Genomic DNA, 115,343 nt, shown 5'->3' with positions numbered 1-115,343 from the left:
TGATATGGGTAAGTGGGTTGTGGTGTTGTTTATTATCCCGGGTGGTTTGAGCTTATTTGCTGCCATTTTGGGACGAGTGGCGGGCGGTGCTATTGATTATTGGCGAGCAGGCATACTAGGGAAACGGAGAGTAAGAGTGGAAAACCATATCGTATTACTGGGTTGGAATGGCGCACGTACCATGCATCTGATCCGTATGTTGCAACATGAAGAACACGGCAAACGTCCAATCGTTTTGTGTAGTCGTTCAGACATTGAAAACCCACTACCGGGTGAGATTGGTTTTATCAAGGTGAACAGTTACACCGATGCGCAAGAGATGAAGAACGCCAATATCATTGGAGCCAACTGTATCATTGTTGATAATCTCACCGATGATATTACCCTCTCAGCCGCCTTGTATTGTGCCTCTGTGAATCCTGATGCACACTTGCTTGCCTATTTTAAAGATGATGCTTTGGGTCGCTTACTCAGTCAGCACTGTCCGAAAGCGGAGTGTATTCCTGCAGTCGGTGCCGAGATGCTTGCTAAAGCGGCAGTGGATCCGGGTTCCAGTGCATTGCACCAAGAGTTACTCGCTTCAACACGCGGTATGACTCAGTACTCTGTGATTTACCCTGACGATCAACCAACCACGAATGTTGAAACGATCTTTGGTTTTATTAAGAAGCATCATCAGGCGACGTTGATCGCCTTCGATCTTGGCAGTGGTATTGAGCTAAACCCAGAACTCAGCGCTCAAGTGCCGCCAAACACCAAACTGTTTTATATCGCCGACGAGCGAATTGATGATTTCGCTTGGACAGACATGAACAAGGACAAATAATGCATATGATTGTCGACCTGTTGGCAGGTTTCCCTAACTTTCTTCTCTATTTTTCGGTGTCGATTATTTTCGTACTGGCGTTCAAATTCATCTACGTCAAACTGACTCCATACGATGAATGGCATTTGATTAAAGAAGAAAAAAACACTGCCGCTGCCGTTGCATTAAGCGGTGCTTTTCTAGGCTACTGTCTTGCGATTGCAGGTGCTGCGACTAACTCAGTTAACATCGTCGACTTTATGGTGTGGGGCGTTGTAGCCATGCTCGCGCAGATCATCGCATTCGGTATTGTGCGCTTCATTCTTTTGCCAAAAGTCTCAGAGCGTATTGAGAACGATGAAGTACCAGCGGGCATCGTTCTGGCTGCAGTTTCGGTATCTGTCGGCGTGCTGAACGCGGCTTGCATGACGTATTAGGAGGAGCGATGAAACGCAGTTCTAACGTCAAACGTTCTTCAATGGACAAAAGCTTTAAAGTCGGACGAATCATTCCATTCGTCGCTTTTGGCGGTATCTTTTTTCTGGCAACGCATGAGTCGAAAACCGAAGGCTATATCTATGCCGATGCGGATGAATGTAAATCAGACGCGCCAGAGTTCAGTGAACAATGTGAAATCGCTTACCAAGAAGCAATGGCGAGAGCAGAAGAAAACGCACCGCGCTACAACAATGAGTTCGAATGTGAAGACGATTTCTACGAGGACGATTGTTATTACAGCTCACGCCACCGTTCTTACGTACCGTTTGTGGGTGGCTACTTTTTCAGCCGCGCAGTGAGCGGTTTGAGTGGATACAACAAAAGCTACTACTCCGAGCCGATGTATCGCTACAAGTCTAAGTACTACAACGGTGCAGGGCAGTTCTACGGTTCTTATCGCAATCAATCCACCAAAGTTGCGACAAGTAACTTAAACAAGCGAGGCGGCGGTACGATTGGCCGTGCTATGTCCCGAGGTGGATTTGGTAAAGCGGTATCAGTGAGCCGTGGCGGTTAACAGCGATGTTTCGACGAGAAATACAAGAAAGAGAAAACTGGCGTGAATTGGCACGCCAGTTTGGTTTTGGCTTTCATTCAATGTATGACCAACCCTACTGGGATGAGAGCGCTTACTATCAGTTTTCCCTTTCGCAAATAGAGCAAGATATTGAAGCGCCAACCGAGGAGCTTCATCAAATGTGCCTTGAAATCGTGGATCAAGTAGTAAGAAGTGAGCGATTACTGACTCAATGCGCTATTCCTGAAGCCATGTGGTCACAAGTTGCTTCTTCTTGGCAGCGAAGAGAACCTTCTCTCTATTCGAGAATGGATTTTGCGTACAACGGCTCCTCTCCTGCAAAGCTATTAGAAAACAACGCAGATACGCCAACGTCGCTGTTTGAGACTGGCTTTTGGCAGTGGGTGTGGCTAGAAGATATCGTCAACAAAGGCCGCATCCACCAAAGTGCAGATCAGTTTAATATTCTGCAAGATTTCCTTATTGAGCGCTTCGCTGACATTGCCAAACTGCAACCGGGACAAACGCTGCACTTTAGTTGTTGTAAATACACCGAAGAAGACAAAGGCACAGTGCAATATCTAGAAGATTGCGCTCGTGAAGCCGGGTTAGCAACCGCATTTGTTTTTGTTGAAGACATTGGTGTGACAGAAGACGGACAGTTTGTTGATGCTGATGACCGAGCGATTCGCTGGATGTTTAAACTCTATCCTTGGGAATTTATGTTCGAAGAGGAATACAGCAAGTATTTAGCAACATCCAGCGTAAACTGGTTAGAGCCGATGTGGAAGTCAATTCTGTCCAATAAAGCCTTGTTGCCGCTGCTTTGGGAGCGTTTTCCAAATCATCCTAATCTCCTGCCTGCGTATTTTGCCAACGATCCAAAAGCGAGCAGTCTGAAAGACTATGTCATCAAGCCTCTGTTTTCTCGCGAAGGAGCGAACATAGAGATCGTTAAAAATGGACAGCGTTTAGTGAAAACTCCTGGGCCGTACGAATCGAGTCAAAACATCGTTCAGCAATATCATCCGCTACCCAAATTTGGCCAAAGTCATACGCTCATTGGCAGTTGGCTCGTAAATGACAAAGCTGCAGGGATCTCGATTCGAGAAGACAGCAGTTTAGTGACTCAAGATATGGCGCGCTACATTCCTCACGTTATTCTCGATTGATCAAAAAAGCTCTCCGGTGTGGAGAGCTTTTTGATTATATGTCGCCTGTGTTAGCTGAGCAGAGCGTTTACTCTTCTTCTGCTAGCATAACACCGCGTTGAGTCAGGCCGCCAAGCATCATTGGCATCGCATTGAAGATTTCTTCAAACTGCTCAAGACCTTCCATACCTTGTTCTGCAAGTGTTGCGATCGTCGTTTCTGGATCGTAAAGCATAGTGAGAGAGAGCAGAACACCACCTAGTAGAGCACTGTCTTCGCTATCTGCAGGCATTAAGTTTTCCCAATCATCACGAGTAATTTGCCAGCCTTGGAGTACACCTTCACAGAAATCGCGAGTGTTTGCTGACACGATATCTTGATCATCCAACTCACAACCTTCAGGCCATTGCCACTCACCTTCTAGAAGTGCTGGGCGAGTTTGGTTCCACATTTGAACGATTTCATCGATGTACTGTTCTAGTTGCTCACCATCAGAGAAAGGTGCAGTTTCTTCACCGCCCCATAGGAATGGCAGCCACTCTTGAGGATTCAACACATTTGGCGCACACGCCATAGACGTTACAAAGCCTTGAGTTTTCGCTAGGTTTAGTAGTTTTCCATCAAGTTCTGGAAGAGAAAGGATGTCTTGTAGTTTCAAAATAGAATACCATTTGTTAATGGGCTGGTTGGTTGCGCTCATATTACCAATCAATTATTGATAAATCGATATTAGGGAATGATTCGTCTACATCTATGGAAATTCGTTCGTCACTCAGAAAAAAAAGCATTCTCGCCCTAACGCTTTATTTGTGCTTTTTCATCGCGACCATTGGTTCTGTTGTGTACCTTGTGGTCGAGCCTCCAGTGCGTGAAAAACTCGAACGTAATCTGGATCTGCGTACCCAATTGCTTGCCTCACAGATAGAAGGGCCTCTGACGAGTTCAGTTGGACTCTTAAATAGCTTAGTGGGGTTAGGGCAGACACCAACGCCAAGTATTTCACTTCAAGATACCATCCCACAATTACTCGCAGTCAGTGACGACATCATTGTGAGTGGTGGTTTATGGCCAAAACCGATACTTAAAGATGAACGCTGGCAATACACGAGCTTGTTTTTCAATAAGAATGAAAACGGCAGTCTTGACCAAATTCACTCCTACAATAATCCAGAATCCGGTGGTTACGACAATGAGCCTTGGTACCAATCTGTAGTAAACCAGCCAGCAGGATCAGTCAGTTGGTCTGGCGTGTATATCGATACCTTCACTCAGGTACAGATGATCACCGCTTCAGCGCCTTATTATAAAGATGGCGTTTTTGCTGGCGTAGCAACCGTAGACTTATCTTTAGAGGCGTTGTTCCAGTTCATTCGTGAGCATACTAACCAATACTCATTGGGAGTTGTAATTCGTGATGCTGATGACCAAGTTGTTATTGAGCATAACTTCCAACTTACCAAATATATTTACATTAGCCAGTTAGGCTTTGGTGGTTTTGATTGGCGCATGGACGTGGTCAACGCGAAAGTCAAAGTATCTGACCAAGTCTTTAATCAGGTAATGAGTGTCGAGACCGGCATCATCCCATTTTTGCTACTGTGTGTTCTGGTGGGTTACTACCTGTTAAACCGATACATTGTTGAGCCCATCGTACGTATTGCTCAGAAAGTGGATGACTCTAAAACTGGTGGTATCATCGATATTGCTTATGACAGCGAAGACGAGATTGGCCACCTGATCACCAAGTTCAACGAGAAAACCATTTACCTTGAGCGTGAGAGAGTAAAAGCCCAAGCGTCCACCAATGCGAAAACGGCTTTCCTAGCAACTTTGTCTCATGAAATTCGAACACCGATGAATGGCGTGTTGGGAACAGCCCAAATCTTGTTGAAGACCCAATTGACGGATGAACAAAGAAAGCACCTCAACACCTTGTATGACTCAGGCGATCATATGATGACGTTGCTCAATGAGATCCTTGATTATTCGAAGATTGAGCAGGGGCACATTGAGCTGGATAACACACCTTTCCCAATTGAATCGATTCTCGGCAGTATCAACAGTGTTTATCACACCTTATGCGCTGAAAAAGGTCTGCAATTCCGCATTATTTCAAATGTGCCGGAAGGTCGTTGGTACAACAATGACAAAGCACGTTTGCGCCAAGTGTTATTTAACTTGCTCAACAACGCAGTGAAATTCACAGACCGAGGCTTTGTCGAAGTTGAGTTGGCAGAGCATGTACAAAATGACAAAACCAAGCTGACCATCAGTGTGAAAGATACCGGTATCGGCATCAACCCAGACGCGCAGAAGCGTATCTTCAGACCGTTTGAACAAGCGGAGTCTTCCACGACTCGACGTTTTGGCGGCACAGGCTTGGGGCTTGCGATCGTGAAGCAGATTTCTGAACACATGGGTGGAGGCATTACAGTACAAAGCCAAGAGTGCATTGGTACTAAGTTTGTTGTGGAACTAGAACTTAATCCGTGTGAAGCGGGTGTTTTGGAATCAACCAATACACATAAACTCGATTGCCAAGGGTTACGCGCTCTTATCGTAGAAGATAACCGTACCAACACCATTATTATGGAGACCTTCTTACGTTCGAAAGGCTTTGTGTGTGTTTGTGTTGAGAACGGGCAGCAAGCGGTAGAGCAGGTAACGAAGCAAGAGTTCGATTTGGTCTTAATGGATAACCACATGCCAGTGCTCGACGGAGTGGGAGCCATTGCCGTGATCCGCTCTATGGATACGCCAGCAAGTTCTGTGCTGATCTTTGGCTGTACTGCCGATGTATTCAAAGAGACACAAGAGCGCATGCTTGACGTGGGGGCCAACCATATTATTGCTAAGCCTATTGTTGAATCTGAGCTTGATGATGCGTTGTACCGATACGCTTCAATGCTTTATCAGTATCAAGATAAGAAGGGTGCTGAGCAGCCCAAGCCACAAAACGCAGAGGCACTACTGCTGAACTTCTATATGGCGCTAGATGACGACAATTTGGAACAGGCAATGTCAACGCTCTCTCATATTTTTGAGAGTGTACAGCCAACAGTCTCAGACGAGCTAAACAAGGTTATCCAGCGTATCGAGGGTTATTTAAGTAAAGCGCTCGCTCCTGAACAAGAAGATATCGACAAACTGACTATGCTGCTCGCAGATCAATAGTCTATTCATTTCGACAAAGTGGTGCGGGCGTTTGTCTGCACTACTTTTGGCTTCTTTCCATCTTCCTAACTCTACAAACTTTGCGTTTACTCTGAATTTACTCTCCCAAGTAGCATAAGCTGATCTTTTTGAAATTCACTTACCAGATATTCCTCTGGTTTTTTGTGTTTTTGCGTGAGCTAAGTCGTTTATTGGTAAACAAATTACGTTTTTAAACTTCATTTTAGGTCGATTTAAGGCGGTTTTTACTGATTATGGTGAAAGCTGCTACTTTTAACCTTAAAGTTGGTTATTAATTTACAACTGATAATTAAAAACGGAATCATAAACTGAAAATCTTATGTTCTAATAGCGCCATTGACTGCTATGTGGTTTTAAATGCAGTAAATGATTTTATAGATGTCGTTTTTATTGGTATTTGATTTTAGAGGTTGTAAATGAAGTCTCGTGGACCATTTTGTATTCGCAATGCCGCAGCGGATACCTTTGCTATGGTGGTTTTTTGTTTTATCACAGGGATGATTATCGAGATCTTGATTTCGGGTATGACGTTTGAGCAGTCTTTAGCATCACGCACGTTGTCTATCCCGGTAAACATCGCGATTGCATGGCCGTACGGTATGTTCCGTGATTGGGTATTGCGCCAAGGTAACAAACTGTCACCTTCTTCGTTTATGAAGAACGTGTCTGACTTGGTGGCGTACGTATTGTTCCAATCTCCAGTCTACGCGGGCATTTTGTTAGCTGTAGGCGCGTCTACTGACCAAATCATCACGGCAGTAGCGAGTAACGCAGTTGTGTCTTGTGGTATGGGTGTACTTTACGGTTACTTCCTCGATCAGTGCCGCCGCTGGTTTCGCGTTCCTGGTTACTATCAAGAAGCATAATTGCCCCTGTTTTATGCAATTTAGCTAGATAGTGAGCAAACAAACGCAAAAGGGCGCTTTTTTTCGTGTTTAGCCTTGACCATCAGGCACATAATCATTAAATTAGCGCCTCGTTAGCCAATGATGCTAACCACAATTTGATTCGGTGAGTTGTCCGAGTGGCTGAAGGAGCACGCCTGGAAAGTGTGTATACGGCAACGTATCGAGAGTTCGAATCTCTCACTCACCGCCACATTCTAAGAGGTCTGATTTATCAGGCCTTTTTTCGTTTTTAAGGCTTATTGAGATAACGCTAGCCCACACTGGAGCTAACACATGTTATCGAATCAAAGGCTATCTTCTAGAAAATCACTTTACCTTATTACCAGTAGGACGGGTGTTTTTACGTTCCGCTGGAATCTTAGAGTTAATGGTAAACACCACCAGCCAACATTGAGTCTAAAAACGAGAGACTACCTCAAAGCGGTTAAGCTTGCGTCAGAAATAGCAATTCGCATACAGCAAATTACTCTCCCAACCTTAGAAGACATCAAGTCAATCTACAGTGACTTTAAAAAGCATCAAAACGAACATAACAATCTTTAAGTATTTTAGCGGCTTCTTCGAGCACTCGGTACCTCATATTCTTTTTGAGGTAACAAATTACCGAAGCAGGTAAATTGGCACATATCCAGCTTTCCAGTATCAGTAATGGAGTGAATTCACAGAGGTGAGATATACCTGATTAATTTTTGATTGTTCTGACTATACGCTCATACTGATTTTTTAGGGGGCTATCACACTCTATCATTCTTTTGACAACCATCACCGTCTTATGCAACAGGGTTGTATATCATTGTAAGTTAAAGATCTTTGATGGTATTGATAGGCTTTAGTTAGTGGACAATAGAATAGAAAACTCAATAAATATATTGAGATCTTGGCATTTAGTGGAGTTTTTTCAAGCCTACTCGGTGCCAGATAAAGACGACAGTAAAATTGCACCAGTAAATGTGTCCGCTCACGAGTTGCAGTCACATGGTAATTACCTACTTCCGTGGTTAAACTCCGCGGCTCGTGAGCAGCTCGGCCTGACTCCAGGAAAAAAGTGTGTTTATACCCTATACCTAGGATTGTTCGATAAATCGGCGATAGATAAAAAAGTTGCAGAGTATTTTTCTACCAACCGCCAGGAGGATTGCTTCTCTGAAGAGATAGAGCAAAGAAGAGATAATGAGGGAGCATCTTGCTTTGCTAAATTGATGTTGGATGAGTTCGGTACTCCTCGACTCGATACTTTTTCGATAAGTACGCTGCCTTGGGCTCTAGCAGAGTTACTAGGGGGAAGGGCTGGTCGTATATCTCAGGAACGATTTGATAGTCGGTGTGACGATCTTAACGAGTTTGTGGATCGCTGGGAAGCCACCTTGCCTAACCACCCTAGCTCAGAGGGTAGGCATACTCTTTGTGTGAAAAGCCTCATGAGTTTGGTTGAGGGGCTTTACCAATGGGCTGGTATTTCCAATCAAGATTTGTTGCTTTCTGAGAACTCAAAGGTTTACCCGTTTCAGATGGCTTTTTATGAGTATGAGGCGAAGTCAGACAATCTATTGGAGAACAAAAAGGCTCCAGAAAAAGTTGAAGACGATAACGAAGGTGCATCTAAAGAAGACGAATCTCAGTTACCTATTCTAAACAGTTTCTATATTCGAGATATAGAGCGGGCCATTAATGCGATTTCCACGGGTAGGTGCAGCCTGCCCCTTCAAACCTACTTGGGACAATCCAGCCATAAGCATGTCGATCTGTATACCAACGACTCGATACCGTTGATTCATAATCACTTGAACCCCAAAGAAACACCAGAAGGAAGGTGGCTGACAGAGCCTGCGCATAACATGTCTTTAATGCAGCAGTTCGCCATCAATACGGTATTCAAGGAGCTGAAAACAGGTGGAGTGATCTCGGTTAATGGTCCTCCAGGCACAGGTAAAACGACGTTATTGCGGGATATAATTGCGCAAAATATTGTTGAGAGAGCGAAAGTATTAGCTTCCTTTTCGAAAGCTAGCGATGGGTTAAGTCCAGAAGGGTTCCTTGTTAAAGAACTTACTGACTTTGAAATGGTCGTGGCGTCATCGAATAATGCCGCCGTTGAAAATATCTCAAAAGAGCTTCCTCAAGCAAAGTCGATAGCTGGCAGATACGCTGATACCAGTTTTTTTCGTTCTGTAGCAAATCAAGTTAGTGCTGATGAAAAGAAAGGTCGTTTACAACCTTTGGACGATAAAAAGCAGAGCTGGGGAAATATCTCTGCTGCCATGGGGGCTTATAAAAAGAGGCAAAGGTTTCTCGAACGCTTTTTCTTTAAATATCACTATGAAAAAGGCAATGAGCCAGCGGTTAGAGAACCTTCTTTGGACTTCTTGAATTTTTGGCAATATCGCTCAACTTATACCGGGCCTTCTTTTCACATTGCCAAAAGGACCTTTAACGATAAGTTATCTCATTTCTATGAGTTGAATGACAAGTTAGCCTATTTTGATAGCCTGCAAAAGACTTTCGATGAACATCAATTTGATGCTGATTTGCATCAAATGAACCTAGTTCTAAATGAGCTAGAAAACCATATTCATACGCTCTCTGTAGAGCTAGATGTTCTCAGTTCAACAAGGAGTGCTGAAGTGAGAAGGGAAGAGGAAATTTCTATTTCCCTTGAGCTATTGAAGGTTAACTCGCCTGGTTGGTTTAGTCGGTTCTTTAATACTAAGAAAAATAAACAATATAAAGCTTCACTATCTCAAAAACTCGGTGAGTACGAAAATGTCAAAAAATCCATTCGCTTGATTATTGGTAATGTTGATTCCAAAGAAATCGAGAGAAAAGGATGTACAAAGAGAATTTTACAGCAGCAGGTTGATATTCAATCTAAAGAACTAGAAAAAAAGGCGCTTCTAAAACAGTTAGATGCTTATAGAACTGAGTTTAAGGGTTATCACTTACCGGAAGTGACTGATGATATCGAGGGACATGATAGGCAGAGGCACGCATGCTGGCAGCACGAGACCATCAATGCACTTCGGTCTGATATCTACTCGGCTGCGTTACAGCTTCATGAGGCTTGGCTGATAGAAGCTAGTAAGCAAAGTACCTTCCGAACGCAGATAGTTAAAATCAATGATGTTGTATTAGGTAAGAATAGCGAAAATACACTGGCGATTTGGCAGATACTATTTATGTTTGTCCCCGTGGTTTCGACGACTTTTGCTTCATTGGGAAATATGTTTTCTAAGCTGCCGCCAGAATCTCTAGGTTGGCTAATGATTGATGAGGCAGGGCAAGCAGTCCCACAATCTGCTGTAGGTGGTTTGCTTCGTGCTAAACGAGCTGTGGTTGTTGGAGACCCTCTGCAAATTGAACCTGTGTTTACCTCTCCACCAGAGCTGATTGACTACTTAATGAGATCTAAGTTGCAAGAGAAATCAGAGAAGTGGGACCCTTGTATGTGGTCTGTTCAGACGTTAGCCGATCGCGTTAATCCATATGGTTGTATGATAGATATGGATGGTGAAGAACAATGGATAGGCATACCGTTATGGGTGCATCGTAGATGTATCGAGCCAATGTTTAGCATTTCGAATGAAATAGCTTACAACAAGCGAATGATACATGGCTCTGACAACGATAAAGACGTTGAGGCAAGAATTCATAAGGCTTTAGGGCATAATCGTTGGAACGATTCACAAGGAGATTGTGTTCTTAAACAATATAAACGTGAGTTGGGTGAAGATGTTAAAGCCCTTTTACTCGAATTAGCAGCGCACAATGGCGATTTAAGCAGCATCTATCTAATAACACCATTTAAAGCAGTAAAAAAAGAGTTGAAAGAAGATCTGAGGCGTAGCAAGTCAGAGCTGCTTAGTAACTCGAGTTGGAATGAAAAGGAGTTTAATCACTTTTTGAATAACAATGTAGGGACGGTGCACACCTTCCAAGGCAAGGAGAATGAGACCGTTATTTTGGTTCTCGGTTGCGACATTAAAAACAGTGGCGGGGCATCTTGGGCTTCTTCAAAACCAAATTTGTTGAACGTAGCGGTCACCCGAGCCAAAAAACACTTGTTTGTCATCGGCGATATTCAGGTTTGGTCCGACAAGCGCTATTTTGATAAAACATACAGAAAGCTGAATCACTTCAGTACGGATGCTTATTTGCAGGACGAGAGTCCCACACAATGCAAAGAGACATTGCTAACTCCCTAGTGTTTTAAACTCTGTAGTTACTGAATTATCAACATCGCGATGAGGCTATCGTTTAAGCAATCATCGTATTGATGGTTATGAAATGCTACTAATTGGACAAATCCCCACCAGCGAAAGCTGGTGGGGATTTGTATTTTTTCTATGCACTCAGTCTTGTATTGAGTTATCTCACATTGCCCATTCCTCAATTTTCCCATATTCTCTCACTATTAAAATCATCTATAGCATTCGTGAGAGTTAACACGCTGAAATGAAAGATCAAATATTAACCTTAAAAGAAGTGGCTGCTTACCTAAAACTCGCTGAGAAAACTACTTATAGATTAGCTAGTGAAGGCAAACTACCAGGCTTTAAAGTTGGCGGTTCATGGCGTTTTAAACGCGAAGATCTGGATGCGTGGATTGAAAGTCAAAAGGCGAACAAATGATACCAAACTATCAAGTCTTTATGCGCCCTTTCTTAGAGGTCGCAAAAGCCGCTAATGGCAAAGAGGTAAAGCTAAGAGATGTTATTAATCAACTAGCTGACTTATTCGAGCTTTCAGAGGAAGAACGAGATGAACGCTTACCAAGTGGTAAGCAAACCATACTAGATAACCGTATTGGCTGGGCTCGCACTTACCTGACAAAAGCGGGCTTATTAGAGGTAACTCGTCGAGCTCATTTTGTAATTACTGAGCGTGGTTTAAAAGCGATTAGTGATCCAACCACAGAGATAGACAACCAGTACCTTAAACAGTTTGATGAGTTTGTTGCATTTAAAGATCGAAAGGCTGAACAGTCAGACTCTACTTCAGCAGCAGAAAGCGACGCTGATAGTGTAACTCCTGATGAAGTCCTTAGAGCGGCCTACAAACAAATCAATAATGTTTTAGCTTCAGATATTTTGTCTCGAACACGTAAAGTTTCCCCTGCCTTCTTTGAGCAACTACTGATCGACCTGCTACTAGCAATGGGCTATGGCGGAAGTGATGAGGGTATGGCGCATACCCTTGGTAAAAGTGGGGATAATGGTGTTGATGGAGTCATCAACCAAGACCCTCTAGGTGTAGATCAGGTATACATTCAAGCTAAGCGCTATGCCGAAGGCAACAATGTAGGATCTAGTGAAATACGGGATTTCTTTGGGGCGTTGAACTTAAAGAAAGCGCAGAAGGGTATCTTTATAACCACTTCCGATTTTACATCCTCAGCCACACAAACGGCTAAAGATTTAGGTATGCGCATTGTGCTTATTAACGGTAAAGAGTTGGCTAAGTTGATGCTTCGCTACAACGTAGGCAGCCGAGACGAGCAAGTGCTTTATATTAAACGCATAGATGAAGAATTTTTTGAGGGTTAAGTACACCGTTTACTTAACCCTGATGACATAACAGGATTGTCCACATGAAAGACCTTGGAAAGTACAAAAAGCACAGTGACCTAGTTTGGAACATAGCCAACTTATTACGTGGCCCATACAGACCACCTCAATACCGTCGGGTGATGATTCCTCTAACAGTTCTGAAGCGCCTGGATAGTGTGCTTTTAGATACTAAGGCTCAAGTTTTAGCTCATCACCAAAAGCTTGTGGCTGCGGGTACTGAAGAAGAAACAATCGAAGAAATCATCAACCAGAAATTTGATTTGAAGTTCTTCAATACATCTGAATTTACCTTTAAAACGCTACTTGATGACCCTGATAAGTTGGCTGCAAACCTGAACAAATACATTGCAGGTTTCTCAAAGCGAGCTCGTGAGATTCTTGAAAAATTTAGTTTTGGTGAAGAAATAGAGAAGCTGGATGAAGCAAATCGCCTGTACGAAGTTGTGAAAGAAATGGCTTCTGACGATGTAGATTTTCATCCAGATACGGTTGATAACGTTGCAATGGGCCAGATCTTTGAAGATCTTGTGCGCCGATTCAACGAACAGGCCAACGAAGAGGCTGGGGACCACTACACACCACGTGAAGTGGTTAAATTAATGGTCAATCTCCTGTTTACTGGTGAAGAGCAATTACACAAGCCTGGGAAGGTTATTAAAATTTATGACCCTACGTGTGGTACTGGCGGCATCTTATCGGAAGCAGAGAGAACCATCATTGAGGACTTAAACAGAGACGCTAACGTTGAATTGTTTGGCCAGGAGTACAACGCTGAGTCTTACGCTATCTGTGGTTCTGACCTAATGATTAAAGGTGAAGATGTAAACAACGTTGTTTACGGTAATACGCTAGGTACTGGCAAGGTGAAAGAGGGTTTTGCTGATGGTGACGGGCATCCTGAAGAGCGTTTTCACTATATGGCGGCTAATCCACCATTTGGTGTTGAGTGGAAACCAGAAAAAGATACTGTGACGAAAGAACATGAACAGTTTGGTTTTAAAGGCCGTTTTGGACCTGGGCTGCCAAGAATCAATGATGGTGCTCTATTGTTTTTGATGCACATGATGGCAAAAATGGAACGACCACCAGAAACTTACACATTGCCGGAGCCAGGCGGCGTCGAAGGTGGTGAGGGTTCTCGTATTGCTGTGATCTTCAACGGTTCACCAATGTTTACTGGTGATGCTGGTGGGGGTGAAAGTAACATCCGTCGATACATCATTGAAAACGACATGCTTGAAACAATCGTAGGTTTGCCGGATCAGATGTTCTATAACACTGGTATCTATACCTATATCTGGATTGTAACCAACCGAAAAGCAAAGAATCGTCAAGGTAAAGTTCAACTAATCAACGCGACGGACTTTGCTTGGAAGATGAAAAAGAGCTTAGGTGATAAACGTAAAAAACTTGGTGAGGGGCCGATCGCAGGTAATACAGATGAGCCGGACCACATTGCAGAAATCACCAAAATCTATGCGGCTTTCAATGATGGCGAAACACGAACGTTAAATGAAATAGGCACCAACCTTGACAGCCCTAAAGACAAAAAGCGTAAGAAAGATAAGCCTATATTTGTAACCAAAATCTTTAATAACCAAGATTTTGGATACTTGAAAGTTACAGTCGAACGCCCGTTACGTCTTAACTTTATTGTAAATGATGAGCGCATCGAACAAGTTAAGCAAACGGCTTACTTCATCACTCTTGGTGAATCTAAAAAACGCAAAGATAAAACAAAAATTGCAGAAGAGATCGCCCTAGGTAAAGCTCAGCAACAAGAACTCTTGAGAGTACTTAATGAAGTAAAAGCTCTTTATGTAGATGGTGTGGTGATTAAGAATCGAAAAGTTATCGAAGAGCAGTTAAAAGGTGCATTTGCAACATCGGAGCTTAAATTTGATGCAGCGATGAAAAAAGCACTGCTTTGTGATGGTGTGCTTGGTGAGAAAGATCCAACTGCAGAGCCTTGCCTCGATAGCAAGAACCGACCAGAACCTGATGCGGATCTTCGTGATTTCGAAAACGTTCCTTTTCCAGGTAGTTTACTCATTAACGGTAAGCGTGATGAAGAAAATGAGTTGATTGATCTTCCACTACCGTTGGATTACGAGACCAAGAAAACTAAAGGTAAGGTTGATACAACTAAGCTGTTAGAACTGGTTAAAGAGCATTGTGAGGCGTTTCTATTAAAAGAAGTTTTACCTTATCGTGATGATGCTTGGATTGATCACAGCAAGCTTAAAGTTGGTTATGAAATTCCTTTTAATCGTCATTTTTACATGTATGAAGAACCACAAGACTTGAGAGTACTTGAAGAAGCTATCAGAGTTCTGGAGCAAGATATTGTTAGCATGATTAAGGGGGGACTCTAATGAATATCCCCAAGTATTCTGATAAAAAAAGCTCTGGCGTTTCGTGGTTGCCGAAGATTCCACAACATTGGGATATGATAAAAATTAGTCATATGGCCTTGTTGAAAAGTGGAAAAAATATCACAAGTGAGAATATTGACACAAAAGGAGAGTATTTAGTTTACGGTGGCAACGGTATCCGAGGTTATTATCACGACTTTACACATGACGGAGATTTTGTCCTCATAGGTAGGCAGGGGGCGCTGTGCGGAAATATTAACTACGCGTCTAGTAAGTTTTGGGCCTCTGAACATGCAATAGTGGTGAACCCAGATCGTGAAGTGAATATATTTTGGTTGGGAGAGACTTTACGTGTAATGAACTTGGGGCGGTTGTCTACCGCTGCAGCTCAGCCAGGTATTTCTGTTGATGTAGTAAAACAGCAAAAATTACCTTACCCGCCGCTTGAAGAACAGAACAAAATATCACTCTTCATTCGTGCGAAAACAAGATTCATAGACCAATTAATTGGAAGTAAAAAAAACATTATTAATAGCCTGATAGAGTCGCGGCGTTCACTCATAAATAAAGTAGTGATGGAAGGGATTGCTTCTGAAACAATCCGAAAAGAAACCGATTTAGATTGGTTAGGTGCTATTCCAGAGCATTGGAAAGTAAAGAGATTTCGACACTTATTTGAGTTCGGGCGTGGTTTAGGAATAACAAAAAAGGATCTCAAGGATGAAGGAATTCCATGTGTAAACTATGGTGAGATTCACTCGAAGTTTGGGTTTGAAGTAGACCCCGATAAGCATGTTTTAAAATGTGTAGAAGAATCATACATAGAGAGTGGATATGATTCTCTACTTAAAAATGGGGATTTCGTATTTGCTGATACATCAGAAGACTTAGATGGCGCAGGTAATTTTACTTATCTAAATAGTGAAGAGCCTACGTTTGCAGGTTATCACACGGTTATTGCGAGGCTTCAAACAGATGACTTACCAAGGTACCTAGCTTATTTATTCGAATCTGAAATGTTCCGATATCAGGTTCGAAAAAGTGTTTCGGGAGTAAAGGTATATAGTGTTACTCAGGCGATTCTGAAAAGTTGCTTCCTATGGTTACCTCCTAAAGATGAGCAGGCATCTGCAGTGACATTTTTGGATAATAAAATAAAGAAGATAGAGTCAATGATATCGGTAAATGAGAGAGCCATCGATAAACTATTGGAATACAGAAATAATCTAATTCTTTCTGTTGTGACAGGCCAAGTTGATGTCAGAAATATAGATATTCCAGCGGAGTAGCTAAGATGGCAGTGGATGCAAATAAGTACTTCAGGGGCTTACGCTCTTACCTTAATACGAATGCTTATGAAATCACTAAACGTGATAATGGGCGAATTGTATTGGAAGAAAAAATCTTCTTAGCCGGAGGGGCTGAGCGTAAGCAGAAGGTTCGACTTGGATTCAGTGGTGAGGTTATCGCTTTGAAGCTTGATCGCAAGAATCAAAGAGGAAACACCGATCCACTATTTCACTTCCTTGAAGATGACGCTAAACCTTGGTCAAAGCGTTGCGACTTCGTCATTTTTCAACTTTATAGAAATAAACTGTCTGTTTACTGTATAGAGTTCAAGTCCTCAACTTTGCCAGATAGCTTAGTGGACCAACTGGCGTCTACGGAATCTTGGTGTAAGGCCGTTCAGTCAATAATTAGTTTATACACCAATGAGAAAAAGCGACTGCACTTAAGAAAGTTTGTTTTCTCTTGTATGGATGATCCAAGCCGCTTTGTTGACGATGAAGGTTATATTAAACGCGATCATAGTGTTCGCCATTATCATTACGATGATCTAAACGGCATGAAATTAGAAGAATTAGATAACCAGTGCCCTGTGTTGGTTGGGTAAGGAATGACATGAAAAAACATACCGAAGCACGTTTTGAAGATGCGATTGAAGCTTGTCTTGTTGATGTACACAAGTATGAACAAGGACAAAGTTCAGATTTTGACACTGAAAAAGCCTTAGAGCCTAAGCGGGTAGTTCGGTTCATACGTGAAACGCAAAAGAAAGTATGGGCAAGTCTAGAGGCTATTCATGGTGATGGATTAGAGACGCTTATAGTCGATACGCTGAGCAAAGAATTAAATACAAGGGGAACGCTTAAAGTACTTCGCCATGGATTTAAGTGCTTTGGTAAGAAAATTCGAATGGCGTTCTTTGCCCCGAATAACCATAAGAATGCTGACACCTGGGAGCTGTATGGAAAGAATATCCTGAGTGTTACGAGGCAGTTGTACTATAGTTCTGCTCATCGTAACTCTCTAGATATGGTTTTGTTTTTAAATGGTATCCCTGTAACGACTCTGGAGCTGAAAAATGAGCTGTCTGGGCAAGATGTTGAGCATGCCAAGCGTCAATATAAAAATGACCGTGATCATAAAGAACTAATCTTCGAGTTTAAGAAACGTACATTGGTTCATTTTGCTGTCGATACGCAGTTAGTGTTTATGGCGACTCGACTAAGTGGTAATAAGACGTTTTTCTTACCATTCAATAAAGGGTGCAATAGTGGCGCTGGTAACCCTGTATCTGAAAGTGGTGGCTATAAAACGGCATATTTATGGGAGGAGGCGCTAGGTCGAGATAGCTTCCTTGATATTCTTGGCCGTTTTATGCACTTGCAAGTAGAAGAAAAGCGGGTGTTAACTGATAAAGGCATTAAGAAAATCACCAAAGAAACGATGATTTTCCCCCGTTTTCACCAACTTGATGCCGTAAGAAGCTTAGTTTCTCATGCTTATGAGTCAGGACCTGGCCGTAACTATCTTGTAGAGCATTCTGCTGGTTCTGGGAAATCAAACTCTATTGCATGGTTAGCCCATCGCTTGAGTAGTCTTCATAACGAACAAGAGCAGCGAATTTTCAACTCTGTCATTGTTGTCACTGACCGACGAGTTTTAGATCAGCAACTTCAGAACACCATTTACCAGTTTGAGCATAAGCAAGGGGTTGTTCAAAAAATAGATGAGGATACTCGTCAGCTTGTTAAAGCTTTAGTTGATGGCACTCCTATAATCATTACCACCTTGCAAAAATTTCCGTTTGTTACTGAAACCATTGAGAAGTTAAATGAAGAACAAGGTCTCGAAGAGGGTTTAAAGTTCAGTACTGAAGGCAAGAATTTTGCGGTAATTGTTGATGAAGCACATAGTTCGCAATCGGGCGAAAGCGCTATGGAGCTAAAAGGTGTTCTAAACCGTGATGGTATTCAACAATCTGCTGCTGAATATGCCGTAGAAAATGATTTTGGAGACGAAGATTCTGACAACTTTGAAGACGTTTGTCGTGAAATGATGAAGCGCGGGAAGCAGCCTAACATCAGCTTCTTTGCTTTTACTGCAACACCTAAATATAAATCAAAGCATGTTTTCAATGAGCCAGACCCTAAAACGGGAAAGGTGCCTTTTCACAAGTACTCAATGCGTCAAGCAATTGAAGAGAAGTTTATCCTTGATGTTCTGAAGCATTACACAACCTATACAGCGTACTTTGGTATGGCGAAGTCTTCCGAAGAAGATCCCCATGTTGAAAGGAAAAAAGCAGCCCTAGCGCTAGCACGTAACTTGAATCGTCACCCTACAAATCTTTATCAGAAGACAGAGGTGATGGTTGAGCACTTTAGACAGCATGTTCGCCACAAAATTGGTGGTAGAGCTAAAGCTATGGTTGTAACGGGCTCTAGACTTCAAGCTGTGGATTATAAGAAACAGTTTGATAAGTATATAAAAGAGAAAGGATACACTGACGTGAAGTCGTTAGTTGCTTTCTCTGGCACAGTTACCGACCCGAAGGTGCCTGATAAAGAGTACACCGAAGTTGGTTTAAATGGTGGTATTAAAGAGAGTGAATTGCCAGAGCAATTTGATACTGACGAATATCAAGTATTACTGGTGGCAGAAAAGTATCAAACTGGTTTTGATCAACCTCTACTTCACACCATGTATGTCGACAAAAAGTTGTCAGGTATTCAAGCTGTTCAAACACTATCTCGCTTGAATCGAACATGTGCAGGGAAAGAGGACACCTTTGTTCTGGATTTTCAGAACAAGCGAGAAGATATATTTAGAGCCTTCAAAGACTTCTACGAAGATATAGCATACGAAGAGTTGACGGATGCTCAGCATTTGTATCGTCTTCAAGACCAAATTGACGAGTCTGGGATTGTCTTCACCAGTGAAGTCGAAGAGTTTTGTAAGGTGTACTTTCAGCCTAAACGACAAGAAAGCAAGCAGGATCACGCCAAGTTTAATAGCATATTAGATAAGGCGATTGAACGATTCAAAGAGCTAGAGGAAGAAGAACAAACAGAGGTTAAAGGCTTACTTGTTGATTTTCGAAACATGTATAGTTTTCTGTCTCAAGTTATTCCTTACCAGGACTCTGATTTAGAGCAATTGTATACTTATGCTCGTTTCTTGTTGACGAAGCTACCAAGGAAAGCCAGTGGTACTGATTATCATGTCGAAGATGATGTAGAGCTTCAGTACTACCGATTACAAAAGATCAGTGAAGGTCAAATAGATCTAAATACAGGAGATGCGAAAGCGCTTAAAGGCCCTTCTGATATTGGTACTGGGCAACAAGGAGAAGAGCTAATTAGGTTATCCGAATTAGTTGATTTGCTTAATGACCGCTTTGGTACGGATTTTAATCAAGCGGATCAGTTGTTCTTCGACCAAATTGAGCAAGAAGCTGTTGGGAGTGAGAAGCTGAGAATGGCTGCTGCTGTAAACTCGCTAGATGACTTCCGGTATGTGTTTAAGAAAGCGTTCAGTGGCTTAGTTATAGACCGAATGGATGGGAACGAAGAAATCTTCAATAAGCTCATGGGAGATGTCGAGTTTAGAGATCTCGCATCTGAGCATTTATTACATAAGGTTTATCACTCGTTGAAGTCTGACGTAGCTCAAACTAGCAAGCCATTACCGCTTAATTTTGGTAACAAGCAGCTTTTTCAGACCCCGCAACTTGAAAAACTTGATGCGATAACTAAGTTAGCCACCATAACTATCACTACGGATATCCCATATGTTGATGATATCGTTAACTTAAGCGTTCTGGGGCACGCTCGTGAGCTAAGAGAGTTGGGGGTTGTCACTCCAAAACAATTAGAGGCTTATTTTGAGTTAACTGCAGAACTTTCGGATGCGTTTAAAGGTGTTGACGTTCCATTTATAGATTCAGTTGATTCAAACTCTAACAGTCTACTCTGGTCCCTATCTTCAGTTACAGAAGGCAGTTCAATAGTTGAAATTGCTTTGAGCTACTATCAACCTGCATTAGAAATGGCTGAAGTAGCTGTTGATATTGGCTCTGGTGCTTTAACAGTAGCTGAGAATGGTCTAACACTAGCTGGAGCAGCCGCGTTGCTGCAAAAACCATATAAAGCCATTAAGCAAAAGTTAAGTAAAAAAATGATAGAAGCTGAGTTAGATGATGGAACTGACGAAGCTGAAAAGAAAGGCTCAGTAATCATCACGGAGTTCAATTTTCAGGATGAACTAAAAAAGCGCTCCTGATTAATTGAGTATTGAGGTCATGGTAAGCCAACTTATCGAGTGTGATGGTGAAGCTATCGTCTTTCAGTTAAGCATCTGCCTAGCCTTTGCTAAAAGTAATGCTTAATGTAATGCTTTTTTATTTTTGCACATTGAAATTGCCTAATTTTCATATAATTATGATGTTAAGTGGGATTCATCACTCCCGCCACATTCAAAACCCCAGCAGAAATGCTGGGGCTTTTTCGTTTCTGAATGTCTTTGTCGAAGCCTGAAAAATATTCTGGGTGAGCCTGTACTAAGTGCATGTTTATAGTGAAGTAGAACTGTTTCGAGATCTATAAAGCGTAGCGTGTTCAAGAAGGTGCTCGTCAGTCAGTTCAGCCCGTATATCAATATTTTCTAGCGGTTGTTTTGGTGTTCAGTAGAGAAACACTTTCAGTACTTCACTGGTTTCTTGATTGATAACATCGATTTTGACTCTACGGTAACCGTCTGATTCATGAATGCGCTCTAACTCGTCTATCTCAAGTGTTGTCATCAACTAAACACGTTCAACCAAGCCGAATTTTTTGAAAAAATCGGATAGGTCGAGTGTTGCTAGGTCTTTAAATTCACCAGCGTCGTAGAAGCGACCTTTACAAGTCGGGCAGCTTTCAAACCAGATATGTGGCTGTTTAGGGTCTACTAAACGAAGCAATTGATTATTTGGACAGACTGGGCAGTCGATATGGTCAATAACATTAAACGCTTTACCGATTTCTTCATCCCCAGAATCAATCACATCTGCTAAGGGTTTCATTGCCTCCACTTCGTAAGCGTCTATCCATAAGCCTTTACATTCTGTGCATCGTTCGACATCACCTAGCGGAGTTTGAAGTTGTTCAAAGTCAGAATTACATTTCGGACATTTCATTTGGTTTTCCTTTTTATTTTCTAAAGTGAAGTGGGAGTAGTGGCTCCGTTTCACTCTGAGTACATGTCAAAACGTAAGCCTTAAATGCCATACGTTCTGAATCTTCTAATATTATTTAAATCGTTTTCTTAGCCACGACGAGTCCATGATTGCTTGAGCCTAATAAGCTACTTTGTCGGCATGTATTTAAGTGGTATTCCAACCATGTTTGATATTGCGAAGGCGTAAAGCTATTAATGCCTTCCGAGATATAGCGACCAAAGCCATCGGTAGCGGCATGGTCGATAATGTTGAAAGTATGCGAGCGCAACAAATGCTCAATTTCTTCAGGAGAAGCAAAGTAGCCAACTCTGAAAAAACGATCTGCCTCAGACGCTGTAACTGTGCCATTTGTATGAAGCTCAGATAAGGTCGATGGAGTTACGAGGTGAGGAAATTTTTGAGCGAATAGTCCTGCGACGAAGAATCTAGAAATATACGCTACCGCTAAGATTCCATTTGGCTTTAGGATGCGCTTTGCTTCACTGATTGCTTGATCGCGTTCATTCTTGGTTTTCAAGTGATACAGAGGACCAAGTATTACGCAAAGGTCTTGTGAGTCGGATTCAATAAACGGGACGTGACAAGCACTGCCTAGATGGATATCTATGGGTAAGTCCTTTCTTTCCGCATTCTTTTTCAAGATCTCTACTTGGTCTGGAACCAGCTCTACCGAGGTTACGTTACAACCCATCTTTGCGAAGCTAAGAGAATAGCGACCTGTTGCTGCTCCAAGTTCACATACATTAGCACCTGACTTTAAATAGGGAGCGAGTAGATGCATTGTGGTATCAAACTCTATCTTCGTAATGTTCTGACGGGTAAGTCGAGAGTCTTCATCTGCTCCAGTATATTGAGCAATCAGTTCATCCATTAATATTAAGTCCTTAACCAGTTATCACTTGCTTTCTAATTCGATCGAGAACAGTTTCATCTTTGCCGAATGTCACGCTTTTGAATGATTCAATTTGCTCAGAAACGCATTGCTTATTTCAATGTGTTAAAAGGTATTGAAAAGTTATTTGAATTAAAAGAGGTAGCGCGTCGAAGTGAGACGAGTAACCGCACAATCCTATAAATTTGAAAAACATAGAAAAGACAAAAGATAGCTCGGGTTGGAAGAGGGGAATGAAAGGAAGGCCGATCGCTGTTTTTGTTAGGAACGATCAGAGAGGATCAAATGAAGCTTGCTCAATTGAACATTGCGTTGTCAAAGTATCCGCTGGATGCACCGGAGATAAAAGATTTCGTCGATAATCTCGACTTGGTAAATGGCATAGCGGAACAGAGTGAAGGCTTTGTTTGGCGACTCAAAGACGAATCCGGTGATGCGACCAATATTAAGCTATTCGATGACCCTAATATGATTATTAATATGTCGGTGTGGGATAACGTGGATGCGCTGAAGAACTTTATGTTCCGAACCCATCATCGTGATTTCATGCGTCGTAAGGGGGAATGGTTTCATCGCTTGGCTGAAGATACCTACGTATTGTGGTGGGTTGAAGACAATCATCAGCCCACGCCTGAGGAAGCTCTAGAAAGGTTACAACATCTGCGTGAAAACGGAGACACACCATACGCGTTTACCTTTAAAACGAACTTTACAGCTAAAGATTTGGGCGAGTAATACAATGAACCAAGATGGTAAAAAGCAACTGGGCAGTCATCGGCGTAAAGCTGCTTTGAGTTTTTGGCAAGTTGTAGGATTCACCTTTCTGCCTATTGTCATCGGCTATCAAGTCTTATGGAGTCGATACTTTGCCAACGCTTCTCAAGAGTTTTGGACAAATGGGATGTATCACAACGCATTGCTTGTTAAGTTAAGCAGCGAGTTGCTTATGTATTTGTTTATGCTGTGGTATTTAATGTTCAAGACGTCTTCTAAATATACGATCAGCAAGCCTATAGTGAATAGTATTTTCCTTATTATCATTCTTTATACCAGTTACGGACTATTAATAGAGTTATATTCAATATAACTTTTAGTTTTTAATTAATTTGTTTTCTTATATATATCCAAATTGGAAAGGTCATCTTTCCTTGTCTGTTTTTTATTATCTCTACTACTATGAAAATGAAGTTTGAGTAGAAACGTTCTCAAATTATTAGAAGTAAAATATTTTAGAAAAAGATTAAGAGAGAGGGTATTTATGAAAAGACTGATAATCCTAAGTCTCGCAATTTGTTTTGGCAACGCAGCTGTCGCGGGTGAAGGCACATACACTGGTACGATTGATATGACTATGCCGGAAGGCAATCAAGTACAGTATGAGCGTGTTCAACCAGAAATGACGCTCAAAGGTCGAAATGACTCACGCGCTGGTGGCTCAGTGACCCGAAGTGAAGTTGATGAATCTCAGCCAATTGAATTGAGAGGCCGTAGTTAACCTTTCATCGTATATTCAATAAAGGTGGTTGTTTAAATATAACCACCTTTACTCTTCCTAATTAAATAATGTTCTTGAGTTCTATAGAAAGTGAATACGCTTCTTTTTATTTAAATACTCATTAATTCACTCAACCAAGAACCATTATAGAAATAATATTATGAAGATAAATAAATCTACACTAACGCTTGCGATGGTGGTCGCCACATCATCGGTTGCAGCCCATGCGGCCTCTAAACCTAACATGCTGGTTATTTTTGGGGACGATGTCGGTTACGGCAATATTTCTGCATACAACCAAGGCATGTTGGGTTATGAGACGCCTAATATTGACCGTATTGCTCAAGAGGGCGCTTTATTTACCACTTACTATGCACAACAATCTTGTACCGCAGGACGCAGTACATTTATCACAGGTCAGATGCCAGCTCGTACTGGTTTGACGAAAGTAGGTCTACCTGGTGCGGCGCAAGGCATGCAAATGCAAGATATCACCATGGCAACAGCGCTAAAAGACATGGGCTATGCCACGGGGCAATTTGGTAAAAACCACTTAGGTGACAAAGACGACATGTTGCCAACCAATCATGGCTTTGATGAGTTTATGGGGAACCTGTACCACCTAAATGCAGAGGAAGAGCCAGAGAACCCAGACTACCCGAAAGATCCCGAGTTTCGTAAGAACTTTGGCCCGCGTGGTGTAATTCACTCTTATGCGGATGGCAAGATTGAAGATACAGGGCCGCTCACCCGCAAACGCATGGAAACGGTCGATGAAGAGACCCTTGATGCCGCGATGAACTTCATGGAGCGTCAGGTCAAAGCCGATAAGCCATTCTTCTTATGGTACAACGCAACGCGCATGCACATCAGCACTCACGTGAAAGCCGAGCACCGCACAACAGGGCTTGGCGAATACGCAGACGGCATGGTTGAGCACGACAACATGGTTGGGGATTTGCTCGATAAGCTCGATGACTTGAAGATTGCGGATAACACCATTGTGATTTACACCACGGATAATGGCCCAATGAATGCGACGTGGCCAGATGCGGCATTTAGCCCATTCCGTGGCGAGAAGAACACCGGTTGGGAAGGGGGCTTCCGAGTACCAGCAATGATTCGTTGGCCTGGTCATATACAGCCAAACACCAAGCTGAACGACATGTTCGCGAGTGAAGACTGGTTCCCAACGCTACTATCCATTGCAGGTAATGACACCATCAAGCAGGATTTGTTGAAAGGATATAAATCGTCTTCTGCTGATCAGACATACAAAAACCACCTTGATGGCTACAACCAAGTTGATTTTATTACGGGTAAAACAGACAAATCAGCGCGTGATGAGTTCTTCTATTGGTCTGACGATGGTGAGCTGCTTGCTATGCGTGATAAACGATTCAAGATGCACTTCAAGATCCAAGAACACGAAGGCTGGGATGTTTGGACTAAAGAGCTGACTAACTTGCGCATTCCTATGATCTTCGATCTTCAAGTCGATCCACTTGAGAAAGGCGATCAAGGTTTTGGCTACAAGAAATGGCAGTTTGAGCATGTGTTCTTGTTGGTTCCTGCCCAACAGAAAGTCGCAGAGATGTTGAAATCATTTAAAGAATTCCCTCCTCGACAAGAGATCCCAAGCTTCTCAGTCGACAAAGTAATGGAGCAAATGACCAACCTTCGTAAGTTGGAAGAAGCGAAAAGCTAGCAATCACCTCTATTAAAGCAAAGCCAGAGCATGACTCTGGCTTTTTTGGTTCCAAACTTAACGTTTTATAAATGTTACTTACTCTATTTATTGAAAAATGACATGTTACGAGCTTCATTGATCAGCAACCTTTTGATTAAAGGTGTGAGAAGTTCACGATAGGGAAATGAGATGGACATCGTTGTAGGAATGATCATGACTGCAATTATCGTAGTCGGTTGGGCCTTACCCTTTATGTTAATTACCACCTCTCGACAAACGGGAAGACCTGAAAAAGTCTTGTGGGTTTGTGCGTTGTTGTTTTTGTCGTGGTTCTGCTGGGTTATTTATTTGCTTGTTGCACCACTCAAACCGATTCACGAAGAGGATTGGGAGGGGAAATGAGCTATCTTTTATCATTCATGCGTTTCCTTAACCCTAATTACACCAAAACACACCTCTACTTGGTGACGTTAATCTTACTCTCCATTGTTGGTCTGATCGTCTATCAAGTTAACTCAGAGCCAGCCGAGGAAGAAGTTAAGTACTATAAAGGAACGGTCACACACGCATCAGTTGGTGTGGTGGTTTTTGATGTCCCGCCTGAAGGATTTATTGTCTCGTCTGGCAGCTATTACGATCTAGAAATCCACCCGAATGGATTGATTGTGGAAGCACTGGCTGACTCTGGCACCGCAGGCGGATTGCTCAATCAAGAGGTGAAGTTTGGTGTGATCTTCGCAACAGGCAGACATGTTGCTGCGCCCTATAAATTGGTTTATCTAGAGCAAAATCGACAGGTAATCCTTTCTTTGGAAGAGGGCTTGGATAGCCGTTTTAGTTGGCTCCATCTGTGCTTGACTGTATTTGCGCTACTCGCATTGATGTTACGCGTTAGTCGCATGACATTTCATTAGTTCTCGTTTGAACCCACCTCACATTTATCTGCTTAATCCTCTCAAATGATGGTTTCTTGCTCATATGCAACATCATTAGCTTCATCAATGAAATAGCGGATCAGATTTACGTCTTTGAGAACGTGAATCATGTTTAGATTTCGCTGTTTCATTCACCTTGCAGTGGATTCCAGCCATTATCCCACTTTGAACTTGTTCTCCGGATACGCGGTTTATTTACCGATAGTTACCAGTAACATGTTACCGGTAACTTGGTTGTTGTGTTCGATTTTGTTGATTCTCATTTGAAGGTTCGCAGCAAGAAAACAACCTCCCTACAGGTTGATGAATAATAATTGGAGTGAGAAAGATGGCGAAAGATTACGGCATCATTGCTCGTTCAGTACTAGAGAAACTGGGCGGTGCAGAAAACGTAGTGGCACTAACACACTGCATGACGCGATTGCGTTTTGTATTAAGCGATGAAAGTAAGATAGATGCAGAAGCACTGAAGGGCATCAAAGGCGTGATGGGCGTGGTTCACAATGGTGACAAATGTCAGGTCATCATTGGCAATAACGTCTCTTATGCTTACAAAGAAGTGATGGCGTTGTGCAACCTTTCTTCATCAGAATCGAGTGAACCAGAGAAAAAGGTCAAGCTTACTCCAAAAGTGATTGGCGCTAAGATTCTTGATGCGTTGGTCGGCACGATGTCGCCACTGATTCCGGCGATCATCGGTGGCTCAATGGTGAAGCTGCTGGCTATGGTTCTTAAGATGACAGGCTTGCTTGATGATGATTCTTCAACACTGATCATCCTCAATGCGATTGGCGACGGTGCGTTCTTCTTCCTACCCGTTATGGTTGCCGCGTCTGCTTCAATTAAGTTCAAAACCAACATGTCCCTCTCCATCGCGATTGCGGGCGTGTTGATTCACCCGAACTTCATGGAGTTGATGGCGCACGCGGCTGATGGCAAGCACGTTGACTTCTTCAGCATTCCAATCACTTCGGTGAAATACACTTATACCGTTATTCCTGTGTTGGTGATGACTTGGGCGCTGTCTTATATCGAACGTTGGGTTGATAGCATCACTCCTGCTGTGACGAAGAACTTCCTAAAACCGATGCTGATCGTATTGATTGCAGCACCGCTTGCGATCGTTTTGATTGGTCCATTAGGTATTTGGATTGGTACTGCGCTTTCAGCATTGGTTTACACCATTCACAGCACACTAGGTTGGTTGTCGGTTGCGATCATGGGTGCACTTTGGCCACTATTGGTTCTGACCGGTATGCACCGCGTATTTACGCCGACCATCATTCAAACCATTGCTGAAACTGGCCGTGAAGGCATGGTTATGCCATCGGAAATTGGTGCCAACATCGGTATGGGTGGCGCTTGTCTTGCGGTTGCATGGAAAACTAAAAACCGCGAACTAAAACAAACCGCGAGTGCGGCGGGGGCGTCTGCAATTTTTGCGGGTATCTCAGAGCCTGCACTTTACGGCGTGCTTGTTCGTCTGAAACGACCACTTATCGCGACCATGATCACTGGTTTCATCGTTGGTGCACTTGCTGGCATGGCGGGACTGGCGAGCCACTCAATGGCAGCACCTAGCTTGTTCACCAGTGTGCAGTTCTTTGATGTGAACGACCCGATGAGTATCGCTTGGGTATTTGGTCTGATTGCACTGTCGATTGTGCTTTCTTTCGCTCTGACTTTAATCCTTGGGTTTGAAGACATCCCGAACGATGAAGACGAAGAAGGCGAAGCTATCGCGAATAAAGACGTCGCAAATAAAGAAAAAGCCGAAGAACAAGAAACGGTGTTAGAGCCTGCAAAGCCAGCTTCCGCATAACCAAGATTTGAATAATTGATAGAGCCTCGTTTGCCGGTGGCTCTATGTTAAGAGGTAAATAAGATGTCTAAATCTGTGTTTCCAGAAAACTTCCTATGGGGTGGGGCAATCGCAGCAAACCAATCTGAGGGTGGATACCGAGAAGGAGGCAAAGGACTCACGACCGTGGATATGATCCCTTATGGTGACAACCGAATGCCAATCAAACTCGGCCTTGTCGATTCGGTGGAATTGAGCGAAGAAGAGTTTTACCCAAGCCACCAAGCCATCGACTTTTATCACCGTTATAAAGAAGATATTGCGCTTCTAGCGGAGATGGGGTTCAAGACCTTTCGCATGTCGATCGCATGGAGCCGAATCTTCCCGAAAGGCGATGAACTAGAGCCAAACCAAGCCGGCATTGATTTCTACCGCAGCGTATTTGAAGAGTGCCACAAGTACGGTATTGAGCCGCTTGTCACACTGTGCCATTTCGATGTGCCAATGCATCTGGTGAACGAGTATGGCTCTTGGCGAAACCGAAAGATGATTGGCTTTTTTGAACGCTACGCAAGAACCTGTTTTGAAGCTTTTGATGGGCTAGTGAAATACTGGCTGACGTTCAATGAAATCAACATCCTTCTGCATAGCCCATTCTCAGGTGCGGGTTTGTTGTTCCAAGAGGGTGAAAACCGCGACCAAGTGAAATATCAAGCCGCGCACCATGAGCTTGTTGCAAGCGCGCTGGTGACTAAGGTTGCTCATGAGATCAATCCAGAGAACCAAGTTGGCTGCATGCTCGCGGGGGGTAACTTCTACCCATACAGCTGCAAGCCGGAAGATGTGTTCACCGCGATGCAAAAAGATCGTGAGAACCTGTTCTTTATTGATGTTCAGTCTCGTGGTTATTACCCATCTTACGCACAGAAAGTATTTGATGAAAAAGGCGTGAAGCTGGATATCCTTGAAGAAGATTACGAGACGCTGAAACATACAGTCGATTTCATCTCATTCAGTTACTACGCCTCACGTTGTGCATCGGCAGAGATGAATGCCAATAACACCAGCGAAGCCAACGTAGTGAAGTCGATTAGGAACCCACACTTGCCTGCTAGCGATTGGGGTTGGGTGATTGACCCGCTTGGTCTGCGCATCACCATGAATACACTTTATGACCGATACCAAAAGCCATTGTTCTTAGTAGAAAACGGTCTGGGCGCAAAAGATGTACCGGATGAAAATGGTGAAGTACAAGATGATTACCGTATTGATTATCTGCGCCTACACGTAGAAGCCATGGCCGATGCGATTACCGATGGTGTTCCGCTGATGGGCTTTACACCGTGGGGTTGTATCGATTTGGTTGCGGCATCAACAGGTGAGATGAGTAAGCGCTATGGCTTTATCTATGTGGACAGAGATAACCTAGGCAACGGCACACTAAACCGCACTCCGAAGAAGTCTTTCCATTGGTATAAGCGTGTCATTGCGTCTAACGGTACAGAGCTTTAATCAAAAAGAAGTACGCCCTTAATCTTAAATGCTTTTCCAAAGAAGGATGGCTAAGTTATGAGGGCGTTTTTTGACAAATCTACTCGATAAGGTGAGCAATACCCTTTACCATAATGGCAAATTCATTAGCTCGTAATTACTTATGTCTCTACCTCCTTGCCCAAACTGTAACTCAGAATACGTTTACCCAGACCAAGACCAGCTTGTTTGCCCAGAATGTGCCTACGAGTGGAACCCGACTCAGGCGGCAGACGAAGATGCCGTAAACGTGAAAGATGCCAACGGCACGTTGCTGCAAGAAGGTGATAAGATCACTTTAGCGAAAGACTTAAAAGTAAAAGGCAGTTCGTTGGTACTTAAGATCGGCACCAAAGCGGTGATTCGTCGCATTAAAGACGGCAAAGATCATCAGCTCGACTGCAAAGTTGATGGCGCTGGCGAGATGATGGTGACGGCGCAGTTTGTGAAGAAGGCGTAATTACTCAACGCCTTTGAAAATGAGAGAGCCCCAACCAAATGTTGGGGCTTTTGCGTTTATTGCTGTCGGCACTTATCTGACGAAGTTCTGCAATCCCGCCACACTGGCAAAGTTATAGAGAATAAAACCCGATGCCACCATGGTGACTGCCAAAACGAGGTTAAGCGTATCGCTCAAGTTGGCATTAGGTTTGATGCTGTGGTTTTTCATTTGGCGTTGAATCGTTAAAGCGTTGAACACCAATATCGAGTTGGTCATTGCCGTTCCTAAAGCCATCACGAATGTCGCGACCATACCCCACATTAAGCTGCCTAGCATGTTAGAGAGAAATAGAACTAACACTGCACCAGTACAAGGGCGAAAGCCAATAAGCAGTAGTGCTTTCCATGAAATATTGCCATTAGAATCTGCGGAATCATCATCTTCTTGAGATGGTGTTTGCTTGATGCGGCGTTTAACCACAGACGCAAACTCTTTCAACGCCAATAAGATAATAAACACCGCACAACCTTGAGTCAGTAGACGAACATTATCGGAAAGGCTGAAAGCAAACTGCTCGGCAATCTTGGCGGTAATCACGAAAAGAATGCACGCGCTCGCGGCTTGTAATGCGGCAATAATCGCGACCAATACAAGCGCTTGTCGACGACGGTAGCCATGAATCAGGCTCATTGACGTCACTGCTGTTTTGCCGTGTCCAGGGGCAACCGAATGCAGCAAACCATACAGAAAACTGAAGCCCAACAAGTACCAACCGTACAACAGTTGCCCTTGACTGATGAGCATCAGATATTCACTGAGCGAGTTTACCGTGTCACGTTGAAGCCGAATCAACTGCATCCAGTAAGCAGGAAAGTGATTCCAAATATGCAGAGCAGTGGCTAATAGCACTATGCTAAACACAGCGAACAGAGCACGTTTGAAGACTGGCGAGTTTCCCATTAGTTCTCCTCCGGATCACAGGTGAAGAGGGCTTTTTGGGTAAATAGCTGACCGAGTTCGTTATCTGGATCGGCATCAACAGAGAGTGACATCGCGTAAGTCACTTGCTCAGGTGTTGGGTTTGGTTCAACCACGTCGATATGACAACGATCAGAGTAAGGCTTATTGATGGTGATGGCGTGCTTATGTTCCCAACTCATATCTACGAAGTAGCTTGGATCAAAGATAAGCAGGCGTAGATCTGGCGTGTAGATACTGGTGGGTTTAGCGAGTTCAAGATTGAACTTCAATGTTGCTTTTGCGCCATTCATCTCGATAGACCCTTCTTCCACCATCTTGTAGCGAATCGGTTCATCGTCGGCATAAAAGTAGGTGAAGTAATGGCTTGATAACAGGTTGTAAATCACCTGACTAGAGAGTGTCGAAAGTACTTCATCTCGATTTTCGTCGGTGAGCTTTTCTCCCGCGAGCATGTAAGCCGTGGTCATGGCGTCAAACTCCCAGTTCATTGAGAGTGATTGAATCTTATCTTCTTTGATATTGATTTTGGTTTCCATCGTCACCCAAGAATGAGGGTGGGCGTGGACAAAACAAGAAAACAGCAGCGAGAAAGTAGTAAGAGTAAGGCGTAATCTAGAAAGAGAAAACGATCCAAAAATGGACATCCGATTACCTATGTGTGAAGCAATATGAAAAGTGGAAATTGTTATAACATAACATTTTGGTGATTTGAACGCGGTTGATTTTTTATCACTAAATTTTATAAGGATTTGCCTGTTTGAGGAGAGATGGCTAGGTTTGATGAATATGTATCGAAAGTAAGATTAATTCTCATTATTTTTCAAACTTGAGGTGTTAACTTGATCTAGATAAAGATTTAGCACGCAATGCGGTGTTACATTTCGCCCCATCATCATCACTGAGATGTGGAATTTGAACTACTTTTCTCGCTTTACCAACAATGTGCTGTTAATGCTCGCACTGCTCATGCTGCCTGCCGGCTTGAGTACGTTGTCGATCGTGCACGATTTGGAAATGGAGCCAGAAACGCATCTTCAACATCAGTGCGAAATCTATGACGCGATTCAAACGGCTGTTCACAGCAGCGATTTTGAATTGCCTGTCGTCAATCAAACCCCAGAATATCATCATACAATTCTGACCGAAGCGCATCTCAATGTTTATGAGCTGCCACGTACTCGGTCGCCTCCTCACGCGTAATTGCGTGCTCATTTCCTATCAGCTTTAAACTTCTGTTCGTCTGCCGTAGTAGCGAGATTGCGGGACTTGACGCCTGTTGTTTTCGGTATGTCTTCTGGCGACTGTGCCAGATACGCCCACGAGCACAACTAATTATTTTTCTATCTAAATCATTGTCTTATTTTTGTATGAGCCAATGACAGTCAGTTTGATGCCATTAAGGGCTTGATGATTATTGCCCTTATTGTAGTATTAATATAATTAAAGATAATAATTATCATTAACATTTAAAGGTTTTGTTTATGCCGTCTAAAAAACTGATCGCCGCGGTTGCGGTAGCTGCTTCTGCCATTCTTCCCATTCAAAGTGCTTTCGCAGAAGAGAGCACACTGACATTTGCCAATTACCGCGACATTCGCGACCTTAACCCGCATCTTTATGGCGGTGAGATTTTTGCGCAAAACCTGATCTTCGAAGGTTTGGTTCACCTTGGTGACAACGGCGTTCTTGAACCTTGGTTAGCAACCAGCTGGAGCACGTCAGAAGACGGCAAAACCTACACATTTAAGCTGCGCGATGACGTCACTTTTTCTGATGGTACAAAGTTTGATGCTAACGTCGTGAAGGCAAACTTTGATGCATTGCTAGATAACGCAAACCGCCACACTTGGCTTGAGTCAATTCGCCTAATGGTTGAAGTCGAGAAGTCAGGTAAAGAGAGTGTTCGCGTGGTGGACAACAACACCATTGAAGTTGAGTTTGCTGAATCCTACTACCCATTCCTTGTTGAGCTTGGTGTGACACGCCCGTTCCGTTTCCTTTCTCCAAAATGTTTCAAAGACGGCACAACCAAAGACGGGACTAATTGCTACGTCGGTACGGGTAGCTATGTCCTAACGGACAACGTAGTAGATCAACGTGCAACGTTTGAACGCAACGAAAACTACTGGGGTGAAAAGCCTCAGGTTGACAAGATCATCGCGAAAGTGATCCCAGACAACCAATCGCGCCTGTTGTCACTACGCAGTGGCGAAGTAGACATGGTTTACGGTTTGCAGCTGATCAGTGCGCAATCATTCAAACAGTTTGAAAAAGATCCACGTTTTGGCACTAACCTGTCAGATCCGGTTTCTACACGTATGCTGATTCTGAACTCAGCGAGTGAAAGCCTGAGTGATACGCGTGTTCGCCAAGCGTTGAGCCATCTAACCAACAAAGCGATCATTGCTGAGCGCATTATGCTAGGTCTTGAAAAACCAGCAGACACGCTATTGGCGCAAAACGTACCTTACGCAAACATCGAGCTGACGCCATACCAATATGACGTTGCTCAAGCAGAAAAACTGTTGGATGAAGCGGGTTGGAAGAAAGACGGCAAAGTGCGCAAGCTTAACGGTAAGCCTTTTGAAATCACGCTTTCTTACGACAGTGACAAAGTAGTTGAGCGTACTATCGCGCAATACCTACAAAGTGAATGGTCAAAAGTGGGTTTGAAAATGAACCTTGTTGGTGAAGAAGAACAGGCACACCGTGACCGTTTGAAACAAGGTGACTTTGACCTATCGTTCAACATCTCTTGGGGTACACCTTACGATCCTCAATCGTTCCTAGGTGGTATGCGTAAACCGGTTTACGGCGATTACGCAGCGCAGCAGGGCATTCCTGAGAAAGCGGAAATCGATAAGAACATCCTTGAAGCACTAGAAGCGATCGATGAAACAGAGCGTCAGGCGCACTACACCTACGTATTGAAAACACTGCACGAGCAAGCGATCTACATCCCGATCAGCTACGAGCAAAACCGTACGATTTTCAACAAGCGTGTAGAGGGCGTGGGCTTTAACCCATCCCAATTTGAGATTCCTTTGCAACGTATGTCTGTTAAGTAATCTCACCAGTCGGTGGACAACACACTGACTCAAAGTATCACGATTGGCACTCTGAATTGGGTGTCAGTCTTTTTACTTTTCTAACTAAAACGTAGAGAAAGTATCTGCATGGCGAAATACATAATCAAGCGGCTACTGAGTGCAAGCGTGACACTTTTCTTTGTCTCCTTTATCGCTTTTGCCTTGGTCAATATCATTCCCGCTGATCCTGCCGAAGTTGCATTGCGTGTTAACGACACGACGCCAAGCCCAGAGGCGATTGAAGAGATCCGCCAAGAGCTTGGTTTAGATAAACCGTTTTTGGTGCGTTACGCCAATTGGCTGGTGGCATCACTACAAGGTGACTTTGGTGTGTCTTACACCAACACCAACCGCCTCGTGTCTGAAGAGTTGGCGCGTAGTTTCCCGTACACCTTAAAGCTTGCTGGGTTGTCGCTGATTCTGTTGGTGTGTGTGAGTATTCCGATGGGCGTGCTCAGTGCGGTGTATAAAGACCACTGGTTTGATCGCATTGTGCGAGTGTTTATCTTCGCCAGCACAGCGATGCCAAACTTCTGGCTCGCGTTTATTCTGATTTGGTTCTTCTCAATTTACATGTACTGGCTGCCAAGCAGCGGGGCATCGACCTTCAGTCATTTTATTCTGCCATCAATTACGTTGTGTATGGCGTATGTGGCAACGTACATTCGTCTGATCCGCAACTCGATGTTGGATTCGATGAATCACAACTACGTGGTTTACGCCCGAGCGCGTGGCATTCCCGAATATCGTGTGGTGTGGAAACACCTTCTTAAGAACTCGCTGCAAACCTCGATGACGGCTTTGGGTATTGGCATCGTGCGATTGATCGCGGGAACCGTAGTTATCGAAAGCATCTTCGCCATTCCGGGATTAGGGCGTCTTGCACTCGCAGCAATCTTCAATCGAGACTACCCAATCATTCAAGCTTACATCTTGGTGATGGGCAGCTTGTTCGTGGTATCGAACTTACTGATCGATATCTTACATACGGTGGTGGATCCTCGCTTGAAATCAGGAGGTAACAACCAATGATGCAACGTCTCTTTAGTAACAAAACCGTTGTTGCTTGTTTGTTTATTCTTACCGTGATTTGTTTGATGGGGGCATTTGCGCCTTATCTTGCGCCGCACGATCCAAACTTAGCCGACGTGATTAACACCTTGATGCCAATGTCGGCGGAATACCCGCTGGGTACTGACCATTTAGGTCGTTGTATTTACTCACGCCTTCTTTTTGGTATTCGCACCACGCTTTACTACTCCTTGTTGACCATGGTGATCACCGCTTTGGTCGGTGGCTTTATTGGTGTCGTTTCTGGTTACGTGCGTGGCAAAGTGGATGCTCTGATCATGCGCGGCTGTGAAGTCATGTTGTCTTTTCCTTATGAAATCATCGTGCTAAGCATCGTCGGCATCATGGGGCCGGGCATCACTAACATTATCGTGGCGAACTTCATTGCCAAGATTGCATGGTATGTACGCATCGTGCGTAGCTCGGTGATCGCGTTTAATCATCAGAACTACATCATGTATTCGCGCACGGTAAAAACACCGCAAAGCTTTATCTTTCGTAAGCACTTGGCTCCGAATATTGCTGCTGAGGTCATCATTCTCGCTACCTTGGACTTGGGGTGGATCATCCTAAGTATTTCGACCCTGTCTTTCTTGGGGTTGGGCATTCAACCGCCGACACCGGAGTGGGGCGCAATGCTTAGTGATGCTAAAGAGGTGCTTTTCTCTAACCCTGAACAAATGTTGATTCCGGGCGCGGCGATTATGGTGGTGGTAGCGTGTTGTAACTTGCTCGGTGACTCACTGCGCGATGTGTTAGACCCAAGAACGGAGCAACGATGATGTTAGAAGTGAAGAATCTTGCTGTGACATTGGAGAAACCTACTCATCGTGAATTGGTTTCTGATGTCAGCTTCACACTGAAAGAAGACCAATGCTTGGGCATTTTAGGTGAGTCGGGCAGTGGCAAAAGTTTAACTTGTAATGCGATTAACGGCTTGTTGGGCGAGCACTTTGCTATCTCTGGAGCGGCTATTTTTGAGGGCGAAGATTTATTCTCGATGCCACAAAAGCAGCGCCGCCAAATGCGTGGTGAAAAAATCTCGATGATCATGCAAAGCCCAATGACGGCATTCAATCCGCTGTTCACGATTGGCAATCAAGCCGTCGAGACGATTAAACAGCACTCTGCGATGAGCAGTAAAGACGCGACCGAGTTATTCTGCGATGTGCTCACCCGAGTGAACTTAAAATCGGTGCAATCTTTATTGAAGAAATACCCGCACGAGCTGAGCGGCGGCATGCTGCAACGGATCATGGTGGCGCTGGCTTTAGTGCTAAAACCTAAGCTGATTATTGCCGATGAACCAACTACAGCGATCGATTACATCTCACAACGAGAGGTTATTAAAGAGCTTCAATTTGTGCGAGAGCAGTTTGGCACTAGCCTGATTTTCGTCAGTCACGATTTAAGTTTGGTTTCGCACATTGCTGATAACGTGATGGTGATGAATCAAGGCAAGGTCGTGGAATATGGCGGCACCAAGCAAGTGTTTACCAACCCACAAAGCGAGCACACACGTTATTTAGTTGATACCCGTATGGCGTTGATTAATCGTTTTAAATCCGTGATGGAGAGTGCCTAATGCTGATTGATGTTCGAAAAGTCACTAAGGCTTTCAAAAACGATGACAGTTGGTTGTTCCCAAGCTATCAGCATGTTCTCAATGGTGTGTCGATTACCGTAAATGAAGGCGAATGTGTCGGTATCGTTGGCGAATCAGGCAGCGGAAAAAGCACCTTGGGCAAAGTTGTTTTAGGCTTGGAATCTGCCGACAGTGGTGAGGTGGTACTAGGCGAAGCGATTGCTAGCTTACCGACACACAAAGCCATCAGTGTGGTCTTTCAAGATTACAATACCTCGGTGAATCCACGCTTAACTGTACGTGAAATCATTAATGAACCGCTGATTACTGAAGCAATGAGTAAAGCGCAGCGCGAAGCTTTATTAATTCAATTGCTCGAAGAGGTGGGGCTAAAAACAGAAATGCTGGACCGCTACCCGCATCAATTGAGTGGCGGTCAATTGCAGCGCGTTTGTATTGCGCGTGCAGTCGCACCGAACCCTAAATTCATCCTGCTTGATGAAGCGGTAAGCTCGCTTGATGTGTCGGTTCAGGTACAGATCCTCGACTTGCTACAAAAGCTCAAACAAGAGCGCAATATTTCATACCTGTTTATCACTCACGATATTGCGGTAGCGAGTTTCTTGTGTGATCGTCTGATGTTTTTCAAAGGCGGTCAGATTGTTGAACGCGTTGATGATATGCGTAATCTCAAGCACGTACGCGACCCATATACGAAAGAACTGCTAGAAGCCGCTGGCTACCTAGAAATCCCATTTGAAACTGAGTTTAACCAAGAATGAATCTGACTCATAAAGACTATTTTAAAATCGCATTTCCTTTCATTGTTTCTACGGTTACCCAACCATTATTGGGGGCGGTGGATACCGCGGTGATCGGTAAGCTCGGTGTGGCTGAGATGATTGGTGGTGTGGCGATCGGCACCGTCATCATGAATACCTTGTATTGGCTGTTTGGCTTTTTCCGCGTCAGTACTACCGGGCAAAGTGCAATCGCATTAGGTAAAAATAGCCCAGAAGATCAAGCGAGCAGCTTATTCCGTCCTTTCGTGCTTTCGCTCTGCCTTGGCTTGATTTTCATTGCGTTGCAGTCCGTGATTTGGATGGGAGCAGAACTGATTATCTCCCCTGATGCCGTCGTGGCAGAAAACGCGAAGATTTACTTCGATATCATGATCTTTGGTGCGCCATTTGTACTGCTGAACTACACCGTGATTGGTTGGTTGATGGGGCAGGCGAAAGCCAAAGAAACCTTGTTCACGCAAGTATTCGGTAACGTGCTGAACATCGTGCTGGATATCGTATTTGTATTGTACTTTGATATGGGCATTGCTGGCGTTGCGGTAGCGACACTTATCGCGCAAATCTCGACGTTTGTTATCGGTGCGGTGCTGGTGTTGAAAACCTGTCGCTTCCCGCTGTTTGATTACATTCAGACCGCGAAAATGACGCGTAAAGATCTCAAGGTCATTGCGTCTTCCAATATGGATCTGTTGCTTCGTACTGTGTGTCTATTGGTGTTCTTCAACATGATGGCGCGTGTGGGCTCTCAGCTTGGCTCTGATGTGCTCGCGGCGAACGCAATCTTGATGCAGGTGACCTTCATCGTCAGCTACATGTTCGATGGTGTAGCGAATGCGTCGAGCGTCTTTGCAGGTAAAGCCGTAGGGCAGAAGAATCCGACCTTGCTTGATAAAGTGATTAAGCTAAACACGCAATGGACCGCGGCGTTCGTTGTTGTATTGACCTTGCTGTTGGTACTGTTCAAACACCAATTAGTGACGTTGTTTACTACTTTGCCAAACCTTGTTGAGCTGTATCTAAACATGAGCCCTTGGTTATTGGCATTCCCGTTGGTTGCTGGTTTTGGTCTGACGTTTTACGGCATCTTTACTGGCACAGGGACGACGCGACCAGTACGTAACTCTACCTTCCTAACCATGGTGTTGTTCTTAGTGACGCAATTTATTGCGGTGCAATATTGGGGCAATCACGGTTTGTGGCTGGCATTCACTTTGTTCTACGTTGGGCGCTTTGTCTTCTTGTTCCCATACCTCGATCAAGTCAAACAAAAGTGTCAGTAATTCACGCTTTTACAATCGGTTTTATTTCGATTCTTTATCGCAAGGGCGGAGCCATCTGCCCTTGCTGATAAAAGCGTGAAAAAGGTGATGAAATAACCCCTCTGAGTTGTTTTCTTGCCCAGACCTGCGTGATACTATCGTTATGTTATATTGTTACATTTAGTTTGATGTCGTGATTTCTCAACCAATACTCTCCGTTAATAATCTCAGCCTTACAGACTCAGAACGCACACTCTTCAAAGACATTTCTTTTGAGCTGTTTCAAGGTGAAGTTCTTGCCATTATGGGACCTTCCGGCATTGGTAAATCCATGTTGTCGAAAGCCGTCGCAGGTTTTTTGCCGTCTGATATTTGGGTAGACGGAAGTATCCAGCTTAACAGCAGTGAAGTCGCACAAACTGCCATGCTGCAACGGAGTCAACCGCAGCGTCCTGCGGTCATTTTCCAAGATGCACTTAAAGCGCTGAATCCATTGGCGTCTGTCGAACAACAACTGTGTTTGGCATTGACGGGCAACAAAACACGCTTGTCTTCAGCAAACCGGGACACGGTGACGATCTTGTTGTCTCAACTCGGATTTGCAGATCCAAAAGCAGCATTAGCGCAGCATCCAAGTCAGCTATCTGGTGGTCAGCGCCAGCGTATTTGTATTGCGATTGCGTTGCTTGGTAGTGCGAACTTGATCATCGCTGATGAGCCCACCAGTGCGCTCGATCCAATCACCGAAGCGGAGATCCTTGAGTTGCTCCGCAGCAGTGTTCAGCAACGCAACATCAGTGGTTTGTTGATCACGCACGATCTGTCTGCGGCTTTGGCATGTGACAAAGTCTTGGTGATTGCGGACAACACCATGGTGGCTTACGGCGCACCGTGGCAAGCCATTCAGCAAAGTTCGCATCCTTTCTGCCAACAACTTGCGAAACTGTTGCCTTAACCTCATCTCTGGAGCCTATTTTGACTAAGCACAACTTGAGCGGGCACATGCAGCCTAAATCGGCGGAAGTTCGCTTTGAGCAAGCCAGTGTTCACTATTACTCCAAACCAAGTTGGTTAGGGGGCAAACCGTTCAAAGCGCTCGAACAATTGGATCTTGCCATCGACACAAAGAACATTGCGATTGTTGGTCCTTCTGGTGCGGGTAAATCGACCTTGATTGAGCTTTTGTTCGGTCTTCGTAAGCCCACATCTGGTGAAGTGTATGTGTGTGGCTATCCGCTATCGCGTAGCTCGGCTAAGCAGCGACAAGAGTTGTGTCAGCACATTCAACTGATTCCGCAAGAGCCGCAGTCTAGCTTGAATCCGTATTACACCGTTCGCCAGATCTTACTGGAGCCGTTAAGCAACATTGGTTTGACGCAAGAGCTTAACGAGAAGGTGGAAAAGGTTTTGGCGGATGTCGGTTTGGATCTCACATTGCTGGATCGCAACCCGCAGCAATTATCAGTTGGGCAAGCGCAACGTGTGGCTATCGCCAGAGCTTTGATTGTCGAACCTTGCGTGTTGGTTGCGGATGAGCCAACCAGCAGCCTAGATCCCGTCAGTCGTAAACAGATTCTCGACCTGTTGGCATGCATTCAAAAGAGTCGTCAGATGCGCCTGATTTTGGTGACACATGACCTCGATGCGGCACAAACCCTATGCGATGAAATCCTAGTGTTAGACAAAGGACGCGTTGTCGAGCACGGCACAGCACAGAACGTGACAAATAACCCATCACACTTGATCACGAGAGCCTTGATGAGCGCTCAACACAAAAGTAATGAATTCACAAAAACCATTGGAGAGGTTTCTTATGCACCTTAGTACTCCCAAGTTAGCTTTGTCGCTGGCTTTAAGCGCACTGCTGACGGGTTGTTTTGACTCTGGCGAAAGCAAGCCAGAAGCGGAAAAAGCAGCTGCACCGCAAGCAACGGAAATTCGCGTTGCCATGATGCAACCACCACGGACAGGTTTGTCACCACTTTCAGATGACGCGTTCAAACTGTCACGTTGGAGCACAGCAGAAACGCTAGTGAACCTAAACGATCAGTCGGTAGCAGAGCCTATGCTGGCAACGGAATGGGAACAAGTTGATCCGATGACGTGGCAATTTACGGTACGTAAGGGCGTGAAATTCCATGATGGTTCTGACCTTGATGCCAACGCGGTTGTGAACTCTCTACAAAAAGCATTAGATGCCGCACCAAAGCCACGCATTTTGGATGGTATCGAATGGCAAGTTCGCGCATTGGACGACTTCACTGTTGAAATCAAAACGACCTTTAACGATCCATTGTTGCCAAGCCGTCTATCTAGCCCACAGCTAGCGATCCTTTCTGGTGCTGCATACCAAGAAAACGGTCGTGTTGTGCCAATCAATGCGGGTACGGGTCCATTTGTTCTGACAGAAATCAACGGGACAACCAGCGCAAAACTGAAGCGTTTTGACGGTTACTGGGGTGAAAAAGCAAAAGTAGACAGTATCTTTGCTGAATACGTACCAAACGGTTTTGCTCGTGCTGCAGCGCTGCGTACCGGTGAGGCGGATGTAGTTGAAGCGGTTCCTGTATCGCAAATCGCGATGATGGAATCTTCACAGCTGCACGAAGTGGCAATGCCGCGTACCAACACGCTTTACCTAAACAACAAATCCGATGTGTTTAGCCAGTTCGGTTTGCGTAAAGCAGCAGCTCAAGCGGTTAACCGTGAGCAAATCATCAAAACGGTTTACGAGAACCACGCCGATTCAGCGAAAGGTCTGTTAGGTCCTGCATTGGCATGGGCTCAACCAATTCGTGATGCGAACCCTCGTATGGAAACCATGGAAATGCGCCACGCGAACGGTGAGAAGATCACCATCGGTACATTTACCGACCGTGCTGAGTTGCCAGAAGTGGCGGTGCTGCTAAAGCAACAACTTGAAGCGGCTGGCTTTGTGGTTGAACTAGACGTTCGTGAATACGCACAAATCGAAAACGATGCACTAGCAGGTAAGTTCGATGCGTTCTTGTTGTCACGTGCAACGGTGCTGGATTCTGGTGATCCAGTGGCGTACATGCAAAGTGACTTTAGCTGTAAAGGTTCTTACAACCTAGGTCAGTTCTGCTCTGAAGAGGTGGACGCAGCATTGAAACACGCTGATCGTCAACCGTTGGGTGAGAAACGCCAACAAGCGATCATCGAAGCAGAAAGCAAAATCCTTGAGCAATACGCTGTGATTCCACTGCTTCACGAGCGTGTAATCCAAGGTGAGAGTGACCGCGTGAAGAACGCACAACGTGACCCACGCGAGCGTCGCCTGATCGACCAGTTTACTGAGGTGAACTAACTCGATGTCGTCTGTTGCCAACATGCGCTCTCGTTGGAGCGCTTGTATGCCTGAATGGTTTACGCGTTTTTTGTCGCGCTTCCTGTCACTCGGGGTAGTGGTTGTGCTGGTGGGTTTGATGCCGGATATTGCAGGTATCGACCCAAGCCAATCAATCCTCCGTGCTCGTGCGGGTGCTCAACAATTGCTGACGGCGGAAGCTCTGCAAGCAATTCGAGAAGATCTTCAACTTGACCGCAGCGCTGCTGAGCGATTGTGGGATTGGCTGACGCTTGCCATGCAAGGAGACTTAGGTGTCTCTTGGGTGAGCGGGGCGTCCGTCATGGAGAGCGTTCAACAAACCGCAAAAACGTCACTATTACTGATGCTTACAGCGTTAGGCATGGCATTTGTAATGTGCATGGCGAGCGTGCTTTACACTGTGCGTCGTTGGCAACAGAATCGTTTAGACAAGCATCATGACACGCTCAGTTCGGTGTTGGTCTCACTGCCTGAGTACGTGATTGCTTCGCTGCTGATCATGGTGTTTTCCATCTGGTTGGGTTGGTTCCCACCTTATGGTTGGCAAGGCGTGCAAAACCTCTGGCTACCCAGTTTGGCAATGGCATTGCCTGCTGCTGGCTTGTTCGGGCGCTTGCTCAATGACAGCCTCAAGCGTGTACTAGATGAGCCTTGGGTGATCACTTGGCTATCGGCGAACGTCAGTAAGTTTCAAATCTTACGCTTTGCCTTGTGGCGTGCCGTTAGTAACTTGATTCCTCAAATCGCAATGACGGTGATTGGTTTGACCGGCGGCGCGGTTGCTGTGGAACAGGTGTTTTCCATTCCGGGTATCGGACGACTAATCTTAGGTGCAGCGAAGTCACAAGATCTGCCGATGCTGCAAGGTGGCTTGTTGGTGTTACTGGTGTTCTCGATGTTGATCAGCAGTGCGAGTATTTTATTGCAACGCTGGTTACTCGGACACAGTGTCACAAGTGGCAAGCTGATCAGCAGTCACAGTACGTTCCGTTTTACCCAAAGCACTACCAAACGTATCGTCAGTGCCACAATCTTTGCCTTGCTGATTGGTTGTGCGGGATGGGCGTTAATGCGCGATCCTTACACTATCCAATTTACTCGCCTTGAATCGCCAAGCTTAGCAGCACCGTTTGGTGCCGACGCCGTTGGTCGAGATCTGCTTGCTCGTGTTGGCGGCGGTATGATGTCGACAATCAAAATGGGCATCATCGCAACCTTCCTAAGTTTGGTGATTGGTTTGCTGCTCGGCTTCGTGACTCGTTATAGCCAAGGCTTAATTGAGATCACCAAAGGTGTGCCATACATTGTGGCGGGTCTGCTGATTGCTGGTCTAACGGGGATGAACCCAAATAGTGCCTTGATTGCGATTGTTATGGTGTCATGGGCACCATTAGCGGCGCACTGTGCGAGTTTGTTGATGGAAGCCAAAGCGCAGCCTTACACGCATCTTGCGCCCATTTGGGGAACCAGTCAGTGGCGAGTACTCCGTTACTACTTGTTGCCTTATGTGCTGCCGCCATTGATTCGTCATGCGTTTCTGCGTTTGCCGTACATCACGCTTAGCCTGACGTCTCTGAGTTTTATCGGACTTGGCGTTAAGCCGCCAGAACCTGAGTGGGGCTTATTGATTGCAGAGAATCTGCCTTATATCGAGCGCTCGCCATTAGGTGTCTTACTGCCAATCTCAGGCTTGGTTTTGATGGCAATTGCAATCAACTTGTTGTTCGACGATTAAATCGGATTCATGAACTTTCTAACAGCCTCAATAGCGATATTGAGGCTGTTTTCTTTTTGTTTCATTATTCGCCATTGTGCGTCCCAAAAGCCACCCACACATTTGCGCTCTGGCGTGCCATTCTTAAGCTGACTTTCTCAGTTTTTATCATGATAGGAAAGGGCATGAAGGAATACGCGCCGCAGTACAGCAAAAAAGAAAAGATCATCAGAGTCGCGATCGCTGGCGTATTTGGCCTTCCAGTAGGTGTGCTGTTTAAGCTTGAGGGAGAGCCTGCGCTGCAAGCAGTCGCCGAAGCGCCGGAATGTTATGAAGTGTTCGGTATGTCAGGCTTAGAGCTTTTGGTTCACATACTGTTCTTTTGGATACCACTGTCCGTGTTTTTACTCACTGCGGTATTGATGTTGCCACTTGGTATTCGTGGATTAATCGAAGGTCAGTTTCCACCTAAAGGTGTGAAGGTATTCAGACCCACAGCGATTCAACGCGGCAAGCTTGGTACGTTCAAATCCCTTATTCATCTCTTGTTCCCCTTATTGTGCTTTGGTTTTGTCGTGTGGGGTAATGTTCAAACCGAACCCATGATGGAGATGCTTAATGGCGAAGATGTGAACGTGACTTGCCAAAACGGAAAAAGAGGGGACAAGCCCCTCTAAGACAATTTATGTGGATGGTTTAAGGTCAACGTCTTTTGTTAATGATTACAGAACCTTAGTTCTGGTGAGCTCTTTGATGGCAGACAGTACCGCGGTTGGCAATGCTGCAACGCCTAGAATCATGGCAAGATGCCTAAGCTCAATTGCCTCGGTGTTAAAAATCAGCTGACCTAAGTTGGTGTATATCACCCCCAATGACAGAATTGCTGATACGGCGATGGCTCCCAGCAGGTATTTGTTAGTAAAAGGATTTACTCGATACAGAGACGTGAACGTTCGGCTATCAAACAAGTGCCACAACTGACCAAAAATCAAAGTAAGAAACGCCACGCTCTGTGCGTACTGGGCACTGAAACCATGACTTAAAGCCATTAAGAAAGCGCCAAAGCTTACCCCGCCTAATGCTAACCCACGAATCACGATTCGGGCTCCTAAACCATCGGAGAAGAATCCTTGGTCACGCTTACGTGGCTTTCGCTCCATCAGGTCTTTTTCTTTTGGTTCAACCCCTAACGCTAGTGCAGGCAAACCATCCGATACCAAGTTCACCCAAAGAATCATCAGCGGCGTTAGCGGAAGGATAGCCTCTGGTCCCATCACTAAGAATGCAAACAGAATCACCGAGACTTCTGCTACGTTTGCGGTTAGCGCTTGGCGGATAAACTTACGCAGGTTATCGAATATCTGACGACCTTGGCGTACCGCTCGGACGATGGTGCTGAAGTTGTCATCCAGCAAAATCAGATCGCCGGAATCTTTGGCGACAGAGGTTCCCGTAATACCCATAGCGACGCCGATATCGGCGCTTCTAAGTGCTGGTGCGTCATTGACTCCGTCTCCGGTCATGGCGGCAATTTCGTTGTTTCTTTGTAGCGCTTGGACGATGCGCAGTTTGTGCTCTGGCGTTACTCGGGCAAACACAGCGGTTTCTTCACAGGCATATTCTAAGGTTTGCTCGCTCATATTATCGAGCTCAGTACCCGTGACAACACGTTTGTATTGCCCATTGATGATACCGATGTCTTTGGCAATCGCCGCCGCTGTTGCTGCGTGATCACCGGTAATCATTACGGTGCGAATGCCAGCGTTGTAACACTCTTTTACCGCAGAGCGGACTTCTGGACGAGGCGGATCCATGATGCCAAATACCGCCAGCATACTAAGGTCGTTTTCCAGTTCGCTCACATCTGCGTTAAGCTCAGCCTCGTCCAATCGACGGCAGCCGACCGCCATAGTACGTAAGGCTTGCTTGGCAAAGCTTTCAATCGCACCATCAAAACGCTTGCTAAGATCTTTGCCGATACACTGGGAGAGTTCATTGAATCGGTTTGGCTGCTCTTCCATCGGCACCAATCCACCTTCAACCATATAGTTACTCGATTTCTTCAGCATAAAGTCGGGCGCTCCAGCCACGGCTAAAAAGTGCTGTCCGCTTGGATCTTGGAGAATCACTGAAGACATCTTGCGCTCAGAATCAAACGGGAAGCGTTTTAGAATCTGATAACCTTGTTTCTCTAGATTCTTTGGCGTAATTCCAAGCTTTGCGGCTGCCACTAATAACGCTCCCTCCGTTGGGCTGCCTCGTACACTCCATGCGTCTTCGACAAAGGCGAGCTCAGACTCATTCGACATCGCTGCAACGATCAATCCCATCTTCATTGCAGAGCTTTCTAGAGCATGTACACCGTGACTCTGAGGGACAAATTTACCTTTCGGTTGGAAGCCGTTTCCGGTCACTTCCCAGTAACGCCCAAAACTGTCGTACGCTTGCATCACCTGCATTTGATTTTGCGTTAATGTCCCCGTCTTATCGGAGCAAATGACAGTTGTAGAGCCTAAGGTTTCGATTGCCGAGAGTTGCTTTACCAAGGCGTTGTTCTTCGCCATCTTGGTAGAGCCCACGGTTAATACAATGGTGAGCACGGTAGGCAAGCCTTCTGGAATGGCTGCAACAGAGAGGGAAATACCCGTCGTTAGAATGTCCAACCAATCCATGCCGTAGGCAAAACCAATCGCGCAGATAACTGCAACCACGCCCAAGCCGATAAACAACAAGGCTTTGGCTAATGTATCCATACGCACTTGCATCGGTGTTTTAGTGGTTTCAGTTTGTGTCATCATGTGCGCAATACGACCAACTTCCGTCTGCATGCCCGTGTTGGTGACGATCCCTAATCCGGAGCCAGTTGTGACGATGGTCGTCATAAAGCCCATATTGATTTGGTCACCTAAACTGACTTGCTTGCTATGGATTGCACTGACTTGCTTCGTCACAGGTTCTGATTCACCAGTGAGTGCCGCTTCATCGATCGACAGGCGGTTTGCTTCGACAATGCGCACATCGGCAGGAAGAATGTCCCCCGTGCTGATTTTAATCACGTCGCCAGGCACTAAGGTTCGAGCTGGAACATGTATCCATTTGCTGTCACGCAGAACATCCGCTTCTGGTGCCGCCATATCGCGCAGTGCTTCCATGCCTTTCTGGGCTTTGTATTCCTGCCAAAAAGAGATGCCGGTATTAATTACGATGATGGTGCCAATCGCAATGGCGTCAATGAGGTGTCCAGTAAACCAAGACACCAAAGCACCCACCAATAGGATGTAGATTAAAGGGTTCTTGTATTGCTCTAAATAGAGTTGCCAAGCCGATTTCGACTTGTGCGTCGCCAGTGCGTTGTCACCATACTTATTGAGGCGTTGTTGATGTTCTTTATGAGAAAGTCCGGCATTGGTATCAGTAGCCAAATGCTGCTCTATCTCTGACGTTGATTGCTTAAACCAAGGTTTTATAGTCATAAAAATTACTCCAAATTTCCTTCCGGTGGAGTGGTGAATGAGTGAGTTTGTGTTGTCTTCTGATGTGCTCAGAACAAGATGAAATTAACGATGTTGAAATAAATCCAGATGCCCGAGATATCGACGAGAGACGCCAAAACCGGACTCACCAAGATGGCTGGGTCGAGCTTAAGCGCACGCGCAACAATGGGCAGTAAGCCGCCTAATACCGTCGATATCGTGACTTGAATAAACAGTGCGATGGCAACGGCAGTGGCGATCAGTGACAGCCCAAATCCTTCCGACGAAGCGGCGGGTGTAAACAGGGCTATTCGACCGACAATCACCAGCGCCAGAATGCCTGCGAGCATGAGTGCAACACGACTTTCTTTCCACAGCACGGCGCGCCATTGGCGGTTTTTAATCTCTCCGGTGGCTAATGCTCTCACCACCAAAGTTGCAGCTTGAGAGCCTGTGTTACCGCCGGCAGCCGCGATCACTGGCATGTAGATCGCAAGCAAAACCAACTGGCTGAGTAAGTCTTCGTAGCTGGCGATGATAAAGCCCGAAAAAATGCCGAAGATGGCAAGTAACACAATCCATCCCACGCGCTGCTTAACGTGTTCCAACACACTGGTTGAGAGGTAGTCGTCAGCGGGCTCTGCTTCCGAATGAACAAAGCCCAACTGAAATGAGAGATGGCTAGCGGCTTTGTCGAAGCCATACTTTTCCATCTTTACAATCCAATATTGCACGTAACCTAAAGGGCAGTAGGAGAGCAAATCGACGACCTCATCGGTTTTGGTATGAGCAAGCCAATGAATTTTTTCTGCTTCGCTTAGCGCGTAAAACTGAGCCAAATGCGGTTGCTGATGCTCGCCAAGGCTGATTGGCTTACCGGACTCGCTAACAGTAATCATGGTGGCGTCACTAAGCGGTTTTCATGATGATCACCGAAGCAATCACCGTAAAAATGCCGACCCAGCCAATTGGTTTGAGTTTTTGTTTAAACAAGAACCAACCACCGAGTGCGGTTCCTAAAATACCGATGGCTCCCCAACTGGCGTAGGCAATGGCGAGGTCGATTTCTCTCACGGCTTGCGCTAGTAAAGTAAATGCAGCGAGCACAAGTACAATGGCAGAAATACCCCAGCCTTTGTGTTCAAAGCCGCGTGATTTAGTCAAAGACATGTTCGCCGCGATATCGAGCAGTGCCGCTAAAACGACGTAACCGAAAGATACGGTGAGAAAAGCGTTCATGGTTATACTCCAAGGCAATTAGTGAGGTTGAATTAGCATCGCGTGTTCGTCTTTCTTACTTGGCTGGTGGTGCTCTTCACCGAGTGTGACTAGCACCACACCGACAACGACAAGCGCGAGACCAAACAGCTCTTGTGCATTGAGCTGAGAATCGAAATAGAACATGGATACGATGGTGATTAAGGCAATGCCAAGTCCTTCCCAGCAGGCGTAAGCCACGCCAATGGAAATCTTTTTCGCTGCGAGAGAGAGGAAGTAATAAGAGAGCGAAATAAGAACGTACATGCCGACATAACCGGCGTAGCCTTCATTGCTGCCTGCGACATTCATGAGGCTAGTGCCCGCAACTTCAGCGATGATAGCGAGTAATAAAAATAGTCGTGCTAATAACATGATTTAAAAACCTGAAAATAAAGAGTCGTTAAACAAGTCCATGTTTATTGCCACGTCACTGTGAAGAAATATTCGAAGCAACATTTATTGTCTCGAACGGTATTTATGGTGGCATAGACAATTTAAAACCTGATGCACTGAGAGTGCATTTGGCGTGATAAATATGTTGTGGAGAATGTAAGTGTTTATTTCTATGTAGGAATTAGACGTAAAGTGATATGGCAGAAAATAGAAATAAAACCAAAAAGAGAAGATGATAGAAAACAAAAAAGACGGCTGATATAAGCCGTCTTTTTATAATTAGGTTGAGAAAGGGGCGGTTGAGAAAGGTTAAAACACCATGCCATCCGTGATGGAGGAGAAAGGCTCTGTTGAGTTAAACGTCACTCTGGCTTTACTGTTGGTGATCGCGCCTTGCTCCTCCCAGTAGTCGAGCGTCTTACTGACGGTGTTACGAGACATACCCAGCATGCCTGCGAGGTCTTCGACCGAGATTGGGATGGAACGTTTATTTGTGACGCGGTAGAGGCTATCCAGTGCTAAGCCTACTTTGCGATTGGAGTTTCTCTCGTGGCTAATGAAGAGGATGCGGGAGGTAAATAAGAGCTTCTGTGAAAGGTGTTGTGCCGTTAACTTATTAAACTCTAGGCTGTTTTCGTACAGTTCCAACACTGTACTGATCGGCAGAACAAGGGCGGTCATGGTCTCTTGGATGTGGTAGCGCCCATACAATTTGGTTTGATTCAAAATTGCAGATTCACTGTACATAAAGCCTGGCGGAATAAAACCCGCAAAGCGTTCTGCACCATCAAAGTTCTGTCGGTAAACGCTGATTAGCCCACTAAACACAAACAGAAAGTTTTCTAACTCTTGTCCCTGTACCTCAAGAATTTCTCCTGCTTCGATGGTTTGAACTTCTCCAGATTCAAGTAGCTGTGTTGCGAACTCTTCAGAAAGACCGAACAAATCCATGAGTGATTGTTTGGGTGTCATCGTTATTTAACCAAGCGCTATTAATCAACCACTTAGATCTTAGCCAGACAAAACAGGCTTTGCAAACCGATTATTTTTCCTCAAATGCACTCTGAGTGCATTAGGCTGATTGGTATTTTTGTTAGCTTAATAATTAACTTGTGAACAGTGTTCATTTAATCCTCACTGATTGAATGGAAATAGTTCATTCGAGATTCGATTAATAATTAAAGGTTAGTTATGAAAAATACGATTAACGATATTTTTGAAGTGTTGCGATGCTACTTATTATTGCACGAAGACAATCGTTCAAAGATTCTCAGTTTATATATTAATACTGACAGTAAAAATCCAGCCAACCATCGTGAACGCCCAGCTTGGCAGATCGAAGTGAGCAATCAACTGGCCGCATTGCGTGAAGAGCACGGTGACGAAGGTATTCGACATATTGATTCCACACTTACTTGGAAAGAAGTGGAACAACGATTGGTCAACAAAGTTCTGGAAATGCGCCCGACAGGACGTTCTTTGGTGATCTTTACTGATTTGCTCGACGACATCCTGATCGAATTGCCAATGCCTGTCGAAACAAAAGCGTATTTTGGTCAACCTCAGGTAAAGCACTTACTCTCTCAGCTCCATCGATACGGCAAATATCTCGTTATCCTTTTCTCTGAAACGGAGCACCGAGTAGTTTCCATAGACGTTCCGACGAGTTTGGGAGAGGGCACGATGGAGTCGAGTATTGAATCGGGTGTATTTCTTCGCCCTGGTGGAAGAAAGTCGCGAACTCAAGCCTCAGAGCGTCGAGACTTGGATTCTGAGCGTCGTGTTATTCGCGAAGCGGCGAACGAAATCAATCGCTACTTTATGGGTGACCCGACGTTTGACCGCATTGTGTTCGGCGGCAACCTAAAAATCGCTCATCGCGTAAAGGGTGCGCTGCATCATACGGTCTCTGAAAAGTTGGTTTCTATCGAACCAATTCCTTTTGATGCCACCACAGAGCAGCTAGAACGCACGGTTAAACTGCTGGCGGATGAATACGAAGAGTTGCATGACAATACACTGGTATTGGAACTACTGATTCGTCGAGATACCTGTGGTCGCGGCGTAGCGGGCTTGGCAAATGTACTAGAAGCACTGGAAAACGGACAGGTAAGAAAAGTCTTTTTGCCTTACCCAATTCAATCGGATGCGTTCGATCTCATCCTTGTCGAAGCTTTGATGGCTAATGTTGAGGTTGAGTTGGTGCATGGAAAAGCGGCGGAGACACTGAATGAACTCGGTGGTGTGGGCGCATTGCTTTACTACATCATTCATTAATTCGTTTATAAGATAAAAGGCAGCACTTCACCCTAATGATTCCTCAAACATTGATCGCTGATCGCTTGATTGCTCATTGGACACCCCTAAAGAAGTGTTGCCACTCTCTACTTTCCAATATCACTATGAATACCGTTACCTCTACAAATGACGTCGTTGACGATGTGTATCCTTTGTTTGATCTGAATGAAGATGAAATGTCAGCGCTCGTCGCCTTATATACGCTTGAGAAAACTGAAGGCACAGCCGCGTATGCTGTCGATGAACAAATTGGTGTTTGGCTGTCCGATCTCAAGTTCGATTTGAACCAACAGCTGCATAACGACCTCGGTATCTACACCATTGAGTGGCAAGTTCTGGAGCAACTCAAAGCAAAACGATTCGTTACTCATGAACGCTTACCGAATACAAAAGTCGATTGGCTTAAGGATGGCGTATGCCTGTACCGTCTGTGTCCGAACGCAAAACAAATGGTTGGCGCATGGCTAACAGTCTGCCAAGTCGAAATGCCGCTGTTGGTTCACTTCAATATCTAGTGAGCAAAAACGACTCGGCCTGAATACACGGTTTTAATTTATCTAAGCCTCGTCCTGAGGCTTTTGTTTTTTGGCACAAAGAAGGTTTCAGTTTGTGACCTTGCTTCCTAGAAAAATCGTCCAATAAATCAGTTATTTGTTGAATCTAAAATATTAGTCGAAAAGACAAAAATAATTAGAGGACGTTGAACTGTATAAGCAATTTTATACGCCTTTTGTTTGATAAACTCGATGGTGATTTGAACAATAAAACAAAGGTATCTATTCATGTTCAACAACCTTTCCATCAAGCAGAAGATAGTTCTCCCGCTGTCTTTGATGATTGTATTACTGACGGTAAGTTCAGTATTGAATGTTCTCACCATGTGGAAACAGACCGAGCTTAGTGACACGCTCAACGACCAAGTCATTCCGAGCTTATTCACTCTTGAAGATGCGTATCGCGACCTGTATCAAGCAACTTCTGCGATTCAAGGTTTGGCGTTGGCACAGACTCAAGCAGAAATCGACCATCACTTGTTCGAATACAAAGACAACGCCTACAAAGCTCTGCCACGTATGAAGAAAGTCATGTCACTTTCTGATCAAGGCGTTCTGCCGCGAAGCCACGGTAGTGAAGTTCAACAGTTGGTCTCAACGGGTGAGCAATGGCTGCAAAGTTATGAGGCAATGATCAGCAAGCCACAATCACAGTGGGTAAACTACTACGAATCAAACAAAGCCGAATTTGAACACCAATTTGGTGCGGTCCGCGATCAATTGAACGTAGTGAAAGATGCGATTGAAGCAAAGCAAAATACGCTAAAAACGGACATTGCGGCAGCGGCGTTTCGTGCGGAAGTCATTTTAGAAGCGGGCATTGCGGTCGTAATTCTAGCGGCACTTGGCATGGTGGCTTTGTTGCTTAAAACGGTAGTGAAGCCAATCAATGACATCAAAGAAGCAATGGTGCAAATTGCGTCTGGAGAAGGAGACTTAAGCCAGCGCATCAGCATCAATTCTCAAGATGAAATTGGTCAACTGGCTGGTGGCTTTAACCAGTTCGTCACTAAGATCCAAGCGACGGTGTCACAAGTGGTAGAAAGCTCAAACACACTGCGTCAGGAAATGAATAACCTAAATGCGCTGACTGCGACCATCGCAGGTTCAACGGTAGGCCAACAGCGTGACAGCGAAGCCGTTGCCGCAGCCGTTCATGAAATGCAGGTGACGAGCCGTAACGTGAGCGACAGCGCAACAGAAGCTGCACTGGCAAGCCAAACTGCGAACGAAGAGTTGTCGAACACCAATGTGATCTTGGAGCAAACAGTCGCAGCGATTCGTGATCTTGCGGGTGAGATTGAAAGTGCAAGCCAAGTCATCAACACACTAGATAATGACGTAAGCAACATTGCTTCAGTATTGGATGTTATCCGTGGCATTGCAGAACAGACCAACTTGTTGGCATTGAACGCGGCGATTGAAGCGGCGCGTGCTGGTGAGCAAGGTCGTGGTTTTGCTGTCGTGGCAGATGAAGTTCGTTCCCTAGCGAGCCGTACTCAAAAGAGCACGGGCGAGATCCAAGCCATGATTGAGAAGCTGCAAGCAGGCGCTGCTCAGGCGGTGGAAGTGATGCAGGGCAGTAAAACCAGCAGCGAAGACACCATTCAATCGGCAGGCTTGGCGACAGAATCTTTGGCAGAAATCCTCAACGCGATTGCACGTATGAACGAGATGAACACGCACATTGCAACAGCAGCAGGCCAACAAAGCTCAGTGAGTGATGAAGTGAACAGCAACGTTCAAGGTATCGCAGACAGCAGCACATCGATTGTGGATGTAGTAAGCCAAGCGCAACAGTCACTGTCTATGTTGTCTGAACAGACACAACAGTTAGACAAGCAAGTCAGCCAATTCCGCGTTTAATCAAGTGGAAGATTAGGTAACTCAGAGCCCCTTTAGTTTGGGGCTTTTTTGTCTTTAGGTGTTTGAACCCACACCATTATGCGGGGCGCGGGAACTCTCTATTCATCATTGAAACTGGTGAAAAGTTGTTACTCATGGCAGCATCGATCATATAATCTGGCTCTACAATTTCACTTTTCGCTGCCAGATTTCGCTTATGCAAATTCCTCAAATTGACGTAACGTCTCTTTACATTCTTAAATACCTTCTCGAAGAAAAGCACGTATCGAATACTGCTTTGCTGCTCAATACGAGCCAGTCTTCAGTAAGTCGAGCACTGCAAAAGATGCGAGTGTTTTTTGATGATGAGTTATTGGTACGTACGAGTTTTGGCTATGAACTTACCCCAAAGGCAGAAGCGATCAAGTTAGATATATCTGCGTTGATTATTAGTCTTGAAAAGCTATCGCATAAGAATTCATTCGAACCAGAAAAGGTGGAAGGCACCGTTCGATTCTATGGTTTACAGCCGCAGGTCAACACTATGATGCCCAAGCTTGTTGCTGCCATTCGTGAACGAGCGCCAAATCTTGTGGTCAGTATCGACACAACGCCGAAACGCCATTTTGAGGAACTGGTGTCTGGCGATGTGCATTTCTCGCTTTCTTCCCACGAGCCGCCGACATCGGAACAAAATATTTATCGTAAGGTCGTGGCAAAACGAGACTTCCGTTTATTAATGAGCAGAAACCATCCACTTGCCAATAAAGCCTTAACGGCAGAGAAGTTGCGTGATTACCATTTTGGTCAAATCTCTCTACAAGGAGAGAAAACGTTGTCATTTGAGCACAAGTTCATTGAGTTAGGCCTAGCAGATAAAAAGCAGCGTTTGTCGGCGCCAGTACAACTTACTAACTTCACATCAGCGCCGAGTATTGCGGCGGAGACGGACATTATCTTTCATTTACCAACGCCATTCGCCGAAGCGGCTTGTCAGGATGAACGCCTAATTACACGTGAAGTGCCAGAACCACTACGTTTGGATTTCTCACAAGTGTATTTGTATTGGCATAAGCGTTTTCATGATGACCCAATGTGTATTTGGATCCGTGAGTTATTCAACGAGTTGTTCGAAGATAACGAAATGCATGCATAAATGCTTGATTGAGTATTGTGAATCAACGTTGCAGATCCTGCATAGTAAGATTCGATGTCGTGCATACTGTATTGATTGAAAGCATAGGGTAATGAGAGTTTAATTGATAACAATTATCAGTTGTAAATAAAATTAGTTATCAAACATGCTCAAGAATATCCCTTTTAATTGTCGCACTGCGGTAAACGTTACCGCAGGTATCTCAGCGGCACTCCCTCTTGTTTCTTTTGCTGATTCTCAAATAACTGAAGACCACACCATCATGGAAACCATGGTGGTGACGGCTTCTGGGTATGAGCAATCTACGTTGGAAGCTCCTGCGTCGATTAGTGTGATTGACCGCGCGCAAATCGAAAACCGTTCTTATAAAGATCTAACCGATGCTCTGAAAGACATACCGGGTGTTGTTATAACTGGTGGCGGTTCTCGCCAAGAGATCTCCTTGCGTGGCATGCCTTCAGATTACACCGCAATTCTCGTTGACGGACGTAAGCAATCTGGTCGTGAAACGCAGGTTAGTAGCGGTGGAGGCTTTGAGCAGGATTGGTTACCACCGCTAAATGCGATTGAGCGTATTGAGGTAGTGCGTGGTCCAATGTCGACTTTGTATGGCTCAGATGCCATCGGTGGTGTGATCAACATTATTACACGCAAAGATTTTCCAGAGTGGACAGGTAGTCTCCGCGCGGAGGCAACGCTACAAGAAAACAGTAAGTCAGGCAATTTCTATCAAGGCGAAATGTACCTCGCAGGTCCTTTGATTGATGGCTTGGTGAGCACTGCGATTTCAGGGATGTATCAAGAGCGTATTGAAGACGAAATACTTTATGCAAACGGCGGTAAAACGCTTGAGAACTATCGTGCATCTGTGTATTTCACTCCAACGGAAGAAGATACATTCACCCTTGATTACACTCATCACGATCAAGAGCGAGTGAACACGGAAGGGAAGTCACGGACTAAGACCTCTGCGACCAACAATAACCGTCAATCGGTTGGTATTGCACATGATGCTAACTATGAATCTGTAACTGGTTCTTCATACATCAGCACTGAAACGGTTGAAAATGTAGGGCGCGGTTTAGAAGTGCAAAACATCAACGCCAATACTCAATGGTCCAAGGCATTTGGTATGCATTACATTTCAATCGGTGCTGCATTTGAAAGTGAAGAACTAGATAACGGTGATTTTGTTTTTAAGAACTCGCAATGGTCGGTATTTGCCGAAGATGAATGGTATCTGACAGACAACTTTGCACTCACATTGGGTCTACGATACGACGACAACGAGCAGTTTAACTCACACTTTAGTCCGCGCGTGTACGGTGTTTGGACTCTTAATCCAGAATGGACAATGAAAGGTGGTGTTTCAACGGGGTATCGCGCACCAAGTTTGACGGAAATGGAGGAAGATTGGGTGCAAGAAAGCTGTAACGGTAAATGTGAAGTTTATGGCAATGCAGACTTGAAACCTGAATCTTCCGTCAACACTGAGTTAGGCATGTATTACTCCGGAGTGAATGATTTGAACTCCAGTTTGACTGTGTTTTACAACGATTTTAAAGACAAGATCGACACGATTAACCTCGATCCAAGCTGTACTGGGCGCGCATGCGATGCAACGTATGTAAATATTGAAGATGCTATCACGTATGGTGCGGAAAGCTCGATTAACAAAGGCATTACTGAAACGATCAATGTCGGTGCCACTTACACTTATACCTATAGTGAGAAAAAGTCAGGTGAAGATAAAGGTCAGTCGTTAACACAAGCTCCAGAGCATTTGGTTGCGCTGAACGCAGATTGGGCGATTCGTGACAATATTAACTCGTGGGTTCGTGTGTCTTATCGCAGCGAAGAATCCGAGCCAATTACTGTGGATTCAAGCAATGCCTCTGCTCCGTCAATTACTTATGTTGACTTTGGTGGTAACTGGCAAGTCAATCGCCAATTTAAGCTGATGGCAGGTATTTACAACCTATTCGATGCGGAAACAACATACGATGAATATGGCTATGTTGAAGATGGTCGTCGATACTGGGTTGCTGCAGAAGCATCGTTCTAATGGTGGACTTAAAATCAATGAAGAAAATTATGACCTTGCTGAGTGCAATTTCACTGAGCATATTGACGGTAAATGTACAGGCAAACACCTTAGAAAGTGCTGTCGTTGACAAGGATATTGTGTTTAAAACCGTTAAAGGTCGAGAGATTAAACTCGATCTCTACAAACCGAAAGTGCACAGTGAGCAACCTTATCCACTTTTGGTTTGGGTTCATGGTGGTGCTTGGAAGCGCGGGAGTAAGGATGCGATACCTACTAAGAACCCACTGTTATTGCAATCAGTCATCGAGAAAGGTTATGCGCTTGCTTCAGTTGATTACCGTTTGAGCGGCGAGGCTATATTTCCGGCGCCAGTGCAAGACATCAATGATGCTATTAACTTCCTTCATGATCATGCGAAACAATACCATATTGCGGCAGATAACGTAGTGATGATGGGGCGCTCTGCGGGTGGACACTTAGCGGGCTTGATTGGCACGACGAATGCGCACGGCGACATCTCATTTTATGTGAAGCCCAAATATCAGGTGAAAGCGGTCGTGAGTTTTTTTGGTCCCACTGATTTGTTAGCGCTAGGCACTAAGGGGGGAAAGAGTGCGAGTAAGAAATCATCGGTGTCTCGCTTTTTAGGTGACACGCCAAGTGCCATTCCTGAAATCGCCAAGCAGGCATCATCAACGACCTATGTTAACGACAAAACGCCGCCATTTATCCAGTTACATGGAACGATAGATAAGCGCGTTCCTTTGTCACAAAGCGAACTACTCAAAGCTAAATTGGATGGGAATAACATTGAGAACCAGTTGTGGATTGAAGAGGGAGTGGGGCATAGTGCGCCGATATTTGATTCCCAGAAGTATGTTCCGCACGTGATGGCGTTTCTTAACAAACACTTTCCCGTTATTTCGAAATAAAAGAAAACCGAGCTGAAATTATTCAGCTCGGTTTTTTTGCTCTAACAGTGATTACAGCCTTCTTAGTATAAGCAGCGGAGCGTCATATTTTTTAGAGTTCTCTCTGCTCTGCCGAAAAAGAGCAAACTGCATTGTTCATCTAGATAGTAGATACGATTGTGGCGCATGGTCACCGGCTTTTCATAGCTCAATACAATGTATTCGTTTCCCTTAGATTTTGAATATTCATATTGATAGTCAAGCGATTGATACTCTGTCACAGCACCACCGATAGGTGAGTAGTGATTGCGGGTCTCAATGTTATCTTTATAGAGCCTAGTATAGGTCGTCCACCTGTATTGCATCGCTTCTACTTTGCCAAACAATTGAACTTTTGACTGGTGTGCCGTGAACAAGAGAATGCCGTTGAACACAACCAATGCTATCAATACTTTGAATTTATGGGCATTGAAGTAAAAGCTGATCTTTGTGATAAATGCATTCATGGTTGTTAATTGTCACTACCGTTTTTCCGTCATCGGAACGTTTTATTTCTGGGTAAGCTTTAGATTTTAGCACTTGTTCAAAGTCGTGCTTGTAATACAGTGCTTTTGTCGTTTCATAAAGATTAAACAGCGTCACTAACAGCATAACTATAAAAATCGCATTCCATAGCTTTGCGTTTTGCTTGCTGGTTGACTTGAGAGCACACTCTTCTGGCTTGGTTATTGGCTTTAAAACTGGCTCTTCCGGAGCAAATTTAAAATTGAGGGAATAGCCAACCCCAGGGGTATTAACCAGAATGGTCTTTTCGTTATCTTCCAACGTTCGTCGAGTGCGATTAATCAGTTGAGGCAAACTCTCTTGTGAGATGTGTTCATAGCCCCAAACCTGCTGAATAATCTCTTTATTGCTGATCGTGTTTGGATACGCATCAACAAGGCAATTTAACAACGCTTTTTGTTTATTGGTCAGCTTAACCGCTTCTTGCTCTTCTGCTTTGCCATTCAAAGGGGATGGCTGTAAATAGTGAGTCGTCCTGTCCCAAAGGTAATTCCCTAATACTAAAGAGTTATTATTGTTCATAACCAACTTATTTCGTATGTCAGGTTGTTTAGGGGGAGCGAATTATAGGGTAATAAATACGGAAATCAACGCTTATATTTGCAATTTATTTAATCAAAGCGAGCTTTAAATGTTCAATTAATGATGCAATGTTAAGCGAGTGTAAATTCTTGTTTTTTCATTTATTCTCACGATATTTAATAAGCTTTCTTTTTCTCTGCGATAGCAAGATCACTGACTAATAGGTTTGCTTTGTCACGAATTCTCTGGTTTTGTCTACTCTTTTTTACTGTTTTTATTAAGAAAAATCTGATTTCGATTGCTCACAGAAAATTTATTTTTCCAATAAAAAAGCGTTCAAATTGAGAGATCAACGACAGCTTTCGAATAAACATTTTTGTCTATCGTAAAGAACGTTAAATTTTGTTGTATGTACAACATTGAATAATTATCATCCCGACTAATATTTGCTGACTTTTTATTGAGTCACGTTGTTTTAGTTAGGAAGAGAGAATTTTCATGACACGTAGAACCACGCTATCGCTCTTGATTGCGTCGAGCCTATTATTGGTCGGGTGTGAACAGAGCCAAGAAGGACAAGCGCAAGGTGGTCCAGCGCCGACACCAGAAGTGACGGTATTGACGGTAGAACCTGTTCGCCAAGCGCTAACAGTAGAACTGCCAGGCCGCAGCCGAGCGTTTAAAGAAGCAGAAGTTCGTCCACAGGTAACGGGTATTATTTCTGAGCGTCATTTTGAAGAGGGTGGTGTGGTTGAGAAAGGTCAATCGCTTTACCAGATCGACGATTCTACGTTCCAAGCTGATCTATTAAGCGCAGAAGCTGAACTGATCCGTGCTCAAGCTTCGGAAGAATCGACGTACTCAACAGTTCGTCGTTACCGCGCATTGATCACCAAGAAATCGATCAGCCAACAAGATCTCGATGAAGCAGAAGCAGCTTATAAAGAAGCAAAAGCGCAAGTGTTGGTAGCGAAAGCGAGAATCAACACGGCGAAGATCAACCTGTCTTACGCACAAGTGAAAGCGCCAATCAGCGGTGTGATCAGCAAGTCTAACGTAACGGCGGGTGCGCTGGTAACGGCAAACCAAGCGGCGACGTTAACGACTATCCAACAGCTAGACCCAATCAATGTTGATATCGTGCAATCTTCTGCTCAGTTACTCCGTTTGAAAGCTGCGATGTCACAAGGTCACTTGCAAAAAGACGAATCCGCTCAAGTGACACTAACGCTTGAAGATGGTTCGACTTACGCGCACAAAGGCACCATGAAGTTTACTGAAGTGAACGTAGACGAAAGCACGGGCAGCGTAACGCTACGTGCAGAATTCGCGAACCCAGATGGCTTACTGCTACCGGGCATGTTCGTGCGCGCAACGGTAACAGTAGGTGTGGACCCTGTGGCGATTCTTATCCCGCAAAACACAGTTACGCGTGATGCAACAGGCAAAGCTTCAGTCATGACTGTGGGTGCGGACAACAAAGTGTCTATCACTCCAGTGACGACGGCTGAGTCTATTGGTAACCAATGGCGCATCACAGAAGGTTTGAAAGTGGGTGATAAAGTCATCACGACCGGCCTACAGATGGTGCAACCGGGTAACCCAGTGACCATTCAATCAGATGAGCAGGCATAATCATGGCACGATTCTTTATCGATCGTCCGGTATTTGCTTGGGTACTTGCGATTCTGACCATGTTGGCGGGCGTAATGTCCCTGTTCAACTTGCCGGTTTCTCAATACCCGACGATTTCACCGACCACGATCTCAATCAATGCCCGTTACCCTGGTGCTTCTGCGAAAACCGTAGAGGACTCAGTGACTCAGGTTATCGAGCAAAACATGACAGGTCTGGACTACCTACGCTACCTAAACTCAAGCAGTGATGCGTTTGGTAACGCGACCATTACGCTGACGTTTGATAGCGAAGCGGATCCAGATATCGCGCAAGTTCAGGTGCAGAACAAGCTGCAATTGGCGATGACGTCACTTCCGATGGAAGTACAAAGCCAAGGTATCATCGTAAACAAATCCAACACCTCATTTTTGATGGTTGTGGCGGTTTACTCTGAAGACCCTGAATTCACAGAAAACGACATTGGCGACTTTGTTGTTACCAATATTCAAGATCCGATCAGCCGTGTAACGGGTGTAGGTCAAGTGCAAGCGTTTGGTTCTCAATACGCAATGCGCGTTTGGCTAGACCCATTCAAACTGACTCAGTTCAACCTAACGGCAATCGACGTTGCGAACGCGATTCGTGAACAAAACGCACAGGTTTCTTCTGGTCAGTTAGGCGCAGCACCTGCTCAGTCTGGTCAGTTGCTTAACGCGACGATTTCTTCGGCAAGTCGTTTAACCAGCGTAGCTGAATTCAGAAACATCATTCTGAAATCAGAAGCGAACGGTTCGAACGTTTACCTGAAAGACGTGGCGCGTGTTGAGCGCGGCGCAGAAAGCTACGATATCAAAGGTCAGTACAACGGCTTCCCAGCGGCAGGTCTTGGTATCTCTCTCGGTACTGGTGCGAACGCGCTAGAAACAGCAGAAGCAGTAAAAGAACGCCTTGGTCAGTTAAGTGCGACTTTCCCAGATGGTTTGAAGATCGCTTACCCGTTTGAAACAACGCCATTCGTTGATGCGTCGATTAAAGAAGTAATCAAGACACTGCTTGAAGCGATCGTGTTGGTATTCTTGATCATGTACCTGTTCTTGCAGAACTTCCGTGCGACGATCATCCCAACGATTGCGGTTCCGGTGGTATTGCTGGGTACGTTTGCGATCCTTTACGCGACCGGCTTTAGTGTTAACACCTTAACTATGTTTGCGATGGTTTTGGCAATCGGCTTACTGGTGGACGATGCGATCGTTGTGGTAGAGAACGTGGAACGTGTAATGCACGAAGACGGTCTCGATCCAAAAGAAGCGACGAAGAAGTCGATGGGGCAGATCACTGGCGCACTAGTGGGGGTTGGTTTGACGCTGTCTGCGGTATTCGTACCGATGGCGTTCATGTCTGGCTCAACCGGTGTTATCTACCGTCAGTTCTCTATCACCATCGTAGCGGCGATGACGCTCTCGGTATTGGTGGCGATCATTCTTACTCCGGCACTTTGTGCGAGCTTGCTGAAGAAAGGCGATGCGGAATTTTCGGATAAGAAAGGCTTCTTCGGCTGGTTCAACCGTAAGTTTGATGCGGCAACAGCGGGTTACGAAGCGGGCGTAGCGAAAATGCTGAAGCGCACTGGTCGCATGCTATTGGTGTTCGCGGCAATGAGTGCGGGCGCAGGTTGGTTGTTCATGAACCTACCGACGTCGTTCCTACCGGATGAAGACCAAGGTACCGTGTTCTCCATGGCCATCTTGCCACCGAACTCGACTCAAGAGCAGACTGAAAAGACACTAGAAAAAGTCCGTAACTACTTCCTAGAAGAAGAGAAAGACAACGTTGCGTCAGTGTTCTCTGTAGCGGGCTTCAGCTTCGCGGGTCAAGGTCAGAACATGGGTATGGCGTTTATCGGTCTGAAAGATTGGTCAGAACGTGAAGCTCCGGGTTCAGATGCGGCTTCGCTGACAGGTCGTGCGATGGGTTACTTCTCAACGATTAAAGAAGCAATGGTGTTTGCGTTTGCACCACCAGCGATTCAAGAGTTGGGTAACGCGACTGGTTTCGACTTCTACCTACAAGACTCAACGGGCAATGGTCACGAAGCGCTTGTAGCGGCTCAATACCAAATCCTAGGTATGGCAGCACAAAACCCGAAACTAGTTGGCGTGCGTCCAAACGGTCAGGCAGATGCGCCGATGTACCAAGTTCATATCGACCACGTAAAATTGCGTGCGCTTGATGTGAGCATTAATGATGTAAACCAAATCCTAGCTTCGGCATGGGGTGGGGCGTACATCAACGATTACATCGACCGCGGACGCGTGAAGAAGGTAATGGTGCAAAGTGATGCTGAACACCGCATGCAGCCGAAAGACTTCGACTCATGGTATGTGCGTAACTCACAGGGTGAAATGGTGCCATTCTCGGCATTCGCAACAGGTGAATGGACTTACGGTTCTCCGCTATTGCAACGCTTTAACGGTCTACCTGCGATGAATATCCAAGGTGGCGCGGCTCCGGGCGTAAGTACTGGTGAAGCGATGGCAGAAATCGAAGCCATGGTAGAAAAACTGCCTCCTGGCTTTACGGTGAACTGGAACGGTATTTCTTACGAGGAACGTCTGTCTGGTAACCAAGCACCAATGCTTTACGCACTGTCGATTCTGGTTGTCTTCCTTGTACTAGCTGCACTTTATGAGAGCTGGTCAGTACCATTCGCGGTTGTACTTGTTGTGCCTCTAGGTGTGTTAGGTGCGGTACTTGCGGTTATGACTCGCGGTATGGATAACGACGTATTCTTCCAAGTTAGCTTGTTGACCACTGTTGGTCTGGCAACGAAGAACGCGATCCTTATCGTCGAATTTGCGAAGGAATACTATGAGAAAGGCGCAGGCTTGATCGAAGCAACGTTGCACGCGGTGCGTGTTCGTCTTCGTCCTATCATCATGACCTCGCTTGCGTTTGGTCTTGGTGTAGTGCCACTAGCCATCAGTGCGGGTGTAGGCTCTGCAGGTCAGAATGCGGTAGGTACGGGCGTACTTGGTGGTATGGTAAGTGCGACCTTGCTTGGTATCTTCTTCGTGCCTGTGTTCTTCGTTGTGGTTGAGCGTTTGTTCGACCGCCGTGCAAGAAAAGAAGCACAAAAAGAGCAAGTGGAATCTACTTCACAGCCAACGGCAAGCCAAGAGTAGGACTTAGCGCTAAAGACTAAGTTATACTATTGCTAATAAGTACAAGAAAAGGGCGCTTCGGCGTCCTTTATTTTTGGATTCAATTGGATAGTTTGGGTTTGAGGTTTAATTTTTACGTCATTCTGAACAGCGAGGGACGAGCATGATTCAGAATCTGCTCACCGAGTGCTGTAACTTGATGTGAAATATTGATTGAGAGCGTGTGGCAGTTAGATTCCTGATCTCGCCTAGGCTCGTCGGAATGACCGAGATTTGAGTGTTGAAAGAGATCCCCAACTCGCTCGTCCCTCGCTCTTGAGGATGACAGACGTGCGGGCTCTGAGGCTCATTGGAATGCTCTGAATATTGAATTGTGCATTTAGCTCAACAACGCGTCATTCCCGAAAGCGACGAATGAGCGCAGTCGGGAATCTCTTGTAAACGCAGTACTATCCATATGAAAACAAAGCCGAAAGTAGAATAGGCAAGTATGAAAGATCAGAAGATTTCTCCGATATCCGTGTTGGATCAAAGCCCGATGTTTGTGTGCAGCGTGATGAACCGAACCTTCCGCAATCGTGCCCAAGCCGAGCTATCGCGTCAGGATTTAATGACGTTGGAAATGGCGAGTGCCTTGGCGGCGTTAGAAGAGTTTCAACCGATGAGTCAGCAAGAATTGGCGGATGCGGTTCTAACGGAGCGAAGCGTCGCAAAACGCATGGTGGATAACTTAGAGAAACGAGGTTTTGTTAAAGTTTCCAAGAGCGAAACCAATCAGAGATTAAAGATTCTGACACTCACCAAAGAGGGTGTAGAAGCGGTACGTAAAGTGCACCGCATCATGACCAACCTCAAGCAAGATTTCTTCTCTTGTTTGACGGAAGAGGAATCTGACGAATTCTTCCGTTTGGTGCGTAAAATGACCTTAGCCAATCACGCTTAATTCTGCATTTCAAACGATGGCGAACCAATTAGCTTTCTGTGAGGAAACGGTTCGCCACTTCAGCTTCTTGTTTCTTCATCAATTGATGCGCGGTCAGCATGTGTTGTTCCATCACTTGTTTGGCTTTTGAAGCGTCACCTTTACGCAATGCTTCCACCAGTGCACGTTGGCTTTGCACGCCCGTTTGCCACAGTTTGTGGTTCCCCGGTTCATACAGTTTACGGTAAATCGTTAGCTCGGTAAGCATCTGCGCAGTAAAGCGAACCACAAACTTCAGCAGCTCATTACCAGAGTAACTCGCTAATAGGCTGTGAAACTCAATCGATGCAATGTGGTGTTCGCGTTCTTGATACACGTCTTCTGGTGGCGTTTGGTACTTATCGATTTGCTGATCGAGCGTGACAAGCTGTGCCTCCGTTAATGTGCCTGCCAATGAAGCAGCGATTTCTGGTTCAAGTGACAAGCGGATTTGGTACAGGTCAGAAATCGAAACATCTTTGAAGAACAGGTAGTTGCTTAGCAGTGCCTGAGCTTTGTTCTCGCTCATTTCGCTAACAAACACACCGCCTTTTGGCCCCGTCTTGGTCGAGAGAATGCCTTGTGCTTCAAGGATTCGCATGCTTTCTCGCACTGTGCTTTTGGAAGCGTCAAAGGTTTCCATGACTTCGATTTCACTCGGCAGACGATCGCCGGGCTGCAAAGCTTGATCGACGATCCAAGTTTTGATCGATTCGGCCAGTTGTTGAGTTCTACGTCCTTTCGCGCTGCTTGCCACATTTTCCTCGCTGGGTTATCTCGCGGTATCTATTGAATTTTGAAGGAAATTCAAAGGATGTCACCTGTTTTCTGTCTTTCATTTTCTGAAAAACGAACACGGTTTTAGTTATGAAACCGTCCGATTATCGATCGAATCGCATTCACAAAAAAGCCTATTTATCATGATAAATGTCTTTCATTTGATATTTATCATGATAAATTAAAAATGAACATGGTTAGAAATAGAGCGATTCAAGATGGAAAAATTTGTAGAAACGGCCAGTCTAGCGTGGGAATGGTTGGAAGATATTGCTCAATGCAGCCAAACCAATGACCCAGATAGCGAAGGCGTGACGCGTTTGTGTGCCAGTGAAGAGCACGCGAGAGCAAATGAAAAGCTACGCGAGTGGATGTTGTTGTCTGGCATGGAAGTGCGCATGGATAACGCGGCTAACCTTATTGGTCGTTACCACAGCCCGAACCCAAATGCGCAGACGCTGATCTTTGGTTCTCACCAAGATACCGTGCCAAATGGCGGCAAGTACGATGGTATTTTAGGTGTCATCCTACCTATCGCTTTGGTTCATTATTTCCATCAGCATAAATTCGAATTTCCTTTCCATATCGATGTGATTGCCTTCAGTGATGAAGAAGGCACACGATTCCAATCGACATTACTTGGTTCAAAAGCCATTGCCGGAACGTTTGACCCGAGCGTTTTGGATGCACGCGATGCTTACGGTATTACGATGCGTGAAGCTCTGACTTCATTCGGTTGTCATCCAGAGCTTATTGCGCATGATGCTTACGACAAAGAAAAGGTGTTGGGTTTTGTGGAACTTCACATTGAACAAGGCCCGCAACTTGAGCAAGCGAACTTGCCTGTGGGTGTGGTTACGGCCATCACCGGTATTGAGCGCCATACTTTGTCGGTTTTAGGTAAAGCTGGTCACGCGGGTACAGTGCCAATGGACATGCGCCAAGATGCGCTAGTTGGGGCTGCGCAGGTCATCCATATGTTTGACCAACTGTGTAAGCGTGAAGACGACCTTGTGGGTGTAGTGGGCAAAATTGCCAACTTCCCGAACGGTGTGAATGTGATTCCTCAGCAAACGGACATCACTATTGAGCTGCGCTCACCAAATGATGCTTCGCGTATTGCAGCACGACAAGAAATGCTGGCAAACATCGAAACCTTAATGACGCAGTACAATCTTGCGTATCGCCACGAGCAAACTTACGAGCAAGCGGCGGTTACTTGCTCTGATTCGCTTTCCTCGGCACTCACTCAGGCGATCTCGCTATCCAACATTGAAGCTAAGCACCTATTTAGTGGGGCAGGGCATGATGGTCTTGCGGTGTGTGAATTAACGGACATTGCGATGCTGTTTATGCGTTGCACGGATGGGGTTAGCCACCATCCAGATGAAGCTATTCTACAAAAAGATCTGATGGCTGCAGTCGAAGTGCTGAACCATTTCTGCATGCTGATGAAGCATCAATAACACGCGAATAAAACAAGAGAGGGTGGGGATTCATCCTCTTTTTTACTTTTAAAACCAAGCGTTGGTTTTTGCTTGCAAACGTGATTGCTCAAACGAGTGAGCTTTCATTCCTATACTAAGGAGAGATTTTGTTATGGATATGACAAAGAAGATGGAGACGACAGAGAAAAAGGCTTGGTACAAAAGCATGCCGGACCCGATGGTCCTGATCTTTATGATTTTAGTGGCGACTTACCTACTGACCTTTGTTGTGCCTGCGGGGGAATTCTCACGCGTTGTTGTCGATGGCCGAACCACGGTTGTTCCGAACTCATTTGCCTATCTGAATGACGTTCCAGCGGTGCATTTCTTTGATATTTTTGTCGCGATTCCGAAAGGTTTGATCAGTGCGGCGCCTTACTTGTTCATCGTATTTATTGCTGGTGGTTTGTTCCACATCTTGCAACGCACCGGTGCATTAGAGAACGCAATTGGTGTGGCGGTAAACAAAGCGGGTGTGAAGAACCGTAATTTGATCATCACCATCGGCACCTTTATCTACGGTTTCTTTGGCGTGGCGGTAGGCTTTGAGAACAACATCGCACTTGTTCCGGTTGCAGTACTGATCTCTGCAGCGGTTGGCTACTCCAGCCTAGTCGGTACGGTAATGGCGGTGGGCGGTATCGGTGTTGGCTTTGCACTGTCACCAATCAACCCTTATACCGTCGGTGTGGCTCAAGGTATTGCAGAGCTGCCAACTTTCTCGGGCGCTTGGCTGCGTGCGGCGATGGTGATTTCCTCTCTTGCATTGTTGTCTTACTACATCTGTACTCGCGTAGCGAAGATGGAGTTTAAAGAGCCAGATTCAGCAGAAGGCTTAAGCAAAGATCTATCGGAATACCATCTAGAGAAGAAAGACAAACTGACGCTGGGCGTATTCCTAGCTGGTCTTGGTGTGATGCTTTACGGTGTTTTTGCCAATGGTTGGTACATCAACGAGATCGCAGGCTTGTTCTTATTGATGGCGATTGTGATCGGCGCAGTCAACGGTTTAAGCGCTAATGGCATTGTGAAGCAAATGATGGAAGGTGCATCGGGCGTAACCGCAGGTGCATTGGTGATTGGTGTTGCTGCATCGATTCAAATCATCCTCGACCAAGCGCAAATCATCGATACCATCGTTAACGCGCTAAGCTCACTTATTCAAGATATGCCGATTGCTATCTCTGCGATTGTTGCGAGTGTGGTGCAAGGTGTGATCAACCTATTCGTACCATCGGGTTCTGGTCAGGCAATGGTGACCATGCCAATCCTAATTCCTGTGGCAGACCTTACTGGCATGAGCCGTCAGCTGATGATCACCGCATTCCAAGTGGGTGACGGTTTGACCAACCTTATCGTACCGACTTCTGGTGGTACGTTAGCGATGTTGGCACTTGGCCGCGTGTCTTACGAGCAGTGGCTCAAAGCCATCATGCCATTCATGGCGTTCGTTTATGTTCTATGTTGGGTAGCCTTGTTTGTTGGACAAATGGTTGGTTACTAACGTCTTTTATATTGAGAATCTATGACGATTTCACTTATACACGTTAACCCAGAAACGGGGTTAGCGGCTTCCATTACAGCCACTGGCGGCGTTGCAGTTGGTGGTTACGTAAACCACAGCTGGCGCGGGATTGGCGCCTGTGCAACCCAAGGTTTGTTTACTAACCCTTGGTATGCCGACAATGCCAAGCGATGGTTATCTCAAGGGCTTTGTTGCCATGATGTGGTTGAGCGTTTGAAAGAGGGCGATGCTGAATTTGCTAAGCGCCAATGCATGGTAATGGATAAACACGGCCACGCGGCGTTTATCAATGGTGAAGAGAATATCGCGCACGTGGGTTCTCTTGTTTTTCAAGATCTCGCCGTCGCAGGCAACATGCTAGAAAGTGACGCGGTTATTGAAGCTTTTGCGGATTCATTTATGGCTCAGACAATGCTGAATGCTGAGCAAGTGAGAGCAGGGGACAAACCTCAATATCGTGATAACTACGAAGCAAGGTTAGCGGAAGTGCTCATTACTGCACTAGAAGCTGCATTGGAAGCGGGTGGCGATAAGCGCGGTACGTATTCTGCTTCGCTTCGTATTGAAAGCTACACGCAAGCGCCGATTGATATTCGCGTTGATTGGTCTGACGATAGTTTGATTGAAGACATGAGAAAGGTACTGAGCCGCGTACAAGCGCCGAGCTTCCAAGAGTTTCTCAACGGATTGCCGAATCAATAAATCAATAGTTTTTCTGAGATTTGTTCAGAGACAAAAACAAAAATGTATGGTCCGCCCCGTTATTGCAACTACAATTAAGTCATAACGGAGTTGGTTTGCGCTAATGTATTCGGAGTCCTTGTTGGGAGCACTAGCTTCCCAGCTCCACGATGATATCTGCGCCAGATTATCCTTAAAAAGCCAAAAGCATTTAACGCTATTTTTTGTGTCAGGTTCTTAATCTGGTCGATTGACCGTTTTTGTCATCATTTTCATTGGCGTTGCAAACTTGGTTATAGCTATACAACCTTAAAAGCTTGGCGGTGGTACAACACCGCCCAAGCTATTCTTGCTAGCTTGTTGGCAAGTGCTACGACCACAACATTAAATGGCTTCGTCGCCCGAAGTTTGATGAGCCACTCACCAAACACTTTCCCTGTCGTTTCTAGCCTTGAGAGAACGGCTCTTGCTCCATGGATAAACAGAGTTCTGAGATGTTTATTGCCTCGTTTACTTATGCCAAGTAGCTTGGTCTTTCCTCCCGTAGAGAATTGTCTCGGTACAAGCCCTAACCAAGCTGCCATTTCCCGACCATTGGTGAAATTGTTTGGGGAGCTTACGTCAGCAACGCACAACGTTGAGGTAAGGTCTCCAACTCCAGGGATAGTTTTCAGCAATTGTGCACTTTCATTATTATTAACAATAACTTGAAGCTTACTGTCTTGAGCTTTGACCTTTTCATTAAGGTATTTGTAGTGTTCGTGGATAGACACTAATTCACACAGCAAGCTCTCCGGCAGTGCCATTTTTTGTGCTGCTAACCATTGGAAGAGAGACTTCATCTTTGCATGCCCCTTTGGAAAACTCAGGCCGAACTCAAGCAAGATAGCCCCAATTCGAGACATAGCCGCGGTTCTCTCCTTGATATAGCCATCTCTGACACGATGAATCGCTGCAATGACTTGGGCTTCTTCACTTTTTACCGCGACAAACCTCATTGTTGGTCGACCAGCCGCTTCTGCAATTGCTGATGCATCTATGAAATCATTTTTGTTGCCTTTGACATAAGGCTTAACGTACTGGGGAGGAATGAGTCGAACTTGATGGCCGTATTCACCACACTTACGAGCGAGCCAATGAGCACCGCCACAAGCTTCGAAAGCAATGGTTGTTGGTTCGATTTTACAAAGAAAATGTTGGAGTTGGTTTCGATTAAACTTACGACGCAATACTTCCGCACCAGAACGGTTATGAGCGATAGCGTGGAAACAGTGCTTGCCTAGGTCGATACCTAAAATGTGAATAGAAGACATATGGTTCACCTCATTCTGAGGCTTAAGGGCTTGGAGAGTGGGGCGGACCATATAATTAAGCCGAACAGCGTATCACTGTTCGGCTTTTTCATATCTTAACGAGGTGAGGGATTAGTACTTCACTTCGTAGTTCAAGTGGAAGCGGCGACCCGGTGCGTTGTAGTAACGTGAGTTGTTACGCTCTGATTGCGCGTACGCCGTCATGTAGTCTTCGTTGAATAGGTTTTCAACAGCGAAGCTTAACGTACCGAACGGAAGATCGTAGTCCACACCAGCGTTTGCAACGAAGTAGCTGTCTACTGCGTATTTCGCGCCAGAAGTGATTTCATCTTCTTTATCACGGTTGCCTGAGTAAACCAGCGTCATGTTGTAGCGACCGAATTCGTAAGCGTCGTAACTGATAACAGACGTTACTTTCAATGGTGCGATACGCGTGCCGTCTAGTGGTTCCCAGCCGCTGTCTTCATTAAGTTTACGCTCACCTTCTTGCCAAGAGATTGTGCTGTCTGTACGAAGGTTAGCAAGAATGCTGTAACCAAGCGTTGCTTCCGCACCCCAAACTTTCTCTGGTGCACGAGTACTTTCTAGCGCATCGCCTGCTTCGTTTACGTTCAGTGTCGAACCTAGGTCAGATTCGCTGTAGAACGCTGCAAGAGAGTAGTCCGCTTCACCAAGGAAACCGCGTACACCCACTTCGTAGTTGTCTGTAGTAATTGGCTTGATAGCCCCTTCAACTGTAGAGCTGTTACCAGAACGAATGTCACGTAGCGCTTCGTTCGTTGACATACCTTGCGCGAAAGATGCAAACAGCTGGTGGTTGTCGGTCAGATCGTGTGTCACACCAATGTTGAATAGGAACTCGTCAAAGTACGGATCACCGCCTTGAACTTGATCACCTGCATTGTTGTGCGTGTTACCTACCGTGAAATCATCCACGCTTAGACGTACGTACTCGTAGCGGATACCGTAAGAAAGAACCGTGTTGTCGCTTACGTCAGTGATGAACTGTGCGAATGGTGCGATAGCAAATTGCTCTACATCTGGTGTGTTGTTGTAGAAACCGACGCTGTTTGGCTGTTTGAACGACTGTTGTTCAAGGTCCATACCCCAAGTAACGAATGCCCAATCAATTTGGCTAGAGATGTTGGCTTTCACGCCGAAACGATCAAAATCTGTCTCGTTGTGGCCGTATAGCGTTTGACCAAAGGTTGGAGAATTTGGGTTCTTGTCTTTCATCGCAAGCGTGAACGTCTCAGTGTCCTGAGTCATCCAGTAACCCGTTACGTCTAGCATACCTAAGCTAAAGCCCAGATCTTGGTAACGCGCTTGGTAGTTAGCGAACGTACGTGTCACGTCATTTGGTTTCGCGCCATCTTTGCCTGCAACACCGTTGTTGTAACCTGGGCCACAGTGAACCGCTTCGGCAGGTTTGCCGTTAGCTGCATCGCCATTTGCTGCACACCAGCCGTCGTTGTCAGTAATGTTACGAACGCCAACAGTCAAAGTCAGTGAACGATCTTCGTCGATGTTACGGTTCCAAACGCCGTTTACGTTTAGGTTGTCCATGTCATCTTCGTTGTTTACCGAAGGTAGGCGGTCACCGTTAGCATCGTGGCTGCCGCCACGTTGCTCGTAACCCAGACCTAAACGCCATTGATCTTTTTCATCACCGCCTGTTGCCTCTTGGTACACGTTCCAAGTGAACGCATCGCTACCAAACTCTTGGAAGCTTGTGCCAACTTTAGTGCGGTATTCTACCGCGCCTTCTTCTGGCATTTTGGTGATCACATTGATGATACCGCCCTGTGCGCCAAGGCCGTATACCGCAGAACCACCACGGATAACTTCGATACGCTCTACGTTTTGTGGATCAATGGCCGACAACTCTTGGCCAAAGTCTAGGAAGCTGTTGTTTTGTGCAACGCCGTCAATCAATAACAGAACGCGACGACCACGAATTTGGTTTTGACCTTTGCTGCTCAGGTTACCGTGAACAGAAGTACCCATACCCGGAACCAACGTTGAAAGCACATCGTTGATGCTGCGGCTTTGGTTTAACTGAGATTGAAGTTGTTCTTGATCGATAACGGTCACAGAGCGAGGAACGTCGTTAAGCAGCTGTTGAGAACGGCTTGCGGTAACGACCATTGTTTCCATTGCTTGGACTTCGTCGTTACTTTCTGCTGAAACGCCGAAAGATGAAAGAGTAATTGCACTTACCACTGCAATATTTAGCTTAGATAGTTTGAGTTTCATAACTTCCTGCAACTAAAAGTTGTCTTTTATAAACTTGTTAATAAATCGATTTAGCTAGCGATTATTGAGCACTTTGTAATTGCGTGGTAGTCTAGCACGCAAAGAAGTAATGTAAATATCAATAATTATCATTTGTCATTTAATGAGCAATTTTACTGCAGTCGTTATCATTTCAATAATTAGCCAAATGCTGTCTATTCAGCTTGCTTATGCAAGTGGATTAAACGCATCCGTTGTCGATGATCTAGACCATACTATTTCGACGTCGAATGTGACCCATTTTCCGCGTGTTGCAAGCGTGTCTACTTTTGGTGCAGAGCTAGTAATAGCAATGGGTGAGAAGCCTGTTGGTGTATCCGATTATCCTGGTGGGTTTCCTCCTTATCTTTCTGCTTTAAATGACGTGCCAAGTCTTGGTAATCGTTCAAGAACCAGCTTTGAAGCTTTGTACGATGCGAAGCCAGATTTGGTTGTTGGTTTGGGGCGAATGTTAGAGCCTTACTATCAACGCTTCGTCGAAATCGCACCGCCTCTCGGTTTTGATTTGATTACTTTAGAAGACAGTTTTTCTGCGGTAGAGCGTGCAAGCATGGCAATGGGACGAGAAGAGCAAGGGAAATCACTAAATATGTGTTTTCAGACTTTTCTTGATGAAATGCAATCAAAGCTCGGAAATAGACGGTTTTCTGGTTTATTTCTGACAAGTGCAGGCGTCACTCCGCGAGCATACTACTCACACTTTATGTCCGTTGCTCTTATGGAAAAATTGAATATCCGAAGTGCGAATGGTGACTCGCCGTACGCGACGAAAACGCCTTTTTCTGGGCAAGTGGGTCTTGAGTGGTTGGTAAAACTCGATCCCGATGTGATTTTTATGTACCAGAACGCCGAGCCACAATTTACCGAATCGAAAATTTGGCAAAGCCTAAAAGCGGTGAAGAACAATCGAGTTTACTTGGTTGATATGACATGGCGAGAGCCAGAAGGGCCACTTTCACGAATTTGGGTCGCGATGGATATCGCCCACAAAGTGTATCCCGATCTTTTCCCTGCGCCTTCTGTTGAACGAGTTTATGAGGTGATCAATGGCTCATGCTCTTAGGATAACCAAACCAAGTGCGGTGATGGTTCGCAGTTTGGCGACGGCTTTGTTACTAGCTGTGGTTTATGTGTCTTTGTCGAGTGGCATTTACCATTTTGATGCCCAGCAAATCATGGCGTTTTTGATTTCTGATTCAAGCAGCCAAGCATCTTTAGTGTTTTGGGAACTGCGTTTACCTCGTACCTTGATCGCACTCTTTGGTGGGGCGGCGTTGGCGGTATCCGGCTCGCTCATGCAAGACATCGTTCGCAACCCGTTAGCGTCTCCAAACCTGACCGGTGTGATGTCTGGCGCAGCGCTTAGCGTGTTAACGGCGACCATGTTCTTGCTGCCATTGCCAACTTTATTTTGGGGGATTGTGGGTGGTTTGCTTGGCGGTGCCATTACCTTATCCATCAGTTGGAAACAGGGCGTCACACCAGCGCGTTTGGCGTTAGCTGGCATTTCTGTAAGTGCGTTTTGCCAAGCAGCGGTGACCTACATTCTGTTGTCGGATCGCGTAGACAGTGAGTCACTATTTTTCTGGTTAACGGGCAGTAACGCAGGCGCGAGTTGGTCCGTGTTTACGCCGCTTGTTTATACCGTCATTCCTGCGTTTATCTTGCTTGCGGTGACACATCGACAGCGTGGTTACTTACTGCTGGATGACACCGTTGCTCGTGGTCTAGGTATCGCGATTAACCGTTATAGATTGGCGTTTGGTTTTGTCTCTGTCGTGCTTACTGCGGTTGCGGTTGGTGCATTTGGTCCTGTTGGTTTTGTTGGCCTTGTTGCCCCTCATCTCGCACGCATGATGGGGTTGGGGCTTGGCGGTGCAGCTGTGATTGGTGCGGCACTTGTCACCGCAGCGGACCTCCTTTCTCGAACCCTGCTTATGCCGTTGGAAATTCCTATTGGCGTCATTACCGCGACTTTAGGTGCGCCTTGGTTTCTTATGTTGATTGTTCGTAAGCTGAGAGGGAATTAATGAAAACGCGTTTCTTATTCCCTTGCTTGGCATTGCTGGTGTTCGCTCCTGCACTGTTTATCGCCTCTAACTCAGAGCTTAGACAAGCAGGCGAGCTGTTTATTACTTATGGTACTTACCACCCATTTTGGTCGCTAACGTTACCAAGATTTTTGCTGGCGACAATGGTGGGTATGATGCTGGCAGTATCAGGCTTATTGCTGCAAACCACCCTAAAAAACCCGTTGGCAGACAGCGGTATTTTAGGTGTGAACGCTGGTGCTTCTCTTGGTGCCGTTTGTGCGATTTTGCTACCTGCTTGGTTTAATTGGAATATCACCACAGAAAGCGCGTTGCTGCTGTTTTCAATGGCGGGTGGTTTGCTCAGCGCGATTCCTGTTTTGATCGTTAGCCGAATCGGAAATACCAGTCTCACTCTACTCACAGGTGTGGCGATCACGGCCATTCTTGGCGCGTTGAGTTCGGCGCTGATCTTCACTATTGGTCAGGGTAAAACCGACATCGCATTACAATGGATGGCGGGTGGTATGTATGGCCGAGGTTGGGAGCAAGTAAGTTATCTTCTGCCTTGGTTCTTGGCCTGTTTAGCGTTCATTGTTTTGGTGTATTTGCCACTAAAATGGGTACGTTACGATGACGCGATTTTGCGTGGTATTGGTATCAACGGTGCTTTGCTGCGTTTGGGGATTCTGTTAGGTACGGTATTTATTACTGCACCTGCCGTCTCAGCAGTTGGGCCGATTGGTTTTGTGGGATTGGTGATTCCGCACATTGCACGTTTGCTCAGTGCGAATGATCCTTTGCGAACCATGTTCACGACTTTGATTTTTGGCGCTGGCTTCCTCGCTCTTTCAGATGTTTTAGCCAAAAACTTACTGTTCCCAACCGAAATTCCAGCGGGCGTGATTACCGCACTGCTTGGTGTGCCATTTTTCCTCTTCTTGTTAAGGAAACACTCATAATGACCCTATCTTCAAAAGGGCTTGAAGGGCAATCGCTCACCTCAGGCTACAACGATACGATGATCTTGAACGATGTGAACATTCGTCTTCAAGAAGGTAAGGTGACGGCGTTCATTGGCCCAAATGGGTGCGGTAAAAGTACGCTGATGAAGACCTTAACCGGTGCGATAAAAGCGAAAAAAGGCGACGTGACTTTTAAAGGCAAAGCGCTTAACCAATGGAAGCTGAAAGATCTCGCTAAGCACATTGCGATTCTGCCTCAACATCCTACGGCGCCAGAAGGTGTCTTGGTCGAGCAGCTTGTTGCGCTTGGTCGTGTTGCTCATCGCAAGTGGTATCAGGGCAACAGTGAGCGTGACCAAGAAGTGATTACTGAATCGCTTGCCTCTGTCGGATTGGCTGGTTACGAAAAGCGTGTAGTGAGTACGTTGTCGGGTGGTGAGCGTCAGCGCGTTTGGTTGGCGATGTGTTTGGCGCAAGAAGCGCAGTGGTTATTGCTGGATGAGCCAACCAGTTATCTCGATTTAGGTCACCAACTCGAGTTACTCGAAGTACTCGATAAGTTGAACAAGGAACGCAACTTAACCATCGTTTATGTTCTCCATGAGCTGAGCCAAGCTGCACAGTTCTGTGATGAACTGGTACTAATGAAAAAAGGTCAGATCTTAAAACAGGGAGCGCCTTTGGATGTGCTCACTGAATCGACCCTTGAATCGGTGTTTAAAGTGGAAGGAAAAATGGAAGTCATTGATGGCTACGTTTACTGTTTACCAAAAGCTTATGTTCGTGAGGAAGTGCGTTAATGGAAAACCTGTTTAATCAGTTTCGTACTTTGGTGGCTTTGCCTGAGAATGTTAAAGCGCTGAGTATCACCGAGCAGCAAGCCATCTTGAATCAACATGAACCTTTCTTCCGCTTGCGCTTTGTTGAACAGCCGAAAGGCATTAAAGCCAGTGAATGGTTTGAGCGTGAGTTTCCTGCTGTTGTGCAAGATTACGCAGATTCTATTGAGGCGAAATTGCCATTTGCCGTGCCGATTTGGCAGAAAGTGTTCAACGCGATTTTGCTGACGTCGCTGGTCGGTCACCGTGTGTTGTTTGATCGCGTGTTGCAGTTAATACTCGATGATCTGTATCTGACGATTGGTGAAGACCATCGCGTAGCAAGCATTGAGGTGTCGAATGCGACGCCTTTCTTTGCTCTTGAGGCTGGCAACGAAAACGCGATGCAAGTGGAGTCAGAACTGGCTTTAGATGAGAAACTCGCGCAAGTCATTACAACGCTCTCGGAGCCATTGGTACCGTTGTACAAAAAGCAGAAAGTCAGCCCGAAAGTGTTTTGGGGAAATGCCTTGTATGCGGCTGATTTGGCGTTTTCTAAACTTGCGCATCAACCATTGGCGAATGACAGGTTAGAGCTAGACGTGCAAGCAGCGTCAAAGTGGCAACAAAACCTATTTAACGCGGTAACACCAAAAGGCGGTGAGTTAAACGCGGTAAAAAAGGTGACCTTTAATGGCTTTCAAAAGCTCTACGTGAGACGAGAAACGTGCTGTCTGAAATACAAAATTGAAGGTAAAGAGAAGTGCTCAACCTGTAACTTGCACGATTCAGAAATCCAAGAAAATATCATGCGTAACAAGCTGCTTAGTGCCATCGCATAGCTTTGCCTGCACCGCTTGTTGATATCCCTTCTTTCATCGGCGATTTTCCAATTGAGAATCGCTGTTCTAAATCAAGCCATACGCTTTTAAAATCACAATCCCTACGGTACAAGTCACTGTTGAAAGTACGGTCGTTAAAGCAATGATGTTCGCTGCTAAGACGGAGTTTCCTCCCATCGAACGTGCCATCACATAACTTGCTGCCGCCACAGGAGAGGCGTTCATAAAGAACAGAATGCCAAGCTCAATCCCTCTAAAGCCAACTAAATACGCGCCTGTGGTAATCACGATAGGAGCAACGATCAGTTTGTAGCTGCTGGCAAACCAAGACGGTCCTTTCTCTTTCTTCATCAAACTTAAATCGAGTGAGCCACCGGTACACAAGAGGGCAAGGGGAAGCGTCATCTTCGATAGATAGTTACCGGCATCAATCGCCACATCCGGAACCGGAATCGACAGAAGGTAGAACACCATGCCAGAGACGATCGCGATGATCAGCGGGTTGCGCGTTAAGGTTCTTACCATCATTTTGGCGGCTTGAGATCCAGACGTTGCCCCTTTCGGAGACAAACAAATCACGGCTTGCACGTTATAGATAAAGGTGGTCACCGCAACATAAAGCGCGGCCAGAGCGACACCTTGTGAGCCGTAAGCATTCGCCACATAAGCAATACCGATGATGCCCGTATTAGCGCGAAAGCCACCTTGGATCAATACGCCTTGGTCGGGTGATGATTTGAAGAACAGTTTGACGGAGATAAAAGTGAAAATGAAAAACGCGATGCTGGCAACAATGCCGTAATTGACGAAGCCGCTAGCCGCAGAGAAATCGTGCTCGGAGACGACGATACTCAAGAACAACATCGCAGGTAGCGTGACCTGAAACACCAGTTTAGAACCGACTTCGATAAAGTTGTCGTTGATAAGCCCAATGCGTTTGAAGATAACACCCAGCACCAACATTAAGCAGATGGGGCCAGTGATCGACAACGAGAATTGCAACTGATGTAAAACAGCATCCATGAGTGTATCCGCAGCAAAAGAAAAGAGTTTTATAATTGTCATACAATTAAACCACAACTCAATCTTGGGAGACAGTAGGGTGGTGAAATTTTCTTCAGTTATTGTGGGGTTACTGGTGAAAGGAGAGGAAAACCAGTCTGGCTTGTATCACCAGACTGGAAGCAAACTCTAAAGCAGAATTACTTTTGAGCGTTTGAAAGGAGATAATCAGGCCCCGCTGTTTCCGCCGTTACGACAGACAGCTTGCTCGTATCTGCACCAACGCCTTGGTATTGAGTAAAGCCTTTCACTTGCTCGCTTTTTGGTAGCTCTACCGAGTAAGAAGCGATTTGCTCTGCGTTAGTCACCGTGCCGACGTAAACTTCGTTGTTGTAAGTAGGATTCACCAGCGGCAACTCTTCTGTCGCGCGTACGCTAACGAATTGCTCTTGCTGGTGGTTATCAACCACGTTGCTGTCGAAGTGAACGTCCACGCCAGCGAAAATGTTCTTCACTTCACTGTTGTTGAACAGGCTCACACGGTGCGTTTGGTTGCCGTAGACAATGCCCCATTCCGTATCCACAAGGGTGTTGTTACGAATGGTGATGTTCTTTGGTGTCCATTGTTTGTTGAGCTCTTTGCCTTTCACTGCTTGGTCTAGTTGCTCGCCGTTTGCTACATCAATGATGCCGGTATTGATCACGATGCCGCCGCGCAGATCCGCATTACCTTCAATTTTGCCATCACGGCCGCGCGTGCCAGTGATGTAGTTGTTCTCAATCACGTGGTCTTCATCGTAAATACGCATACCGCCAGTCAGCAGTTTTTCGTTACCTAGAATCACGTTGTCTTTCACCACGTTCGCTTTACCGTGACGAAGAGAAATCAGAGAGGCACTTTCAAAGATAGTATTGCCAGAGATTTCATTGCCGCCTGACTTAATCGAAATCAGCTCACGCTCACCATCCATATCAATCATCAGGTTGTTGGTGAACTTAGAGTTTGATGCCCATTGAGAAGATTTAGAGTCACCAATTCGAATCGCTTCCCAGCTGTTGCCGTTGTAGCGAATCGCTTCTTTGATATCGAATTCATTGAACTGGTTTGGTTTTTGGTCCAAGAAAATGTTGTTAGCAATAAGGTGGTTATCTGGTGTGTCGTCTTTTTGTACGCCAATTAACGTGCCGCGCTTTTGCTTACCTTCAAAACGGTTATTGATCACTTTGCCATCTTTACCCCAAAGTGAAACCCACAAGTATTTCGGGTATTCAGAGCGACGTTCGTCCGGTTGGTATTCGTAAGCGTGGTTGAAGTAGTAGAACGTAGAGTTTTGCAAAGTGTTGTTGTTACCCATCATACGCACGCCGCCGAAACGTTCAGCAGGGCCGCCTTCGGTAAACACCAAACCGTCGACAGTGATGTTGTTACCTTCAAGGCGAAGCTGAGCCAAACCCGTTAGCCAAACGCTGCCAGGTTGCTCCGCCTTGATGGTAATGTCGTTGGCTTTTACCGTGACGATATCAAGATCCGCGTATTTACCCGCAGGAATCGTAATTGTTGTACCGTCTTCGGCATTCTCCATCTGTTGTTTCAATGCTTGCACAGCGTCTGCTGATTGCGCTTCAAGTACGCTGCCATCCACTGTGTTTAAGCGATCCGTAGCAAGCAAGTAATCGCGAGTGATGTCATTCACTGCGGTTTCAACAACAGCGGGAGCCGCAGCTTCCGTCGTTTGAGAAGGTGAAGTGTTACAACCTACTAGGGTTAGGGCAGAAATGGACGCGGCAACCACGCCAGCAAGCATTGTTTTTTTCATAATGTATCTCTTTGTAGAAGCACAAAAAGCGGTTGAATACTCAACCGCTTGTTTCTCGTTATGAGTTCTCCGTTATCGGAGCCCCCTCAGAAGCGCGCTCTGCGTTGCCATCGACTGCTCTCATCAGCGCCACGCCGACGCCAAGAACAATCACACCACAGAACACGAAAATCATGCGTCCCCAGAATGGGTTAGGCAGTAAAAACATCGCCATCACACCCACACCAGACACCGCAATCAACGAACCCAACATTTGGCGTTGTTTGTTATCCAGTTTTTTCTGTTCCGTTGAGTCAGAAACCAACGGTGTTGCTAAGTTATTGAAGAAGCGGTCAACGTCTTGTTGGCGTTTCTCTTCAAGCGGTTTGTAGAACAGTGTCGACAGAGCAAAGAAGCCTGCGGTAAACACCAAGTGACCAATCAAACCAACCGCAACTTTTAGATCTGACCATTCACGGCCTGTTAGAGGCTGAAGATCAAACCAGTTTTGAATCATTTCCGGTGTGATGACAAAACCAACCGTGTAAGACACGATGCCACCTACCACCAATGTGCCCCAGCCAGCCCAGTCCGGTGTTCTCTTGATGAAGAAGCCACAGAACGCAGGAATCGTCATTGGGAAGCCAATCAACGCGCCAACGTACATCATGGTGTCGAACAGGCTCAGACCTTTTAGCGAGTTGATGAACAGAGCAATCAAGATGATCGCGATGCCGAAGAAGGTAGAGGTGATTTTCGATACGATCATCAGCTCTTTTTCTGTCGCGTTCGGGCGCAGAATCGGCAAGTAGAAGTTCATCACGAAGATGCCTGAGTTACGGTTCAAACCTGAGTCCATTGACGACATCGTCGCTGCAAACATCGCTGAAATCAGCAGACCAACCATGCCCGCTGGCATGTATTTCTCAACAAAGTACAAGTAAGCAAAATCACCTGCTTTTGAACCTGCATCTGGGTAGTGCGCCGATAGATCAACACCTTGGCTTGCAATGAACCAAGAAGGGGTAAACCAAATCAATACGCCCACTGTCATTAACACACACGCAAGCAACGCAGCTTTCTTCGCGTTCTTAGAGTCTTTTGCCGCTAGGTAACGGTGACAGTTCAACATGTTGTTGTTGATAGAGAACTGCTTTAAGAAAATGAACACTGCCCAGATACCAAAAATACTGAGGTAGTTCAGGTTGTTACCCGTTACGAAAGACCCGTTTTCTTGAACAGGGAAGTTCGCAATGATTTCTGTAATACCGCCGCCTTTTACTACCGCAACCACAGCACACGTCACCGTTACTGCCATGATGATGACCATCTGCATAAAGTCTGATGCGATAACCGCCCAAGAGCCGCCCGTGACGGACATCATCAGTACCACTAAACCCGTGATCCAAATGGTGGTTGTCATATCGAAGCCGAAAATGCCCGATGCGATGATCGCCAAACCATTCAACCAGATACCCGCAGAAATCACGCTGCTTGGCATGCCAGACCAAGTGAATACTTGCTCGTTAAAGCGACCAAAGCGCATGCGAATCGCATCAATCGGCGTGATAACGCGCAGCTGGCGGAATTTCGGTGCGAAGTACAGGTAGTTCATCAAGTAACCGAACGCATTCGCTAAGAAGATAGTCGCTACAGCGAAACCATCGGTGTACGCTTTACCGGCCGCACCAGTAAATGTCCAAGCACTGAACTGGGTCATAAACGCCGTTGCGCCTACCATCCACCACAGCATGTTGCCGCCCCCGCGGAAGTAGTCACTGGTGGTGCTTGTAAATGTTCTAAACATCCAGCCTATCGCAATGAGGAATAGGAAATAGATGCCAACAATTAGGGTATTGAGTTCCATTTTTCGACCTTCTCATAGTCATTGATTTCTGCCAGATATATTATCCGTTCGATTATTTATTTGTACTACAATAATTCAATTGTGTGATGAAGTGATTAATACTGGAAATCTGCTTGACCCAGTACATTCTTCTGCTTCTATCTACACGAACTGATGGTTGTGAACTTAAAATCGATTATTCAATAACTTATGATGAGTTTTGTCAGTATGGAACCCCGTTAATTACATTCGCTTATCGTTTCAACAAGAAACTTTGGTTATACATTTTGCTTGTTTTGTATGATTATTTCTTTGTTAAATTCGCTGATTATTTAATGTCTCAACCGCAACGGACTTAACAAAAAAGTAAACAAATAGACCTGAGTGATAAGGGAAGAATGAAGCGGCTGTGTACAACCGCTTCATAAGGTAGATTTAGCTTTCGGTTACCGCTTGTTGGGTTTGAGTACCGTTGTCGTCAACCGCTTTAACAAGTAGTAGACCAACGCCACCAACAATGGCACCACACAAGATGAAGACTAAGCGTCCCCACATTGGGTTTGGTAGTAGCGCCATCAGCATTACGCCTACACCGGCGACTGCGATAAGTTTGCCAAGCATTTGACGTTGCTTGTTATCAAGAACTTTCTGTTCTGCAGATTCAGCAACAAGTGGTGTTGATAGGTTGTCGAAGAACTTATCTACGTCTGCCTGACGTTTCTCATTTAGAGGCTTGTAGAACAGCGTTGATAGAACGAAGAAGCCACCCGTTAGCGTAATGTGGCCAACTAGACCAATCGCGACTTTAACGTCTGACCATTCACGGCCAGTAAGCTGCTCAAGACCGAATGCTGAAGAAACCATGTCAGCAGTGATAACAAAACCAACAACGTAAGAGACAAGACCACCGACAATCAGCGTGCCCCAACCAGCCCAGTCTGGCGTTTTCTTAATAAAGAAGCCTAGGAATGCAGGGATGGTCATTGGGAAGCCGATCAAGGCACCAACGTACATCATGGTGTCGAACAGGCTCAGGCCTTTTAGTGAGTTGATGAATTGCGCAACCAGGATGATGGCAATACCAAATACCGTTGAGGTAATTTTCGATACCGTTACCAGCTCTTTCTCTGATGCTTGGCCACGGCGAATCACTGGTTCGTAGAAGTTCTTAACGAAGATACCAGAGTTGCGGTTTAGACCTGAGTCCATTGAAGACATAGTCGCGGCAAACATTGCTGCTACGAGAAGGCCAACCATACCCGCTGGCATGTACTCTTGTACGAAGTAAAGGTAAGCGAAGTCGCCTGCTTTGCTGCCTGCATCTGGGTAAGCGGCTGATAGGTCTACGCCTTGACCCGCAATGTACCAAGAAGGCATGAACCAAATGAATACACCACCAAGCATTAGAACACACGCTAGCAATGCCGCTTTCTTCGCGTTTTTCGAGTCTTTTGCTGCAAGGTAGCGGTAAGAGTTCAACATGTTGTTGGTAATAGAGAACTGCTTAACAAAGATGAAGAACGCCCAAATGCTAAAGATGCTTAGGTAGTTCAGGTTGTTACCAGAGACGAAAGAACCGCCTTCTGCGACAGGGAAGTTACTGATGACTTCAGTAATGCCGCCGCCTTGAACGATCGCAACAACTGCACAAGTTACCGTTACCGCCATGATGATCACCATCTGCATGAAGTCAGACGCGATAACTGCCCAAGAGCCACCCGTTACTGACATCACCAGTACCACCAAACCGGTAATCCAGATGGTTGCTGTCATATCAAAGCCGAAAATACCAGAAGCGATGATCGCCAGTGCATTCAACCAAACACCAGCAGATACCACACTGTTTGGCATGGAAGACCAAGTAAAGACTTGTTCGTTCGTGGTGCCGAAACGCATACGAATCGCTTCAATTACCGTTACTACACGTAGCTGGCGGAACTTTGGTGCAAAATACGCAAAGTTCATGAAGTAACCGAATGCGTTTGCTAGGAAGATAACCGCAACCGCGAAACCATCGTTATAAGCTTTACCAGCAGCACCAGTAAACGTCCATGCAGAGAACTGCGTCATGAAGGCCGTTGCACCAACCATCCACCAAAGCATGTTGCCGCCGCCTCGGAAATAGTCACTAGTCGTATTGGTAAACGTTCTGAACATCCAACCTATTGCAATTAAGAATAGAAAGTAGATGCCTACAATAAGGGTATTGAGTTCCATCTTTAGACCTTTTGATCGTTATTTAATGTCTTGAGGCAATACTAACTATCAGTTTGCTTATTTGTAGTACAATAACTCAAAAGCGTGACGAATGATCCGGAATGGGTCATTTCAATAATCATACAAGTGATCGTGATCGGATATTGACATTGCACTCAAAAGGGGAAGGGTGCACCAAGTCAATATCACGACAAGTTATCAATGACTTTTGCGTGCACTCGATTGGTTCAATAGCGTTTATAGCCTTAGTTAATAAGGGTTATAACGGCGTAAGAAGGTGTGAAGTATTGTCAGATTTGTATGACTATTGCAGATAAAAAAACGCCCACGACATGCCTGTAATGCGTGGGCGAAAAACGGTATTGATACCGTCTGAGCCAAGGGCTCTGTTGGATTGCAATAGAACAGTGAAACGAGGTTCTGGATGTAGCTGAAAGATACTCGAGGGGTATATCTCTCATCGCTGCTAAGCACGTTACGCTGTAAGATCTTCGACAATCATTGCAAAGTTCAACAAAGCTAGGCTCTGTAAAGTGTTGTTATGATATGGGAGCAACTATACCAATCGACACAAGTCATCATCCTCGTCTGCTCGAGCTCGGCGCTTTACTTATGCCGATTGGTATTAAACATTTCCCACTTAATTCACTACTCCTAAAAACTCAATTAGTCATAACCAATAAAGCGTTTTCCTTGGCTTGCTACCTATATGATAGCGAAACCAGGCTGTTGATTTGTCTCTATAAGTGTCTGTTACAAAAGACAAACCGCTACATCCACTTTAGTCCAATGAGAACCACAACCGTTGGAAGTAACAATAAGCTGCTTAGAACCATCAAGACTTGAGCAACAGCGAGTAAGGATGACAAAACAGTATTCTTCAATGTTGAAAGTTTCACTGGTCGCATCCATCTTGTTCGCTGTACTTTGCTTCTATTCGCTATTTCTTCTGCTTACTTATTTCTTCTATCCATTTATGTCTCAGCCTGACATAAGTGGCCTCTGCTTATATAGCCTCGGCCTTTCTCATTTCATCTCTATAACCAAGCGATGCTTAACCTGTTATTGGACTCTATATAGAAAAGGACAGAGCGAAAAAGTGTGCGTCAATAGCAATTTGATGTTCTGTGTCTCAAAAACTTGAAATGATTATATTGTATGACAAATAAAAATGAACTCATTTGGTGCAAAAATATGCGGTAGAGCACATTTTTAGCCTAAATATTAAGACAATTAATGAGCCGTAAATGTTGGTAATATATTTAATATCAATAAGTTAATGTAAACTTTGGTGGTTGTAACAAAGTTTGATAGCGTGGATAAATCATACAATTAGATCTAATTCACAGAACGCTCAACATCGGCTGGGTACTATATTTGTAGTATTTTAACTCAAGATATAAGGCCGATAATAATGAAACCCCTACGACCTCTACATCTAGCAACCTGCCTCAGCGCCATTCTTTTCAGTGCTAACACTCTTGCTGCAGACTTTGTGTTCCTTGATGAAGCAACGCTTGAACAAAACCGCGCTGTTTTACAGTCAGATAAAGCGAGCGATTCAATGAAAGACGCGTACGACCGTCTAATTGAAGAAGCAGAACTGGCGATGAAAGATGGCCCGTTTACGGTAACGGCGAAAGGTATGACGCCACCAAGCGGAAGTAAAAACGATTACATGAGCATCAGCCCGTACTGGTGGCCAGATGAATCGAAAGAAGATGGCCTTCCTTGGGTTCGTCACGATGGCAAAACTAACCCTGCGTCAAAAACAGCTGAAACAGACTCTAAACGTATTGGTCACTTCACTCGTTCTGTTCGTGCATTAGCATTGGCTTATTACTTCAGCCAAGACGAGAAATACGCAAAACAAGGTATCGAATACGTTCGTACTTGGTTCATGAATGATGAAACTAAGATGAACCCGAACGTGAATTACGGTCAGGGTGTACCTGGTCGTGCAGAAGGTCGTCGTGGCGGCATTATTGATACGCGTACTCTGGCCGATCGCATGCTGGACTCAATCGCCATCCTCTCGCTTTCTCCTGCTTGGACGGATAAAGACGAACAGCAAATCACGCAGTGGTACGGCGAATACCTAGATTGGTTGATTATTGATGACCTATCAGGTGGCCCGAAAGGCGAAGCTGCTGCGGCAAACAATCACGGCACCTGGTATGACTTCCAAGTCGCCAGTATTGCTTACTTCTTAGGTAATGAGCCTCTCGCAAAGCAGATGGTTCAAAAAGGCAAGATGCGTGTAGACACTCAGTTCGAAAAAGACGGCTCTCAACCTCACGAAATCGAGCGTACTCGTGCATACCACTACCACTACTTCAGCTTAGATCCATTGGTCGGCATCGCTCAAATCGGTGACAAAGTGGGCATCGACCTATGGCACTACCAAAACAAGAAAGGTGGCTCATTAGCGCAAGGTATTCAGCTAATGGCGACTTATCAAGATCCTGCGTCTGACTGGCCATACACCGCGAAAGACAATCCACGCCGCGTAGAGCGCATGACACCGATTTACCTAAAAGCAGGTGTGGCGATGGAGAAACCTGAGTGGGTGAAACTGGCGACCGAAACTGACTTTAGCCGCTTCACAGTGAAGAAGAACTTGGCAGAAGTTTGGGCTCAGCGCGATATCGAATTGCTTTACCCAAAACAATAAAACCCTAAAAAGGGCGGCGTGTATGCGCGTCGCCACTTTGAAATACAATTTATTTACAGTGGAACATTACTATGACTTCTAAAAAACAAATTGCTTTAGCGATCGCGACAACCCTTTTTGCAGGTAGCATTTCAGCCGCGTCTCTAGACTTCCGTGAAGAATACAAACACGATTCAGAGCAGTGGGCAGGTCGTATCAAAATTGGTGGCAGCACAGGTAACCATTACTACGGCGTCGAGATGAAGCACACTGGCAACTTGAGCGAGCTTCAGCGTGGTGATAGCGAATTCGAATACGGCTACCACTTCAAATTTGATAATAACTGGCGTGTAACCACATCGATGCCGATTACCTTTGGTGACGAAGCCGTAACGTACAAACCTCAGGTTCGTGTTCAATACAAATTCGATTCTGGTATCACAACCAAGCTTCGCTACCGTCACGAGTTCCGCAACTACGCATCTGGTAAAACATCAACAGGTCTAGACGGCAAACAACACGATTCACTGAACGCGAGTAAAATCACGGGTAACATCGATTACAACTGGAACGCTTGGCAATTTGGTTTTGAAGCAAACTACAAAGAAGATTTCTTCAGCGATGAGTGGAAGCTAGGTAACCGCGATGGTAAGTACGAATGGGACTACAACTTTAAACTAGGCTACAAAGAGAAAGGTTGGGATTGGCGTCCATACGTAGAATTCGGTAACGTTCAATGTAACAGCTCTTGTGATGACAGCTCATCACGTCAGCTACGTAGCCGTGTTGGTGTGACGTATAGCTTCTAACCCAAGCCACAAATAAATTAAGATTCTTTCCAATAGCCCGCCCCCGAAGCGGGCTATTTTTGTTTTCGAACAAGGTCAGGCTCAGACCTAAGACATGCCAGTGAGCTTTTATTGCTAAAATTATCATTAATGATTTGGCGAACGGATAAGCTCATGGTGGGTAAAATACTTTGCATCGTCCTGTGTCTTTGGTCTTTCTCTCATACCAGTGCCGCATTGGAACTCTCTCCTTTAAAGTCTGACCCCTACGTGGGGGACTTAGATACCCTAAAGGAAAAGAAAGCCGTTCGAATTTTGGTGTCTGCTGATCTGGGTTTTTACTACATCCAGAATGGTAAGCCTAAAGGCATTATCTCTGAGCTTATTTATGAATTTGAACGCTACTTAAGAAAGAACAAAAAGGCGATCAACATTCAGGTCATTCCGGTCGCAAGAAACGAACTCATTCCCAAATTGATAGCTGGTTATGGTGACGTCATAGTCGCGAATCTAACCATTACCAATGAGCGTAAAGAGCAGATTGCGTTTAGCGATCCGGTGCGAGAAAACGTCTCAGAAATCATAGTGACCAACACCAGATACTCAGACATCAAAACCGTGGATGATTTGAGTGGGTTGGATGTTTGGGTGAGAGAAAGCTCGAGTTACCATAAGAGCTTAACCAAGGTAAATAACTACTTCACGATACAAAACAAACCGCTGATTAATATCTTGTTTCTTGATGAGATCATGCAAGATTATGAGGTTCTCGAAATGGTCAGTGCAGGCATTATCGATATCACCGTGCTCGACCGACACAAGACGGGGATGTGGGGGAATATCTTTCCCGGCGTGGCATTCCATAATCAAATTACCATCAGAGAAAATGCACAGATTGGCTGGGGGATACGACAAGATTCGCCTCAGTTAGAAGAGGCGGTGAACAAGTTCATCAAGGAAGTTCGGATAGGAACTTTGTTCGGCAATGTGGTCAATGAAAGGTATCTCGAAAACGACAAGTGGTTGAGAAAGTTCCTTAACCGAGACAATGCAGTTCGTTCTAAAGAATTGCTAGATATCTTCTACGCGTATTCTCAGGAGTATCAATTCAACCACCTGTTGATGTTGGCGCAGGGTTTTCAAGAATCCGGATTGAACCAAAACGTCATTTCTCACAAAGGGGCGGTGGGCATCATGCAGATCTTGCCGACTACGGCGAGAGATAGAGCCATCAACATTTCCAATATCTACGAAAAAGAACCCAATATTCACGCTGGTTTGAAGTACATGCATTATCTTCGAAAGTATTTCTTTAACGATGAAAACATCAGCGAAAACGACATCATTTACTTCTGTCTAGCAGCCTACAATGCAGGGCCAGGTAACATGAGGAAGATGAGAAGAATCGCCAAAGAAAAAGGGTATGACCCTAATGTTTGGTTTGGCAATGTGGAAGTGGTGACGCGGCAATACATTGGACTTGAGCCGATACGCTACGTCAGCAACATTAACCATTACTTTATTGCCTACAAGCTGCTAGAGAGACTCAACAATCGTCGTAGCGAACTCGAACCTTACCTTCATCCACCATACAAACTCGAAACCATTAAGCTCTATTACTAACGAGGTAGTGGTCATCGGCAAAGACATTCGCAAGATAGCTTAAGCACAATAAAAAAGAGGAGCGCTGTGCTCCTCTTGAGTATTTAACTTATTGCTTAAAGTGATTAAGACACTTCTTGCGCAGTCTCTACTCGACGCTTGTTACCCAATAAACGCTGCCAATTAAGCGGCATCATCGGCAGCACAATCAGAATGATCCCGAGTGCGGTAAACAGGTCAGGTATTTCATCAAACCACATCACGCCAAACAATGTCACAAACGCCAGTCCAGAATATTCAGCCAATGCAATCTGGCTCGCTGGAGCACGCTTAAACGCTTTGACCACCAAGGCATGGTAGGCAAGTACAAACAAGTTAATCGCCACAATCCACATCAGGTGTTGCCACGTAATGGCTTGCCATTGAGGGTAGGCGAGCAACAAAGCAACTGGTAATGTCATTAACGTTGTCCAAAACAAGGTGCACACCAAAGGTTGCTCTTGTGGCATCCGGCGAATAAGGATGTTGCCCACACCGATGGCAAGCGCACTGCCGAGAGCAATGATTGCGGCCCAATGGAAATGTTCGGGACGAAGCACAATTAAGACGCCACCAAAGCCAATCAAAGTACCGAAAATCTTGCCTTTGGAGGGCTTTTCTTTAAGGAAGATAACCGACAGTGGCAGCACCAATAATGGACCGACATAGAAAATCGCATTCGCTGTCGCCAATGGCAGATGCGTGATCGCTACCATAGCGCTAGCACTGCCTATCAGAATCAATTGCGCGCGCCAGAAGGTGATCCAATCGCATCCCATTTGACGTTCTCGTTTATCCAAACGAAGCCAAAGAGGTAACAGCAACACCAGACTGATTAATTGGCGAATAAAGACGTATTGAAAAGTGGGTACTTCGCCATTAAGCATTTTGAGGGAAACGTCAGAAAGAGACGCAACCAAGTTCGCCGCCACCAAAAGGAAGATGGCGCTAGAGACATCAGATTTTTTCATATTGGAATGGTTAGAGAGTTAGAGACTCAATCGATAAAGGGTACCGATGGTGGTTTTTCCTTGAGGAGTAATGCGAGTTTTTTGTGCTAACAACAGCTCTGCAGTCGCAACCGCATCCGCTAACGCATTGTGCCCATTGTATTCAGGTAAGCCATAGCGAGCGCGGGTGCCAGAGAGAGTGACATCAATTTCGTCACGAGGATTAATCGCTTTCTGTAGATGTTTTTCAATGCACATGGTGTCGAGCCAAACCAAAGGTGGTTCGCTGAGTTTAAACACACGATGTAGATACTGATTGATGAATTGGGTTTCGACCATACAAGCGTGAGCGACCAAGATCTTGCCTTTGGCGGCATGGAAAAACGCTCGCATGGCATCATGGATTGAAACGCCCTCGGACAGCATTTGCGGCGTAATATGGTTGATCACCGCGGTTTCTGGTTTGATTTGCGAATCGCTATTGATGTACATGTGCTGGCTGGTGGCCAGATCCACTTTGCCATTCGCTATGTCTACCCAACCGATCGACAAAATCAGATCTTCTTCGCTGTCTAAGCCGGTCGTTTCCAAATCTAGCACAATGTAATTGGCGTCTTGTGCGAATTGCGCCGCTTCCAGACGTGGCGTTTGAACCAGCGCTTTGATGTGCTCTGGCATGGTTGTATGTTTCACGTATTGCTCGCGCTTTCGATTCAGACGCGAGCAAGGATGAAAGTGTTCTAGGATTCGCTTCATTAACGGCTCCCAAAGCGCACTTTCGCCGCTTCTTGCAAGTCAGCAATAATACGGAAGGCGTCTTTCAGGTGCTGGCGTTCAAAGCTACCGAATGTATTTGGGTCGATGTGGTTATTTGGCTCTTCACCGCGTTTCAGCGCTTCTAACTGATGACCAAAACGGAACGACAAGATGAACTGGTACGCGTTAAGGATGTTCTTGTAAGCATCTTCACTTAATACGCCCGCTTCATTCGCGGCTTTGAAACGCTCGTCGGTTGCCGTTAAATCACACTCAACCGCCAAACCGTAAATGCGCGCCAAATCAATGATCAGATTGATGGCGTATTTCTTCACATCGAGCGTCTTCTTGTTCTCACCCGACTTCTCCAAAACCAAACTGTTGAAGATGCCCAACGGTGGGTTGGTGTTCACCGCATCGTTCACAAGCATGGAGAGGAACTCACGATTGCTGCGAATGTTGGTATGCAGTTCATCTCGCAAGATGAGCTCGTAATCTTTATTGCCGTAAAGGGTACGAATTTCCAAGAACACGCTGATGTTTAGCAAGCGCTCGTATTCTGGGTTGGCAACCCATTTTTTGTAGTACTTCTTCCAGACGCTCAGAGGTTGGCACCACTTTGGCGTTGCGGCCATAAACTTGCCAGGACATAAAGGGTAATCACAGCTCGCAAGGCCGTTACTGACGATCATAGCAAGGTGCTTGAAGTAAATTCGGTCGTTCTCTGTCGCGTGGTCAGCAAGGACAATCGCGCTGTCTTGATCCGACAACATGTGGACTTCGTTGCGAGCGTGAGAGCCAGCCACAATCCATGAGAACTTACATGGCGGTGGACCAAGTTTATCAATCGCGATTTGAATCAAGCGACGCGTGTAAGCGTCCATGATCATCGTCATCACTTTACCGATGACTTCCGGTGAAACGTGCCCATCAACTAGCGCTTCAAAGATAGCTTGGCGCTCTGGGGTAAAGCTCGACAGGGATTTTACGCTGCCTGCGTATTTGATTTTCTCGATCAAGAAGATGGCTTGCACACGGTGGTTTTGCACAAGGTGTGTCGTAGTCAGTACGCCGACGACTTTGTTGTTTTCTACTAATGGCAGGTTGCGAATATTGTGCTGCATCATCATCGATGCGGCGTGTAAGACGAGATCATCCGGTTTGATGGTTTGCGGATCGTGGGTCATCACTTCAGAAATAGGGCGGTCAGTACTTACCCCTTGTGCGATAACGCGCTTGGTCATATCGCGGTCGGTAATCAAGCCTACAATTTTGTCGTTCTCGTAAACCACGGCGCATGGTGAGCATTTGGTTAGCATCTCGTTTGCAACGGTTTGAATCGACTGGTCGGCAGTTACCACTGCAACGCGACCGCTGGCAACCTCACCAACGCGGCGAATGAACAAGCCTTTCTCTTTATTTGACCACACCACATCCAGCGCAGATTTCAAACGAACTTGCGCCTGAGAAGCAAAGTGTTCTGCACATTCAGGGTGGGTTTCGAACAGTTTTTTAAGCGCCGAGTTGGGAATCACATAAACCAGTGAGTTCTCAATCGCGATGGCACGATAGCCTTTCGTGCTGTCGATTTGGCTGCCAAGAAAGGTGAAGCCGAAGATGTCTTCTGGCCCCAGTTTCGCACGTAGCACACCATCGGACTTTCTTTGCTCCATAGAGCCAGTACGTATGATGTAGAGTGACTTTTCTTGGCCTGTCGCGCATTGGTCAATGACTTCACCTTTGCCAAGGTAGGTAATCTGCACGTGCGATGCGAGTTCACGCAAGGCAGGTTTTGGGATCTTGTCGAATGGGTCGATTTGCCCAATAAATTGCAGGATGTTTGGCAGCAAAGATTCAGTCATAACACAGCACTTTAATAAATTTAATTTGTATTATTATATATCTAAATTTAATCAAAGTATCACTGAATAAGAAGTTTTTTGTGAGGAAAGAGAGGGTTCTTGCTGAAGCAAGAGGGGAGTAGATACAAAAAAGCACGCGAAGGACGCGTGCTTTCAATGGTTTGTCGCTGAACTTATTTTACTGGCGCTAAGCGGTGCTTAGAGTCTAATAAGTGATTCGCTGATGCTTGGCGCGCTTTGTCAGCGTTGCCTGCCATGATTGCATCGTAAATCTGACGGTGTTCTTTGATACAAGTGCTGCCTTCTTCCGAAGAGTGCGCAATAAAGTTAACGAACATCGTCGTTAGGATATTGCCGAACGGTAGGTAGAAGTCGTTACCTGTTGCATTGAAGATCAGGCTGTGGAAGCGAGTGTCCACTTCCATCCATTTTTCGTGATCAAACTCTTCCGCTTCTGCAACGTCGACCATCTGTTGGAAAGTTTCAGATAATTCAATACGTTGTTCCGCAGTCGCATGGATAGCAGCAAGTGCACATGCCTCTGGCTCGATCGCACGGCGTAAACCAAGGAATTGACCACAGAACTGGTCAGTATCTGCAAGACCGTCCATCCATTCAATCAGTTGAGGATCTAAGAAGTTCCAGTAAGCGCGGTTGATGACGCGAGTACCAACTTTAGGACGCGACTCAAGTAGACCTTTCGACGTTAGCAATTTCACTGCTTCACGTAGTGCAGTACGGCTGATGCCAAATTGCTCACAAAGAACCATTTCGCCAGGTAGGATAGAGCCCTGAGGGAGCTTACCAGACAAAATACCACGTGCGATTTCACGCGCTACTTGCACATGAAGGCTTCGCTTAGAGCCTGAGATAGAATGAAATTCGCCAGACATAATCTTCACTTAATTACTAAATATGTATTATTTAAGCCGTACTATAGCACTCTTGCCCCCACCCACCAAGCAGATGTGAACGTAATATAAGAAGGTTCACATAACGCGTGTTTCCACTAGACACAATCAATGATTGCGTTGACTTGACCGCTTCTTCAATATCGTTTTTATCGCTATCAAGCTGTTAAATTATTCATACAAATAATGACTGTAAAATCCTACTTGTTGTGACCCAAACCACAAATGCAACGCAAAACTGACGAATTTTGCCGGATCTCGCTCAATTGGGCGCAAATACGCTTGCGACTGAAAGATCTTATTGTATGATTTATTTCGAAAGCACGAATAACTAACATAGGTAAACCGTCATGTTTAACGATTTGAAAGGTAAGCGCGTACTTATCACTGGTTCTACGTCAGGTATGGGCCTAGCGGCGGCACGCGTGTTCGCAAAATACGGCGCGAAAATCGGCATTAACAGTCATCAAACCGGTCCTGACGCAGATGCAGCAGTGACTGAGCTAACTGCACTTGGTGGCGATGTTAAGTTTTTCCAAGCGAACCTTATGGTGACCGCAGATTGCGAAAAACTGGTTAAGGAATTTACCGATCATTTCGGTGGCATGGACGTGCTAATCAACAACGCTGGTGGTCTTGGCGGTCGTGAAAACCTAGAAAACATCGATGATGAGTTCTACAACCGCGTGATGGATCTGAACGCTCGTTCTGCGTTGATGACAACCAAATACTCAATTCCGCACCTACGTGCGTCGGCAGCGGAGTCTGGTGAGACAGCATGTGTGATCAGCACTGGCTCTATCGCAGCTCGTGAAGGTGGCGGTGTTGGTGCTGGTATCTACGCGGCATCAAAAGCTTGGTTACACGACATTCACCGTAACTGGGTGAAAGAGTTCACTAAAGACAACATCCGTTTCAACATCGTTTCTCCAGGCACTATCGACACCGCATTCCACGATGGTAAATCTGACGAGTTGAAAGCAGCAATCGCAAGCGGTATCCCTATGGGTCGCTTCGGTCGAATCGAAGAAGTAGCACCAACGTTTGCTTTCTTCGCTTCACATGCATGTTCTGGTTACATCACTGGCCAAGTGCTGGATGTAAACGGCGGACAAATGGCGCCATAAGCGCTGACCTATTTCGTTTCAGACGAATACACTGACCTCAAAAAGCCAGCTTCGTCTGGCTTTTTTTGATCATTTATCAAGTGCTAAGGCACTGGAAGCATAATTATAAGGAGCGTCAAATGGCAAAGTTTTCTCTTGTGGAGGATTCACACCGCAAGATCCATGTGCAAGTTGCCAGACAAATCGCCCGCAAAATACTGTCAGGTGAGCTAAACCAAAATGAAAAGCTACCCAATGAGATGGATCTCTGTGACGCGTTTGGCGTGAGTCGCACAGCATTACGCGAGTCAACCAAACTGCTATCAGCAAAAGGGCTAATTGAGTCAAAGCCGAAGGTGGGGACGACCATTCGTGCTCGCAACCACTGGCATTTTCTCGATCCTCAACTCTTGGAATGGATTCAAGATTTAGAAGATACCGAGCCGTTTCTGGCTCAGTTTTTGGGGCTGCGTAAAGCGATTGAACCAGAGGCTTGTGCCTTAGCGGCGAATAACGCAACAGCAGAGCAACGCAAAGAATTGTCGGTCATTTTTCAGCGTATGACCATGGCGGCCAATCGTTTCGATTATGACGATTGGACGGTCAACGACCACCTGTTCCACCAGACAATATTCCTTGCAACAGGCAATCAATTCTACATTCCGTTTAGCAATATCTTGTCGACTATCTTCAAGCAGTTTATCGATCATTCAGCTGAAGGCGGTCGATTCTGTATTGAAGAGCATCGCGCGATTTACGATGCCATTATGGCGGGGAATGGAGACCAAGCTCGCATCGCGTCGCATACATTGCTTAACGACGAAAACCAAAAACTGGCTCAGGTCGTCAACGGTTGATGAATCAACGTGTATTTGGCTTTGCTCTAACGGTGAAAGGATAGGGCAAGGCCAACGTTTAGCGGCAACGGCTTGCTTGCTAGTTGCGCTTGTGAAAACTCCGAAAGGTCTACCATGTCTTCCCAACCCTATATAAGAAAAAATCTCTCCCTTGCTTGGCCGCTGGCCTTGAACGCATTATTAATGCAGTCGATGTTAATGATCGACACCTTCCTTGTCTCACCGCTCGGTGAAGTTTCCCTTGCCGCCATGGGTATTGCCACCACCATCGTCTCCTTTGTTTTAGGTATCCAAATGGCGTTGGCGAACGGCTCACAGTTGGTACTCAGTCGTGCAGTTGGATCTGGGCAACACCTGTCGCTGAACAAAGGTTTCTGGGCGGGCTTAATTATCAACGTTTTGGTCGCAGTAGTGTTTTGGACACTGATTACCGCCTTCGACAAAGCGTTGATCAGTAAGTTGACCGACAACGTTGCTCTTTATGCAGAGACTGAACGTTACCTCGCTGTCGCCAAGTTCATCATCATCTTCAACGCGATTACCCAAGTTATGATCGCCTTGTTTAATGCACTTGGCCGAACCAAAGTACCGTTCAAAGGTTACTTGATTGAGTTGCCAGTCAACATGGCAATGTCGTACGTTTTGATTCATGGCTTTGCTGGTTTTGAGGGCATTGGTGTGCAAGGCGCGGCAGCAGGCAGCTTAATCGCCATCACCATTCGATTGCTGTACTTAACTCTTTGTATTCGATGGGATGATTCCATCGTCTTGTCGATTAAGAACCTAGATGCGTCACTGAAGGCCAACACGCTGAACCACTTTAAAGAGATATTCCCCGTTGCAGCAAACGTAACCATGTTGCAAACCGGCGCGACTATCTACATGTTGTTGTACTCACAGCTGACATTGAACGCCTACGTAGCGATGACCATCGTGATGCCTTGGATCAAAGCAGGGACTCAGTTCATCACCGCTTGGGCGCATTCGTCGGCGATCACGATCAGCCAAGCGATTGGGTCACGACAAATGGATGAGCTGCGTAAGAATGTTGATATCAGCATCGACATGGCAGTGATGATCTCATTTGTCTCGGCGGCGTTCTTCTTGGCCTTAAGTTTTGTTCTACCGGATTTATACCCAGACCTAGATCCAAGTACCTACGTTGCCCTTGCTTCTATCGCGCCGTTATACGTCTTTCTGCCGATTGTTCGTGGCTATAATACGGTACACGGTCACGTGTTACGTGCGTTGGGCAAGACCACAGAAGTCTTTAAGATCAACTTCACTGGTCAGTGGATTGTGTCCATCCGATTGTGTGCATTGATCATTCTGCATTGGGATCTCTCTTTCTTTTGGGCGTTCGCCGTTATGCCATTTGAAGAAATAGTGAAAGCACTGCCATTTAGGCACTTGGCGCGTAAATCACTCAACGAGTTTGATCTCAAGAAAGCTGAGAAGCTTATGTATGATTAATTTGTCGTTTTTATTTTGATTTTTCGTCTAGTAAAGAGTCCTCAATGATGAGGGCTTTTTTGTCTCTATAGTTTACTGCTGAGTGTTTGGTTTAAATAACCTGCTTTTATCTATCACTTTTTCTTAAAGTTTGATCCAAGTAGAACTTGCAATGATCAAACTGTGAGCGATTTTACACACCCGATTTTCCGTTCGGTTTAATCTCTGGATTAATAATTAATATGTACGACAATAATACATAAATAAGGGAGTCCAAATCCATGTGTAATAGCAAAAGACTGAACAAGAATCTCCTCGCTGCCGCGTTACTTACTACGCTACCAATGACCGCTTTGGCCCACAATCAGACACCTCATCCAGTGCCTGCGGATAAGTTCGACATGATGAACTGGAAAATCACCTTGCCAATGGACAAAGACAACAACGGTCGAGCGGATGAAATCGAAGGGGTGGCGATGCTCAGTTACTCACATCACCAATTTTTCTTCTTAGATGAAAACGACAATATGGTCTTTGAAGTGCCGAACATGGCGGTGACAACAAAGGGCTCTACAAACGCGCGTTCTGAGTTGCGCCAAATGGGTCGAGGCACTGATGTCGATATCAGTGTGAAAGCACCAGAAAACAACTGGGCGATTGCTGCGCACCCTCAAGCGGAATCATTCAGCGCAGTAGGAGGAACATTAGAAGCGACGTTAAAAGTAAACCACGTTGCTACGCGCTCTCAGAATCCAGAAAAATACCCAGCGTATTCCGTCGTGGTAGGGCAGATTCATGCAGGCAAAGATCCGGCTCAATTAGAGGCGAACACAGGGTTTGGACACGGCAACGAACCACTAAAAATCTTCTACAAGAAATGGCCTAACCATAAGATGGGATCGGTGTTCTGGACATACGAACGCAACCTAGCGAAAGCGGATCCTGATCGCACAGACATCGCTTATCCGGTATGGGGGAATACATGGGAAAGCAACGCCGAGCCGGGAGACAAAGGCATCGCACTTGGTGAAGAGTTCAGCTACAGCGTAAAAGTTGAAGGTAACATTATGCAGCTTGCGTTCGAAGCCGAAGGCCACCCAACCGTGAAGTATGAACTCGACTTGAGCAATAACGTCGACGCCTATGGAAAAGTGGATAAGAAAGACTTCGCGAAAGGTTATGCGAACGAGTGGTTCTACTTTAAAGCGGGCGCTTACGGACAATGTAGCGTGAAAACTGGTGATAACTTCTGGGCGACAGGTTGTGAAGGAACGGGAGATTTCGAGACGGATAAGAAGAACGGCGACTACAGCAGTGCGACCTTTTCTGTCCTGAAGTTAAACGGCAAATAAGCCCCCAAATTGGGTACCTTACTAAAGAAAATCCCTACCACGTGGTAGGGATTTTTAGTTGGTTACTAAGTTTTTTGGTGCTTATGTTTGTCGGCGTCTGGGAAAGCGTTATAGATCGAAGCGATCGTTGTTCATCACTTTCACCCAAGCTGCGACAAAGTCTTGGACAAACTTCTCTTTGTTATCGTCCTGAGCGTAAACCTCAGCGTAAGAGCGCAGTACCGAGTTAGAGCCGAATACCAAGTCGACACGTGACGCTGTCCATTTGGTTTGGCCAGAAGCGCGTTCGCGGATTTCGTACTCGTTATCACCGGTTGGATGCCATGTGTAGCTCATATCAGTGAGGTTAACGAAGAAATCGTTGGTCAGTGCGCCGACGTTATCGGTGAATACACCTTGGCTCGTACCACCATAATTGGTGCCAAGAACACGCATACCACCAATGAGCACCGTCATCTCGACAGCGGTCAGTTGCATCAATTGGCTTCTTTCCAATAACAGCTCTTCAGCCGTTACGACGTAATCGGATTTTATCCAGTTGCGGAAGCCGTCGTGAATTGGTTCAAGCACGTCAAACGAATCGGCATCGGTCATGGCGTCCGTCGCATCTCCACGTCCTTGGCTAAATGGCACAGAGACATTCATACCTGCGTTGGATGCCGCTTTCTCGATACCTACGCCACCCGCGAGCACAATCAAATCCGCCATGCTAATTGGCGAGTTGTGTGTGGTGCGAATATCGTCGAGCACGCTCAACACTTTCTGCAATCTTTCTGGCTCGTTACCTACCCAATCTTTTTGCGGAGCAAGACGAATACGTGCGCCATTAGCCCCACCGCGACGGTCAGAACCACGGTAAGTACGAGCGCTGTCCCATGCAGTAGAAACCAGCTCAGCAATGCTCAATTCACTATTGAGAATCGCCATCTTGAGTGCGTCGATGTTCTCTTCAGATAGGTGGTAAGAGACAGGTGGCACGGGATCTTGCCAAATCAAATCTTCTGCTGGCACATCAGGGCCGAGGTAACGAGATTTAGGGCCTAGATCGCGGTGAGTCAGCTTAAACCAAGCGCGAGCGAAGCAATCTTCGAAGTACTTAGGATCATCACGGAAACGCTCTGCAATCTTGCGGTATTCCGGATCAAACTTAAGCGCCATATCCGCATCGGTCATCATTGGATTGCGACGAATGCTTGGGTCTTCCACATCCACCGGCATGTCTTCTTCTTTGATGTTTACTGGCTCCCACTGAGCAGCACCCGCAGGGCTCTTAGTAACCCACCAGTCGTAAGTGAATAACAAGTGGAAGTAGCCGTTATCCCATTTGGTTGGGTTAGTGGTCCACGCACCTTCCACACCACTGGTGACGGTATCACGTCCTATGCCGCGAGAGGTTTTGTTGAGCCAACCAAAGCCTTGATCTTCGATTTCTGCGCCTTCCGGTTCTGGGCCGAGTAGGGAAGCATCACCATTACCATGTGCTTTACCCACGGTGTGACCACCCGCGGTGAGCGCTACGGTTTCTTCATCGTTCATTGCCATGCGCGCAAAGGTGACACGCATATCGTGTGCAGTTTTGATTGGGTCAGGTTTGCCATCGACCCCTTCAGGGTTTACGTAAATCAAGCCCATCATTACGGCTGCAAGTGGGTTTTCTAGATCGCGTTCACCAGAGTAACGATTGTTCTCGCCGCCACTTGGTTGCAACCACTCTTTTTCTGCGCCCCAGTAGATGTCTTTTTCAGGATGCCAAATGTCTTCACGACCGCCAGCAAAACCAAACGTCTTAAAGCCCATGGATTCATAAGCCATGTTACCAGCAAGAATCATCAAATCGGCCCAAGACAATTTGTTGCCGTATTTTCTTTTGATTGGCCAAAGTAGGCGACGTGCTTTATCTAGGTTGCCGTTATCTGGCCAACTGTTGAGTGGAGCAAAACGCTGATTACCTCGGCTTGCGCCACCACGACCATCCGCAATTCTATAAGTACCCGCAGAGTGCCACGCCATACGAATCATTAAGCCACCGTAGTGACCCCAGTCCGCTGGCCACCAATCTTGGCTGTCGGTCATCAGATCTTTTAGGTCTTTTTTTACTTCCTCTAAATCGAGAGAGTTAAAAGCATCGGCATAGTTAAAATCCGCACCCATCGGGTCGGTTTTCTGGTCGTGTTGATGAAGAATGTCGAGGTTGAGGGTTTTCGGCCACCAATTGAATTCAGCTGCCTGTTGGTTGGTATTCGCTCCATGCATGACAGGACATTTGGAGTGATTGTTTTTGTCGCTCATCTCTTGCTCCCTAACTGGGGTTAGTGTTCCCAAAGTTTAGTTACAGGTTGCGTATTTCGCCCTTGCGGTTTTACGTTATATTTCGGGATTTTGTTCAAAAGATGATCAGTGTCATTCTTCAAGCGTGCTGCTTATAACGCGCGCTTATTTGCAATTGGAAGGTCATGTATAGAAAGGAATATTTAAAGAGACAAGGCCAGCATTTAGCTAGCCTTGTTTTGATGGCGATTATTATGGCACCTGCTCAAACATGGTGATTCTTGCCGATTTAAAGTCATACATGATTCTAGTGCAGTTGATGTGCTTACTGCCGTTTGTGTTCGATAGAACGAAGTAGATACTTTCCTCACCCCAAGTTACGTCACTGACGTGGTAGTTACTCTGTTCCGAAAGATCATGAAGCACTAAGGTATTCAACTCGTGCGCATGAGAGCGAATCAAGGAATAAGCGAGATCGGACGTTGCGGGATTGTCTGGCGCATTACCAATGAGCACTTCAACAGGTGAGTCTGCGTAGATGTGTTGACGGAATTCTGTTTGACCCTCTATTTCATAATTAAGAGCGAATGCCGTGTTTGGTTCGCTTATCTGTGTATTCGTCATCCGTGCTAAAGCTCCGGATAGTGGGTTCGTAATTGGCTTCCAAGGCACGTTTTCTGGTTGGAGAAGATGTTCACCTCGAACGTGATAAGTCAGATCCAATTGTTGGTTGTGTGGATTGAGAATCCTATTTAGCTCAATGGCGACATCATCAAGCCAAATGAAGGCTCGACGGAACATAACATCTTGATACGCCTCTTTGTCCCATTGCACGATTGTATGGCTATCGACACTGGCTTCTGGCTGTGACCAATCCACAACGGCATCGATGGTGGTGTAATTCTCAGTTTGTGTAAAACCCAGTAATTGCGGGTGGATTGGGGACTGGTTTTGCTGATTCACCACCAATGTATTGTGTGTGGCGGTGTTTTTGTAATAGCCGTAATGCAGCTCTGCGCCATAACCTGTTGTGCCTAAATCCGGTAAAATCTCTTTGCCATTACGCGTTAGGATAAAGCCGAGTCGGTCATAATGATCGTGCTCACCGCCATACGGCGCGTGCTTGTACAACAGAGCATTATTCAATGCTGGATGATGGGCAATGGTCAAGCCAGCGGCTTCGCTATGTGTTGAGTGACAAAGTAACGGGCTAACTTGAGGAAGTTCATCCACGCCATAGAGCAAAGCATTGATGTTATCGCGACTGATGTTTTGATAGATGCTGGCTAAGGCACGAGCAAATTCTTCACACGGTGTTTGCTTGTAGGCAAATTCAAACAAGTGAGCATGAGTGAGCTTTTCTTGTCCTGCAATACAATCGTTCAAGCGAGGGAAATCACCGGTGTTCATTACCAACTGTAGCGGGAATTTCAGTAACTTTAAGTAGTTAGGATTCGAGCTGACAGAGTACGGGGTTTGATGTGCCATTTTCTCGAAATTCAGCAAGGCTTGTAACGCGTAGTAGTGATAGTGGATCGAGCCTTCAAACCACATGCCTTCCCCGATACAACCATGTTCTAGCTGATAGTGCAGTCCGTATTCGGTGTTGAGTGCGAAATCGAGATAACGTTGTTCATCAAGAATAAGGCCAATCACACCGATGGTCGCGTTGATCTTCATCTCATGGTTATGCAGCTGAGCGGTGCGATGTTCCACCAGAAAATCCGCACCTTCTCGCAGTAACCGCAGTTCGATATAGGCTTGCTGTTCTGGCGTTAGAGCTTGTTTGATGAAGTCATAGCCTCTAGCGAAATCAAGGTGACAGTTCGCCTCACACAAGGTTTGTGCGTTTGCTTTACCAGGGCCATTGTAAGGGATGCCACCGTGTACCTCGTAGTCTGGATAGTGTTTTGCGTACTGGAGCAGTATTTGTTTCACTTTCTCTAGATAACGGTCTTCATTGGTCAGATGCCACAGCAGCCCTAGGTCATAACACGCCTTGGCGTTTAACCCATTCAACCAGCGCCACCATGCACCGTCGTACGGCTCACCAGTAAATGTTTTTCCATCAACAGGGCAGCAATGAGACGTTGGTTTATTCCGATCCCAAGTCAGTCTCACCCCATGTTCAGGGCAATAATAGAATAGGTTCCAAGTCGCACGCCCGTCTTCGGGAACTAGGACTTCGTGATTAAGCACAATTTGGTTATCTTCATTAAGCGCTTTGATGACAGAAGGCGTCGCGCGATGACGAATATTCTCCATTTCTTTGTTTGAAAATTGCAGCATGGCGATTACCCCTCTAAGCCTTGATCAGAATTGAAGCGAAAGTAGCGTTTGGCGTTGTAGTAACAAATGTTCTCTATGGTTTGTTTGAGTAATGGTTCGTCGTGAGGTATTTCTCCTTCCTCGACCCATTTTGCTAAGAGGTTGCACAATACTCGGCGAAAATATTCATGTCGGCTAAAAGAGAAGACATTGCGAGAGTCTGTCAGCATGCCAATAAAACGTCCAAGCGCGCCGAGATTTTTGAGTGTTGTCAGTTGAGATTCCATGCCGTCTTTATGATCGTTAAACCACCATGCCGCACCAAATTGAATTTTCCCCGCGACAGTATCGCTGTCCTGAAACGCACCCGCCATGCAGCTTAGTACTGGGTTGTCGTTGGGGTTGAGATTAAAGAGTACCGTATTAGGCAAACACGAACTTCGATCCAGTTCACTCAGTAACTGGGAAAGGGCATGGGCATACGAATCACTGTTAATGACGCTAAACCCGGTTCCTCCACCAAGTTGCGCTTTACGTCTTTCATTGACGTTCATTAAAACGCCTATGTGAAGTTGCATACTCCAGCCGAGTTGGTAGTAACGTTGGCCTAGTTCGAAAAACAATCTGGATGTCAGTTGAACAAGTGCAGTTTGGGTAATCGCTTGGTTTTGAAGAAGCTGTTGGAAGATGAGCTCTGCTTGTTCTTCACTGCATGGTTCAAAGCTTACGCTTGGTAAGCCTAAATCAGATAAACGACAACCCACTTCATGAAAGGCATCTAGCCTTGTTTGGATTGCACAAAGATAATCTTGAAATGTGCCAATTGAGGTAGTGGTTAACTTAGATAAGTGTGTGAGTAGCGCATGAAACTTGTCGGTTTGGTTGAAATAAAACAACTCGTCAGCACGGAACGTCGGTAACACTTGCACCTTAAAGTTAGATTCTTTTAGCGCGAGATGGTGCTCTAGGTTGGATAAAGGCGAATCCGTGGTACACAAGGTTTCGACGTTTAATTGTTCCAGTACATCACGAGTACTGTTGTTTCCTTGTTTGAATTGCTGGTGACTTAACCCCCAGATGTCTTTTTGATTGTCTGGATTGAGTAATAAATCGCAATCAAAGAAACGTTTTAGCTCCAGATGAGACCATTGATAGAGGGGATTGCCAATCAAGTAAGGCACGGCTTCGCACCATTTGGCGAACTTTTCTGTGTCCGTTGCATCACCAGTGATGTAGTGCTCGTCGATTCCGTTACTTCGCATCGCTCTCCACACATAGTGATCGTTATTAAGCCATGCTTGGGTGAGGTTCTCGTGTTTTGTGTCCTGCCAAATGTCTTCTGCTTCAAGGTGATTGTGAAAGTCTATGATCGGCATCGGTGCGGCAAAGCGATGATACAGATCCTGAGCAAGTGGGCTGGAGAGAAGAAAATTATCGTGAATGTAAGCTTGATTCATGGTTCTTACCTCAAAAGTATTCAGCGAGTCACTCTGCAAAAAATGACTGACTCAAGACTTATCTGTTGTTCGTTGTGAATATAGGAGGCTCAACCCTTCGAGCCTCCAAGGTCTGAATTCAAACGAGAATTAGTGTTGTAATTGTGTCGACAGTACTTCAGTTTTCTTGGCGCTCTTAAGAAGCAAGGCACCAACGGTAAGTACAACGCCACCACAGAATAGGAAGGCCATGCGTCCCCAGAATGGATTTGGAATCAACACCATGGCGATAACCAAAGCACCGAACACCAAGATCAGTTTGCCAAGCATGCTGCGTTGTTGACGATCCACTTCATCTTGTCCTTCAGCTTCCACCACTGGTGTATCAACATCCGTCCAAAATTCCGAAAGCTCTTTTGCGCGCGCTTCTTGAGGTGCTTTGTAGAACTTAGTGGTTAAGCAGAAGAAGCCACCTGTAATCAGTAGATGACCGATGATGCCGTTCATGACAATCAGGTCAGACGCTTCACGGCTGGTAAAGCCATTTTCAAGGTTTAGCACGTTAGCGATAACGTCTGGTGTGATAACAAAACTCACGAGATAAGAGACCACCATACCAACAACAAGCGTTGCCCATGCTGCCCAATCCGGAGTTTTCTTGATGAACATGCCGAAGAACAACGGCACCAAGATCGGCATTTGAAGTAGGGTACTCACGTACATCATTGCGTCGAATAAGCTCAAACCACGCAATGAATTGATGAACAATGCGACCATGATGATCAGTACACCAAACACAATGGTGACCGCTTGGCTGACACGCATAAGTTGACGCTCTGACGCATCTTTATTGATGATTGGGTTGTAGAAGTTACGAACGAAAACACCCGCATTTCGGTTGAGGCCAGAATCCATTGAAGACATGGTGGCTGCAAACACGGCAGACATAAGTAGGCCAACCATGCCGACTGGCATCACACGTTCTACAAATACAAGGTAAACCGCATCGGCTGCTTTTCCGCCAAGAGCATCGACGTGCGCAAGTGCTGCGTCTGGGAAGATAACTGCAGTTACCCAAGGAGGCATAAACCAAATCGCAGGGCCAACAAGCATCAACACAAAGGCAAGTAGAGCCGCTTTACGTGCGTTGATAGAATCTTTTGCAGTAAGAAAACGGTAAGAGTCCTGCATGTTGTTGATGTTTTGTAACTGCTTAACGAACATGAAGATAAACCAAGCGACGAACAGCAATGAGTAGTTCATACCCGGTCCCATGATTGAATCGGTAGGGAACTGCTCGATCAAGTTACTTGGGCCACCGATCTTAATGATCGCCGCTACGGCACACACTACAGTTACGGCCATGATGACAACCATTTGGACAAAGTCTGACGCCACAACGCCCCATGATCCGCCAATCACAGAAATAAACAGAACGATCAAACCCGTGACAATGATGGTGGTCTCGATGTCAATTTTGAACACCGCACTCACGAACAGCGCCAAGCCATTCAACCAAATACCCGTGTAAACAATGCTGGTTGGCATTGTTGCCCAAGTGAACACTTGCTCGTTCGTCGCACCAAAGCGGCGGCGCACACCCTCTACAGGTGTCACTACTCGCATTTGACGGAAACGGTACGAGAAGAATAACCAAGACAACAAGAAGCCGAACGCATTCGCCATGAAGATCACCATGATCGGAAAGCCGTCAGTAAAGGCCTTGCCTGCTGCACCGGTAAACGTCCACGCACTGAACTGGGTCATAAACGCCGTTGCGCCTACCATCCACCACAACATCTTGCCGCCACCTCTAAAGTAGTCACTGGTTGAGTTACCGGCCAAGCGTTTAAAGATGATCCCGACAGCGATCATAAACACAAAGTAAACGGCGACTACGAGTATATCTATGTTCATTTTTGTACCCCTAGTGATTTTAAAAATAAGGTTTCTGTTTTTTAAAACGTTGGTTCATTATTTAATATGTATGACAAAAGATCGAACGGGAAATACAAAAAATGTGACAAATGAAACGCTATTTCAATTTTGTTATTTAAACAGTAAAGAAATGATTTTTCTTATGGGGTATTTGTTTAAGTAATTGAAATGTAATATTTTAAGTTAATTTGATTGGAGGGTGGGTAGGGCGATGGTACGATTTTATTTTGAAGGAATTAGAACGGATACCACGCTAAGAAAGAGTGATATGTATGATTATATTTTGGGTGGGATATATGCGTAAAACCGTTGCCGCTTAAAGATGGAAGAAAAGCGACAACGGGATTTAAGACATTAAGCTAAGATTTCGCGTACGAATGCTTCGATCTCCGCATCTTGGCAGTGCTCAAAGAAACATTGCTGGAAACGCACGCCACTTACTGCGGTTTTCACCAGTTCTGGGTCAATGGCTTTTAACGTATCGAGGTAGTTTTCTTTTACGACAGCAGACTTCACAACGTTAAGAATGGCAGCATTTCGCTGCTGCGGTTCTGCTCGTTCTAGTGGATAACCTTGGCCGCGATCTCCGGTTGTGAATGCTTTCTCGAAAATATAACGAACGTTTAATTCTGCACCCCAGCCATAACCTTTTGCGAACGCAAGCGATAAGGCATTACCGTTGTTAATTTGATTAAACAAGAATGCGTCAGATGGATCTAAGCAGTAGCCACAAACAATGCCCGGATGAATATTCAATGACATCATGGCACCTTGTCCTGTACCACAGCCAGTCACGATGAAATCCACTGCTTTAGAGTTGATCAAGATGCTCGCCATGATGCCTAGGTGGATGTAAGTCAGGTGATGATCGTTTTCATCACTCATGCCTACGTTAAATACTGAGTATTCTTGTGAACGAGCCACTTGCTCAAGTTCGTTTAGCACAATCGCGTTTTTACCCGCTTGGCTATTTTCCATCATCAGTGCAATCTTCATGGGTTTCTCCAATAATAATCTTTTAAATTTAGACAAAATCTTTGCGCATAGGCGTGAAGTTATCGAGCAGCACACCTTCGCTTAAACAAGTACAGCCATGAATGATGTTCGGCTGCTTATAAAGCGCATCTCCGGCTTTGACGACTTTCGTCTCGTCGCCAATGGTGAATTCAAACTCACCGGAGAGCACATAAGTAATTTGCTCATGAGGGTGACTGTGTAAAGCGCCGACCGCACCTTTGTCGAAATACACTTCGACGCTCATCATGTTGTCACTGTAAGCCAAAACTTTGCGTTTGATACCATCGCCAAGATCTTCCAGAGCAATGTCTTTATTAAATACAAACATCACTTTCTCCTTAACGAGCTAACCAGCCGCCATCGACCGCGATGGTATAACCGTTCACGTAATCAGAAGCAGAAGATGCAAGGAAGACACACGGCCCAGCCAGATCTTTTGGTGTACCCCAACGCTCTGCAGGGATGCGCTCGACGATTGCTTTATTTCGTTCTTCATCTGCTTGCAGAGCTGCGGTGTTGTTAGTCGCCATATAGCCCGGCGCAATCGCATTGACGTTAATACCTTTGCTTGCCCATTCATTCGCCATCAAACGCGTTACGCCCATCACCCCGCTTTTCGATGCCGTGTATGAAGGTACGCGAATACCACCTTGGAATGAAAGCATGGACGCCACGTTAATGATCTTGCCGCCAGTACCTTGAGCAATGAACTGCTTGGCTGCGGCTTGAGACATAAAAAAGACCGATTTGACGTTGATGTCCATCACGTCATCCCAATCTTGCTCACTGAATTCGAGTGCGTCATTACGACGAATGATGCCAGCGTTGTTTACCAAGATATCGACCTTGCCAAATGCAGTAACAGCTTGATCAATGATGCTTGGAATATCGTCTAGAACCATAAGATTCGCACGTACATCCAAAAAGCGGCGACCAAGCGCTTCGATCTGTTGTTTGGTTTCTGTTGGTTCAGAAATGTTCACGCCGACAATGTCACAGCCTGCGCTAGCCAAACCCAACGCCATACCTTGACCAAGTCCAGTATTACACCCAGTCACAACAGCGACTTTTCCTTCAAGATTGAACGAATCGAGAATCATAATGAGTTCCTTACCATGCAAATTAAGTATTAATGTATGACTTATTGCCATCAGATGAGGTCACTTTATAGAAATGAAATTACGCGATCAACTAAAATGAAAAGGTGTTTTAAAAATTTTATGATGTGAGTCACCTTTACGCGACGATTTATCATACAAATAAGATTATTTATTGAAAAAGCTTTTCATTTTTTTTGAACACTAAAGGTATACTGACTGAAACATTGATGTGGAAAAGCGAGAATATGGCAGAAAAGAACACACAACCAGAATCCGTCTCTTCCGTTCTAAAGGTCTTTAGTATCTTAGAAGCGTTAGGCGAGCAGAAAGAAATTGGCGTGTCGGATTTGTCTCAACGATTGATGATGTCGAAGGCGACGACTTACCGTTTTCTTCAAACAATGAAGACGTTAGGCTATGTATCCCAAGAGGGCGAAGCCGATAAGTACAGCTTAACCATTCGCTTGTTCGAATTGGGAGCGAAGTCGCTAGAGTATGTCGATCTTATTGAATTAGCAGACATCGAGATGACCAAAATCGCGGATGCAACAGGTGAAGCGTTACACCTTGGCGCATTAGATGAAGACGCGATCATCTACATCCATAAATTGGATGCTAAATACTCATTGCGAATGCACTCACGTGTCGGACGCCGCAATCCACTCTACAGTACCGCGATTGGTAAAGTACTTTTAGCGGAACGCGAAGAAGCATTTGTCAGAGAATCATTGAAAGATATTGAGTTTATTTGTCATACAAAAAATACTCATAAAGACGTTGAATCTTTGCTTAAAGAGCTTGAGTTAGTTCGTAAGCAGCATTACGCGGAAGATAACGAAGAGCAAGAACCTGGCTTATATTGTGTCGCGGTTCCTGTTTATGACCGCTTTGGGCATGTGGTTGCGGGTGTGTCTATGTCTTTCCCAACGGTGCGCTTTGAAGAGTCTCGCCGTGAAGAGTACGTATCCATGCTGCACAATGCTGGCCGCGTGATCTCCGAGAAAATGGGTTTCCACGAATATCCGGCATGATCGTTCATACTGTTGAGATCAAGAACTCAACGAAAATGCTAAATTGAAACGGAGGCGCTAATGCCTCCGTTTTTGTGTTTTTCCCCGACCTAATTTATTGCATCCTGCTAGGGAAACCTCAAAGCGTCGCTAATCCCTCGCCACTTTGTCAGATTGTTCTCGAACCCGACGTAAGATTTCCCAATCCAATGTTGGCCAATAGTAATCTCATTTCACCGCTCTAACATGTGCCCTAAGCAACAAATACAGGGCTTTTAAATGAGAACAGCAAAGGGTTTCACCTTAATTGAGTTAGTCGTGGTTATCGTGATTCTTGGGATATTAGCCGTGACGGCCGCGCCACGTTTTTTGAATATTCAGGGCGATGCGAGAGCGGCAGTGATCGAGGGCGTGAGAGGCGCGGTGGTGAACGCCAACCAAATTGCCAATGCCAAGTATCAGCTTGGTTATGGCGTATCGATTGGCTCCACGGCAACAGACAATACCTTTTTAGATTTGAACAAAAATGGTGCGCAGGACGATGGCGAGCCTTTGATGGTTTGGGGGCATTTAGATAACGTTTCAGTTGAAGAAATGGTGAACCTCGATGGGGATTTGGTGGTGTCTGATCCAGAGGCGCCGGGCAAGAACAAACTCTACATTGGTTTTGCTCAAAGTGCCGATGCATTAGAGAACGGTCAATGCTATTTCCTTTACACCCAAGCATCGGGAGAAGGCACGGAACCGAGCTTTGAAACGGTGACATCTGGTTGCTAGTCCTTTTGAACCTCTACAGTTTTGCACAACAAATCTGGCCGTTTTTAATAGACACGTCTCTGTAAACCTTGTCGGCTTTCATTGAACTTGTTCTAACGTCATCACACTTCTTGGACTAAGTGGTTTAAGTTTTCGCCAAAAATCGTAACGCTGTGTGCAACAGAGTGAACCGAAGATTGTTTGGCGTATCGATTCACCGGAAAGGATTTATCACTGTTCAACTTAGTATGAGAGCTGAGCAATCAGCGTTGCTCTACGTGCTCTAAAGTCGAGAAGTAAAGGATGAGAAGCAAACAGAATAAAGCGGTATTGTGTGCGTTTGTATCGGGTAGCCTATTTGGTGCTGCACTGGTCATCGCCATGTATATCCAGATTTGATGCCGTGCTGGCAAAGCGTGCCAAAACTGAAAAATCAAATTGTACAAGGAGTAGGGTTGTTTTCAGCTCTGCTCCTTGTTAGTTTTAAAAGCATGAAAACGACATTCACACCTTCATCAAACTTCTTCTGGTGGCGCTCTAATTAGAGCGGCGCGGAATCCTTACATTCTTACGCTGCTGGACGGTAGCTAAGAGTGTCATGCCTTTTTATCTCCAGTAGCGATCTATTTTTATTCGGAGATAAGTTATGAACACCACACAAAACACTCAACAACGCGAAGTCATTCTCACTGGCGACCGAGCCACTGGCCCTCTGCATTTAGGTCATTACGTCGGTTCACTGCAACAGCGAGTTGCGCTACAAACTCAGCACGATCAAACCATTCTCGTTGCCGATATGCAGGGCTTAACTGATAACGCGCACAACCCTTCCAAGGTCTCTTCCAATATCTTGAACGTCGTGGCGGATTATCTTGCCGTTGGCATCGATCCGAATCAAACCACCATCTGCTTGCAGTCCCAAGTTCCGGCGCTTGCTGAGCTAACCATGTACTACAGCAACTTGGTTTCTATCGCACGCTTGGAGCGCAACCCGACGGTGAAAAACGAAATCCAAAGCAAAGGGTTTGAGCGTTCCATTCCGGCTGGATTTTTGACTTACCCTATCTCTCAAGCGGCTGACATTACCGGCTTTCACGCGACACTTGTTCCCGTTGGTGATGATCAATTGCCAATGCTAGAGCAAACCAATGAAATCGCGAGAAAGATAAACCATCTTGGCGGGAAAACCATTTTGAAAGAGTGTCGTCCACTGCTCAGTGACGCGCCGCGTCTGCCAAGCACGGATGGCAAAAACAAAATGTCGAAAAGCATGGGTAACGCAATCAACTTAGGAGCGACAGAGAAAGAAATCAGCGCAGCGGTAAAATCCATGTACACCGACCCAAACCACTTGCGTATTGAAGACCCAGGCCAAGTGGAAGGTAACATCGTATTCACTTACCTTGATGCCTTCCATACTGACAAAGCTTATGTAGAAGAGTTAAAAGCCCATTATCGCCGTGGTGGATTGGGTGACGGAACAACCAAGAAAGTGTTGGAAGAGTGCCTGCAAGAGATGCTTCGTCCAATCCGAGAAAAACGCGCCATGTTCTTAGATGACAAAGCACAACTGATCGAAATCCTTAAACAAGGTAGCCAAAGTTCACGTGAGAGAACCGAGCAAGTTCTATTTGATGTGAAAGGTGTGTTTGGTCTGAATCTGTTCTGAAATCGGGTCTGCAAGTCACGACCAAAAAATAATTCAAAAAAGTGTGCATCCTTTTGCGACCTCAAACGTGTTAGAGGTAAATCGTTTAGAGGGTGCCACTATGTTGGACGTTTTTACCCATTTTGCCGACTGGCTGACTTATTCCATTTTCAACTTGGAAGCCAGCACTTCAATGGCAAAAGGTGTTCATTTTTTTATTGAAGACACAATTAAGATCTTAGTCTTACTGGTTGTGTTGATTTACGTTATCTCCGCACTGAGAGCCAGCCTGAGTGTGGACAAAGTTCGCCAATATCTACAAGGTAAGCACCGTGGTGTGGGTTACTTTCTTGGCTCTCTATTTGGTGCGATTACCCCGTTTTGCTCGTGCAGTTCTATTCCTCTGTTTATGGGTTTTGTCTCCGCGCGCATTCCTATTGGTGTGACCATCGCATTTCTTATTACCTCGCCTCTGATCAACGAGGTGGTGGTCATCATGCTTGGCAGTGTCCTCGGCCTGAAATTCACAATCATGTACGTCATCATCGGTATGCTACTGGGCATTTTTGCAGGCTTTGTCTTGGATGCTTTTAGGGCCCACCGTTGGTTACAGCCTTTCCTCGCAGAGGCGTATCAAAAAGCCAATGAGTTAGATGCGCTGCCTCAAAAAGCGATTGAGTCTCCGTCAATGACGTTGAAACAGCGCCACGAATTTGCCGTGAATGAAACCAGTACCATCTTCAAGCGCATTTGGATTTGGGTATTTGTTGGGGTGGGTATTGGTGCGTTTATTCATGGTTTTGTTCCGGCTGATTGGTTCGAGCAAAACCTCGCACATGGACAATGGTGGACCGTACCACTCGCCACGCTCAGTGCCATTCCGATTTACACCAACGCAACGGGCATCGTGCCAATCATGGCGTCGTTGATCGACAAAGGTATGCCACTGGGAACCACGCTTGCGTTTTGCATGGGAGCGGTCGCCGTGAGCTTGCCAGAGTTCATGATGCTCAAACAAGTCATGCAATACCGATTACTTGGCGTCATCGCGGGTTACTTGCTGGTGGCGATTTCCATCACGGGTTGGTTGTTTAACTTCTTCTATTAATCACAGCAGAGCAAATGCTCACAGGAGTCTGATATGAAAAGCATTCAAGTTTATGGTTCAGGTTGTAAGAACTGCATCGTCACCGCAGAACGTATTGCCGAGGTTGCACAAGAGTTAGGGCAGCAAGTCAGTATTGAAAAAGTCACCAGTTTAGAAGCTATCATGAAAGCGGGCATTATGAGCACACCGGGTGTCGCGATTAATGGCGAGTTGAAACACACAGGTTCGGTGCCATCTGTTGATCTGGTTCGCGATTTGCTCAAAGAAGATGTTGTAGCGTAAAGGCAAGGAAATCGCGTCGCGCGTGCTGATTGTTTGATTTAGCACGTGCGACGACTATTGAGATTCAAGAATGAAATGTTTGATGAATGCGTGGAACCATGCAGAACCGAGCCTTTATGGTTGGCTACTAAAGCAAACCCAAAATCCGCATGAAGCGGAAGACATCATGCAAGAAGTGTTTCTGAAAGCCATGGAGAACAGTGAGCGTTTCTGTACATTGCAGGACGGCAAATCATGGTTGTTTAAGATGACCAGAAACCACTTCGTCGACCAACTAAGACGGAAAATCCAATCGGTAGAAATCGAAGAGTTTGTCACGCCAACAGAAATCTCTCCCGCGATGGTTCAACTTCAACGCTGTCTTCCCAAGGTATTGGTGAAACTTACCGAGCAGGAGCGTGATGTGATAGAGCAATGTGACCTCAACGGCATGGCACAAAAAGACTACGCAGAGAAACACCAGCTTAGCCTGCCCGCTGTGAAGGCGCGTTTACGTCGAGCCCGAATAGAGCTCAAAAGTATTTTAGTGAGCGAGTGCAAAGTGACCCAAGACCAAACGGGCGTCTGCTGCTTTAAGTCCTTTCAAGCTGAACCTTAAATTTTTCTGACAGTAACGTTTCTGATTTAAATTTATTGATAATAATTCTCATTACGTTATGTTTGTGGTCTCAAATACACTCATTGTTGCGGAGACCAACATGGAACACTCGGATATTACTCAACTGCTTATTCCAAAGAGTGATTGGGCATCGCCTGATCTTTTTCTTTATGAAGGGGAAGACAAACTTCGTCTGAGCTTAGAAGGCGCAATTCAATACAGTGGATTGAACAGTATTGGTGGCGTGGTTCTGGGCTTTAGGATGATCCAATACGCGGTGCAACTGGCGGCGGGTGATCAGTCTTTGCAACGAGATGGTATCAGTATTTATACCGCGTTCCCTGGTCGTGGTGCTCAAGATGCCTTTGAATACACATGCCGCGCACTACGTGATAAACGTTATTGCTGCGATACCACATTGCACCACCCAGCAGCGCAAACTGGGCAACGTGGTCAGTTCCTATTTACGATTCGTTTGAATGAACAATCTATGGTGATGACACCAGCAAACGGACTACCAAGAAAAAGCTACTTTGAAGCCGACCGACATTCGCAAGAAAATCGGGAAGCCGCATTGAAATGGCGTGATGAGAAGATCAATTTCGCTAACACGCTCTTGAGCTTACCTCCGGAAGAGTGCTTACGCGTGTTGTAACCCTTGAGTTGCACCAAAGAATGAATAACAAAAGGTCGCTTGCTTTCAAGTAAGCGACCTTCTTGTATCAAGCATTCGCGGGAACCAGATTCCTAGTCGCGCCTAGGCTTGCTGGAATGACCCAGTTTAAGCTTTGAGTTAGTGGAGGACTTATTTGCTGTTGATGACCACGAACTCAAACATCGCCATTTCCCAGAGCGAAGATGAATGAGTAGGGAAGCTCATTTCATACTCATGCTCTAAACTCCGTCATTCTGAAAAACGAGGGACGAGCGTAATTCAGAATCTACTTACCAAGTGCTGTTGAATCTTGGTGTTATCTCTAATTCACAGCTCGTCGAAACCAGATTCCTAGTCGTGCCTAGGCTTGCTGGAATGACCCCGTTTAAGCTTTGAGTTAGTGGAAGCCGTATTTGTTGCC

At 45.6% G+C, this 115,343-nt stretch carries 94 protein-coding genes and 1 tRNA gene (1 of these 95 only partly in view); 66 read left to right on the top strand and 29 right to left on the bottom strand.

Annotated features, from left to right (window positions below):
- The 4 genes in view from A9237_RS03000 to A9237_RS02985 are tightly spaced (at most 8 nt apart) and all read left to right on the top strand, a layout consistent with a single transcriptional unit that may run on beyond the window.
- Positions 1-826, top strand: partial view of a potassium channel family protein gene (locus A9237_RS03000; RefSeq protein ID WP_039841586.1) — the 3' portion only. 218 nt of this gene lie to the left of the window's left edge; only the last 826 of its 1,044 coding nucleotides appear in the window; its start codon lies beyond the left edge, outside the window; its stop codon occupies positions 824-826.
- Positions 826-1,242 carry a DUF350 domain-containing protein gene (locus A9237_RS02995; RefSeq protein ID WP_078607649.1) on the top strand — a complete coding sequence of 139 codons (417 nt, stop codon included), beginning with the start codon at positions 826-828 and terminating at the stop codon, positions 1,240-1,242. Before A9237_RS03000 ends, A9237_RS02995 begins: the two co-directional genes overlap by 1 nt.
- An 8-nt stretch (positions 1,243-1,250) precedes the next feature.
- Positions 1,251-1,820 carry a DUF1190 domain-containing protein gene (locus tag A9237_RS02990; RefSeq protein WP_009707073.1) on the top strand — a complete coding sequence of 190 codons (570 nt, stop codon included), beginning with the start codon at positions 1,251-1,253 and terminating at the stop codon, positions 1,818-1,820.
- A 5-nt stretch (positions 1,821-1,825) separates the two neighbouring features.
- Positions 1,826-2,992: a glutathionylspermidine synthase family protein gene (locus A9237_RS02985; RefSeq protein WP_078607648.1), complete on the top strand. Its 1,167-nt coding sequence runs from the start codon at positions 1,826-1,828 to the stop codon at positions 2,990-2,992.
- Between the two features lie 67 nt (positions 2,993-3,059).
- Here the strand turns inward: A9237_RS02985 and A9237_RS02980 are convergent, their stop codons facing one another.
- Positions 3,060-3,671, bottom strand: coding sequence for a YecA/YgfB family protein (locus A9237_RS02980; RefSeq protein WP_122045003.1), 612 nt, complete (start codon positions 3,669-3,671; stop codon positions 3,060-3,062).
- A gap of 53 nt (positions 3,672-3,724) precedes the next feature.
- Between A9237_RS02980 and A9237_RS02975 the strand changes: the two genes are divergently transcribed.
- The 10 genes from A9237_RS02975 to A9237_RS02920 all read left to right on the top strand — a co-directional run bounded on the left by A9237_RS02975 (position 3,725) and on the right by A9237_RS02920 (position 20,581).
- Complete coding sequence (locus A9237_RS02975) at positions 3,725-6,145, top strand: hybrid sensor histidine kinase/response regulator (RefSeq protein ID WP_078607647.1); 2,421 nt, start codon at positions 3,725-3,727, stop codon at positions 6,143-6,145.
- Between the two features lie 437 nt (positions 6,146-6,582).
- Complete coding sequence (locus A9237_RS02970) at positions 6,583-7,032, top strand: L-alanine exporter AlaE (RefSeq protein WP_005441741.1); 450 nt, start codon at positions 6,583-6,585, stop codon at positions 7,030-7,032.
- 144 nt (positions 7,033-7,176) lie between these two features.
- Positions 7,177-7,264, top strand: a tRNA-Ser gene (locus A9237_RS02965).
- A 646-nt stretch (positions 7,265-7,910) separates the two neighbouring features.
- Positions 7,911-11,273, top strand: coding sequence for a DEAD/DEAH box helicase (locus A9237_RS02955; RefSeq protein ID WP_078607646.1), 3,363 nt, complete (start codon positions 7,911-7,913; stop codon positions 11,271-11,273).
- Positions 11,274-11,523: 250 nt separating this feature from the next.
- Positions 11,524-11,700: a methylation-associated defense system helix-turn-helix domain-containing protein MAD1 gene (mads1, locus tag A9237_RS02945; protein WP_078607644.1), complete on the top strand. Its 177-nt coding sequence runs from the start codon at positions 11,524-11,526 to the stop codon at positions 11,698-11,700.
- Positions 11,697-12,614, top strand: a complete 918-nt coding sequence (locus A9237_RS02940; protein ID WP_078607643.1) for a restriction endonuclease — start codon at positions 11,697-11,699, stop codon at positions 12,612-12,614. The genes mads1 and A9237_RS02940 overlap by 4 nt, the downstream gene beginning before the upstream one ends.
- Before the next feature lie 44 nt (positions 12,615-12,658).
- Complete coding sequence (locus A9237_RS02935; RefSeq protein WP_078607642.1) at positions 12,659-15,013, top strand: type I restriction-modification system subunit M; 2,355 nt, start codon at positions 12,659-12,661, stop codon at positions 15,011-15,013.
- On the top strand, positions 15,013-16,302 hold the full coding sequence (locus A9237_RS02930) for a restriction endonuclease subunit S (protein WP_078607641.1): 1,290 nt from the start codon (positions 15,013-15,015) through the stop codon (positions 16,300-16,302). Before A9237_RS02935 ends, A9237_RS02930 begins: the two co-directional genes overlap by 1 nt.
- 5 nt (positions 16,303-16,307) lie before the next feature.
- Positions 16,308-16,907 (top strand): hypothetical protein, encoded by a 600-nt coding sequence (locus A9237_RS02925; RefSeq protein ID WP_078607640.1) that lies wholly within the window; start codon positions 16,308-16,310, stop codon positions 16,905-16,907.
- Between the two features lie 8 nt (positions 16,908-16,915).
- On the top strand, positions 16,916-20,581 hold the full coding sequence (locus A9237_RS02920; protein ID WP_078607639.1) for a type I restriction endonuclease subunit R: 3,666 nt from the start codon (positions 16,916-16,918) through the stop codon (positions 20,579-20,581).
- A 523-nt stretch (positions 20,582-21,104) separates the two neighbouring features.
- Here the strand turns inward: A9237_RS02920 and A9237_RS02915 are convergent.
- Together A9237_RS02915 and A9237_RS02910 are read right to left on the bottom strand one after the other, a co-directional pair.
- Positions 21,105-21,476, bottom strand: a complete 372-nt coding sequence (locus A9237_RS02915) for a zf-TFIIB domain-containing protein (protein WP_078607638.1) — start codon at positions 21,474-21,476, stop codon at positions 21,105-21,107.
- Between the two features lie 115 nt (positions 21,477-21,591).
- Positions 21,592-22,389: a class I SAM-dependent methyltransferase gene (locus tag A9237_RS02910; RefSeq protein WP_078607637.1), complete on the bottom strand. Its 798-nt coding sequence runs from the start codon at positions 22,387-22,389 to the stop codon at positions 21,592-21,594.
- 306 nt (positions 22,390-22,695) lie between these two features.
- Here A9237_RS02910 and A9237_RS02905 point away from each other — a divergent pair, with 306 nt between their 5' ends.
- The 9 genes from A9237_RS02905 (at position 22,696) to A9237_RS02865 (ending at position 30,321) form a co-directional block, all read left to right on the top strand.
- Complete coding sequence (locus tag A9237_RS02905) at positions 22,696-23,145, top strand: DUF3291 domain-containing protein (protein WP_078607636.1); 450 nt, start codon at positions 22,696-22,698, stop codon at positions 23,143-23,145.
- A 4-nt stretch (positions 23,146-23,149) separates the two neighbouring features.
- On the top strand, positions 23,150-23,497 hold the full coding sequence (locus tag A9237_RS02900; protein WP_078607635.1) for a hypothetical protein: 348 nt from the start codon (positions 23,150-23,152) through the stop codon (positions 23,495-23,497).
- Positions 23,498-23,668: 171 nt separating this feature from the next.
- Positions 23,669-23,905, top strand: a complete 237-nt coding sequence (locus A9237_RS02895) for a VPA0252 family protein (RefSeq protein ID WP_020195642.1) — start codon at positions 23,669-23,671, stop codon at positions 23,903-23,905.
- Between the two features lie 160 nt (positions 23,906-24,065).
- Complete coding sequence (locus A9237_RS02890) at positions 24,066-25,613, top strand: arylsulfatase (RefSeq protein ID WP_078607634.1); 1,548 nt, start codon at positions 24,066-24,068, stop codon at positions 25,611-25,613.
- A 171-nt stretch (positions 25,614-25,784) separates the two neighbouring features.
- Positions 25,785-25,997 (top strand): hypothetical protein, encoded by a 213-nt coding sequence (locus tag A9237_RS02885; protein WP_050567678.1) that lies wholly within the window; start codon positions 25,785-25,787, stop codon positions 25,995-25,997.
- The gene (locus tag A9237_RS02880; protein ID WP_078607633.1) at positions 25,994-26,509 is read left to right on the top strand and encodes a hypothetical protein; all 516 of its coding nucleotides are present in this window, start codon (positions 25,994-25,996) and stop codon (positions 26,507-26,509) included. The genes A9237_RS02885 and A9237_RS02880 overlap by 4 nt, the downstream gene beginning before the upstream one ends.
- Positions 26,510-26,858: 349 nt before the next feature.
- Complete coding sequence (ascF, locus tag A9237_RS02875; protein ID WP_078607632.1) at positions 26,859-28,352, top strand: PTS cellobiose/arbutin/salicin transporter subunit IIBC; 1,494 nt, start codon at positions 26,859-26,861, stop codon at positions 28,350-28,352.
- Positions 28,353-28,415: 63 nt separating this feature from the next.
- A complete protein-coding gene (locus A9237_RS02870) occupies positions 28,416-29,843 on the top strand; it encodes a 6-phospho-beta-glucosidase (protein ID WP_078607631.1) in 1,428 nt (475 codons plus the stop codon).
- Between the two features lie 142 nt (positions 29,844-29,985).
- Complete coding sequence (locus tag A9237_RS02865; RefSeq protein WP_078607630.1) at positions 29,986-30,321, top strand: zinc ribbon domain-containing protein YjdM; 336 nt, start codon at positions 29,986-29,988, stop codon at positions 30,319-30,321.
- 72 nt (positions 30,322-30,393) lie between these two features.
- On the opposite strand, the gene A9237_RS02860 is transcribed toward A9237_RS02865, so the two are convergent.
- Positions 30,394-31,263, bottom strand: coding sequence for a nickel/cobalt transporter (locus A9237_RS02860; RefSeq protein ID WP_078607629.1), 870 nt, complete (start codon positions 31,261-31,263; stop codon positions 30,394-30,396).
- A complete protein-coding gene (locus A9237_RS02855) occupies positions 31,263-31,928 on the bottom strand; it encodes a DUF1007 family protein (RefSeq protein ID WP_418386429.1) in 666 nt (221 codons plus the stop codon). Before A9237_RS02855 ends, A9237_RS02860 begins: the two co-directional genes overlap by 1 nt.
- A 307-nt stretch (positions 31,929-32,235) precedes the next feature.
- Between A9237_RS02855 and A9237_RS02850 the strand changes: the two genes are divergently transcribed.
- The 12 genes from A9237_RS02850 (at position 32,236) to A9237_RS02795 (ending at position 44,831) form a co-directional block, all read left to right on the top strand.
- On the top strand, positions 32,236-32,484 hold the full coding sequence (locus A9237_RS02850; RefSeq protein ID WP_167371676.1) for a DUF2607 family protein: 249 nt from the start codon (positions 32,236-32,238) through the stop codon (positions 32,482-32,484).
- 281 nt (positions 32,485-32,765) lie between these two features.
- Positions 32,766-34,352, top strand: a complete 1,587-nt coding sequence (gene nikA, locus A9237_RS02845) for a nickel ABC transporter substrate-binding protein (protein WP_078607627.1) — start codon at positions 32,766-32,768, stop codon at positions 34,350-34,352.
- 108 nt (positions 34,353-34,460) lie between these two features.
- Positions 34,461-35,405, top strand: a complete 945-nt coding sequence (gene opp1B / locus A9237_RS02840) for a nickel/cobalt ABC transporter permease (RefSeq protein ID WP_038866927.1) — start codon at positions 34,461-34,463, stop codon at positions 35,403-35,405.
- Entirely contained in the window at positions 35,402-36,226 is an 825-nt protein-coding gene (gene opp1C, locus A9237_RS02835; RefSeq protein ID WP_038866929.1) for a nickel/cobalt ABC transporter permease, read from the top strand. Before opp1B ends, opp1C begins: the two co-directional genes overlap by 4 nt.
- Positions 36,223-37,029 (top strand): ABC transporter ATP-binding protein, encoded by an 807-nt coding sequence (locus A9237_RS02830; RefSeq protein WP_078607626.1) that lies wholly within the window; start codon positions 36,223-36,225, stop codon positions 37,027-37,029. Before opp1C ends, A9237_RS02830 begins: the two co-directional genes overlap by 4 nt.
- A complete protein-coding gene (locus A9237_RS02825; RefSeq protein WP_078607625.1) occupies positions 37,029-37,811 on the top strand; it encodes an ABC transporter ATP-binding protein in 783 nt (260 codons plus the stop codon). The genes A9237_RS02830 and A9237_RS02825 overlap by 1 nt, the downstream gene beginning before the upstream one ends.
- A complete protein-coding gene (locus tag A9237_RS02820; RefSeq protein ID WP_078607624.1) occupies positions 37,808-39,112 on the top strand; it encodes an MATE family efflux transporter in 1,305 nt (434 codons plus the stop codon). Before A9237_RS02825 ends, A9237_RS02820 begins: the two co-directional genes overlap by 4 nt.
- Positions 39,113-39,284: 172 nt before the next feature.
- Positions 39,285-40,046: an ATP-binding cassette domain-containing protein gene (locus tag A9237_RS02815; RefSeq protein ID WP_078607623.1), complete on the top strand. Its 762-nt coding sequence runs from the start codon at positions 39,285-39,287 to the stop codon at positions 40,044-40,046.
- Between the two features lie 20 nt (positions 40,047-40,066).
- On the top strand, positions 40,067-40,915 hold the full coding sequence (locus A9237_RS02810) for an ABC transporter ATP-binding protein (protein WP_078607622.1): 849 nt from the start codon (positions 40,067-40,069) through the stop codon (positions 40,913-40,915).
- Positions 40,905-42,419, top strand: coding sequence for an ABC transporter substrate-binding protein (locus A9237_RS02805; protein ID WP_005441857.1), 1,515 nt, complete (start codon positions 40,905-40,907; stop codon positions 42,417-42,419). Before A9237_RS02810 ends, A9237_RS02805 begins: the two co-directional genes overlap by 11 nt.
- Positions 42,420-42,423: 4 nt before the next feature.
- Positions 42,424-44,175: an ABC transporter permease subunit gene (locus tag A9237_RS02800; protein WP_041055011.1), complete on the top strand. Its 1,752-nt coding sequence runs from the start codon at positions 42,424-42,426 to the stop codon at positions 44,173-44,175.
- Between the two features lie 164 nt (positions 44,176-44,339).
- Positions 44,340-44,831 (top strand): hypothetical protein, encoded by a 492-nt coding sequence (locus tag A9237_RS02795; protein ID WP_078607621.1) that lies wholly within the window; start codon positions 44,340-44,342, stop codon positions 44,829-44,831.
- Positions 44,832-44,876: 45 nt separating this feature from the next.
- Here A9237_RS02795 and A9237_RS02790 read toward each other — a convergent pair whose 3' ends face one another.
- From A9237_RS02790 to A9237_RS02770, 5 genes are all read right to left on the bottom strand, one after another.
- Positions 44,877-47,627 (bottom strand): cation-translocating P-type ATPase, encoded by a 2,751-nt coding sequence (locus A9237_RS02790; RefSeq protein WP_078607620.1) that lies wholly within the window; start codon positions 47,625-47,627, stop codon positions 44,877-44,879.
- A gap of 68 nt (positions 47,628-47,695) precedes the next feature.
- Positions 47,696-48,526: a magnesium transporter gene (locus A9237_RS02785; protein ID WP_078607619.1), complete on the bottom strand. Its 831-nt coding sequence runs from the start codon at positions 48,524-48,526 to the stop codon at positions 47,696-47,698.
- Between the two features lie 10 nt (positions 48,527-48,536).
- Entirely contained in the window at positions 48,537-48,866 is a 330-nt protein-coding gene (locus A9237_RS02780) for an SMR family transporter (RefSeq protein WP_078607618.1), read from the bottom strand.
- An 18-nt stretch (positions 48,867-48,884) separates the two neighbouring features.
- The gene (locus A9237_RS02775; RefSeq protein ID WP_009707055.1) at positions 48,885-49,259 is read right to left on the bottom strand and encodes an SMR family transporter; all 375 of its coding nucleotides are present in this window, start codon (positions 49,257-49,259) and stop codon (positions 48,885-48,887) included.
- Positions 49,260-49,589: 330 nt separating this feature from the next.
- Positions 49,590-50,252, bottom strand: a complete 663-nt coding sequence (locus A9237_RS02770) for a Crp/Fnr family transcriptional regulator (RefSeq protein WP_045478837.1) — start codon at positions 50,250-50,252, stop codon at positions 49,590-49,592.
- Positions 50,253-50,471: 219 nt separating this feature from the next.
- Here A9237_RS02770 and A9237_RS02765 point away from each other — a divergent pair, with 219 nt between their 5' ends.
- The 6 genes from A9237_RS02765 to A9237_RS02740 all read left to right on the top strand — a co-directional run bounded on the left by A9237_RS02765 (position 50,472) and on the right by A9237_RS02740 (position 58,112).
- Positions 50,472-51,557: a baeRF10 domain-containing protein gene (locus tag A9237_RS02765; protein WP_009707053.1), complete on the top strand. Its 1,086-nt coding sequence runs from the start codon at positions 50,472-50,474 to the stop codon at positions 51,555-51,557.
- A 35-nt stretch (positions 51,558-51,592) separates the two neighbouring features.
- Positions 51,593-52,093 (top strand): hypothetical protein, encoded by a 501-nt coding sequence (locus tag A9237_RS02760; RefSeq protein ID WP_237358426.1) that lies wholly within the window; start codon positions 51,593-51,595, stop codon positions 52,091-52,093.
- Between the two features lie 267 nt (positions 52,094-52,360).
- Positions 52,361-53,998, top strand: a complete 1,638-nt coding sequence (locus tag A9237_RS02755; protein ID WP_078607617.1) for a methyl-accepting chemotaxis protein — start codon at positions 52,361-52,363, stop codon at positions 53,996-53,998.
- A 196-nt stretch (positions 53,999-54,194) separates the two neighbouring features.
- On the top strand, positions 54,195-55,133 hold the full coding sequence (locus A9237_RS02750) for a LysR family transcriptional regulator (protein WP_009707050.1): 939 nt from the start codon (positions 54,195-54,197) through the stop codon (positions 55,131-55,133).
- A gap of 145 nt (positions 55,134-55,278) precedes the next feature.
- Positions 55,279-57,198 (top strand): TonB-dependent receptor domain-containing protein, encoded by a 1,920-nt coding sequence (locus A9237_RS02745; protein ID WP_078607616.1) that lies wholly within the window; start codon positions 55,279-55,281, stop codon positions 57,196-57,198.
- Positions 57,199-57,215: 17 nt separating this feature from the next.
- Positions 57,216-58,112, top strand: a complete 897-nt coding sequence (locus A9237_RS02740) for an alpha/beta hydrolase (RefSeq protein WP_078608699.1) — start codon at positions 57,216-57,218, stop codon at positions 58,110-58,112.
- Between the two features lie 438 nt (positions 58,113-58,550).
- Here the strand turns inward: A9237_RS02740 and A9237_RS02730 are convergent, their stop codons facing one another.
- Complete coding sequence (locus tag A9237_RS02730; protein WP_078607614.1) at positions 58,551-59,177, bottom strand: winged helix-turn-helix domain-containing protein; 627 nt, start codon at positions 59,175-59,177, stop codon at positions 58,551-58,553.
- A 498-nt stretch (positions 59,178-59,675) separates the two neighbouring features.
- On the opposite strand from A9237_RS02730, the gene A9237_RS02725 reads away from it, so the two are divergent.
- From A9237_RS02725 to A9237_RS02715, 3 genes are all read left to right on the top strand, one after another.
- Positions 59,676-60,812, top strand: a complete 1,137-nt coding sequence (locus A9237_RS02725) for an efflux RND transporter periplasmic adaptor subunit (protein WP_078607613.1) — start codon at positions 59,676-59,678, stop codon at positions 60,810-60,812.
- Between the two features lie 2 nt (positions 60,813-60,814).
- Positions 60,815-63,976 (top strand): efflux RND transporter permease subunit, encoded by a 3,162-nt coding sequence (locus tag A9237_RS02720; protein WP_009707045.1) that lies wholly within the window; start codon positions 60,815-60,817, stop codon positions 63,974-63,976.
- Positions 63,977-64,445: 469 nt separating this feature from the next.
- Positions 64,446-64,898 carry a MarR family winged helix-turn-helix transcriptional regulator gene (locus A9237_RS02715; RefSeq protein ID WP_005437051.1) on the top strand — a complete coding sequence of 151 codons (453 nt, stop codon included), beginning with the start codon at positions 64,446-64,448 and terminating at the stop codon, positions 64,896-64,898.
- A 28-nt stretch (positions 64,899-64,926) separates the two neighbouring features.
- On the opposite strand, the gene A9237_RS02710 is transcribed toward A9237_RS02715, so the two are convergent.
- Positions 64,927-65,673 (bottom strand): FadR/GntR family transcriptional regulator, encoded by a 747-nt coding sequence (locus tag A9237_RS02710; RefSeq protein WP_005437056.1) that lies wholly within the window; start codon positions 65,671-65,673, stop codon positions 64,927-64,929.
- Positions 65,674-65,911: 238 nt separating this feature from the next.
- Here A9237_RS02710 and A9237_RS02705 point away from each other — a divergent pair, with 238 nt between their 5' ends.
- From A9237_RS02705 to A9237_RS02695, 3 genes are all read left to right on the top strand, one after another.
- Positions 65,912-67,159 carry a M20 family metallo-hydrolase gene (locus tag A9237_RS02705; RefSeq protein ID WP_078607612.1) on the top strand — a complete coding sequence of 416 codons (1,248 nt, stop codon included), beginning with the start codon at positions 65,912-65,914 and terminating at the stop codon, positions 67,157-67,159.
- Positions 67,160-67,292: 133 nt separating this feature from the next.
- Positions 67,293-68,684 carry a YfcC family protein gene (locus A9237_RS02700; protein WP_005437061.1) on the top strand — a complete coding sequence of 464 codons (1,392 nt, stop codon included), beginning with the start codon at positions 67,293-67,295 and terminating at the stop codon, positions 68,682-68,684.
- Between the two features lie 21 nt (positions 68,685-68,705).
- Positions 68,706-69,407, top strand: a complete 702-nt coding sequence (locus A9237_RS02695) for a DUF1028 domain-containing protein (protein WP_078607611.1) — start codon at positions 68,706-68,708, stop codon at positions 69,405-69,407.
- Positions 69,408-69,685: 278 nt separating this feature from the next.
- On the opposite strand, the gene A9237_RS02690 is transcribed toward A9237_RS02695, so the two are convergent.
- Positions 69,686-70,699 carry an IS110 family RNA-guided transposase gene (locus A9237_RS02690; protein ID WP_078607610.1) on the bottom strand — a complete coding sequence of 338 codons (1,014 nt, stop codon included), beginning with the start codon at positions 70,697-70,699 and terminating at the stop codon, positions 69,686-69,688.
- A 111-nt stretch (positions 70,700-70,810) separates the two neighbouring features.
- Entirely contained in the window at positions 70,811-72,955 is a 2,145-nt protein-coding gene (locus tag A9237_RS02685) for a TonB-dependent receptor (RefSeq protein ID WP_078607609.1), read from the bottom strand.
- Between the two features lie 142 nt (positions 72,956-73,097).
- On the opposite strand from A9237_RS02685, the gene A9237_RS02680 reads away from it, so the two are divergent.
- The 5 genes from A9237_RS02680 to A9237_RS02660 are packed head-to-tail and all read left to right on the top strand — an operon-like array spanning position 73,098 to position 77,649.
- Positions 73,098-74,057 (top strand): ABC transporter substrate-binding protein, encoded by a 960-nt coding sequence (locus A9237_RS02680; protein ID WP_078607608.1) that lies wholly within the window; start codon positions 73,098-73,100, stop codon positions 74,055-74,057.
- Entirely contained in the window at positions 74,041-75,024 is a 984-nt protein-coding gene (locus A9237_RS02675) for a FecCD family ABC transporter permease (RefSeq protein WP_078607607.1), read from the top strand. The genes A9237_RS02680 and A9237_RS02675 overlap by 17 nt, the downstream gene beginning before the upstream one ends.
- Positions 75,024-75,986 carry a FecCD family ABC transporter permease gene (locus tag A9237_RS02670; RefSeq protein ID WP_078607606.1) on the top strand — a complete coding sequence of 321 codons (963 nt, stop codon included), beginning with the start codon at positions 75,024-75,026 and terminating at the stop codon, positions 75,984-75,986. Before A9237_RS02675 ends, A9237_RS02670 begins: the two co-directional genes overlap by 1 nt.
- A complete protein-coding gene (locus A9237_RS02665) occupies positions 75,986-76,789 on the top strand; it encodes an ABC transporter ATP-binding protein (protein ID WP_009705685.1) in 804 nt (267 codons plus the stop codon). Before A9237_RS02670 ends, A9237_RS02665 begins: the two co-directional genes overlap by 1 nt.
- Positions 76,789-77,649, top strand: coding sequence for a (2Fe-2S)-binding protein (locus tag A9237_RS02660; RefSeq protein ID WP_078607605.1), 861 nt, complete (start codon positions 76,789-76,791; stop codon positions 77,647-77,649). Before A9237_RS02665 ends, A9237_RS02660 begins: the two co-directional genes overlap by 1 nt.
- Before the next feature lie 66 nt (positions 77,650-77,715).
- Here A9237_RS02660 and A9237_RS02655 read toward each other — a convergent pair whose 3' ends face one another.
- The 4 genes from A9237_RS02655 to A9237_RS02640 form a co-directional block, all read right to left on the bottom strand.
- Positions 77,716-78,672, bottom strand: coding sequence for an AEC family transporter (locus A9237_RS02655; RefSeq protein ID WP_020195677.1), 957 nt, complete (start codon positions 78,670-78,672; stop codon positions 77,716-77,718).
- Positions 78,673-78,851: 179 nt separating this feature from the next.
- Complete coding sequence (locus A9237_RS02650; RefSeq protein ID WP_078607603.1) at positions 78,852-80,468, bottom strand: polysaccharide lyase 6 family protein; 1,617 nt, start codon at positions 80,466-80,468, stop codon at positions 78,852-78,854.
- 58 nt (positions 80,469-80,526) lie between these two features.
- On the bottom strand, positions 80,527-82,314 hold the full coding sequence (locus A9237_RS02645) for a sodium:solute symporter family transporter (protein WP_041055056.1): 1,788 nt from the start codon (positions 82,312-82,314) through the stop codon (positions 80,527-80,529).
- Between the two features lie 414 nt (positions 82,315-82,728).
- The gene (locus tag A9237_RS02640) at positions 82,729-84,510 is read right to left on the bottom strand and encodes a sodium:solute symporter family transporter (protein WP_078607600.1); all 1,782 of its coding nucleotides are present in this window, start codon (positions 84,508-84,510) and stop codon (positions 82,729-82,731) included.
- A gap of 1,414 nt (positions 84,511-85,924) precedes the next feature.
- Between A9237_RS02640 and A9237_RS02635 the strand changes: the two genes are divergently transcribed.
- From A9237_RS02635 to A9237_RS02625, 3 genes are all read left to right on the top strand, one after another.
- Complete coding sequence (locus tag A9237_RS02635) at positions 85,925-87,184, top strand: alginate lyase family protein (RefSeq protein WP_005437089.1); 1,260 nt, start codon at positions 85,925-85,927, stop codon at positions 87,182-87,184.
- 71 nt (positions 87,185-87,255) lie between these two features.
- Positions 87,256-87,972, top strand: coding sequence for an oligogalacturonate-specific porin KdgM family protein (locus tag A9237_RS02630; protein WP_020195684.1), 717 nt, complete (start codon positions 87,256-87,258; stop codon positions 87,970-87,972).
- Positions 87,973-88,125: 153 nt separating this feature from the next.
- Positions 88,126-89,574, top strand: a complete 1,449-nt coding sequence (locus tag A9237_RS02625) for an MltF family protein (RefSeq protein WP_078607598.1) — start codon at positions 88,126-88,128, stop codon at positions 89,572-89,574.
- A 104-nt stretch (positions 89,575-89,678) separates the two neighbouring features.
- On the opposite strand, the gene A9237_RS02620 is transcribed toward A9237_RS02625, so the two are convergent.
- The 4 genes from A9237_RS02620 to A9237_RS02605 form a co-directional block, all read right to left on the bottom strand.
- Complete coding sequence (locus A9237_RS02620) at positions 89,679-90,563, bottom strand: DMT family transporter (RefSeq protein WP_039987905.1); 885 nt, start codon at positions 90,561-90,563, stop codon at positions 89,679-89,681.
- An 18-nt stretch (positions 90,564-90,581) separates the two neighbouring features.
- Positions 90,582-91,298: a 3'-5' exonuclease gene (locus A9237_RS02615; RefSeq protein WP_078607595.1), complete on the bottom strand. Its 717-nt coding sequence runs from the start codon at positions 91,296-91,298 to the stop codon at positions 90,582-90,584.
- On the bottom strand, positions 91,298-93,160 hold the full coding sequence (locus tag A9237_RS02610) for a putative nucleotidyltransferase substrate binding domain-containing protein (RefSeq protein ID WP_078607593.1): 1,863 nt from the start codon (positions 93,158-93,160) through the stop codon (positions 91,298-91,300). Before A9237_RS02610 ends, A9237_RS02615 begins: the two co-directional genes overlap by 1 nt.
- Positions 93,161-93,333: 173 nt before the next feature.
- A complete protein-coding gene (locus A9237_RS02605; protein ID WP_020197014.1) occupies positions 93,334-94,053 on the bottom strand; it encodes a FadR/GntR family transcriptional regulator in 720 nt (239 codons plus the stop codon).
- Between the two features lie 368 nt (positions 94,054-94,421).
- Here A9237_RS02605 and A9237_RS02600 point away from each other — a divergent pair, with 368 nt between their 5' ends.
- The 4 genes from A9237_RS02600 to A9237_RS02585 all read left to right on the top strand — a co-directional run bounded on the left by A9237_RS02600 (position 94,422) and on the right by A9237_RS02585 (position 98,838).
- Positions 94,422-95,198, top strand: a complete 777-nt coding sequence (locus A9237_RS02600; protein WP_005437107.1) for an SDR family NAD(P)-dependent oxidoreductase — start codon at positions 94,422-94,424, stop codon at positions 95,196-95,198.
- 119 nt (positions 95,199-95,317) lie between these two features.
- Positions 95,318-96,034 (top strand): FadR/GntR family transcriptional regulator, encoded by a 717-nt coding sequence (locus A9237_RS02595; protein WP_005437108.1) that lies wholly within the window; start codon positions 95,318-95,320, stop codon positions 96,032-96,034.
- A gap of 183 nt (positions 96,035-96,217) precedes the next feature.
- Positions 96,218-97,507: an MATE family efflux transporter gene (locus A9237_RS02590; protein ID WP_237358425.1), complete on the top strand. Its 1,290-nt coding sequence runs from the start codon at positions 96,218-96,220 to the stop codon at positions 97,505-97,507.
- Between the two features lie 260 nt (positions 97,508-97,767).
- On the top strand, positions 97,768-98,838 hold the full coding sequence (locus A9237_RS02585; RefSeq protein WP_078607588.1) for a polysaccharide lyase family 7 protein: 1,071 nt from the start codon (positions 97,768-97,770) through the stop codon (positions 98,836-98,838).
- 108 nt (positions 98,839-98,946) lie between these two features.
- Here the strand turns inward: A9237_RS02585 and katG are convergent, their stop codons facing one another.
- The 7 genes from katG to kduD all read right to left on the bottom strand — a co-directional run bounded on the left by katG (position 98,947) and on the right by kduD (position 108,865).
- On the bottom strand, positions 98,947-101,127 hold the full coding sequence (gene katG / locus A9237_RS02580) for a catalase/peroxidase HPI (protein WP_078607586.1): 2,181 nt from the start codon (positions 101,125-101,127) through the stop codon (positions 98,947-98,949).
- 231 nt (positions 101,128-101,358) lie between these two features.
- The gene (locus A9237_RS02575; protein ID WP_078607585.1) at positions 101,359-103,395 is read right to left on the bottom strand and encodes a heparinase II/III domain-containing protein; all 2,037 of its coding nucleotides are present in this window, start codon (positions 103,393-103,395) and stop codon (positions 101,359-101,361) included.
- Positions 103,396-103,400: 5 nt separating this feature from the next.
- Entirely contained in the window at positions 103,401-104,831 is a 1,431-nt protein-coding gene (gene uxaC, locus A9237_RS02570; RefSeq protein WP_078607583.1) for a glucuronate isomerase, read from the bottom strand.
- A gap of 129 nt (positions 104,832-104,960) precedes the next feature.
- Entirely contained in the window at positions 104,961-106,727 is a 1,767-nt protein-coding gene (locus A9237_RS02565; RefSeq protein WP_078607582.1) for a sodium:solute symporter family protein, read from the bottom strand.
- Between the two features lie 375 nt (positions 106,728-107,102).
- Positions 107,103-107,744 (bottom strand): RpiB/LacA/LacB family sugar-phosphate isomerase, encoded by a 642-nt coding sequence (locus A9237_RS02555; RefSeq protein WP_078607576.1) that lies wholly within the window; start codon positions 107,742-107,744, stop codon positions 107,103-107,105.
- 28 nt (positions 107,745-107,772) lie between these two features.
- Positions 107,773-108,093, bottom strand: a complete 321-nt coding sequence (locus A9237_RS02550) for a cupin domain-containing protein (protein ID WP_009705706.1) — start codon at positions 108,091-108,093, stop codon at positions 107,773-107,775.
- A gap of 10 nt (positions 108,094-108,103) precedes the next feature.
- Positions 108,104-108,865, bottom strand: a complete 762-nt coding sequence (gene kduD, locus A9237_RS02545; RefSeq protein WP_009705707.1) for a 2-dehydro-3-deoxy-D-gluconate 5-dehydrogenase KduD — start codon at positions 108,863-108,865, stop codon at positions 108,104-108,106.
- Positions 108,866-109,110: 245 nt separating this feature from the next.
- Between kduD and kdgR the strand changes: the two genes are divergently transcribed.
- The 7 genes from kdgR (at position 109,111) to A9237_RS02510 (ending at position 114,922) form a co-directional block, all read left to right on the top strand.
- Complete coding sequence (gene kdgR / locus A9237_RS02540; protein WP_078608698.1) at positions 109,111-109,896, top strand: DNA-binding transcriptional regulator KdgR; 786 nt, start codon at positions 109,111-109,113, stop codon at positions 109,894-109,896.
- Between the two features lie 258 nt (positions 109,897-110,154).
- Complete coding sequence (locus A9237_RS02535) at positions 110,155-110,652, top strand: prepilin-type N-terminal cleavage/methylation domain-containing protein (RefSeq protein ID WP_061034928.1); 498 nt, start codon at positions 110,155-110,157, stop codon at positions 110,650-110,652.
- Between the two features lie 625 nt (positions 110,653-111,277).
- Positions 111,278-112,300 (top strand): tryptophan--tRNA ligase, encoded by a 1,023-nt coding sequence (gene trpS, locus A9237_RS02530; protein WP_078607574.1) that lies wholly within the window; start codon positions 111,278-111,280, stop codon positions 112,298-112,300.
- Positions 112,301-112,400: 100 nt separating this feature from the next.
- Positions 112,401-113,387 carry a permease gene (locus A9237_RS02525; protein WP_078607572.1) on the top strand — a complete coding sequence of 329 codons (987 nt, stop codon included), beginning with the start codon at positions 112,401-112,403 and terminating at the stop codon, positions 113,385-113,387.
- 33 nt (positions 113,388-113,420) lie between these two features.
- Positions 113,421-113,669 carry a thioredoxin family protein gene (locus A9237_RS02520; RefSeq protein WP_005437129.1) on the top strand — a complete coding sequence of 83 codons (249 nt, stop codon included), beginning with the start codon at positions 113,421-113,423 and terminating at the stop codon, positions 113,667-113,669.
- Between the two features lie 82 nt (positions 113,670-113,751).
- Positions 113,752-114,267 (top strand): sigma-70 family RNA polymerase sigma factor, encoded by a 516-nt coding sequence (locus A9237_RS02515; RefSeq protein WP_017819121.1) that lies wholly within the window; start codon positions 113,752-113,754, stop codon positions 114,265-114,267.
- A 100-nt stretch (positions 114,268-114,367) separates the two neighbouring features.
- Positions 114,368-114,922, top strand: coding sequence for a hypothetical protein (locus A9237_RS02510; protein WP_078607570.1), 555 nt, complete (start codon positions 114,368-114,370; stop codon positions 114,920-114,922).
- The last annotated feature ends 421 nt before the right edge of the window (positions 114,923-115,343 follow it).

Origin of the sequence: Vibrio owensii (assembly GCF_002021755.1) — a bacterium.
Taxonomy (GTDB): Bacteria; Pseudomonadota; Gammaproteobacteria; order Enterobacterales; family Vibrionaceae; genus Vibrio; species Vibrio owensii.
Note: the sequence above shows the minus strand (reverse complement) of the source record. Positions and strands in the feature narration are given on the sequence as shown.

Excerpts from the sequence above, each read along its gene's own strand:
- A9237_RS02995 (WP_078607649.1), top strand. The coding sequence starts at position 826 with ATGCATATGATTGTCGACCTGTTGGCAGGTTTCCCTAACTTTCTTCTC.
- A9237_RS02990 (WP_009707073.1), top strand. The coding sequence starts at position 1,251 with ATGAAACGCAGTTCTAACGTCAAACGTTCTTCAATGGACAAAAGCTTT.
- A9237_RS02985 (WP_078607648.1), top strand. The coding sequence starts at position 1,826 with ATGTTTCGACGAGAAATACAAGAAAGAGAAAACTGGCGTGAATTGGCA.
- A9237_RS02980 (WP_122045003.1), bottom strand. The coding sequence starts at position 3,671 with ATGAGCGCAACCAACCAGCCCATTAACAAATGGTATTCTATTTTGAAA.
- A9237_RS02975 (WP_078607647.1), top strand. The coding sequence starts at position 3,725 with ATGGAAATTCGTTCGTCACTCAGAAAAAAAAGCATTCTCGCCCTAACG.
- A9237_RS02970 (WP_005441741.1), top strand. The coding sequence starts at position 6,583 with ATGAAGTCTCGTGGACCATTTTGTATTCGCAATGCCGCAGCGGATACC.
- mads1 (WP_078607644.1), top strand. The coding sequence starts at position 11,524 with ATGAAAGATCAAATATTAACCTTAAAAGAAGTGGCTGCTTACCTAAAA.
- A9237_RS02940 (WP_078607643.1), top strand. The coding sequence starts at position 11,697 with ATGATACCAAACTATCAAGTCTTTATGCGCCCTTTCTTAGAGGTCGCA.
- A9237_RS02935 (WP_078607642.1), top strand. The coding sequence starts at position 12,659 with ATGAAAGACCTTGGAAAGTACAAAAAGCACAGTGACCTAGTTTGGAAC.
- A9237_RS02930 (WP_078607641.1), top strand. The coding sequence starts at position 15,013 with ATGAATATCCCCAAGTATTCTGATAAAAAAAGCTCTGGCGTTTCGTGG.
- A9237_RS02925 (WP_078607640.1), top strand. The coding sequence starts at position 16,308 with ATGGCAGTGGATGCAAATAAGTACTTCAGGGGCTTACGCTCTTACCTT.
- A9237_RS02920 (WP_078607639.1), top strand. The coding sequence starts at position 16,916 with ATGAAAAAACATACCGAAGCACGTTTTGAAGATGCGATTGAAGCTTGT.
- A9237_RS02915 (WP_078607638.1), bottom strand. The coding sequence starts at position 21,476 with ATGAAATGTCCGAAATGTAATTCTGACTTTGAACAACTTCAAACTCCG.
- A9237_RS02910 (WP_078607637.1), bottom strand. The coding sequence starts at position 22,389 with ATGGATGAACTGATTGCTCAATATACTGGAGCAGATGAAGACTCTCGA.
- A9237_RS02905 (WP_078607636.1), top strand. The coding sequence starts at position 22,696 with ATGAAGCTTGCTCAATTGAACATTGCGTTGTCAAAGTATCCGCTGGAT.
- A9237_RS02900 (WP_078607635.1), top strand. The coding sequence starts at position 23,150 with ATGAACCAAGATGGTAAAAAGCAACTGGGCAGTCATCGGCGTAAAGCT.
- A9237_RS02895 (WP_020195642.1), top strand. The coding sequence starts at position 23,669 with ATGAAAAGACTGATAATCCTAAGTCTCGCAATTTGTTTTGGCAACGCA.
- A9237_RS02890 (WP_078607634.1), top strand. The coding sequence starts at position 24,066 with ATGAAGATAAATAAATCTACACTAACGCTTGCGATGGTGGTCGCCACA.
- A9237_RS02885 (WP_050567678.1), top strand. The coding sequence starts at position 25,785 with ATGGACATCGTTGTAGGAATGATCATGACTGCAATTATCGTAGTCGGT.
- A9237_RS02880 (WP_078607633.1), top strand. The coding sequence starts at position 25,994 with ATGAGCTATCTTTTATCATTCATGCGTTTCCTTAACCCTAATTACACC.
- ascF (WP_078607632.1), top strand. The coding sequence starts at position 26,859 with ATGGCGAAAGATTACGGCATCATTGCTCGTTCAGTACTAGAGAAACTG.
- A9237_RS02870 (WP_078607631.1), top strand. The coding sequence starts at position 28,416 with ATGTCTAAATCTGTGTTTCCAGAAAACTTCCTATGGGGTGGGGCAATC.
- A9237_RS02865 (WP_078607630.1), top strand. The coding sequence starts at position 29,986 with ATGTCTCTACCTCCTTGCCCAAACTGTAACTCAGAATACGTTTACCCA.
- A9237_RS02860 (WP_078607629.1), bottom strand. The coding sequence starts at position 31,263 with ATGGGAAACTCGCCAGTCTTCAAACGTGCTCTGTTCGCTGTGTTTAGC.
- A9237_RS02855 (WP_418386429.1), bottom strand. The coding sequence starts at position 31,928 with ATGTCCATTTTTGGATCGTTTTCTCTTTCTAGATTACGCCTTACTCTT.
- A9237_RS02850 (WP_167371676.1), top strand. The coding sequence starts at position 32,236 with ATGCTCGCACTGCTCATGCTGCCTGCCGGCTTGAGTACGTTGTCGATC.
- nikA (WP_078607627.1), top strand. The coding sequence starts at position 32,766 with ATGCCGTCTAAAAAACTGATCGCCGCGGTTGCGGTAGCTGCTTCTGCC.
- opp1B (WP_038866927.1), top strand. The coding sequence starts at position 34,461 with ATGGCGAAATACATAATCAAGCGGCTACTGAGTGCAAGCGTGACACTT.
- opp1C (WP_038866929.1), top strand. The coding sequence starts at position 35,402 with ATGATGCAACGTCTCTTTAGTAACAAAACCGTTGTTGCTTGTTTGTTT.
- A9237_RS02830 (WP_078607626.1), top strand. The coding sequence starts at position 36,223 with ATGATGTTAGAAGTGAAGAATCTTGCTGTGACATTGGAGAAACCTACT.
- A9237_RS02825 (WP_078607625.1), top strand. The coding sequence starts at position 37,029 with ATGCTGATTGATGTTCGAAAAGTCACTAAGGCTTTCAAAAACGATGAC.
- A9237_RS02820 (WP_078607624.1), top strand. The coding sequence starts at position 37,808 with ATGAATCTGACTCATAAAGACTATTTTAAAATCGCATTTCCTTTCATT.
- A9237_RS02805 (WP_005441857.1), top strand. The coding sequence starts at position 40,905 with ATGCACCTTAGTACTCCCAAGTTAGCTTTGTCGCTGGCTTTAAGCGCA.
- A9237_RS02800 (WP_041055011.1), top strand. The coding sequence starts at position 42,424 with ATGTCGTCTGTTGCCAACATGCGCTCTCGTTGGAGCGCTTGTATGCCT.
- A9237_RS02795 (WP_078607621.1), top strand. The coding sequence starts at position 44,340 with ATGAAGGAATACGCGCCGCAGTACAGCAAAAAAGAAAAGATCATCAGA.
- A9237_RS02790 (WP_078607620.1), bottom strand. The coding sequence starts at position 47,627 with ATGACTATAAAACCTTGGTTTAAGCAATCAACGTCAGAGATAGAGCAG.
- A9237_RS02785 (WP_078607619.1), bottom strand. The coding sequence starts at position 48,526 with ATGATTACTGTTAGCGAGTCCGGTAAGCCAATCAGCCTTGGCGAGCAT.
- A9237_RS02780 (WP_078607618.1), bottom strand. The coding sequence starts at position 48,866 with ATGAACGCTTTTCTCACCGTATCTTTCGGTTACGTCGTTTTAGCGGCA.
- A9237_RS02775 (WP_009707055.1), bottom strand. The coding sequence starts at position 49,259 with ATGTTATTAGCACGACTATTTTTATTACTCGCTATCATCGCTGAAGTT.
- A9237_RS02770 (WP_045478837.1), bottom strand. The coding sequence starts at position 50,252 with ATGACACCCAAACAATCACTCATGGATTTGTTCGGTCTTTCTGAAGAG.
- A9237_RS02765 (WP_009707053.1), top strand. The coding sequence starts at position 50,472 with ATGAAAAATACGATTAACGATATTTTTGAAGTGTTGCGATGCTACTTA.
- A9237_RS02760 (WP_237358426.1), top strand. The coding sequence starts at position 51,593 with ATGATTCCTCAAACATTGATCGCTGATCGCTTGATTGCTCATTGGACA.
- A9237_RS02755 (WP_078607617.1), top strand. The coding sequence starts at position 52,361 with ATGTTCAACAACCTTTCCATCAAGCAGAAGATAGTTCTCCCGCTGTCT.
- A9237_RS02750 (WP_009707050.1), top strand. The coding sequence starts at position 54,195 with ATGCAAATTCCTCAAATTGACGTAACGTCTCTTTACATTCTTAAATAC.
- A9237_RS02745 (WP_078607616.1), top strand. The coding sequence starts at position 55,279 with ATGCTCAAGAATATCCCTTTTAATTGTCGCACTGCGGTAAACGTTACC.
- A9237_RS02740 (WP_078608699.1), top strand. The coding sequence starts at position 57,216 with ATGAAGAAAATTATGACCTTGCTGAGTGCAATTTCACTGAGCATATTG.
- A9237_RS02730 (WP_078607614.1), bottom strand. The coding sequence starts at position 59,177 with ATGAACAATAATAACTCTTTAGTATTAGGGAATTACCTTTGGGACAGG.
- A9237_RS02725 (WP_078607613.1), top strand. The coding sequence starts at position 59,676 with ATGACACGTAGAACCACGCTATCGCTCTTGATTGCGTCGAGCCTATTA.
- A9237_RS02720 (WP_009707045.1), top strand. The coding sequence starts at position 60,815 with ATGGCACGATTCTTTATCGATCGTCCGGTATTTGCTTGGGTACTTGCG.
- A9237_RS02715 (WP_005437051.1), top strand. The coding sequence starts at position 64,446 with ATGAAAGATCAGAAGATTTCTCCGATATCCGTGTTGGATCAAAGCCCG.
- A9237_RS02705 (WP_078607612.1), top strand. The coding sequence starts at position 65,912 with ATGGAAAAATTTGTAGAAACGGCCAGTCTAGCGTGGGAATGGTTGGAA.
- A9237_RS02700 (WP_005437061.1), top strand. The coding sequence starts at position 67,293 with ATGGATATGACAAAGAAGATGGAGACGACAGAGAAAAAGGCTTGGTAC.
- A9237_RS02695 (WP_078607611.1), top strand. The coding sequence starts at position 68,706 with ATGACGATTTCACTTATACACGTTAACCCAGAAACGGGGTTAGCGGCT.
- A9237_RS02690 (WP_078607610.1), bottom strand. The coding sequence starts at position 70,699 with ATGTCTTCTATTCACATTTTAGGTATCGACCTAGGCAAGCACTGTTTC.
- A9237_RS02685 (WP_078607609.1), bottom strand. The coding sequence starts at position 72,955 with ATGAAACTCAAACTATCTAAGCTAAATATTGCAGTGGTAAGTGCAATT.
- A9237_RS02680 (WP_078607608.1), top strand. The coding sequence starts at position 73,098 with ATGAGCAATTTTACTGCAGTCGTTATCATTTCAATAATTAGCCAAATG.
- A9237_RS02675 (WP_078607607.1), top strand. The coding sequence starts at position 74,041 with ATGGCTCATGCTCTTAGGATAACCAAACCAAGTGCGGTGATGGTTCGC.
- A9237_RS02670 (WP_078607606.1), top strand. The coding sequence starts at position 75,024 with ATGAAAACGCGTTTCTTATTCCCTTGCTTGGCATTGCTGGTGTTCGCT.
- A9237_RS02665 (WP_009705685.1), top strand. The coding sequence starts at position 75,986 with ATGACCCTATCTTCAAAAGGGCTTGAAGGGCAATCGCTCACCTCAGGC.
- A9237_RS02660 (WP_078607605.1), top strand. The coding sequence starts at position 76,789 with ATGGAAAACCTGTTTAATCAGTTTCGTACTTTGGTGGCTTTGCCTGAG.
- A9237_RS02655 (WP_020195677.1), bottom strand. The coding sequence starts at position 78,672 with ATGGATGCTGTTTTACATCAGTTGCAATTCTCGTTGTCGATCACTGGC.
- A9237_RS02650 (WP_078607603.1), bottom strand. The coding sequence starts at position 80,468 with ATGAAAAAAACAATGCTTGCTGGCGTGGTTGCCGCGTCCATTTCTGCC.
- A9237_RS02645 (WP_041055056.1), bottom strand. The coding sequence starts at position 82,314 with ATGGAACTCAATACCCTAATTGTTGGCATCTATTTCCTATTCCTCATT.
- A9237_RS02640 (WP_078607600.1), bottom strand. The coding sequence starts at position 84,510 with ATGGAACTCAATACCCTTATTGTAGGCATCTACTTTCTATTCTTAATT.
- A9237_RS02635 (WP_005437089.1), top strand. The coding sequence starts at position 85,925 with ATGAAACCCCTACGACCTCTACATCTAGCAACCTGCCTCAGCGCCATT.
- A9237_RS02630 (WP_020195684.1), top strand. The coding sequence starts at position 87,256 with ATGACTTCTAAAAAACAAATTGCTTTAGCGATCGCGACAACCCTTTTT.
- A9237_RS02625 (WP_078607598.1), top strand. The coding sequence starts at position 88,126 with ATGGTGGGTAAAATACTTTGCATCGTCCTGTGTCTTTGGTCTTTCTCT.
- A9237_RS02620 (WP_039987905.1), bottom strand. The coding sequence starts at position 90,563 with ATGAAAAAATCTGATGTCTCTAGCGCCATCTTCCTTTTGGTGGCGGCG.
- A9237_RS02615 (WP_078607595.1), bottom strand. The coding sequence starts at position 91,298 with ATGAAGCGAATCCTAGAACACTTTCATCCTTGCTCGCGTCTGAATCGA.
- A9237_RS02610 (WP_078607593.1), bottom strand. The coding sequence starts at position 93,160 with ATGACTGAATCTTTGCTGCCAAACATCCTGCAATTTATTGGGCAAATC.
- A9237_RS02605 (WP_020197014.1), bottom strand. The coding sequence starts at position 94,053 with ATGTCTGGCGAATTTCATTCTATCTCAGGCTCTAAGCGAAGCCTTCAT.
- A9237_RS02600 (WP_005437107.1), top strand. The coding sequence starts at position 94,422 with ATGTTTAACGATTTGAAAGGTAAGCGCGTACTTATCACTGGTTCTACG.
- A9237_RS02595 (WP_005437108.1), top strand. The coding sequence starts at position 95,318 with ATGGCAAAGTTTTCTCTTGTGGAGGATTCACACCGCAAGATCCATGTG.
- A9237_RS02590 (WP_237358425.1), top strand. The coding sequence starts at position 96,218 with ATGCAGTCGATGTTAATGATCGACACCTTCCTTGTCTCACCGCTCGGT.
- A9237_RS02585 (WP_078607588.1), top strand. The coding sequence starts at position 97,768 with ATGTGTAATAGCAAAAGACTGAACAAGAATCTCCTCGCTGCCGCGTTA.
- katG (WP_078607586.1), bottom strand. The coding sequence starts at position 101,127 with ATGAGCGACAAAAACAATCACTCCAAATGTCCTGTCATGCATGGAGCG.
- A9237_RS02575 (WP_078607585.1), bottom strand. The coding sequence starts at position 103,395 with ATGCTGCAATTTTCAAACAAAGAAATGGAGAATATTCGTCATCGCGCG.
- uxaC (WP_078607583.1), bottom strand. The coding sequence starts at position 104,831 with ATGAATCAAGCTTACATTCACGATAATTTTCTTCTCTCCAGCCCACTT.
- A9237_RS02565 (WP_078607582.1), bottom strand. The coding sequence starts at position 106,727 with ATGAACATAGATATACTCGTAGTCGCCGTTTACTTTGTGTTTATGATC.
- A9237_RS02555 (WP_078607576.1), bottom strand. The coding sequence starts at position 107,744 with ATGAAGATTGCACTGATGATGGAAAATAGCCAAGCGGGTAAAAACGCG.
- A9237_RS02550 (WP_009705706.1), bottom strand. The coding sequence starts at position 108,093 with ATGTTTGTATTTAATAAAGACATTGCTCTGGAAGATCTTGGCGATGGT.
- kduD (WP_009705707.1), bottom strand. The coding sequence starts at position 108,865 with ATGATTCTCGATTCGTTCAATCTTGAAGGAAAAGTCGCTGTTGTGACT.
- kdgR (WP_078608698.1), top strand. The coding sequence starts at position 109,111 with ATGGCAGAAAAGAACACACAACCAGAATCCGTCTCTTCCGTTCTAAAG.
- A9237_RS02535 (WP_061034928.1), top strand. The coding sequence starts at position 110,155 with ATGAGAACAGCAAAGGGTTTCACCTTAATTGAGTTAGTCGTGGTTATC.
- trpS (WP_078607574.1), top strand. The coding sequence starts at position 111,278 with ATGAACACCACACAAAACACTCAACAACGCGAAGTCATTCTCACTGGC.
- A9237_RS02525 (WP_078607572.1), top strand. The coding sequence starts at position 112,401 with ATGTTGGACGTTTTTACCCATTTTGCCGACTGGCTGACTTATTCCATT.
- A9237_RS02520 (WP_005437129.1), top strand. The coding sequence starts at position 113,421 with ATGAAAAGCATTCAAGTTTATGGTTCAGGTTGTAAGAACTGCATCGTC.
- A9237_RS02515 (WP_017819121.1), top strand. The coding sequence starts at position 113,752 with ATGAATGCGTGGAACCATGCAGAACCGAGCCTTTATGGTTGGCTACTA.
- A9237_RS02510 (WP_078607570.1), top strand. The coding sequence starts at position 114,368 with ATGGAACACTCGGATATTACTCAACTGCTTATTCCAAAGAGTGATTGG.